105 protein-coding genes, 1 rRNA gene and 4 pseudogenes (1 of these 110 running past the window's edge) are annotated in these 115,343 nt (G+C 29.1%); 88 read left to right on the forward strand and 22 right to left on the reverse strand.

Annotated elements, in window-relative coordinates; translation table 11 throughout:
• Nucleotides 1-115 precede the first annotated feature (115 nt).
• A 5S ribosomal RNA gene (gene rrf / locus VJI94_RS04840) occupies nt 116-231 on the forward strand.
• A gap of 974 nt (nt 232-1,205) precedes the next feature.
• On the opposite strand, the gene VJI94_RS04845 is transcribed toward rrf, so the two are convergent.
• Complete coding sequence (locus tag VJI94_RS04845; RefSeq protein WP_248111348.1) at nt 1,206-2,408, reverse strand: MFS transporter; 1,203 nt, start codon at nt 2,406-2,408, stop codon at nt 1,206-1,208.
• A gap of 322 nt (nt 2,409-2,730) precedes the next feature.
• On the opposite strand from VJI94_RS04845, the gene VJI94_RS04850 reads away from it, so the two are divergent.
• Nucleotides 2,731-3,102: a nuclear transport factor 2 family protein gene (locus VJI94_RS04850; protein ID WP_324008542.1), complete on the forward strand. Its 372-nt coding sequence runs from the start codon at nt 2,731-2,733 to the stop codon at nt 3,100-3,102.
• Nucleotides 3,102-3,989, forward strand: coding sequence for a GNAT family N-acetyltransferase (locus VJI94_RS04855; protein ID WP_324008543.1), 888 nt, complete (start codon nt 3,102-3,104; stop codon nt 3,987-3,989). The genes VJI94_RS04850 and VJI94_RS04855 overlap by 1 nt, the downstream gene beginning before the upstream one ends.
• Nucleotides 3,990-4,581: 592 nt before the next feature.
• Here VJI94_RS04855 and pcp read toward each other — a convergent pair.
• The 3 genes from pcp to VJI94_RS04870 are packed head-to-tail and all read right to left on the reverse strand — an operon-like array spanning nt 4,582 to nt 6,906.
• The gene (gene pcp / locus VJI94_RS04860) at nt 4,582-5,223 is read right to left on the reverse strand and encodes a pyroglutamyl-peptidase I (protein ID WP_269755182.1); all 642 of its coding nucleotides are present in this window, start codon (nt 5,221-5,223) and stop codon (nt 4,582-4,584) included.
• Nucleotides 5,224-5,234: 11 nt separating this feature from the next.
• Nucleotides 5,235-6,236 carry a DUF979 domain-containing protein gene (locus VJI94_RS04865; RefSeq protein ID WP_324008544.1) on the reverse strand — a complete coding sequence of 334 codons (1,002 nt, stop codon included), beginning with the start codon at nt 6,234-6,236 and terminating at the stop codon, nt 5,235-5,237.
• The gene (locus tag VJI94_RS04870) at nt 6,217-6,906 is read right to left on the reverse strand and encodes a DUF969 domain-containing protein (RefSeq protein WP_004831979.1); all 690 of its coding nucleotides are present in this window, start codon (nt 6,904-6,906) and stop codon (nt 6,217-6,219) included. Before VJI94_RS04870 ends, VJI94_RS04865 begins: the two co-directional genes overlap by 20 nt.
• Before the next feature lie 742 nt (nt 6,907-7,648).
• On the opposite strand from VJI94_RS04870, the gene VJI94_RS04875 reads away from it, so the two are divergent.
• From VJI94_RS04875 to VJI94_RS04955, 17 genes are all read left to right on the forward strand, one after another.
• Nucleotides 7,649-8,794 (forward strand): aminotransferase class V-fold PLP-dependent enzyme, encoded by a 1,146-nt coding sequence (locus VJI94_RS04875; RefSeq protein ID WP_324008546.1) that lies wholly within the window; start codon nt 7,649-7,651, stop codon nt 8,792-8,794.
• A gap of 1 nt (nt 8,795) precedes the next feature.
• Nucleotides 8,796-9,899: a YedE family putative selenium transporter gene (gene yedE, locus VJI94_RS04880; protein ID WP_324008547.1), complete on the forward strand. Its 1,104-nt coding sequence runs from the start codon at nt 8,796-8,798 to the stop codon at nt 9,897-9,899.
• A gap of 17 nt (nt 9,900-9,916) precedes the next feature.
• Nucleotides 9,917-10,123 carry a sulfurtransferase TusA family protein gene (locus VJI94_RS04885; RefSeq protein WP_029950606.1) on the forward strand — a complete coding sequence of 69 codons (207 nt, stop codon included), beginning with the start codon at nt 9,917-9,919 and terminating at the stop codon, nt 10,121-10,123.
• Nucleotides 10,123-10,347 carry a DUF3343 domain-containing protein gene (locus VJI94_RS04890; RefSeq protein WP_029950608.1) on the forward strand — a complete coding sequence of 75 codons (225 nt, stop codon included), beginning with the start codon at nt 10,123-10,125 and terminating at the stop codon, nt 10,345-10,347. Before VJI94_RS04885 ends, VJI94_RS04890 begins: the two co-directional genes overlap by 1 nt.
• Before the next feature lie 15 nt (nt 10,348-10,362).
• Nucleotides 10,363-12,027, forward strand: a complete 1,665-nt coding sequence (locus tag VJI94_RS04895) for a peptide-binding protein (protein WP_324008548.1) — start codon at nt 10,363-10,365, stop codon at nt 12,025-12,027.
• A gap of 122 nt (nt 12,028-12,149) precedes the next feature.
• The gene (locus VJI94_RS04900; RefSeq protein WP_324008550.1) at nt 12,150-13,103 is read left to right on the forward strand and encodes an ABC transporter permease; all 954 of its coding nucleotides are present in this window, start codon (nt 12,150-12,152) and stop codon (nt 13,101-13,103) included.
• A 1-nt stretch (nt 13,104) separates the two neighbouring features.
• Nucleotides 13,105-13,899, forward strand: a complete 795-nt coding sequence (locus VJI94_RS04905) for an ABC transporter permease (protein WP_324008551.1) — start codon at nt 13,105-13,107, stop codon at nt 13,897-13,899.
• Nucleotides 13,883-14,635, forward strand: a complete 753-nt coding sequence (locus VJI94_RS04910) for an ABC transporter ATP-binding protein (RefSeq protein WP_324008552.1) — start codon at nt 13,883-13,885, stop codon at nt 14,633-14,635. The genes VJI94_RS04905 and VJI94_RS04910 overlap by 17 nt, the downstream gene beginning before the upstream one ends.
• Entirely contained in the window at nt 14,636-15,247 is a 612-nt protein-coding gene (locus tag VJI94_RS04915) for a dipeptide/oligopeptide/nickel ABC transporter ATP-binding protein (protein WP_324008553.1), read from the forward strand.
• Nucleotides 15,248-15,338: 91 nt separating this feature from the next.
• The gene (locus VJI94_RS04920; protein WP_324008554.1) at nt 15,339-16,412 is read left to right on the forward strand and encodes an acyltransferase family protein; all 1,074 of its coding nucleotides are present in this window, start codon (nt 15,339-15,341) and stop codon (nt 16,410-16,412) included.
• Between the two features lie 83 nt (nt 16,413-16,495).
• Nucleotides 16,496-17,284, forward strand: coding sequence for an MBL fold metallo-hydrolase (locus VJI94_RS04925; protein WP_324008557.1), 789 nt, complete (start codon nt 16,496-16,498; stop codon nt 17,282-17,284).
• A 1-nt stretch (nt 17,285) separates the two neighbouring features.
• Complete coding sequence (gene rlmH, locus VJI94_RS04930; RefSeq protein ID WP_324008558.1) at nt 17,286-17,768, forward strand: 23S rRNA (pseudouridine(1915)-N(3))-methyltransferase RlmH; 483 nt, start codon at nt 17,286-17,288, stop codon at nt 17,766-17,768.
• A gap of 7 nt (nt 17,769-17,775) precedes the next feature.
• Nucleotides 17,776-18,693 (forward strand): tRNA 2-thiocytidine biosynthesis TtcA family protein, encoded by a 918-nt coding sequence (locus VJI94_RS04935; protein WP_324008559.1) that lies wholly within the window; start codon nt 17,776-17,778, stop codon nt 18,691-18,693.
• A gap of 30 nt (nt 18,694-18,723) precedes the next feature.
• Nucleotides 18,724-19,551, forward strand: coding sequence for a polysaccharide biosynthesis protein (locus VJI94_RS04940; protein ID WP_324008560.1), 828 nt, complete (start codon nt 18,724-18,726; stop codon nt 19,549-19,551).
• Nucleotides 19,552-20,682: 1,131 nt separating this feature from the next.
• Nucleotides 20,683-20,994 carry a PadR family transcriptional regulator gene (locus tag VJI94_RS04945; protein ID WP_004831954.1) on the forward strand — a complete coding sequence of 104 codons (312 nt, stop codon included), beginning with the start codon at nt 20,683-20,685 and terminating at the stop codon, nt 20,992-20,994.
• Complete coding sequence (locus VJI94_RS04950) at nt 20,987-22,249, forward strand: DUF4097 family beta strand repeat-containing protein (protein WP_324008561.1); 1,263 nt, start codon at nt 20,987-20,989, stop codon at nt 22,247-22,249. Before VJI94_RS04945 ends, VJI94_RS04950 begins: the two co-directional genes overlap by 8 nt.
• Nucleotides 22,250-22,322: 73 nt before the next feature.
• On the forward strand, nt 22,323-23,696 hold the full coding sequence (locus VJI94_RS04955; protein WP_029950155.1) for an aminopeptidase: 1,374 nt from the start codon (nt 22,323-22,325) through the stop codon (nt 23,694-23,696).
• Between the two features lie 162 nt (nt 23,697-23,858).
• Here the strand turns inward: VJI94_RS04955 and VJI94_RS04960 are convergent, their stop codons facing one another.
• Nucleotides 23,859-24,734 carry a 5'-nucleotidase, lipoprotein e(P4) family gene (locus VJI94_RS04960; RefSeq protein WP_029950157.1) on the reverse strand — a complete coding sequence of 292 codons (876 nt, stop codon included), beginning with the start codon at nt 24,732-24,734 and terminating at the stop codon, nt 23,859-23,861.
• Between the two features lie 618 nt (nt 24,735-25,352).
• On the opposite strand from VJI94_RS04960, the gene adhP reads away from it, so the two are divergent.
• The 6 genes from adhP to VJI94_RS04990 all read left to right on the forward strand — a co-directional run bounded on the left by adhP (nt 25,353) and on the right by VJI94_RS04990 (nt 33,835).
• On the forward strand, nt 25,353-26,366 hold the full coding sequence (gene adhP / locus VJI94_RS04965; RefSeq protein ID WP_041953310.1) for an alcohol dehydrogenase AdhP: 1,014 nt from the start codon (nt 25,353-25,355) through the stop codon (nt 26,364-26,366).
• Between the two features lie 425 nt (nt 26,367-26,791).
• A complete protein-coding gene (gene pflB, locus VJI94_RS04970; RefSeq protein WP_248111431.1) occupies nt 26,792-29,038 on the forward strand; it encodes a formate C-acetyltransferase in 2,247 nt (748 codons plus the stop codon).
• 90 nt (nt 29,039-29,128) lie between these two features.
• Entirely contained in the window at nt 29,129-29,857 is a 729-nt protein-coding gene (gene pflA / locus VJI94_RS04975) for a pyruvate formate-lyase-activating protein (protein ID WP_324008562.1), read from the forward strand.
• Between the two features lie 125 nt (nt 29,858-29,982).
• The gene (locus tag VJI94_RS04980; protein ID WP_004831934.1) at nt 29,983-30,663 is read left to right on the forward strand and encodes a response regulator transcription factor; all 681 of its coding nucleotides are present in this window, start codon (nt 29,983-29,985) and stop codon (nt 30,661-30,663) included.
• Nucleotides 30,653-31,864 carry a HAMP domain-containing sensor histidine kinase gene (locus VJI94_RS04985; RefSeq protein WP_324008563.1) on the forward strand — a complete coding sequence of 404 codons (1,212 nt, stop codon included), beginning with the start codon at nt 30,653-30,655 and terminating at the stop codon, nt 31,862-31,864. The genes VJI94_RS04980 and VJI94_RS04985 overlap by 11 nt, the downstream gene beginning before the upstream one ends.
• Before the next feature lie 543 nt (nt 31,865-32,407).
• Entirely contained in the window at nt 32,408-33,835 is a 1,428-nt protein-coding gene (locus tag VJI94_RS04990; protein ID WP_324008564.1) for a carbohydrate-binding domain-containing protein, read from the forward strand.
• A 79-nt stretch (nt 33,836-33,914) separates the two neighbouring features.
• On the opposite strand, the gene VJI94_RS04995 is transcribed toward VJI94_RS04990, so the two are convergent.
• Nucleotides 33,915-34,319, reverse strand: a complete 405-nt coding sequence (locus VJI94_RS04995) for a GNAT family N-acetyltransferase (RefSeq protein WP_278478221.1) — start codon at nt 34,317-34,319, stop codon at nt 33,915-33,917.
• An 8-nt stretch (nt 34,320-34,327) separates the two neighbouring features.
• Nucleotides 34,328-35,650 (reverse strand): PLP-dependent aminotransferase family protein, encoded by a 1,323-nt coding sequence (locus VJI94_RS05000; RefSeq protein ID WP_324008565.1) that lies wholly within the window; start codon nt 35,648-35,650, stop codon nt 34,328-34,330.
• Nucleotides 35,651-35,745: 95 nt separating this feature from the next.
• Between VJI94_RS05000 and VJI94_RS05005 the strand changes: the two genes are divergently transcribed.
• The 17 genes and pseudogenes from VJI94_RS05005 to VJI94_RS05085 all read left to right on the forward strand — a co-directional run bounded on the left by VJI94_RS05005 (nt 35,746) and on the right by VJI94_RS05085 (nt 53,007).
• Nucleotides 35,746-36,297: an ECF transporter S component gene (locus VJI94_RS05005; RefSeq protein WP_324001658.1), complete on the forward strand. Its 552-nt coding sequence runs from the start codon at nt 35,746-35,748 to the stop codon at nt 36,295-36,297.
• Nucleotides 36,298-37,083, forward strand: a complete 786-nt coding sequence (locus VJI94_RS05010; RefSeq protein WP_324008566.1) for a PfkB family carbohydrate kinase — start codon at nt 36,298-36,300, stop codon at nt 37,081-37,083.
• Between the two features lie 543 nt (nt 37,084-37,626).
• Entirely contained in the window at nt 37,627-37,902 is a 276-nt protein-coding gene (locus tag VJI94_RS05015) for a hypothetical protein (RefSeq protein ID WP_150263838.1), read from the forward strand.
• An 18-nt stretch (nt 37,903-37,920) separates the two neighbouring features.
• A pseudogene (locus VJI94_RS05020) lies at nt 37,921-38,220 on the forward strand (thioredoxin family protein); the annotation flags it as partial.
• Nucleotides 38,210-38,902, forward strand: a complete 693-nt coding sequence (locus tag VJI94_RS05025) for a cytochrome c biogenesis CcdA family protein (protein WP_004831924.1) — start codon at nt 38,210-38,212, stop codon at nt 38,900-38,902. The pseudogene VJI94_RS05020 and the gene VJI94_RS05025, both read left to right, overlap by 11 nt.
• Before the next feature lie 271 nt (nt 38,903-39,173).
• Complete coding sequence (locus VJI94_RS05030) at nt 39,174-43,385, forward strand: Cna B-type domain-containing protein (RefSeq protein WP_324008567.1); 4,212 nt, start codon at nt 39,174-39,176, stop codon at nt 43,383-43,385.
• Nucleotides 43,386-43,645: 260 nt separating this feature from the next.
• The gene (locus tag VJI94_RS05035) at nt 43,646-44,446 is read left to right on the forward strand and encodes a class I SAM-dependent methyltransferase (RefSeq protein ID WP_324008568.1); all 801 of its coding nucleotides are present in this window, start codon (nt 43,646-43,648) and stop codon (nt 44,444-44,446) included.
• 49 nt (nt 44,447-44,495) lie between these two features.
• Entirely contained in the window at nt 44,496-45,080 is a 585-nt protein-coding gene (locus VJI94_RS05040; RefSeq protein ID WP_324008569.1) for a hypothetical protein, read from the forward strand.
• Between the two features lie 29 nt (nt 45,081-45,109).
• A complete protein-coding gene (locus VJI94_RS05045; RefSeq protein WP_324008570.1) occupies nt 45,110-45,577 on the forward strand; it encodes a hypothetical protein in 468 nt (155 codons plus the stop codon).
• 136 nt (nt 45,578-45,713) lie between these two features.
• Nucleotides 45,714-46,412, forward strand: a complete 699-nt coding sequence (locus VJI94_RS05050; protein ID WP_324008571.1) for a transglutaminase-like domain-containing protein — start codon at nt 45,714-45,716, stop codon at nt 46,410-46,412.
• Between the two features lie 145 nt (nt 46,413-46,557).
• Nucleotides 46,558-47,454: a YafY family protein gene (locus tag VJI94_RS05055; RefSeq protein ID WP_324008572.1), complete on the forward strand. Its 897-nt coding sequence runs from the start codon at nt 46,558-46,560 to the stop codon at nt 47,452-47,454.
• A gap of 59 nt (nt 47,455-47,513) precedes the next feature.
• Nucleotides 47,514-48,122 (forward strand): GyrI-like domain-containing protein, encoded by a 609-nt coding sequence (locus VJI94_RS05060; protein WP_324008573.1) that lies wholly within the window; start codon nt 47,514-47,516, stop codon nt 48,120-48,122.
• Nucleotides 48,123-48,133: 11 nt separating this feature from the next.
• Entirely contained in the window at nt 48,134-48,673 is a 540-nt protein-coding gene (locus VJI94_RS05065; RefSeq protein WP_324008574.1) for a ClbS/DfsB family four-helix bundle protein, read from the forward strand.
• Between the two features lie 23 nt (nt 48,674-48,696).
• Nucleotides 48,697-49,572 (forward strand): SPL family radical SAM protein, encoded by an 876-nt coding sequence (locus VJI94_RS05070; protein ID WP_324008576.1) that lies wholly within the window; start codon nt 48,697-48,699, stop codon nt 49,570-49,572.
• Between the two features lie 824 nt (nt 49,573-50,396).
• Nucleotides 50,397-51,194 carry a protein-ADP-ribose hydrolase gene (locus VJI94_RS05075; RefSeq protein ID WP_324008577.1) on the forward strand — a complete coding sequence of 266 codons (798 nt, stop codon included), beginning with the start codon at nt 50,397-50,399 and terminating at the stop codon, nt 51,192-51,194.
• A gap of 30 nt (nt 51,195-51,224) precedes the next feature.
• Nucleotides 51,225-52,010: a hypothetical protein gene (locus VJI94_RS05080; protein WP_324008578.1), complete on the forward strand. Its 786-nt coding sequence runs from the start codon at nt 51,225-51,227 to the stop codon at nt 52,008-52,010.
• Nucleotides 52,011-52,017: 7 nt separating this feature from the next.
• Nucleotides 52,018-53,007, forward strand: coding sequence for a hypothetical protein (locus VJI94_RS05085; protein WP_324008579.1), 990 nt, complete (start codon nt 52,018-52,020; stop codon nt 53,005-53,007).
• Between the two features lie 471 nt (nt 53,008-53,478).
• Here the strand turns inward: VJI94_RS05085 and VJI94_RS05090 are convergent.
• The 8 genes and pseudogenes from VJI94_RS05090 to VJI94_RS05125 all read right to left on the reverse strand — a co-directional run.
• Nucleotides 53,479-53,952, reverse strand: a pseudogene (locus VJI94_RS05090) (site-specific integrase); the annotation flags it as partial.
• Between the two features lie 325 nt (nt 53,953-54,277).
• Nucleotides 54,278-54,487, reverse strand: a complete 210-nt coding sequence (locus VJI94_RS05095) for a helix-turn-helix domain-containing protein (RefSeq protein WP_081985349.1) — start codon at nt 54,485-54,487, stop codon at nt 54,278-54,280.
• A complete protein-coding gene (locus VJI94_RS05100; protein ID WP_324008653.1) occupies nt 54,469-54,708 on the reverse strand; it encodes an RNA polymerase sigma factor in 240 nt (79 codons plus the stop codon). Before VJI94_RS05100 ends, VJI94_RS05095 begins: the two co-directional genes overlap by 19 nt.
• A gap of 12 nt (nt 54,709-54,720) precedes the next feature.
• Nucleotides 54,721-54,954 carry a hypothetical protein gene (locus VJI94_RS05105; RefSeq protein WP_227718462.1) on the reverse strand — a complete coding sequence of 78 codons (234 nt, stop codon included), beginning with the start codon at nt 54,952-54,954 and terminating at the stop codon, nt 54,721-54,723.
• Between the two features lie 499 nt (nt 54,955-55,453).
• The gene (locus VJI94_RS05110) at nt 55,454-55,675 is read right to left on the reverse strand and encodes a hypothetical protein (RefSeq protein ID WP_004831896.1); all 222 of its coding nucleotides are present in this window, start codon (nt 55,673-55,675) and stop codon (nt 55,454-55,456) included.
• A complete protein-coding gene (locus VJI94_RS05115; protein WP_324008580.1) occupies nt 55,676-56,386 on the reverse strand; it encodes an ABC transporter permease in 711 nt (236 codons plus the stop codon).
• Nucleotides 56,383-57,114 carry an ABC transporter ATP-binding protein gene (locus VJI94_RS05120; RefSeq protein ID WP_324008581.1) on the reverse strand — a complete coding sequence of 244 codons (732 nt, stop codon included), beginning with the start codon at nt 57,112-57,114 and terminating at the stop codon, nt 56,383-56,385. Before VJI94_RS05120 ends, VJI94_RS05115 begins: the two co-directional genes overlap by 4 nt.
• Before the next feature lie 5 nt (nt 57,115-57,119).
• Nucleotides 57,120-57,773 (reverse strand): TetR/AcrR family transcriptional regulator, encoded by a 654-nt coding sequence (locus VJI94_RS05125; RefSeq protein ID WP_004831893.1) that lies wholly within the window; start codon nt 57,771-57,773, stop codon nt 57,120-57,122.
• 29 nt (nt 57,774-57,802) lie between these two features.
• On the opposite strand from VJI94_RS05125, the pseudogene VJI94_RS08970 reads away from it, so the two are divergent.
• A pseudogene (locus VJI94_RS08970) lies at nt 57,803-58,167 on the forward strand (helix-turn-helix transcriptional regulator).
• 181 nt (nt 58,168-58,348) lie between these two features.
• On the opposite strand, the pseudogene VJI94_RS05130 reads toward VJI94_RS08970, so the two are convergent.
• A pseudogene (locus tag VJI94_RS05130) lies at nt 58,349-58,988 on the reverse strand (DUF6017 domain-containing protein); the annotation flags it as partial.
• Between the two features lie 864 nt (nt 58,989-59,852).
• Between VJI94_RS05130 and VJI94_RS05135 the strand changes: the two are divergent.
• The 6 genes from VJI94_RS05135 to VJI94_RS05160 all read left to right on the forward strand — a co-directional run bounded on the left by VJI94_RS05135 (nt 59,853) and on the right by VJI94_RS05160 (nt 69,345).
• Complete coding sequence (locus VJI94_RS05135) at nt 59,853-61,139, forward strand: ABC transporter permease (RefSeq protein WP_324008583.1); 1,287 nt, start codon at nt 59,853-59,855, stop codon at nt 61,137-61,139.
• Between the two features lie 10 nt (nt 61,140-61,149).
• Nucleotides 61,150-61,794 (forward strand): ABC transporter ATP-binding protein, encoded by a 645-nt coding sequence (locus tag VJI94_RS05140; RefSeq protein ID WP_004831889.1) that lies wholly within the window; start codon nt 61,150-61,152, stop codon nt 61,792-61,794.
• Between the two features lie 10 nt (nt 61,795-61,804).
• A complete protein-coding gene (locus VJI94_RS05145) occupies nt 61,805-63,184 on the forward strand; it encodes an ABC transporter permease (RefSeq protein WP_004831888.1) in 1,380 nt (459 codons plus the stop codon).
• A 157-nt stretch (nt 63,185-63,341) separates the two neighbouring features.
• Complete coding sequence (locus tag VJI94_RS05150) at nt 63,342-63,998, forward strand: response regulator transcription factor (RefSeq protein WP_004831887.1); 657 nt, start codon at nt 63,342-63,344, stop codon at nt 63,996-63,998.
• Nucleotides 63,995-65,326 (forward strand): HAMP domain-containing sensor histidine kinase, encoded by a 1,332-nt coding sequence (locus VJI94_RS05155; protein WP_324008584.1) that lies wholly within the window; start codon nt 63,995-63,997, stop codon nt 65,324-65,326. Before VJI94_RS05150 ends, VJI94_RS05155 begins: the two co-directional genes overlap by 4 nt.
• A 302-nt stretch (nt 65,327-65,628) precedes the next feature.
• A complete protein-coding gene (locus VJI94_RS05160) occupies nt 65,629-69,345 on the forward strand; it encodes an Ig-like domain-containing protein (protein WP_324008586.1) in 3,717 nt (1,238 codons plus the stop codon).
• A gap of 170 nt (nt 69,346-69,515) precedes the next feature.
• On the opposite strand, the gene VJI94_RS05165 is transcribed toward VJI94_RS05160, so the two are convergent.
• Nucleotides 69,516-70,865: an MATE family efflux transporter gene (locus tag VJI94_RS05165; RefSeq protein WP_269754113.1), complete on the reverse strand. Its 1,350-nt coding sequence runs from the start codon at nt 70,863-70,865 to the stop codon at nt 69,516-69,518.
• A gap of 413 nt (nt 70,866-71,278) precedes the next feature.
• Between VJI94_RS05165 and VJI94_RS05170 the strand changes: the two genes are divergently transcribed.
• Nucleotides 71,279-71,944: a type II CAAX endopeptidase family protein gene (locus VJI94_RS05170; protein WP_324008588.1), complete on the forward strand. Its 666-nt coding sequence runs from the start codon at nt 71,279-71,281 to the stop codon at nt 71,942-71,944.
• Between the two features lie 242 nt (nt 71,945-72,186).
• Here the strand turns inward: VJI94_RS05170 and VJI94_RS05175 are convergent, their stop codons facing one another.
• Nucleotides 72,187-74,070, reverse strand: coding sequence for a cation-translocating P-type ATPase (locus tag VJI94_RS05175; protein WP_324008589.1), 1,884 nt, complete (start codon nt 74,068-74,070; stop codon nt 72,187-72,189).
• A 160-nt stretch (nt 74,071-74,230) separates the two neighbouring features.
• Here VJI94_RS05175 and VJI94_RS05180 point away from each other — a divergent pair, with 160 nt between their 5' ends.
• Both VJI94_RS05180 and VJI94_RS05185 read left to right on the forward strand, forming a co-directional pair.
• Entirely contained in the window at nt 74,231-74,788 is a 558-nt protein-coding gene (locus VJI94_RS05180) for a TetR/AcrR family transcriptional regulator (protein WP_040596793.1), read from the forward strand.
• Nucleotides 74,789-74,903: 115 nt separating this feature from the next.
• Nucleotides 74,904-75,554: an HAD family hydrolase gene (locus VJI94_RS05185; protein ID WP_118058377.1), complete on the forward strand. Its 651-nt coding sequence runs from the start codon at nt 74,904-74,906 to the stop codon at nt 75,552-75,554.
• A gap of 136 nt (nt 75,555-75,690) precedes the next feature.
• Here the strand turns inward: VJI94_RS05185 and VJI94_RS05190 are convergent, their stop codons facing one another.
• Nucleotides 75,691-77,682 (reverse strand): S9 family peptidase, encoded by a 1,992-nt coding sequence (locus tag VJI94_RS05190; protein ID WP_324008590.1) that lies wholly within the window; start codon nt 77,680-77,682, stop codon nt 75,691-75,693.
• Between the two features lie 163 nt (nt 77,683-77,845).
• On the opposite strand from VJI94_RS05190, the gene VJI94_RS05195 reads away from it, so the two are divergent.
• Together VJI94_RS05195 and VJI94_RS05200 are read left to right on the forward strand one after the other, a co-directional pair.
• Nucleotides 77,846-78,331: a GNAT family N-acetyltransferase gene (locus tag VJI94_RS05195; RefSeq protein WP_269752505.1), complete on the forward strand. Its 486-nt coding sequence runs from the start codon at nt 77,846-77,848 to the stop codon at nt 78,329-78,331.
• 10 nt (nt 78,332-78,341) lie between these two features.
• The gene (locus VJI94_RS05200; protein WP_324008592.1) at nt 78,342-79,055 is read left to right on the forward strand and encodes a carbon-nitrogen hydrolase family protein; all 714 of its coding nucleotides are present in this window, start codon (nt 78,342-78,344) and stop codon (nt 79,053-79,055) included.
• An 82-nt stretch (nt 79,056-79,137) separates the two neighbouring features.
• Here the strand turns inward: VJI94_RS05200 and VJI94_RS05205 are convergent, their stop codons facing one another.
• Nucleotides 79,138-79,482: a helix-turn-helix domain-containing protein gene (locus tag VJI94_RS05205; protein ID WP_324008593.1), complete on the reverse strand. Its 345-nt coding sequence runs from the start codon at nt 79,480-79,482 to the stop codon at nt 79,138-79,140.
• Between the two features lie 137 nt (nt 79,483-79,619).
• On the opposite strand from VJI94_RS05205, the gene VJI94_RS05210 reads away from it, so the two are divergent.
• Nucleotides 79,620-80,009 carry a nuclear transport factor 2 family protein gene (locus VJI94_RS05210; protein ID WP_324008594.1) on the forward strand — a complete coding sequence of 130 codons (390 nt, stop codon included), beginning with the start codon at nt 79,620-79,622 and terminating at the stop codon, nt 80,007-80,009.
• A 334-nt stretch (nt 80,010-80,343) separates the two neighbouring features.
• On the opposite strand, the gene VJI94_RS05215 is transcribed toward VJI94_RS05210, so the two are convergent.
• Together VJI94_RS05215 and VJI94_RS05220 are read right to left on the reverse strand one after the other, a co-directional pair.
• Nucleotides 80,344-81,351, reverse strand: coding sequence for an alpha/beta hydrolase (locus VJI94_RS05215; RefSeq protein ID WP_324008595.1), 1,008 nt, complete (start codon nt 81,349-81,351; stop codon nt 80,344-80,346).
• A gap of 9 nt (nt 81,352-81,360) precedes the next feature.
• Nucleotides 81,361-82,008, reverse strand: coding sequence for a TetR/AcrR family transcriptional regulator (locus tag VJI94_RS05220; RefSeq protein WP_324008596.1), 648 nt, complete (start codon nt 82,006-82,008; stop codon nt 81,361-81,363).
• Nucleotides 82,009-82,252: 244 nt separating this feature from the next.
• Here VJI94_RS05220 and VJI94_RS05225 point away from each other — a divergent pair, with 244 nt between their 5' ends.
• The 32 genes from VJI94_RS05225 to VJI94_RS05380 form a co-directional block, all read left to right on the forward strand.
• On the forward strand, nt 82,253-85,237 hold the full coding sequence (locus VJI94_RS05225; protein ID WP_324008597.1) for a hypothetical protein: 2,985 nt from the start codon (nt 82,253-82,255) through the stop codon (nt 85,235-85,237).
• A 195-nt stretch (nt 85,238-85,432) separates the two neighbouring features.
• Nucleotides 85,433-85,915 carry a GNAT family N-acetyltransferase gene (locus tag VJI94_RS05230; protein WP_324008598.1) on the forward strand — a complete coding sequence of 161 codons (483 nt, stop codon included), beginning with the start codon at nt 85,433-85,435 and terminating at the stop codon, nt 85,913-85,915.
• Nucleotides 85,916-85,920: 5 nt separating this feature from the next.
• Nucleotides 85,921-86,316, forward strand: a complete 396-nt coding sequence (locus VJI94_RS05235; RefSeq protein WP_324008599.1) for a hypothetical protein — start codon at nt 85,921-85,923, stop codon at nt 86,314-86,316.
• Between the two features lie 26 nt (nt 86,317-86,342).
• Nucleotides 86,343-86,798: a GNAT family N-acetyltransferase gene (locus VJI94_RS05240; protein WP_324008600.1), complete on the forward strand. Its 456-nt coding sequence runs from the start codon at nt 86,343-86,345 to the stop codon at nt 86,796-86,798.
• Nucleotides 86,799-86,997: 199 nt separating this feature from the next.
• The gene (locus tag VJI94_RS05245) at nt 86,998-87,855 is read left to right on the forward strand and encodes a DUF2232 domain-containing protein (RefSeq protein WP_118058385.1); all 858 of its coding nucleotides are present in this window, start codon (nt 86,998-87,000) and stop codon (nt 87,853-87,855) included.
• Nucleotides 87,840-89,837: a DHH family phosphoesterase gene (locus VJI94_RS05250; RefSeq protein ID WP_324008602.1), complete on the forward strand. Its 1,998-nt coding sequence runs from the start codon at nt 87,840-87,842 to the stop codon at nt 89,835-89,837. Before VJI94_RS05245 ends, VJI94_RS05250 begins: the two co-directional genes overlap by 16 nt.
• Nucleotides 89,818-90,264: a 50S ribosomal protein L9 gene (gene rplI / locus VJI94_RS05255; protein ID WP_004831866.1), complete on the forward strand. Its 447-nt coding sequence runs from the start codon at nt 89,818-89,820 to the stop codon at nt 90,262-90,264. Before VJI94_RS05250 ends, rplI begins: the two co-directional genes overlap by 20 nt.
• A 3-nt stretch (nt 90,265-90,267) precedes the next feature.
• Nucleotides 90,268-91,590, forward strand: coding sequence for a replicative DNA helicase (dnaB, locus tag VJI94_RS05260; protein WP_324008604.1), 1,323 nt, complete (start codon nt 90,268-90,270; stop codon nt 91,588-91,590).
• On the forward strand, nt 91,583-92,194 hold the full coding sequence (locus VJI94_RS05265) for a GNAT family N-acetyltransferase (RefSeq protein ID WP_324008605.1): 612 nt from the start codon (nt 91,583-91,585) through the stop codon (nt 92,192-92,194). The genes dnaB and VJI94_RS05265 overlap by 8 nt, the downstream gene beginning before the upstream one ends.
• The gene (locus VJI94_RS05270; protein WP_324008607.1) at nt 92,178-92,933 is read left to right on the forward strand and encodes a DnaD domain-containing protein; all 756 of its coding nucleotides are present in this window, start codon (nt 92,178-92,180) and stop codon (nt 92,931-92,933) included. Before VJI94_RS05265 ends, VJI94_RS05270 begins: the two co-directional genes overlap by 17 nt.
• Before the next feature lie 2 nt (nt 92,934-92,935).
• A complete protein-coding gene (locus tag VJI94_RS05275) occupies nt 92,936-93,916 on the forward strand; it encodes an ATP-binding protein (RefSeq protein ID WP_324008609.1) in 981 nt (326 codons plus the stop codon).
• A 9-nt stretch (nt 93,917-93,925) separates the two neighbouring features.
• Nucleotides 93,926-95,110 (forward strand): AI-2E family transporter, encoded by a 1,185-nt coding sequence (locus VJI94_RS05280; protein WP_324008610.1) that lies wholly within the window; start codon nt 93,926-93,928, stop codon nt 95,108-95,110.
• 2 nt (nt 95,111-95,112) lie between these two features.
• Nucleotides 95,113-96,378 carry a serine--tRNA ligase gene (serS, locus tag VJI94_RS05285; RefSeq protein WP_324008612.1) on the forward strand — a complete coding sequence of 422 codons (1,266 nt, stop codon included), beginning with the start codon at nt 95,113-95,115 and terminating at the stop codon, nt 96,376-96,378.
• Between the two features lie 9 nt (nt 96,379-96,387).
• A complete protein-coding gene (locus tag VJI94_RS05290) occupies nt 96,388-97,563 on the forward strand; it encodes a D-alanyl-D-alanine carboxypeptidase family protein (RefSeq protein WP_324008614.1) in 1,176 nt (391 codons plus the stop codon).
• Nucleotides 97,564-97,797: 234 nt separating this feature from the next.
• The gene (locus tag VJI94_RS05295) at nt 97,798-98,262 is read left to right on the forward strand and encodes an 8-oxo-dGTP diphosphatase (RefSeq protein WP_324008615.1); all 465 of its coding nucleotides are present in this window, start codon (nt 97,798-97,800) and stop codon (nt 98,260-98,262) included.
• 25 nt (nt 98,263-98,287) lie between these two features.
• Entirely contained in the window at nt 98,288-99,169 is an 882-nt protein-coding gene (locus VJI94_RS05300; protein ID WP_004831857.1) for a DMT family transporter, read from the forward strand.
• Nucleotides 99,169-99,759 carry a hypothetical protein gene (locus VJI94_RS05305; RefSeq protein ID WP_150262826.1) on the forward strand — a complete coding sequence of 197 codons (591 nt, stop codon included), beginning with the start codon at nt 99,169-99,171 and terminating at the stop codon, nt 99,757-99,759. The genes VJI94_RS05300 and VJI94_RS05305 overlap by 1 nt, the downstream gene beginning before the upstream one ends.
• A 1-nt stretch (nt 99,760) precedes the next feature.
• On the forward strand, nt 99,761-100,468 hold the full coding sequence (locus VJI94_RS05310) for a pseudouridine synthase (protein WP_324008619.1): 708 nt from the start codon (nt 99,761-99,763) through the stop codon (nt 100,466-100,468).
• Nucleotides 100,469-100,549: 81 nt separating this feature from the next.
• Nucleotides 100,550-102,082: a ClC family H(+)/Cl(-) exchange transporter gene (locus VJI94_RS05315; protein ID WP_324008621.1), complete on the forward strand. Its 1,533-nt coding sequence runs from the start codon at nt 100,550-100,552 to the stop codon at nt 102,080-102,082.
• Nucleotides 102,083-102,119: 37 nt separating this feature from the next.
• Complete coding sequence (locus VJI94_RS05320; protein ID WP_324008623.1) at nt 102,120-102,632, forward strand: GNAT family N-acetyltransferase; 513 nt, start codon at nt 102,120-102,122, stop codon at nt 102,630-102,632.
• A 246-nt stretch (nt 102,633-102,878) separates the two neighbouring features.
• Nucleotides 102,879-104,057 carry a DUF819 domain-containing protein gene (locus VJI94_RS05325; RefSeq protein WP_324008624.1) on the forward strand — a complete coding sequence of 393 codons (1,179 nt, stop codon included), beginning with the start codon at nt 102,879-102,881 and terminating at the stop codon, nt 104,055-104,057.
• Nucleotides 104,058-104,202: 145 nt separating this feature from the next.
• Nucleotides 104,203-104,859, forward strand: coding sequence for a YoaK family protein (locus VJI94_RS05330; RefSeq protein WP_324008626.1), 657 nt, complete (start codon nt 104,203-104,205; stop codon nt 104,857-104,859).
• A gap of 12 nt (nt 104,860-104,871) precedes the next feature.
• Entirely contained in the window at nt 104,872-105,369 is a 498-nt protein-coding gene (trmL, locus tag VJI94_RS05335; protein ID WP_278554686.1) for a tRNA (uridine(34)/cytosine(34)/5-carboxymethylaminomethyluridine(34)-2'-O)-methyltransferase TrmL, read from the forward strand.
• Entirely contained in the window at nt 105,369-106,016 is a 648-nt protein-coding gene (locus VJI94_RS05340) for a hypothetical protein (RefSeq protein WP_324008628.1), read from the forward strand. The genes trmL and VJI94_RS05340 overlap by 1 nt, the downstream gene beginning before the upstream one ends.
• A 127-nt stretch (nt 106,017-106,143) precedes the next feature.
• Nucleotides 106,144-106,773 carry a hypothetical protein gene (locus VJI94_RS05345; protein ID WP_324008629.1) on the forward strand — a complete coding sequence of 210 codons (630 nt, stop codon included), beginning with the start codon at nt 106,144-106,146 and terminating at the stop codon, nt 106,771-106,773.
• 271 nt (nt 106,774-107,044) lie between these two features.
• A complete protein-coding gene (locus VJI94_RS05350; protein WP_324008632.1) occupies nt 107,045-108,565 on the forward strand; it encodes an ATP-binding cassette domain-containing protein in 1,521 nt (506 codons plus the stop codon).
• Nucleotides 108,566-108,663: 98 nt separating this feature from the next.
• Complete coding sequence (locus VJI94_RS05355; RefSeq protein ID WP_004831845.1) at nt 108,664-109,170, forward strand: FHA domain-containing protein; 507 nt, start codon at nt 108,664-108,666, stop codon at nt 109,168-109,170.
• A complete protein-coding gene (locus VJI94_RS05360; protein ID WP_324008654.1) occupies nt 109,163-110,422 on the forward strand; it encodes an FtsW/RodA/SpoVE family cell cycle protein in 1,260 nt (419 codons plus the stop codon). The genes VJI94_RS05355 and VJI94_RS05360 overlap by 8 nt, the downstream gene beginning before the upstream one ends.
• 9 nt (nt 110,423-110,431) lie before the next feature.
• A complete protein-coding gene (locus VJI94_RS05365; protein WP_118058400.1) occupies nt 110,432-111,832 on the forward strand; it encodes a peptidoglycan D,D-transpeptidase FtsI family protein in 1,401 nt (466 codons plus the stop codon).
• Nucleotides 111,833-111,840: 8 nt separating this feature from the next.
• Nucleotides 111,841-112,164: a hypothetical protein gene (locus tag VJI94_RS05370; protein WP_004831842.1), complete on the forward strand. Its 324-nt coding sequence runs from the start codon at nt 111,841-111,843 to the stop codon at nt 112,162-112,164.
• A 140-nt stretch (nt 112,165-112,304) separates the two neighbouring features.
• On the forward strand, nt 112,305-114,053 hold the full coding sequence (gene pepF / locus VJI94_RS05375) for an oligoendopeptidase F (protein WP_324008634.1): 1,749 nt from the start codon (nt 112,305-112,307) through the stop codon (nt 114,051-114,053).
• 24 nt (nt 114,054-114,077) lie between these two features.
• Nucleotides 114,078-115,343, forward strand: partial view of a hypothetical protein gene (locus tag VJI94_RS05380; RefSeq protein WP_324008635.1) — the 5' portion only. 759 nt of this gene lie beyond the right edge of the window; only the first 1,266 of its 2,025 coding nucleotides appear in the window; the start codon lies at nt 114,078-114,080; its stop codon lies beyond the right edge, outside the window.

Consider the following 115,343-nt stretch of genomic DNA (forward strand, 5'->3'; position numbering starts at 1 on the left):
GTAAAGGTGGCAACATCAAAGCTAACTGATACTAATAAATCGAAAGCTTGACCAGAAATATATACTCTTTAGTTGTAGGGGTTTTAAACAGAAATATATGAAACAAACAAACAAGTATGGCTGTGATGGCTAAGAGGATACACCTGTTCCCATCTCGAACACAGAAGTTAAGCTCTTAAACGTCGAAGGTACTAGTACATCTCGTATTGGAAGAATAGAAAACAGCCAAACAAAGCATAAATCACTCGAAAGAGTGATTTTTTGTTTTTAGTAAAAACACAATGCTTAACAGCAAAAATAAATAAACAAGAATGGTTATTAAGGCTTATTGGATATAGAATACAGAAGTTAATGACCTAACAGCAATCTGTGATTGCCTCGTAGGTCAGATGCTAAGAAACTCCATTTGTGAAACAAATGGCAAGTTTCGACAGCGAAAGCTCTTAAATGTCGAAGGTACTAGTACATCTCGTATTGGGAGAATAGAAAACAGCCAAACAAAGTATAAATCACTCGAAAGAGTGATTTTTTGTTTTTAGTAAAAACACAATGCTTAACAGCAAAAATAAATAAACAAGAATGGTTATTAAGGCTTATTGGATATAGAATACAGAAGTTAATGACCTAACAGCAATCTGAGATTGCGTCGTAGGTCAGATGCTAAGAAACTCCATTTGTGAAACAAATGGCAAGTTTCGACAGCGAAAGCTCTTAAACGTCGAAGGTACTGATACATCTCGTATTGGAAGAATAGAAAACAGCCAAACAAATCAAAATCACTCGAAAGAGTGATTTTTTGTTTAATTAAATACATATTTTATAGTGAAAGATCAGAGCTTAACAGCAAAAATAAATAAACAATGATGGTTGAGATGACTTAATAGAAAGTCTGAGTTCAAAACAGAAGTTAATGACCTAACAGAAATCTATGATTGCGTAGTAGGTCAGATGCTAAGAAACTCCATTTGTGAAACAAATGGCAAGTTTCGACAGCGAAAGCTCTTAAACGTCGAAGGTACTAGTACATCTCGTACTGGGAGAATAGATAATAGCCAAACAAAAAAATCATCCCAATGAATGGATGATTTTTTTGTTTTAACAACTAAAGTTGAAGAGTAAAAACTCTTCGACTTTTTTTATAAAAGTCGAAATATAAAACTGATGGAAACAGTTTTTAAATTTTTTTATTCTCAGTTGTCAAATATTTAAGCAGGTTTCTTTTCAAAAAGTGTTTCTTTCGGATCGCCTGTTTTATAAAATAATACAATCAAAAATATTACTGTTATAGAAATGAAAGCAAAACAATAACTTCTGCTAATTCCGAATTCCTTTATTATAAATGTAACTAACGGATCACTTAGTATAAATGCAATTTGTACAATTACATTTTTTATTGATAATATTGTAGATTTGTAGTGTAAATCAGTTTTTGAATTTATATACATTGAAAACAGTAAGTAAAAGTAGCCTGTTATAAATCTATATATTGCATAAAAAAACATGGAAACAAAAAAATTTTTCGAAATCCACATAACAAATGTAGAAATCATTAAAAATAAAAAACAGTATTTAAGTTTTACCATGGGATTATATTTTTTTAAATAAATTTGATGAAATTTTGTTCCGAGCATACTAATTATATTTGCAATCATATACATAATTCCGATATATTTTGAATTTATTTTGAAAAAGTCCAGATACTCGGGAAAATAAATTGCAACTTGCGGTATGGAAATATATGAAAGTAATAATATTAGAAATATGAAAACTTGTTTTTTAAAAATAAAAAAAGCAGTTTTAAAATTTACATTTTCTATTTGAACTTTTTCTTTTTCAGTATTTATATGTTTCTCAGATATCGATAGATACAAAAATAAATTCAATATTGATAAAACCATCGAAATTAAAAATGGAAGTCGTATATTGATATTGTATATAAAGCCTATTATGAGTCCACCGAGAATGTTTGAAATTCCACTTGATATTGATGAAATTTCAAACACTTCTTCTTCTCTTTCAAGTAAGTTCATTAACAAAACACTATTTGCTCCGGACATTCCGGCATCTCCAACAGCCATAAAAATTGCACATATTAAAAATTGGAAAAAACTCGTACTGAAAAATAATCCGACTAGAGAGAGAGTTATCATAACAGAACCGATGCATACACTTAATTTCGGAGATTTTTTATCTGCAAACAGTCCAAAAGGAATTTCAAAAATTATATTACTTATACTGGTTACTGAAAAAATAATACCTATTTTGAATATGTCTATTCCAAAATTTTTATAAAATAAAAAAATTATTGGAGAATAGAATAAAATAAAATTAGAAATGAAAGTAATTAAATAAACTTTAAATTTATTAGTATTATTTATTTTAAGAAATTTATATTCTAAAACTGACATCTATCATCTCTCCTGTTTTCTATATTCAACGTTTTTTGCTGTTTTATTCTTTCAGCAGGACATCCTCCATTACAAATCTATAAGATATGTTTTATAATACTGGCATTGTATTTTAAGTATATTGTATCATAATTCGAATAAAAAATCTAAATTATTTATAATATATTTCAAATAATTTTTTGTACAAAATATTAAACTAAAATATAGATTTAATTTATAAAAAGAACTATATTCAAACTAATTTGAATTTTCATTTTATTTTAAGTATAATATACATTATATATAAATTTAATAAAATTATTATAGAAAAAAAGGAGTAAATATGTTCGATGTTTATAAATTTTTTGATATGGTTTTAAGTCAAAATGCTTTGGAGATTAAAAAATTTTTTAATGAAGATGCTTATATTGATTGGCATAATACTAATGAAAGATTTACTGTTGATGAGTTTATTGAAGTTAATTGCACTTATCCTGATAAATGGGGTGGAGAAGTTGAAAGGGTTGAACAAATCGGAAATTTAATTATTTCAGTTGCAAAAGTAATAAATGTCTTTGATAAATCTTCATTTTATGTTAATTCCTTTATACTACTAGAAAATGGGAAAATTTCAAAACTTGATGAATATTGGGGAGATAATGGGAAAATTCCTCAATGGAGAATTATTAAAAATATAGGAGTTAAAATAAAGTAATGAATTCATTTTGCAAAAATAAAAATTTATCTGATTATCTTAAATTAATTTTTTTAGTTATTATGTTTATATTTGGGCTTATTTTTAAAGCCTCTACGGGAAATTATATTTTACTTATTGTTTTATTATTAATTGAATATGCTTTTAAGATAGGATTTAATTATATTAATTCTATAAATTATACTATTTCAAATAATTTTTATAAGAATATTTTAAAATTGTTGAATATTTTAAATTTTGAATTTGATTTCTTATTTGTATATTTGTTTTTTGATTCGATTTTTAAATTTAATATAAAGTACCTTGTTGGAATTATCTTTAGTATTTTAGTTATGAGTATAATTTTCTTTTCTTTTTTTGTCTCTTTAAATTTAAAATATGAAGTTTTGACATTTAGAATGGCTAATGAATCAGATAGAGAAAGTATTTTAGAAATATATCTTGAAGGGTCAAATTCCTTAAAAGATGATGGTGTAGATCAATGGCAAGGTAAGTATGTTCCAAGTTTAAAAGATATTGATGAACATTTGGGAATAGACCTTTATGTTTTGGAGTATCATAAAAAAGTTGTATCTACTGCTTGTTTGGTAGAAGGTATAGATGAAGATTATGAAAATATCAATGGCAAATGGAATACTTCTATTCCTTATATAAGTATTCATAAGGTAGCAACTTCAAATGAATACAAAAAGCAAAGTTTTGCAAAAAAGATGATGAGATATGCTGAAAATTTTGCAAAAAGAAAGAAAATGGATTTAAGAATTGATACACATAAGGACAATAAAAAGATGAGAAACTTTATTTTATCTTGTGGTTATAAATATACCGGAGAGTTGATATTGAATGGAGAACTTGAAAGACTTGGATATGATAAAAAAGTAGTGTAAGTTTAAAGTATAAAAAATTGTAAAAGGTATTATATGTATAATAAAACAAGTTTACGTCATAATATTGTATAGGAAAAAGTTCTTATTACGTCATCTTTGGCGGAGTAAATCTAGCCATAACTTTGATTAGTTGTATATAAAAGAAGGTCTGACGGAGAAATTATATCCTTAGATATAATTTCTGTAATTGTTAATATAATTTTTTTATAGACTATGTTACTTGAAGTAAAAGTACATATTTCGATGTATCTTTGATACATATATTTGCTTGCAAACAAGCAAATATATGAGATTTCTCCGCTTCGGTCGAAATGACGTATATGGAAGAATCTTCGTTTGATGGCTAGACGTTAGAGGTAAATTACATTAAAACTAATAAAGTAAATAAAATATTTCACGTCATAGCAGTTAGCATAGGAATTCTCCCAACACGTCATCTTGAGCGAAGTGTAACGGAGTCGAAAGATCTCACTACTATTATTTGTTTGCAAATAATAGTAAGTCCTGTAAAGGACTTATATAAAAATATTATACTATTTTAAACGAAAAAAAGGTTAGAGAATTAAAAAAACTCTAACCTTTTTGTTATATACTAATGAGTTGCTCCGCCTTCTACTTTAATGTCTTCTTTGTTTTCAATTATAGCTTCGATTGCATATTCTAATCCTTTTGCAATCATTTCTAAAGGCATTGATGGCATATTTCTCTTATCCACAACTTGTTCCGGTAAAAATGGAATATGGATAAATCCTGTTCTCATATTCGGATATTTTGTACTTGCAAGATGTGCCATTCCATAGCAAACATGGTTACAAACAAATGTTCCAGCTGTATTTGAAACAGATGCAGGAATTTTGTTTTCAATCATTTTTTGAACCATAGCTTTGATAGGAATAGTAACAAGATAAGCATCTGGACCATCTTCAGCTATTTTTTCATCAATTGGCTGATTTCCTTCATTATCTTTAATTCTGAAGTCATCCATATTTATTCCGACTCTTTCAACAGTTATATCAGTTCTTCCACCTGCTTGTCCTACATTTATTACTACATCAGGTTTTTCAATTTCAATAACTTCTTCAAGCTTTTTAAGACTTTTTCTTGCGACTGTTGGAATTTCCAATTTAATTATTTTCGCGCCTTTAATTTCGTCCGGTAATAATTTTACAGATTCAATTGCGGGATTAATTTTTTCTCCTCCAAAAGGGTCAAATCCACTAACTAAAATTTTCATTTAATCATCTCCTAAAATGCTAATACTAACATAAGCACTATATGAACTAAAATCATTGCAAGAGCCATAGGTGCCTGTGTTTTTATAATCGTATATTTATCTTTAGTTTCTAGTATTGCGCCCGGAACAATATTGAAGTTTGCAGCCATAGGAGTTAATAGAGTACCACAATAACCGCAAGTCATTCCAAGTGCTCCTACTACTGCAGGATTTCCACCTTGTGCTATTACAAAAGGAATTCCTACGCCGATTGTAATTACAGTAAATGCTGCAAATGCGTTGCCCATAATCATAGTGAAGATTACCATACCTAAGCAGTAAGCTACGACACCGGCAACTCTTCCACCATCACCAACGATACTTCCGGCAAAGTTTCCGATTAAGTTTCCTACACCTGCTGCAGTAAATACAATTCCAAGTGCTCCTAAAAGTTGAGGTAATAAACTTGAAGCTCCAACTTGCATTAAAAGTCTTGAAGTATCTTCTTTCATATCTTCAACCTTTGATTTAGCAATTAACAAAGCAATTATAAATGCAATTACTGCTGAAACTCCTAAGACTTGTGCAGTTGAGAATCCGAAAATTATATCTTTACCTTTAGCATCAGTTCCGATTATGAAGTTAAATGATTTAAATTGTGACATTAAAAACGCAAGACCTGCCATTATTAATGCAGGAATAAAAATTTTCCAACCGATTTTATCTGCATTTTTTCTTCTCTCTTCATCTGTTGGAGGAGTAAATTCACCGATTTTAACTTGTTTTGTAAGAGTAAGAACTCCACAAACAACAAGCATTGCACCGACAATAATACCACCTTGATCAGGTAGATATTTAACTAAAAATCCTCCAAATGCAAATATAATTCCAACTAAAAACCAAAATAAAAACGTACCTATTCTCGCTTCTTTATTTTTTAAACCTCTAAAAGCTGTTAAAATTGAAATTAATCCACAAAGAATATATACAAATTCGTCAATAAAGAATGTATTACTACTTATCCATTTTAACATTTTTTTCACCAGCCTTTCTAAGTTTCATTTCAAACAAGAAACATTGAACAATTGACAAAATAATCATTGCCACACCTGCAAATAAAGAATAATAAGCTACTTGTGCTCCGGTTATTGTGTGGCCCTTATCTTTAAGAGTGGAAACTATAAGTAAAACACCTGAAGAAACCGGAAATATATTTTGTCCGAAAAAGTTACCGTAGTTTTCAACGGCACCTGCCAATCCCTTTAAATCTTCAAGTTTAGTTTCTGTAAGATCAACTGTTTTAGTAGCAGCACCTTCAGCCATAGGTAAAATTAAAGGTCTTACAAATTGGATATGTCCACCTAAACGCAAAGAAAATATCGCTGCAATCCAACGGATAAGTAAATATAACCAGATAACCAAACCTGCACTTGCTCCTTTGATTTTTCGTATTCCGTCGGCGGCTTTTTCTTTAAGACCATTTCTTTCCATAATGCCTATTACTATAAGTGTAGTAAAAAACAAACTCATATATCTGTTTGTTACAAAGCCTTTACCTATAATATCCAAAATTTCAACAATACTTTTACCTCCGGCAAGACCTGTTGCAAAACCGGCGATTAAAACTACAGAAATTACATCAAGTTTTAACACAAAACCTACAACAATTATAACAATACCGATTAAAACTAAATAATTTTGCATATCTTCCTCCTACAATATATTTTAATTACTTATTTTTCAAAAAAGTTTTTAATACAATAATTAAATAACTTTTTTTGCGATATAAACATATAAGTAATTAAAAATAGTATAGCATAATTTTTAGGATTTTTAAAGAGTATTAAGTCATTATATGAATTTCATTAAAAAATATAATTAATTAATTTTTTTTATATAAATATAATAATTAGCAAAAAATAAATTTTTAAAATAGTGTATTTACAATAATTATATGGAAGTATATTTTTAATAATCTAAATTGATTAAGAAATATAATCTATATAGATATTTTTAGTGAAATTTATCTAAAATTTGACAATATTGTAATATTGATATATAATAGTAATAGGTTTATGCCCTATGATAAAGCTATTACTATTTCATCAAAACAACAATATCAAAATCAAATTGAAGTTTTGATATAATCATAATATGTTTATGCCTTGTGGTAAACATATTAGAAGATTGTTTCTGTTATGATAAATTTAATTAAAGAAAACAATCTTGAAATTTTATTTTCTTTTTAATATCTAATAAGTAAATAAAATTTTAATTTCATCATAATTACCTTAATTTAATTATCAAAAAGGAGTTATGATATAGTAATGATAGATTCACGACTTATGATAAACTTATTAGAAAATTGTTTTGTTATGATAAATTTAAGAAATATTATTTTTGAAATATTTAATATGTAAAAATTTTTTCACGAAGGAGGATTAAGATGATTTATTTTGATAATGCAGCGACTACAAAAAACAAACCTGCAGAAGTTATTGATGCAGTTGTAAATGCAATGAAAAACTTTGGTAACTCCTCTCGTGGAGTTCATGAAGAAAGTTTAAGTGCAGATAGGATTGTTTTTGAAACCAGAAAAAAATTAGCAAAGATGTTTAATGTTGGAAATTCCCGTCAGGTAGTTTTCACAAAAAATGCAACTGAAAGTCTAAATATTGCAATAAATGGATTATTTTTAGAAAATGACCATATAATCACTTCCGTAGCAGAACATAATTCTGTTTTAAGACCTATAAATTATTTGAAAGAAAAGGGTGTTGAAGTAAGTTACATAGGAGTTTCTGAAAATGGAGTTATTAATTTTGATGAGATTCCATCTTTAATTAAAGCGAATACTAAAGCTATAGTTATAACTCATGCATCAAATGTTACAGGAAATATTACAGATTTAAAAAAGTATGGAGATTTTTGTAGAAATAATAATCTTCTTTTTGTTGTAGATGCATCTCAAACCGCAGGAGCTTTTAATATAGATATGAAAGAGATGAATATTGATGTACTTTGTTTTACAGGTCACAAATCAATGCTTGGACCTCAAGGAACAGGTGCATTATGTGTTAGAGAAGAAGTTTATATAAGACCTTTTATGGTTGGCGGAAGTGGAACTCACAGCTATGATGAGTTTCAACCTGATAAGATGCCGACAAGACTTGAAGCCGGTACTTTAAATTCACATGGAATTGCAGGGCTTCACGCATCTATTGACTATATTTTAAGAAATAAAATGGAAAATTTAACTAATAAAGCTATGGAGCTTGCAAGGAAATTTTATGATGGAGTAACTAAATTTCCTGAAGTTAAGGTTTATGGAGATTTTGAAACAGACCTAAGAGCACCAATAGTTTCATTAAATATTTCAGATATGGATTCTTCTGAAGTTAGTAATATTTTATATGAAGAGTATAAAATTTCAACAAGACCCGGAGCTCACTGTGCTCCTCTAATACACAAAGCACTTGGAACTGTTGAACAGGGTATGGTTAGATTTAGCTTTTCTCATTCAAATACATTTGAAGAGGTAGAGCTTGCTATAAACGCAATTAAAAAAATTATAGATGATAGGAGGGAATAAAATGCGTTTTTTTAACACAAAAAAAGGATTGTTGACTATGGGAATTATCGCAGGTTTTGGCGCTGCTTTACTTGCATATTTAGGCAATCCTAAAAACATGGCTTTTTGTATAGCTTGTTTTATTAGAGATACTGCAGGAGCTATGAAGTTCCATAATGCAGAAGTGGTTCAATATTTCAGACCGGAAATAGTAGGTATTATTTTAGGTGCATTTTTAATTTCATTATTTACAAAAGAATACAGATCAACAGGCGGTTCGTCACCCGTTATAAGATTTTTCTTAGGTGTAATAATGATGGTTTGTGCTCTTGTATTTTTAGGATGTCCTTTAAGAATGATTTTAAGAATGTCAGCAGGAGATATAAGTTCTTATGTAGGATTTGTTGGGTTTGCAGCAGGAGTTGCAACAGGTTCATTCTTCTTAAGAAAAGGATTCAGTTTAGGAAGAGCTTATCCTGTTAAAAAAGAAAATGGATATGTTTTACCGATAGTTGTAGCACTGCTATTCGCTTTAGTTATTGCTGTTCCATCACTTTACGTTTTTAGTAAAAAAGGACCCGGAAGCATGCATGCAGTATGGTATGCAGCACTTGGAGTAGGACTTGTATTTGGTGTAATCGCACAAAAAAGCAGAATGTGTTTTGCAGGTTCACTTAGAGATATAATTTTACTAAAAGACTTTAGATTATTTTCAGTAATAGGCGGAATTTTCATCGTTATGTTAATCTATAATATAGCAACAGGAAATTTCAAATTTGTTGCTTTTGGACCAATAGCTCATGCTCAAACAATTTGGAATTTACTATCTATGTATGCTGTAGGTTTTTGTGCAGTATTACTTGGAGGTTGTCCTTTAAGACAATTAGTTCTTGCAGGAACAGGTTCTTCAGATTCAGTTATTACTGTACTGGGAATGTTCGTAGGCGCTGCCTTTGCTCATAATTTCAAATTGGCAGCAGGTGCAGCAGCAGTTGAAAATGCAGCAAAAGGAATTAAAGCTGCAGCAGGTGGACCTGGAATAAATGGACAAATATTTGTTATTATTTCAATAATTGCTTTGTTTATAGTAGCTTTTTACGGATTGAAAAGAGAAAAAAATAGATAAAATTTAAGGAGATAGTTATGAAAGAATTAGACGTTAGAGGATTATCTTGTCCGGAACCGGTTTTAATTTTACAAGATGCCCTTAGAGAAAATAAAAATGAAACATACAAAGTCTTAGCCAGTGAAGCTCATGTTGTAAAAAATATAACTCATTTTGCAAACAGTCAAGGCAAAAAAACTTCTGTAAAAGAAGTTGGACTAGACTTTGAAATTATTGTAGAATAATGAAAGAGACTAAGCTGTATATAACATTTTATACTACTGCAGAGGCAATGGCAACTGAAAGTGTGTGCAGAGAAAATAACCTTTCTGGAAAACTTGTCCCTGTTCCTAGAGTTTTATCAGCAGGTTGTGGGATTGCATGGGAATGCAGTCCCATTTTAAAGCCAAGTCTATTAGAACTTTTAGAAAAAGAAGATATAGAATGGGAAGAATGTAAAGAAATTTAGATTTAAGGAGAATTTATGAAGAAAAATTTTAAATTAGCTCTTTTAATGGCTTTTTGCTTGACTGTAACTGCTTGTGGTAAGAAGGAAGAAAAACAGTCAGAAAATAAAGTTGAAAAGCAACTTAAGACAGAAATTAATTATGGGATAACATCTTCTCCTGAAGGGAAATTTAATCCTTTATTTTCAAACACTCAATATGATGGAAATGTAAATGCGCTAGTTTATGATTCGCTTTTGAAGTTGAATTCAAAAATAGAATTGGAACCAGCGATGGCTGAGAAATATGAAATTTCAGAAGACGGGAAAAAGGTTGTATTTACTTTAAAAGATGGATTAAAGTTCCATGATGGAAAGCCAGTTACTTCAAAAGATGTTAAATTTACTTTAGAAGCAATGGCAAGCCCTGACTATAAAGGAGATTTACAAAGCTATGTTCAATCTATAGAAGGGTTTAAAGAATTTCAAGGTGGAAAAGAAAAGGAACTTAAAGGAATAGTTTGTAAAGATGATAAAACTGTTGAAATTAATTTTAGTGTTCCATATTCACCAGTTTTAACTAATATAGGAACATTAGGAATTTTACCTCAACATATATGGGGAGAAGTTCCCGTTAAGGATTGGGCAACTAAAACTGAATTGCTTAATAAACCAATAGGTTCAGGTCCTTATAAAATTGAAGAATTTAAAGCAGGAGAATTTGTAAAACTGTCTGCAAATGAAGATTACTACAATGGAGCTCCAAAACTAAAGACTTTTGTTTTTAAAGTTGTTAAAGAAGAAACAGTGAGTGCTGAGCTTATCAATGGAAGCATTGATGTTGCAGACATTTCTAGTATTAAAAAAGCAGATATGACAACACTTAAAGATTCAGGAATTGAAATCAAGCAATATCCTAATTCAAAAATGCAATATATGGGATTTAATCTTAGAAATGAAGTTTTAAAAGATATAAATATAAGAACAGCAATTGCTTATGGTATTGATAGACAATCAATTTTAGATGGACTTTTGGAAGGAAAGGGTGTTATCATTAATACTCCAATGGTACCAAGTCTTTGGTCTTATCCTAAGGAAGGTTTAGTTGAATATAAATTTGATGAAGCTAAAGCTAAAGAACTATTAGAAAAAGCTGGATACAAAGACACTAATAATAATGGTATTGTTGACAAAGATGGAAAAGAATTGGAATTTACTTTAACTGTTCCTACAGGGGATACTGTTAGAGAAAAGACAGCTACAGTAATTCAACAAAATCTTGCTAAAATTGGAATTAAGATTAATTTGGAAATGTTGGAATTTAAAGCAACAATGAATAAAGTTGTAGGGAATCATGAATTTGATTTATATTTAATGGGAAACACTTTAGAAGCCGACCCAGATCCAACTCCAAATTGGTATTCAACTCAAGCAACCGATAAAAAAGGAGAGTTTGGATGGAATATATCTGGATTTAAGTCAACTGAGGCTGATAAATTAATGGATGCTAATAGACAAGCTACTAAGCAAGAGGAAAGAGCAAAAATTCTTAATGATTTTGGTAAATTATTGAATAAAGAATTGCCTTGGGTACCTCTTTATGCTTCAGATATCACAAAGGCTTATAGCAAGAAGTTAAAAAATTATGAACCTAATACATTTGTTGATTTTTATAATGTAGAAAAATGGGAGTTGGAAAAATAATTTTAAAGAAGATTTTTGTTGATTTTTAAAAAATCTTTTATTATAATTAGTAATATATAAATAGTCATCTTGATTTTCAAGATGACTGTTTTATATGTAGAAGAATTTGGATTGGAATTATTATGAAAAAATTTTTAATTAAAAGATTTACAATTTCTCTAATAATTTTGCTTGGGATATGTGCCTTTATGTTTATTTTATTGCAATTATCTCCAGGTAATCCATATATGGATTCTATGAAACCTGGAATGAGTCCAGAGCAAATAGAGAATATGTTAATTCAAAAAGGCTATTATGACCCTGTTTACTTAAAATTTATAAAATGGTTTAAAGATATTCTATTTTTTGATTTTGGATATTCTATAAAATATGGACAAAGTGTAAGTTCTTTGATTATGGAAAGAATTCCAAATACTTTATTTATAACATTACCAGCTTTTACAATTGCAATTATTTTATCAATTTTTGTTGGACGTTTTGTTGCCTATAAAGGTGGATTTTTAGATAAATTTGTAGATATTATTTCTGGAATAGGAATTTCTATACCAACATTTTTATTTGCAATATTATTTATAAAGTGGTTTGCTTTTGATATTAAAATATTTCAAATTTCAGGTACTGGAAATCTTTCTAACAAAGTTGGAATGGAGTTTATTTTGAATAAAATTTATTATGCTTTTTTACCAATTTTAGTTCTAACTGTTATTCAGTTTTCATCATTGGTAAGATTTGTTAGAGCGTTTATGCTATCTGTAAAAAAGGAAGATTATATTAGAACATATCAAGGGTTTGGAATGACAAGATATGAAGCATACAAAAAAATAGGATTTAGGAATATTTTACCAAGACTTTTAACAATGATTTTTACAGAAGTTCCTAATTTAATTTCTGGAGCTTTGATTACGGAAACAATTTTTGTTTGGCCAGGTCTAGGAAAACTAAATTATGACGCAGTTTTTTCAAGAGATTATCCACTAATTATGGGAATAATTATCGTGATTTCTTTTGTAGTTTTGATTTCTAATTTAATAGCAGATATTATAAACTATTATTTGGATAAGAGGATAGGTATTTAGTATGAAAACGAAATTTACAGTTGGAAGTATTTTATTTATATTAATATTGTCATTTGTTTTTATAGCACCAAAATTTTATGGTAAAAATCCAAATGAAGTAAATTTAACTATGGTTGAAAAAGCTCCAAATAAAGCGAATCCACTTGGAACTGATGAAACTGGAAGAGATGTGCTTGCAAGATTGATGGCAGGCGGAAAAGTTTCTTTGACTGTTGGAATTTTAGCAAGTTTAGTAAAATTGTTTATATCTCTATTTCTTGGATTTTTTGCAGGATATTTTAAAAAGTTAGATAGAATAATTATGAGAATTTGCGATGTGTTTATGTGTTTTCCATTCTATGTGCTTGCTATTTCAATATCTGCATTTATTGGTCCATCAATTAAAAATTTAATTATTATAATTGCATTTTTTACTTTTGCATCGTCTACAAGACTTATAAGGACTGAGATTAAAGCTATTAAAGATAAAGAATTTATTCAAGTTTTAAAGATAAATGGAGAAAGTAACTTTAAAATTTTGATAAATCATATTATTCCAAATCTTAGAAATACAATTTTAGTAATATTTACTACTTCTGTAGCACAAGGAATTTTAATGGAATCTTCGTTGTCCTTCTTTGGTTTAGGTGTTAAAGAACCTATGTCAAGTTGGGGTTCTATGTTATCTGTTGCATTAAATATTTTAAATATTCAAAAGAAGTGGTTTATGTGGCTACCTGCAGGTATTTTAGTTTTAACTTTAGTATTTTCTATAAATTTGATGGGAGAGGGGCTTAAAAATGATAGAAGTAACTAATCTAAAAATTGAAGTTTCAGAAAAAGTTCTGGTAGATGAAATTAGTTTTAAACTTTCTGAAAATTATAGTTTAGGAATAATTGGGAGTTCTGGTTCTGGAAAAACATTGACAAGTTTATCTTTAATGGGACTTTTAGACACAGATATTTATAAAATATCAGGAAGTATAAAATTATTTGGAGAGGAAATTATTGGAATTTCAGAAAAAGAGATGGCTAAGAAAAGACTTTCAGAAATATCTTTTGTCTATCAAAATCCATTTAATACTTTTTCTCCAGTAGAAAAAATAAAAAATCAGTTTGATAGAATTTATAAGATAAAAAAGTTAAAAAAAGATAATGAGAAAATAAGAAGATTATTGGAAGAAGTTTCTTTAAATGAAAGTCATCTTGAAAAATTTCCTTATGAACTCTCTGGTGGGGAATTACAAAGACTGGTAATAGTAACCGCTTTATTATTAAATCCAAAAGTATTAATTTGTGATGAACCCACTACTGCACTTGATGTTGAAGTAGGGGAGAAAATAATTGAACTTTTAAATACTATTAGGAAAAAAGAAAAATTATCATTGATTTTTGTAACTCATGACCTTAGTATAATTGGAAATATTACTGAAAGACTTATAATTATGAATAATGGTAAAATTGTTGAGTCTGGTAAAACAGAAGAAATCTTAATGTCTCCAAAAGATGAGTATACAAAAAAATTATTAAGCTATTCAAGGTTAGGTGATTAAATGTTAGAAATAAAAAATTTAACCGTAAAATATGAAGAAATTATTCTAGATAATATTAATCTAAAATTAGATAAAAAAATATATGGCTTAAAAGGAGATTCTGGTTCTGGAAAAACTACTTTTATAAAAGCTTTACTCGGACTTATTGAGTATAAAGGAGAATTATTTCTTGATGGAGAAAAATTGAAAAATAGAAAAAACTTTCAAGTGGTCTTTCAAAATCCTTTTAATTCATTTGATTCAACAAGAAAAATAAGATTTTCTATCGATGAGATTTTAAGTCTAAATGGAGTTGAAATTAATTTGGAAGAATTGGCTAATAAAGTAGGAGTTGATACTTCGCTTTTTGATAAATATCCTAAAGAATTGTCAGGTGGAGAATTGCAAAGACTTTCAATTGCAAGAGCAATATCAACAAATCCCAAAGTTTTAATTTTTGATGAGCCTACATCTGCTCTTGATGTGGAAAATCAGAGAAATATTTTAGATTTAATAAAGACATTTAAGGACAAAATTATAATCTTTATAAGTCATGATTTAAAAGTAATAAAGTATATTTCAGATGAAGTATTAATTTTAGATAAAGAAAGTAAAAAAATAATCTTAAAATAGTAATATATTAATATATAATTTAAAGTTTGACATTAGTAATTAATTACTATATACTAAAATTCATATATTTATTTGTTGTGAGGTAGAAGTTTTGATAAAGAATTCGGAAATAAAAGAAAGAAATTATGGAATTGATTTGCTTCGAATTATTACAATGTTTATGATTGTAAATTTGCATATTTTGTATCATGGTGGAATTTTATCGAGTGAAAAATTATATTTTGGAAGTACAAAATTTAATATAGTATGGATAATAGAGATAGTTTCTTATGTGGCTGTGAATTGTTATGCTTTGATATCCGGTTTTGTTGGAGTCAATTCAAAAAATAAGTATTCCAATATAATTTTATTATGGCTTAGAGTTGCTTTTTATTCTATTTTAATATATTTAATAGCTTGTAAATGTGGAGTTGTAGAATATGATCACAATACTTTTATCACTTATTGTTTTCCTGTTTTGAATACAAAATATTGGTATTTTACAGCATATTTTGCTCTGTTTTTCTTTATGCCAATATTAAATGTGGGGTTACAAAATTTAAAGTATGAGCAACTTAGAAATGCAATTATTATGATAATAATTGTAGTTTCTATACTTCCTTTTATTTATGCAGGAGATGTTTTTCATTGCAAAAATGGATATAGTTTTGTATGGTTAATGGTTTTATATTTAATTGGCGGTTTTATAGGAAAGTATAATTTGAATATAAAATTTTCTAAAATTTTAATGCTATTATTATTTATTGTTTGTGTAGCTTTGGAATTTGGAAGTCTATATTTGACAAATTATATGAAATTAAAAGGAGTTGAAAACTTCAAATATACTTTAGTTTCATACACATCTCCAACTATGCTGTTATCAGGAATTGCATTGCTTGTTCTATTTTCAAAACTAAAATTAGGATTTTTAGGAAAGATAATTTCTTTTCTTTCTCCTCTTTGTTTTTCGGTTTATTTAATACACGAGCATAAAGTAATTAGAAATAAATATATAGCTGGACAATTTGAAAGGTTTTTGGATTATCCGACTAAAGAAATGGTAATTTCAATAGTAATAACAGTAATTTCTATATTTTGTATTGGAATATTTATAGATTTTTTTAGAGAATGTTTATTTAAAATTTTAAGATTAAAAAAATTGTTTAGTTTTATTGATAAAAATTAGGTGAAAGCCTAATTTTTTTATGTAAATTTTTGGATTTTTTATTAAAAATATGATAAAATAAGGCTTGTATGAATGGAGGAAATATGGGCTTAAGATTTTGTCCGCTTTTTAGCGGGAGTGACGGGAATTGTTGCTTTTTAGAAGTTGATAATAAAAGATATTTAATAGATGCAGGTTTTAGTGGAAAGAAAATTGAATGTAATTTAAAACAATTGGGAGTTGATCCAAGTACGATTGATTTAATATTTTTGACTCATGAACATATTGATCATATTAGAGGTGCAGGGGTGCTTTCCAGACGTTATGATATCAAGATTTGTTCTAATGTTGAGACATTGACTGCCGGAGCATCTAAACTTGGTAAAATTAAAGATGAAAATATTGTGGTTATCGGCACTGAAAAGAAGCACAGATTTTCTCTTTTTGATTTATATACCTTGGAAATTTCTCACGATTGTGCGAGAGGAATGGGCTTTGTTTTTAATACGGATTATGGGAAAGTCAGCCTTTTAACTGATACGGGAATTATTACAAACCACATGAAAGAAAAGATTAAGGGGTCAAAGATTTTTTATTTTGAGGCAAATCACGATTTGGAAATGCTTAAAAAAGGACCTTATGATTATAATTTAAAACAGAGAATTTTGGGAGATTTCGGACATATTTCAAATGTTACAAGTGGAAATGTACTCTCCGAAGTTGTAACTGACAAATGCAAAAAGGTATATCTTGGACATTTAAGCGAAACGAATAATGAAGAAAAACTAGCTTATGACGAAGTTTTTGGGATTTTAAATAAAGAAAATGTAATACAATATACGAATTTAGAAGTTGCAAAGAGATTTGACAACAGCAGTATAACGGAAGTGTAATATGAGTATAAAAATTTTATGTGTAGGAAAACTATCTGAAAAATTTTTTAAAGATGCTTGTGATGAATATAAAAAGAGAATTTCAGCCTTTTCAAAAATTGAAATTATTGAAATTCCTGAAGAAAAAATTTTGACACAAACTCCAAGTAAATTGGAAATTAAAAATGTATTAAAAAAAGAAGAGGGAAGAATTTTAAATAAAATTTCAGACTCCGATTTTGTGATAACTCTTGAAATTTTAGGAAAATCAGTGAATAGTGAAGATTTTTCAAAGTTTTTAGAAGAAAAAATGAATGACGGAAACTCAAAATTTATATTCGTAATCGGTGGAAGTTTCGGACTAGGAGATGAAATAAAGAAAAGAAGTAATTTCAAACTTTCTTTTTCAAAATTTACACTCCCACACCAATTATTTAGAGTTGTTTTATTAGAACAAATCTACAGAGCTTTTAAAATTATGAATAATCAAATATATCATAAATAGGAGAAATATGGAAAATAAGGAAATAAAAGATATAATGGAAAATAGAGAAAATAACTTACAGGCGACTTGCCCTGTTCTTTTTCCTGAAAACGAAAGAGCCGAGCTTAAAGATATTGAAAGGTCGCTGATAAAAAGATATAGAAAACATATTTGGTCAAAATTTGTAAAGGCGATTAAAGAATACAATTTAATAGAAGATGGAGATAAGATAGCAGTTGCAATTTCAGGTGGAAAAGACAGCTTGATTATGGCAAAACTCTTTCAAGAGCTTAAAAAGAATGGAAAAGATAATTTTGAACTTGAATTTATAGCGATGGATCCGGGTTATCATCCGTCCATAAAAGAGTTGCTTTTAGAAAATGCAAGTTATCTTGAAATTCCTCTTACATATTATCCTGCTGATATTTTTGCGGTTGCGGACAAAATTGCAGGAGATTATCCTTGCTATATGTGTGCAAGAATGAGAAGAGGCTCTCTCTATGCGAAAGCTAAAGAGCTTGGTTGTAACAAATTGGCATTAGGACATCATTTTAATGATGTCATTGAAACTACAATGCTCAACTTACTATGCGCAGGAAGTTTTAAGACAATGCCACCTAAACTAAAGGCGAAAAATTTTGAAGATATGGAAATAATAAGACCATTATATCTTATAGAAGAAGAATATATCATAAGGTGGATGAAATCAACAGGACTTACGCCTTTAAATTGTGCTTGTATGGTTGCAGCGAAAAAAATCGGAAACAAAAGATATCAAATAAAGGATTTAATAGAAAATTTGAAAAAAGACTTTAAAAATGTCGACAGTTCAATTTTTAGAGCAGCAGAAAATGTAAACATAAATTTACTATTAGGCTATGAAATAAATGGACATAAAGTCGATTTCAACGAAAAATACGAAAATGACAATCCGTTTTATGAATAGAATATTTATATTAATTATGGGAGAATGAATATGAAAAATAAAGTTTATATTACTGGAGTTTGTGGAACTGTAGGATTAGAGTTGGCAAAATACTATATAGATAAAGGCTTTTATGTTATTGGAATAGATATTAATGAAAATGAGATAGTTGTTGTTGAGAAAAGTATAAAAAATGAAAAAGTAAAATTCATTCCTTTTGATGCTTATTCTAATGAGGCTTTAAATTTAATGGATACTTTAAAACCTGATATTGTTATTCATTCTGCTGTTATAAAAAATACTAAATACAACGAAATTTATCGAGATTATTATCATAATGTTAATGTTGAAAACACGAAGAAATTGATTAATAAAGTGTTAAATTCTGAATACGTAAAAAGATTTATATTTTTATCAAGTGATGAAGCATATAATCCTGTAAACTTTTTTGGAAAAGATAAATTAGAAGTTGAAGAAGTTATCAGAACTATCAACAGTAACGATAAGATAGTACAAGCTGTTAGATTTCCATTTATACTAGAAAGTAAAGGCTCTGTTTTTCATATATTTAGAAATCAGGCAAAGAATGATTTACCCTTAACAGTTACACATAAAAATATAAAAAAGATAGCTACCGATATAAAAAGTTTCATTGATATTTGGGCTAAATTTGACGATAAAATACTTGAAAATGGTATTTTTAATTTCGAAATTGGAAGAGAAATTCATATATATGAACTTGCTATGGATACAATAAGAGATATGAAATCAAGTAGCAATATAGTAATATCAGGATTAAGAGAAGGAGAAGTTTTAGATAGAAAAATTATTAAATCTAATGAAGAAAAAATCTATGATAGGATTTTTAAACTAAATTAAGTTCTAATTCATCAGATGTAAAAAACTTTTGACAATTAAAAAGTTTAAATGTAAAAGAAATTTGGTATAATTTACGTATTTTATAATAGAATTTTATAAAAAATAGTTATAACAGTGAATTTTTTATTCGCTGTTTTTTTGTTGGAAATTTTAATGTATCTGCGATACATTTTAGTTTTGCTTATTCATAAGCAAAACTATGAGATTTCTCCGTTTCGCTATCGCTACAGTCGAAATGACGTATAAGGGAAAAGTCGCTGTTTTAGGGCTAGACGTTAATGGGAAATAAACTTCAAAAAGCTATATTTGATAAAATTTAAAATAGTTTAATAAAATTGAAATTACTAAAAATTGTATAAATCATAATAGTTCACGTCATATTACTTTGCAAAGAAAAGCCCCTAACACGTCATCTTGAGCGAAGTGAAACGAAGTCGAAAGATCTCAATTATTGTTTGTTTACAAACAATAATATTTCTGAAAGAAATTTTAAAAGAACTAGAAATTAATTTTTTATTAAATTTGAAAATCAAATCAATGACTAAGATTTTTTTCTGTAATTTATGTATCTACGACACATTCACTTTTGTTTGCAACAAAAGTCTGAGATTTCCACAGTCGACTGTACTCAAATCGAAGATTTGAACAATCTTTGCGTCAGACCTACTATTGATTGTTTACAAGCAAAACTATGAGATTTCTCTACTACACTCTACTTCGCTACGCTTCGTTCCATTCCGGTCGAAATGACATATAAGGAGAATAACTTTGTTAAGTGGCTAGATGTTAATGGGAAATAAACGTTAAAAAGCATAAGAGTAAAATAAATAAAATTTAAATAATTTAATAAAACGGTAATTATTAATATGTTGTATAAAAAAATATTTCACGTCATGTTATTATGCAAAGAAAAGCTCACGACACGTCATCTTGAGCGAAGTGAAACGAAGTCGAAAGATCTCAATTATTGTTTGTTTACAAACAATAATATTTCTGAAAGAAATCATAAAAGAGCTAAAAATTATTTTTTATTAAATTACAAAACAAAAATCCCAAAAAATATATTGACTTTATATACTATACATTATATAATATAAGTAAGTTAATAATAGTTAGGAGAAAGGAGTGCTTATGTTTTCAATTCAGGGAGAAATTTTAGACTTTTGTGTTCTTGCGATAGTTAATCGAAGCGATACTTATGGTTATGAAATTACTCAGAAACTTATGGCTACTATTGAAATTTCAGAGTCAACTCTCTATCCGGTTTTGAGAAGACTTTTAAAAAATGGTCTTTTGGATAGTTATGATGTAGCTTTTGATGGTAGAAATAGAAGATATTATCGTATAACAGGGGCAGGTCGAGATGTTTTAAATTTTAATAAAGAAAAATGGAATATATATGTTAAGCAGGTAAATCAAATTGTTGGAGGTAATGATGAGTAGAAGAACTTTTATGCGAAAGCTTATGTCTTATCTAAAAAATATTTCGAGGACAGAAAGGCAAAATGTAGAGAATTTTTACAATGAAATGTTTGATGAGCAGGGAATCGGTCTTGATGATGAAGTTCCTGAAAGTTTTGGAAATCCGAGAAAAATTGCAATGGAAATTTTGGCAGAAGATATTGAAATTGAAGAGGAAAAAAGTGAAAGAAGTGGTAGAAAGAAAAATAGTTTTTGGAAAAAATTATCTCTTGTAGGACTTGGAATTTTTTCTTTTCCATTATTAGTTCCAATTTTTGTTATAGCAATTCTTTGCTTTGTAATTTGGATTGTATTTTCTGTTGTAGGATTATTGATTTCTTTGCTCACTTTACCTTTTTCATTTATTTTTAATCCCGAATCAATTATTACTTGGGGTTGGAAAGTTATAGTATTTATAATTTTAGTCTATATTTTTGCGTGGATGATAAAGGGACTTTATAATATGCTAATTAATGATATTTCAAAAAATCCGGGCAGATATAACAGAAAATATGTTAGAGTTAATTATCAACCTAGTGAAAATGAAGATTATGAAATTTATGAGGAGGAAGAAATGGACTATTCAAATGCAAATATGGACACTTTTTTTGAAGATATTGACGATATAGAAGTTGATTTTAATACTTTAAGTGTAAAATTTGAAATCAGTGAAGATGAAGTTGTTAGAGTGAAGTCAAGAAATTTAAGAAGAACTAAATTGTATTGTGAAAAAACTCAAAATAAATTGAAAATTTATAATAAGGGTTTAGTTGGTCATCTTGATGATAGAGGAATTATAATTGATGATGATTTTATTAAGGATTCTTCACTTACAATTTATGTTCCTGAAGATGTTTCAATTTGTGGAGAAATTAATGCTTCAAGTATTAAAATGAAAGATTTAGAGCTTAGAGATTTTAATTTAGAAGTAAATGCCGGAAATGTAAATCTAAATAATCTTGAAGTTAAGAACTTTGATGTTGAAGTAAATGCCGGAAATATCAGAGGAGATGTTGAATATCAAGATATGTTTGAACTTGATGTCAAGGCGGGAAATGCTACACTTGAAGTTGATAAATTGTATGGAGAAATAGAATATGAATATAGTGTTGGAATGGGAAGTGTAAAAATTTTCGGAGAATCCTTTGCAGGATTTGATAAAAGCGGAAGAAAAAACAGAGTTTCTGATGTTAATATGAAGATAAAATGTGAAGCGGGGAAAGTTACTATAAGTTAATTTTATAATTTTACTTGTCAACTTAATTATGTTATAATGGTCTTGTAAAATATTTTATATTAGGAGGAAGGTTATGACTAACAAAAGTGCATGGTTACAAATTGAAGATGCAGAAAAAGATTTAGTTTTTAGTTTCTGCGAAGACTACAAAAAGTTTTTATCAGTTGCAAAAACAGAAAGACTTGCTTGTACAGAAATTATTCGTCAAGCGAAGGAAAAGGGCTTTAGAGATTTGGAAGAACTTTATAAATCCGGTGAAAAATTTAAGGCGGGAGATAAGTTTTATATAAATCATAAAAATAAGTCAGTAGCTCTTTTCGTAATGGGGACTGAACCTTTAGAAAACGGATTGAATATCGTTGGGGCGCATATTGACAGTCCACGTTTGGATGTTAAGCAAAATCCTTTGTATGAAGCAAATAATTTGTCAAAATTAAAGACTCACTATTATGGTGGAATTAAATTATATCAATATGCAACTATTCCTTTGGCAATTCATGGAGTTGTTTACAATTCTGCCGGAGAAAAAATAGATATACATATTGGAGAAGATAAAGGTGATCCTGTATTTTGTGTAACAGACTTATTAATTCACTTATCTAAAAACCAATTAGGTAAAACAGCTCGTGAAGCCTTAGTTGGAGAACAAATGAATATTCTGATGGGAAATATACCTTTAAAAGATACTGAAAAAGACGCTGTTAAAGAAAATGTTTTAAAATTGATAAAAGAAAAATATAATTTTGAAGAAGAAGACTTTAAAATTGCTGAATTGGAAATTGTACCAGCAGGAGAAGCAAGAGATTTAGGATTTGACAGATCAATGGTTTTAAGCTATGGTCAAGATGATAGAGTATGTGCTTTTACAACAATGCGTGCTATTTTTGAAATTGAAAATCCTAAGAAAACAGCCTGTGGATTATTTATGGATAAAGAAGAAATAGGTTCAATGGGTAATACAGGTATGGCATCATATTTCTGGGAAAATACAATGACTGAACTTGTAAATCTTGAAGGAGAATTTTGTCAATTAAAAGTTAATCGTTCTTTAAAAAATTCTAAAGTTTTATCAGCAGATGTTACAGTTGGTTTTGATCCTGATTTTCCTGATGTTTGTGAACAAATGAACTCTGCATTTATCGGCTCAGGAATTTCAATTTGCAAATATACCGGAAGCGGTGGAAAATTCGGTTCAAGTGATGCAAATGCTGAATTTTTAGCGGAAGTTAGAAAAGTATTTAAAGAACATAATGTTGTATGGCAAACTTCAGAACTTGGTAAAGTAGATCAAGGTGGTGGCGGAACAATCGCATTACTTCTTGCAAAATATGGTGCAGAAGTTTTAGATGCAGGTCCTGCTACATTAAGTATGCACTCACCTTATGAAGTTACAAGTAAAATAGATGTTTATATGAGTTATAAAGCATATAAGGCATTTATGTTATAAGATTTAAGATAAAAACAAACCCACCTGAAAGATGTTAAACATCAAGCGGGTGGGTTTTCGTTGTAAAATAATCTACTTCTTAATTATTTATGAAATAAATCAAAAGTAGCTAGTCTTAATTTGTAAAATTGTAATTTGATTTTAAAAATTTTAATTTAATTTCTATTTATGCTCTTCAACTGTATTTTTTTCAATATTAAATACTTTTAGAGCTGATTTTCTAAGTTTATCTTTTTCTTCATCAGATTTTTTAAAATCATTATTGTATAAAGTTCCTTCCCAACTTCCATACATTGGATTTGGTAACATTATATATTTATCTCCCCAGTCATTTGCATGATCTTTAACGAATTTATCTCTTCCTTTTAATGATCCGTCTTCAGGAGTTGCAAAGTCATGTAAATTATCTCCGACTAACATAACAATCTTATGAGTTTCTTCAATTTTTTTACGTCTGGCATCTTTGCCCTTTTCTCCTTTTGCTTTTAACATTAAGTTTCCATCTGATTGTAGAGGAAGTTCTTTTTCTAAAAGATTTTTCTTAGTAGCTTCAAATTCTGTTTCTGCATTTCTATCTGTTACATAATAAATACTAACATCATTTTTATTTGCAAAATCTAAAAATTCTTTTGCTCCATATACAACATCAGCTTTTGCATACATAACCCATTCATGCCATCCTTCTGGATAGGATTTTCCGTTAATTGCATAATAAGCTTGAATTGGTGAGTTGTCAAGAACTGTTTCATCCAAGTCTAAAACGACAGCCAATTTTTCGCCTTTAGCTTTATTTTTAATTTTTTCTTCCAATGATTTTTTTGCAGCATTATATCCTTGAGTGTAAAGCGCTTTAGCTTCTGCAGATGTTTGATACCAAGTAACTGCCATTAAATTCTGAGAAGGCAGATTGACCTTATCTTTTTTCTCTTGAGTTTCAGTTTGCTGTTTAGGAGCTTCCGCCTCCTTCTTGGCGGGTGCTGAACAAGCACTTAACAATAACAGCATAGCTAGTAATAAACTAGATTTTTTCTTAAACATAATATCCTCCTAATTTTGTTACAATCTTACAAAAATAATCCAATTTTATTGTGGAACAATTACCCATACAATGTAAAACATTGTGGAATAGCAGGGTTCTCGTTTACATTAGTTTAACATTAAAAAAAATAAATTTCAAGATTTTTTTATTATAATTAAATTTATTTAAGAGGTAAATTTTTATTGTATTTTATGTTTAACAATTAATATATTTATCAATTTAAAAAATAAAAACGTTTTTTGTTTTAATAAAAAATATTTTGAAAAAATTGATATTTTATTAAAAAAAATTTATTTAAATGTTGACCATTACAATATTTTAAAATAATTATATTAATTAGGAATAAGTGTGATTTGCAATATACTTCGAGAGTAAAAAAGTTTGAATAAAATTCAAAAATATATTTTTATTTGTGAACAATATTTGTTAAAAACATCAACAACACGATAAACCGCAAAAATTTTAAATTATTTTGTTAAAAAATATTGACAGCGTTTGCTGATGGAGTTATAATAAGAATGTAATGAAAGATAATTTCAAATATTTCACATAAAAAATTTATTTGTTAATTTTTTGAGATTATTATAATAAAACAGTTTTATGAAGGAGGTTTTTTTATGAAAGCTGTAGTTGTTAATAAAGAAGGAACTTGGGTTGAATTGGTTGAAAGAGATATCAGAAAACCGGGTTACGGAGAAGCGTTAGTAGATGTTGAGTATTGTGGAGTTTGCCACACTGACTTGCATGTTGCTAAAGGAGATTTTGGAAAGGTTCCGGGTCGTGTTTTGGGACATGAAGGTATCGGTATTGTAAGAGAACTTGGCGAAGGCGTTAAGTCTTTGAAAGTTGGCGATAGAGTAAGTATTGCATGGTTCTTTGAAGGTTGTGGTTGTTGTGAATATTGCGATACAGGAAGAGAAACTCTTTGTAGAACTGTTAAAAATGCAGGATATTCCGTTGATGGTGCAATGGCAACTCAATGTATTGTAACTGCTGATTATGCAGTTAAAGTACCTGACGGATTGGATCCGGCTCAAGCAAGTAGTATTACTTGTGCAGGTGTTACTTGTTATGCGGCAATTAAAGCAGCAAAACTAAGACCGGGTCAATGGATTGCACTATACGGAGCAGGCGGACTTGGAAACTTGGCTGTTCAATATGCAAAGAAAGTTTTTAATGCTCACGTTGTAGCTGTTGATATAAATGACGATAAACTTGCTCTTGCAAAAGAATGCGGTGCAGATATTGTTATAAACGGACTTAAAGAAAATCCTGTTGAAGTGATTAAAGAAAAAACAGGTGGTTGTCATTCATCAGTTGTTACCGCTGTTTCAAAAGTTGCTTTTAATCAAGCTATTAATTCTGTAAGAGCAGGAGGAATAGTCGTAGCAGTTGGATTGCCTTCAGAAACTATGGATGTATCTATAGTTAAAACTGTTCTTGACGGAATTGAAATTATCGGTTCACTTGTAGGAACAAGAAAAGATTTGGAAGAAGCGTTCCAATTCGGTGCAGAAGGAATGGTTGTTCCGGTTGTTAAAAAACGTCCAATAGAAGATGCCCCTGCTATTTTCAAAGAAATGGAAGATGGAGTTATTACAGGCCGTATGGTTATAGATATGAAAATGTAAAATAATTTTACTTTAAAAAGGGGCTTTGAGCCCTTTTTTATTGTGAAACAACAAAGTTCTTGGGTACCCGCCAGATGCAAAGTATTGTGAAAGGGTGAGATTCTTATTGCAAAATGACAAAAAATGGAATAGGGATTTAAAAATTATTTTTGCTTTAAATTCTATATTGTGATGTAATAAATTTGTTAAAAAAATTAATATGTTATGTTGTTTAATGAAAACGATTAAAAAAATTTATGGATTAAATTATTTAGAAATTTAGATACAGTTTTACAAAGTGAAAAAAATTTTGAAAATTTTATGAAAATGTTTGAAAATATATCATTTTTGTGATTGTAATCACTGACGAAAGTTTTTTCTGGGTATATACTATAAACATAGTAAATAAGTTTACATAATTAATATAAATTTTAGGAGATGATTTTATGGACGCTTGGAGAGGTTTTAAAAAAGGTAATTGGAGTGAAAATATTGATACAAGAGATTTCATTCAATTAAATTATACACCTTATGAAGGAGATGAAAGTTTCTTAGCTGAACCAACTGAAAGAACTAAAAACTTATGGAAAAAAGCTGAAGACTTAATCTTAGAAGAAGTTAGATCAAAAACTATTAAAGTTGATACTACAAGAGTTTCAGGAATTAATAATTATCCTGCAGGTTATTTAGACAAAGAAAATGAATTGATTGTAGGTTTTCAAACTGATGAACCAATGAAGAGAATCGTAAATCCTTATGGCGGATACAGAATGGTTACAAATTCTTTAGATGCTTATGGATTAAAGATGGATCCGACAATCGAAAAATATTTCAATGAATTTAGAAAAACTCATAATCAAGGTGTTTTTGACGCTTATACTTCTCAAATGAGAAAAGCTAGAACTGTTGGTCTTTTAACAGGTCTTCCAGATGCTTATGGACGTGGAAGAATTATCGGAGATTACAGAAGAGTTGCTCTTTATGGAATTGACAGATTAAGAGAAGATAAATTAAATGAATTTAGAAAATTGGAAAGTGAATTAGCTTCAGAAGATATTATCAGACTTAGAGAAGAACTTTCTGAACAATACAGAGCTTTAGATGAAATGAAGAAAATGGCTTTGGAATATGGTTATGATATTTCTGTTCCGGCTACAAATGCTAAAGAAGCTATTCAATGGTTGTACTTTGCTTATTTAGCAGCTGTTAAAGAAAATAACGGAGCTGCAATGAGCCTTGGTAGAAATGGTGGTTTCTTAGATATCTACATCAAGAGAGATATTGACGAAGGAACTTTAACAGAAAGTGAAGCTCAAGAATTAATCGACCAATTCGTTATGAAACTTAGAATGATGAGACATTTAAGAACTCCTGAATATGATGATTTATTCGCTGGAGATCCTACTTGGGTTACTGAATCTCTAGGTGGTATGGGTCTTGATGGAAGAACATTAGTTACTAAGACTGCTTTTAGAATTTTACACACTTTAACTAATTTAGATTCTTCACCGGAACCAAATATGACTGTTCTTTGGAGTTTAGATTTACCGGAAGCTTGGAAAAACTATTGTTCTAAAATGAGTATTCAAACAGGTTCATTACAATATGAAAATGATGATGCAATGAGACCGGTTCACGGAGATGACTATGCAATTGCTTGTTGTGTATCTTCAATGGTAATTGGTAAACAAATGCAATTCTTTGGAGCTAGAGCAAATCTTGCAAAATCACTTCTTTACGCTATTAACGGTGGCGTTGATGAAATGAAGAGAGCAAAAGACGGTTCTCTAATCAAAGTTTTAGATGGTATTGAACCAATTAAAGATGAAGTTTTAGATTTTGATAAAGTTTATGCTAATTATAAATTAGTTTTAGAAAAAGTTGCAAAACTTTATGTAAATACAATGAATACAATTCACTATATGCACGATAAATACGCTTATGAAGCTGGACAAATGGCTCTACATGATACTTTTGTTCATAGATATATGGCATTCGGTGTAGCCGGTATTTCAATCGTAGCTGACTCATTAAGTGCAATTAAATACGCAAAAGTTAAACCAATCAGAGATGAAAACGGCTTAGCTATTGACTTTGAAGTAGAAGGAGATTTTCCAACTTACGGAAATGATGATGACAGAGTTGACTCAATTGCAGTGGAAGTTATTGAAGGATTTATGGAAGAACTTAGAAAAACTCCTACTTACAGAAATTCTGAACATACACTTTCAATCTTAACTATAACTTCAAACGTAGTTTATGGTAAAAAGACAGGAACAACTCCTGACGGAAGAAAGAAAGGCGAACCATTCGCACCAGGAGCTAACCCAATGCACGGAAGAGATAAGACAGGTGCAATTGCATCACTTAACTCAGTTGCAAAAATTCCTTTTGCTGGATGCTGTCAAGACGGTATTTCTAATACATTCTCAATAGTTCCAACAGCTTTAGGAAAGAGTGAAGATGAAAGAAAAGTTAATTTAACAAACTTAATGGATGGTTATTTTGAACAATTAGCATTCCATTTGAATGTTAATGTACTTGACAGAGCAACTTTATTGGATGCTTATGATCATCCAGAAAAATATCCAAACTTGACAATTCGTGTTTCTGGATATGCAGTTAGATTTAACAGACTTACAAAAGAACAACAAATGGAAGTAATTCACAGAACTTTCCACGAAAGTCGTTAAGAAGTTGCAAAGTAAATGATAAAATAAACAAAGCAGGTTGTCCTGCTTTGTTTTTTCTACATTTTTTTATAATAATTAAAAGGTGATTTTATGGTAATAGGCAGGTTGCATTCAATTGAAACAATGGGGCTTGTTGACGGACCAGGCATAAGAACAATTTTCTTTTTACAAGGTTGTCCTCTAAGATGTCTTTACTGTCATAACCCAGATACTCAAGCATTGCAAGGCGGTACGGAGATAACGCCTGATTTTGTGCTGTCTAAAGCCAAAAGATATAAGACCTATTATAGAGATAATGGAGGAATAACTTTTTCTGGTGGAGAGCCTCTTTTACAAGGAGAATTTCTTGCTGAAACTCTAAAATTATTAAAAGAAAATGGATATAACACTTGTATTGACACAAGTGGTTATGGAAATGAAAAGTATTTTAAAGAAATTTTAGAAAATACAGATACAATTCTTTTAGATGTAAAAAGTTTTTCAAATCAAGGTTATATAGAAATGGTAAAACAAAAAATGGACGGTTTCTATACATTTCTAGATTATGTAGAAAAATATTTTAAAGGAAAAATTTGGTTTAGACATGTTATGGTTCCCGGTTTTACGGATAATAAGGAATCAATGGACAAATTTATTGAAATAATTAAACCTTATCGAGATAAAATTGAAAGAGTTGAAATTTTACCATATCATTTGATGGGAGTTGCAAAGTACAAAGAAATTGGAAGAGATTACAAACTAAAAGGTGTACCGGCAATGAACAAAGAAAAAGCTTCAATGCTTGAAAGTTATGTAAGAAGTAAATTGAATTTAAATTAATTTGTTTTTTTAACAATATTTTTGATAAATAAAAATCACTCGTTTGAGTGATTTTTTAATACTTGATTTTAAGTTGTTTTAAGGTTATACTGTTATTATTATAAATAGAAATACGGGGTGATTTTATGAGAATTTTAATTTGTGAAGATGAGATTGATTTGGCAGATGGTCTTTGTACTATTTTGAAAGGTAATAAATATTCTGTTGATGTCGTTTATGACGGAGAAGAAGCTCTTACTTATCTGGAAGCGGAAAACTATGATGCCGTTGTTTTAGATATTATGATGCCGAAAGTTGACGGAATTACTGTTTTAAAAACTATAAGAGAAAATGGGAACAGTATTCCGGTTATTATGCTTACAGCAAAGTCTGAACTTGAAGATAAAGTTATAGGACTTGATTGTGGAGCGGATGATTATCTAACGAAGCCTTTTGAAGTTAAAGAACTTCTTGCAAGACTTAGAGCCATAACCAGAAGGAAAGAAACTGTTACAGACAATGTTTTAACATTTGGAAATATCACCTTAAATAGAACAAATTTTGAATTATCTTCTGAAAAAGGTAGTTATAAACTTACAAATAAGGAATTTCAAATGCTTGAAATGCTTATGTCAACACCTTCAAATATAATTTCTGCAGATACTTTTATGGATAAAATATGGGGTTATGATACAGATTCCGACATAAGCGTTGTGTGGGTTTATATTTCATATCTTAGAAAGAAACTTGCAAAGTTAGATGCAGATGTTGAAATAAAAGTAACTAGAAATGTTGGCTACTCTTTGGAGACTATAAATGGAAAGTAAACTTAGAAAAAAGTTTATCTATTTTTCAGTTGGGATTATAGCAATCGTGCTTTTGTCAATAATGGCATTTGTAAATGTTACAAATTTTTATAATCTTAAACGTAGTTCTGATGAGCTGTTGAAAACATTAGTGGAAAACAATGGAGTTATGCCAAGTTTTAAACTTAATGATAATTCTAAAGAAGAAAAAACTGTCTATTTAAAAAATTTCTCAAATAGATTTTTCACAGTTAAGACGGATAATAAAAAAAATGTTATAACGGTTAATACTGATGATGTATTTTTTACAAGTGCATCTGAGGCGGTAGAATACGCAAAAGATGTTTTATCCAGCGGGAAAAGTAGAGGATATTATGGAGGTTTTAAATATGTTGTTGAAAATACAGAAAACGGTAAATTAATCGCCTTTGTAGATGTTGTAAAAGATTTTGACGTTTTTTATTCGAATCTTGGTAATAGTGTTGTTATAAGTTTCTTTGTTTTAGGATTTGTTACGTTTTTCTCATTCGTTTTATCTAAAAAGGCTGTTGCACCGATGGTTCAAGCCTATGAAAAGCAAAATGCTTTTATTACAGATGCAAGTCATGAGTTAAAAACTCCGCTGGCTATAATAAATACGAGTGCAGATGTGCTCGAAATGGAAAGCGGAGAGAGTAAATGGACAGGAAATATTCACAAGCAGGTAAATAGATTAAATGGTCTTATCGGAAATTTGATTTCACTTACAAAACTTGAAGAATCAGACGATTTGGACAGATTAGAGTTTTCACTTTCAGATACACTTGATGATTGTGTTATGGACGTTAAGGATTATGCCTTAAGTTTGGATAAAAATATTGTTACAGATATTGAAAAAGATATTTCCTTTAAGGGAGATGAAAAGTTAATTAGGCAGGTTATAGGAATTTTGCTTGATAATGCTATCAAATATGCAAGAGAAAAAAGTGATATAAATGTTAAACTTACAAAACAAAATAAGAAGATATTATTTACTGTAGAAAATGAAGCAGATAATTTAGAGATTAAAAACTATAATATTTTGTTTGAAAGATTTTACAGAGCGGATAGTTCAAGGAACAGTAAAACCGGCGGATATGGGATCGGACTTTCTATTGCTCAGTCAATTGTTTTAAAACATAAAGGGAAAATTTCTGCTGATAGTTTTGACGGAGAGAGAATTGTTTTTACAGTTAAATTATAAAAATTGAATAATATAGATTAGAGCTGTTATTAAATTAATAGCTCTTTTTGTTTTATTTTATATAATTTTAAATAATTTTTTTCGAACTTTTAAATACATTTTGAAGTTTATTTACCTTTAACGTCTAGCCCTTAAGCGAAGATTTCTCCTTATTTGTCATCTCGAGCGTAGTGCAACGTAGTCAATCTAGCTCTAACTTAGATTATTTACTTGTAAATAATCTATAGTAGGTCTGACGCAAAGATTGTTCAAATCTTTGATTTGAGTACAATCGACTGTAGAGATCTCATACTTTTGCTTATGTAAAAGCAAAGTTTAAATGTATCGTAGATACATCAATTATTGTAGTCTAATTTTTATAATTTAATGTTTATGTTAATCTTCCTATCATATAATTTTCCTTGATACATCATTTTTTTCTTATTCTAAAATATTTTTAAAATAAAAATATATTTAAGGTTAATCAAAGGTTGTTTTTATAAAATATAATTACAAAATATATATAAGAATTTAATTGTATTGAAATAGTATTAAGGAGGACATATGAAGGCTAATAAATTGGTAGTTGAATTATTCAGTTTAGCTATATTGTCCGGTTGTTTGATAGCTTGTAGCAAACCTACAAAGGAAGCCAATACACAGTCTATGCAAAACATGAAGGTAAATAGAACAAATTCAAATGCTAAGTCGAATATTTTTGCAGATGATGATTATGATGCAATGATTGATGAGAAAAATAGTACAGTGTTGAATTTAAGTGATATTTCTAAATTAAAGGCAAAAAATGTGAGCGTATCGGGAAATGTTATAACTATTTCTTCAGGAGGTACTTATATTTTAACCGGTAAACTTGACGATGGGCGAATAATAGTTAATGCAAAAAGTGATGATAAAGTTAGACTTGTTTTAAAAGGAGTTGAAATTTCTTCGACTAGAGGGAATCCTATTTTAGTTGAGAATGCTAAAAAAACGATTATTACTCTTGCATCAGACACTAAGAATAAATTAGAGCTGAAAGGAGAATTTAATAAAGAGGAAAATAAGGATTCAGTTATTTTTTCAAAGAGTGATTTAAGTTTTAACGGTACAGGAATTTTAAATCTTTTTTCACCTTATGGTAGAGGGATTGTATCTCAAGATAAAGTAGTCTTTGTAGACGGTAAGTATGCAATGGATACTGCGGGAAATACTGTAAGTGCTAAAAATTCTGTAGCAATAGCCGACGGTAAGTATGATATTAAGTCGGGAGAAAAAGGCACAGGATTAAAAACTACCGGAAGTGATAATAAGGGCAGTGTGTATATTGCAAATGGAAATTTTAATATTTCTGCCGGAAAAGACGGAATAAATTCAAATTCGAAAGTTACAATTAACAATGGAAATATAAAGATAAAAAGTGGAGATAATGGTATCGAAAGTGAAAATATAGACATAAGAGGCGGAAACACACAGGTTGTTTCGAAAGATGATGGCATATTTGCAAGTGGCAAAAAAGATACTAAGCCGGATTCTCTGCATATACAAATAAGTGGAGGAAAGGTTAATATTTATTCTGAAAAGAATGGATTAAATTCTAAGGGTGATATTTCCGTAACCGGAGGAGAGACAGTTGTCGAAAGTTCAAGTAATACTGAAAACTTGACAATGAATTATAGAGGTTCTGCAAAAATAACCGGTGGAACATTCGTCGGAGTGGGAAACGATTCAATGGTTAAAAGTTTTGGAGATTCTTCAACTCAGGGAAGTATGCTTATGAAATTTGATAAAAAGACTAAGGAAGATTTGAAAGTTTTAGATGAATCAGGAAAAACTTTAGCAGAATATAAACCGAAGTCGGAATATCAAACGGTTATAGTAAGTACAAAAGATATTAGGGAAAATAAAAAATATAAATTAGTGGCAGGAGATCAAACTTTGGACGTTTTCTTAGATAAAATAAATTATAAATCTGCCGAACTTGTTGAAAAATAATTGAAATAGGTAGAAAAAGTAACTGAAGATTATAAAAAGCTGTGAAAAAATTCGCAGCTTTTTTAATGAAATTTTTAAACTATCTAATATATGAAATTGTATCTTTTTCTTCGATTTTTACCATCTCTACAGATTTGTAAAATTCATTATCTCTGACATCGTGAATATCTGTAAAAAGGCAAAAAGTTCTAACATCTTTATATTTTTCAGAAACCGCCTTAAACAGCTTTGTTCCAATTCCTTGTCTATAGTAATCAGCATCTACAATCAAGTCTTGAATAAGTAGTATATGTTCACCATCTCCAACACAACGAATAAAAGCTATTAATTTATCATTCTCGAAAGCACCTAAAAGATAAAGTGAATTTTCAAAAGCTCTTTTTAGTTTTTCGTCATCTTTTAGATATGCTGACCAGTTTGCAGACTTAAAGATTCTCTTTATATCTTCAAAGTATTCATTAAAATCAAATTCTCTTAATTCCATATATCCTCCTAAATTTCTAAAAATAATTTTACTCCCTCTTTTAGTTTTTCTTCACTAAGTGTTGCAAAACCTAATAAAATAGAAGGAATTTCTCTTTTTGTTCCATAAGAGCTAAGTCCATAGACTTTTATCTTTTTTTCTTTCGCTTTTTTTACAATATATTCTTCCGAGTAGTTTTTTGGATATTCTAAAACTACATGAAGTCCTGCGTCTGCTCCTCTTATTGTTATATCTTTTCTTTCGCTTAACATATCAATTAATAATTGTCTTTTTTTAGAATAAATTTTTCTCATTCTGTTTAAATGTTTTTCAAATTCTCCTGTCTCTATAAAAGCGGTAAGCATTTTTTGAACCATAATTGAAACCGGACAGATGAAAAATTTAAAAATTTTATTATATTTTTCAACCAAATCGAAGGGTAGAACCATAAAACTAACTCTAAAACTTGGTGAGATTGACTTTGAAAAAGAGCCGATGTAAATTACTTTATCATTCACATCAATTGATTTTAATGCAGGAACAGGTCTTTTTGAATATTTAAATTCACTGTCGTAGTCATCTTCAATTACATATTTTATCTTTTTCATATTCAAAAGCTCAACACGTCTTTGCATATTCATAATAACTCCGGTTGGAAATTGATGTGCAGGAGTTATAACACAAAAATCCGATTTTGACATTTTTAATTTTTCTAAATCCATTCCATTTTCGTCAACTGAAATAAATTCGTATTTTATATCATTTGTATCCATTATATTGGAAAGCATACTATATCCCGGGTCTTCAATTCCAAATTTTCCTGAAATCAATTTAAAAATAATTTGGAAAAGATATTCGGATCCGCTTGAAATAACAATTTGTGAAGGTTCTGCTTTAAAACCTCTTGATTTATCAAGATATTCTGAAATTTGTGTTCTAAGTGGAAGATAACCTTGATAATCAACTTTCTCTAAAATATCCTTATTGTCGAAAATATTTGAAGATATTTTTTTGAATATCTTATAAGGAAATTCTTCACTTACACCACTGTATGAGAAGTCATATTCGATATTTTCTTCTTCTTTTGTTATGTGGATTGGCTTGCTATCTAGGACATAAAGCTCTCCAACATCAGAAACGAAAAACCCCTGTCTCTCTTTTGAGTAAATAAAGCCTTCTTCCAAAAGTTTTGAATAGGCATTATCCACAGTGTTTAAGGAAATTTTATATTCCTTTGCCAAATTTCTCTTGCTTGGAAGTTTTGTATTTGCCTTGTAAGTTCCATTTATTATTTCGTTTTTGAAATATTCGTAAATTTGCATATAAAGTATGCCGTTATTTAATACTAACATTCTGACACCATAAAAAAATATTATTTTGATACTACAAAGAGTATCAATAGATATATTATACTATATTCGGTCATAATTAACAAAGGGGTGTTTGTATGGAAAGTAAATTAAACATAAAAAAAATAACATTAATAGGAGTAATGGCAGCGGTAGTTTTTGTAGCATCACAAATTCAAATTCAAATACCATTAGGTGCGAGTGCAACCAGAGTACATATCGGAAACGGATTTTGTTTGTTATGCGGACTTTTGTTAGGACCTATTGCAGGCGGACTTTCAGCAGGTTTAGGATCAGCAATTTTTGACCTAATAAATCCGATTTATCTACCTTCTGCACCATTTACATTTACATTTAAGTTTTTAATGGCTTTCATATGTGGTAAAATCGCTTATTCAAATGGAGCAAAAGCTGAAAACTTTAAGAAAAATTTAATAGGTTCAATAACAGGAGCTGTTACTTATGTAATTTTATATTTATCTAAAAGTTATATATCTGATATTTATGTTAAAGGATTACCTCAAGCAGGAGCAATTGCAAAAGGATTACAAAGATTATGGGCTTCATCAATTAATGCAGTTGTTGGAGTTTTAATTGCCGTTTTATTGGTAAAGGCTTTAAAACCGATTTTGAAAAAGGCCATAAGATAGATGAAAATTTTGGTTTTTAATGACTACTGTGTTGTTGGAAATATGGCAATTAAGGCTAATATTTCTGTATTATCACAAAACGGACATGAAGTTTTTGGAGTTCCGACCAAAATATTCTCATCTAATATGAGTTATAAGGATTATATCAGTTTTTGTATGCCGAATTTTTCAGAACTTGTTAAAAAAATATTTGAAATCAACAAAGTTGATGCAATTTATATTGGATTTATTGACAATGATGAAGTTTTTGTAATAATAAAAGAAATTTTACATAATTTTAAAGGGAAAGTCATTTTAGATCCAATACTTGGAGATAATGGAGTAAAATACTTCGGAACAACAGGAAAACAAATAGCTTTTTATAGGGAAATTTTGAAGTTTGCAGATGCAGTAACGCCAAATTTAACAGAAGCAATATTGCTTACCGATTATAACAAAAATTTCTCTGAAATCGAAAGAGAAGATGTAGAAAAAATAGCAAAAAATCTTCTTGAAATGGGAGTAAAACGAATTATTATAAAAAGTTTTGAAAAAAATAATATACTTAATACCTTATGTTTTTCTGAAAATACAATAAAATGGTTTGAAAGTAAAAAAATAGATATAAAAATATGTGGAACGGGAGATGTATTTTCTTCACTTGTAACATCTGAGTTAGTAAAGGGAGAAAAATTAGAAAACTCCATACAAAAAATTCAAACTCTATTATTTGAAAATATAATAAAACAAGAAAAACAAGATGGATTAAATGAAATACAATTGGAAAACTTTAAAATAGGCGAATAGCCTATTTTTTATTGAGAAAAACTATCAAAGTTTAATTAAGAATAAGATTTATTATTTTATGTATCTACGATACATTTACTTTTGTTTGCTTGCAAACAAAAGTATGAGATCTCTCAACTTCATTCGTTTTACTCATTTTAGTCGAGATGACGTGTTGGGAAGATTTTCTTTGCCAAGTGCTATGACGTGAATATTTTTATATTACTTACAATTTTAAAATTTATTTATTTTTAACGTCTAACAATCAATCGAAGATATTTTCTTATACGTCATCTCGACCGTAAGGAAGCGGAGCTGAGTGCAGTGGAGAGATCTCCTGAGGCTCTGTGCTATCAAACAAAAGTAGGTCTGATGGAGTTATTGTAGCATTGATACAATATTTCCTAAAGCTCTCTGCTTTCATATAATCAAATAAAATTTCTACAGTCAGGTGTACTAAATTTAAAGAAATTAGAAATTTATTTATCATTCTTCTTTTTGATTATGATTATTTGTTTTTATTGCAGGGTATATTTTTATCAAAATTTATAAGGAGAGAGAAATATGAAAAAGAAAATTATAGCGCTGGGATCAGTGTTAATATTAGTTTTTGGGATTTTTATTTTTAAAAACTTTTATATGAATGATAAAAATGTTAAAAATGAAAATTCCGGAAGTAACAGTGTTACTGAAAAAAAATCTGCAAACAATGATTCCAAAAAAGACTCAAATTCAAAAGAATCTGATTCAAAAAAATCAAATTCAGATGAAAAACTCACTTTAGAAAACTTAAAAAGTCAAAAGAAAGTTATGGTTTTAGACTTCAGTCAAAATGGCTGACACGCTTGTGCTGTTCAGCACCCGGTTTTGGAAAAACTGAGAGAAGAATATAAGGATAGAGTAATCATAAAAACTATTGACATCAGAAAACAAAGAGAATTTGCTTCACAATTTCCTATAAAAGCAACGCCTACATTATTTTACTTTAATGCGGACGGAACGCCTTTTAAAGCATCAGATGAATTGGCAAAGAAAATAAGTTATGTTGCTTATGAAGATAAAAAATCAGGTGAATTAAAATTTGGTGGTTCAGAAGGCGTTGTTAAATATGAAGAATTAAAGCAAGTTATTGAGGAGATGTTAAAAAATGTTAAGTAACTTAGAGAGTATTATCGGAGAAGGCTTGAAATCATTTAGTATTTTTGCACCGATTCTCGCATTGCTTGGAGGGATACTAACTTCAATTTCACCTTGTTCACTTGCATCAATTCCTTTAATTATCGGCTTTATGACCGGAACTAAAGAAGATGATACTAAAAGAGCATTTAAAACTTCCGTTGTATTTGCTATCGGAATGGCAATAACTTATACAACACTTGGAGTTTTAGCTGCACTGCTTAGTAAAATTTTTAATCAATCCGGACCGTTTTGGAATATATTTTTAGGAATTGTTATGATTTTAATGGCATTACAAACTTGGGAGGTAATAAATGTAGTTCCAAGTAAAATTTTGACAAATAAAAGCAAAAAGACAGGATATGTAGGTGCTTTAATTGTTGGAATAATGGCAGGGCTGTTTTCAAGTCCATGTTCAACACCGATTTTAGTTGCATTACTTGCGATTGTTGCTTCAAAAGGAAGTTTACTTTGGGGAGTATTACTATTCTTACTTTATTCAATAGGTAACAGTATTTTAGTTGTTGTTGCAGGAACAAGTGCAGGATTTGTCGGTAAAGTTATGTCAAATAAATCTTATGGAAAAATTTCAGATATTGTAAAAATTATTTTTGGAATAATTATTTTACTAATAGGGATATATTTCCTATATCTTGGATTTTAAAAATACATTTTTATAAAAAAGTAAAAAATTAGAACTTAGTAGAAAAAACTGCTAGGTTCTTTTTTGTGGAACAATAAAATTTTTAGTAAAAATGATAGACATCAATTAATGATTGTGATATAATACAATGTACTGAATTTTTATTTAAATTTGTCGTTTTTTGGCAGTTTAAAAAATTTGTTTTAAAGTTTACATTGAAGATAAAAGTCCACATTTATGTTCAATGTAAATTTAGAATAGAGTATAAAAAATTATTGAAAGGGGAAATTATATGAGAAGAAAAATTTATAAAACTCTGTTATCATTCTTAATGATTATGGTAATGGTCCTTCAAGTAGTGAGTACAGCTGTTGTTGCTGAAGGAAACAAAAAAGAAGTAAAAGCAACAATTACAAAGTTTGAAATTCAAAATTTAAGTGGACAAAAAGTAGATAAAGTATTTGTTAGTGATAAATTCTACTTAAATATGGATTGGGATGCTAGCTCAAATGGAGCAAATTTGAATGAAGGAGATTATTTTGATATCACATTGCCAGATAAGATGAAGTTTCCTTCTTATACGACAGCAACAGATTTTAATATTTATGGTGAAGATGGAACTACGGTGATTGCTAAGGCACATATAACACCTGGACCTGGAGATAAAGGTGGAAAGGTTCGAGTTATTTTTACAGATTGGGTTAAAGGCAAGGAAAATGTTAAGGGGAACATTCATTTAGCTGCAGTATTTGATCGTGATTCAGTAAAGAAAAATGAAAAAAATAAATTTGATATTACAGTTAACGGGAAAGTTACTCCTATAGAGATAACTGTAGAAGGACCAAAAAAATTACCAGATGATGAAATTCTTGCTAAGTGGGGACAATCTTCAGCTAATGCTAACGAAGCAGAATGGTGGGTTAGAGTTAATTATCAAAAATCAAATATGACTAATGCAGTTATAACTGACCATTTAACTGGCGGAACTGGTTCAGAAACATATATTCCAGGTAGTTTTAGACTAGCACAAGTTGAATTTAATAATTTAGGTGATGATACACATGTTTATAAAAATGTGGATTTATCAGATAAGTTAAAAATTTCTCCTGATGGGAAGACATTTACTATAAAATTAGGTAATGTAAATGGAGAGCAATACCGCCTTGTCTATAAAACAACTTATACACCGGGAACTACACTCCATAACAATGTGAAAATAACTTCTAATGAAAAGACTGGAGAAGCTCATGGGACTCATATTTCAGCTGATTCTGGTGGTTCTGGAACAGGTAATCTAGCTAATAAGATTAAATTAATCAAGGTTGATGCTGAAGATAATAAAATTAAATTAGCGAATGCAGTTTTTGAAGTAACAGAGCCAAATGGAAATAAATTTGAATTAACAACAGGAGCGGATGGAACTATAACTTCTGGTCATCTTGCTTCTGGAATTTATAAAGTAAAAGAAAAAACTCCTCCTACTGGATATCTCTTAAATGAAGAAGAATTCACTTTGGAAGTATCACCTAAAGGTGGAGCAATAAAGACGATTACTAACAAGAGAATTAAGATTAACATCTCCGGTAAAAAGACATGGGATGATGGAAACAATCAAGATGGAAAAAGACCTAATAAGATAAAAGTAAGTTTACTTGATGATAATAAAAATGTAGTTCAAACAAAAGAAGTAACACCGGATGCTGCAGGTAACTGGAATTATACTTTTGAAAATGTTGATGAATACAATGTAAAGACAAAGAAAAAAATAAATTATACCGTTAAAGAAGAAGCTGTAGAAGGATATACTACAGAAGTAAATGGACATGATATTAAAAATTCACATACTCCTAGTAAAACAAGTATAAAAGTAACAAAAGCTTGGGAAGATAAAAATGACCAAGATGGAAAGAGACCAACAAGTGTAACAATTAAATTACTTGCCGATGGAGTAGAAACAGGTGATAAGCTTACTTTAACAGCAGTAAATGGATGGAAAGGAAGCTTTGACAATCTTGATGAATACAAAGTCGGAAAGAAAATTCAATACTCAATTGAAGAAGAAGATGTTGGTAATGGATATTCAGGTTTTATTACACAAACTTCAGATACTGAATTTAATGTAATAAACAAAAGAGAGACAGAAAAGACATCTATAGAAGGTGCGAAGACTTGGGATGATAAAGACAATCAAGATGGAAAGAGACCTACAGAAATAACAATCAATCTATTAAAGAACGGAAATAAAATAGCTTCAAAGAAAGTTACAAAAGCAGATGGTTGGAAATGGAAATTTGAAAATCTTGATAAGTATGAAGGTGGAAAAGAAATTAATTATACTATTACAGAAGAAAAAGTAGAAGGATATACTACAGAAGTAAACGGATATAATATCAAGAATTCATATAAGCCAAGTAAGACAAGTATTCAAGTAACAAAGGCTTGGGAAGATAAAAATGACCAAGATGGAAAAAGACCTGACAGTGTAACAATTAAATTGTTGGCTAATGGAGTAGAGACAGATAAGAAACTAGTTTTAACAAAAGCGAACAACTGGACAGGAAGTTTTACAGACCTTGACGAATACAAAGATGGTAAGAAGATTGTTTACACAATTAAAGAAGAACAGGTTGGAAATGGATATATAACTGAAATAATAGGAGATACACAAAAAGGCTTTAAGGTAATAAATACAAGACAACCTGAAAAGACATTTGTAGAAGGAACAAAAACTTGGAATGACAAAGACAACCAAGATGGAAAGAGACCGACAGAAATAACAATCAATCTATTAAAGAACGGAACTAAAATAGCTTCAAAGAAAGTTACAAAAGCAGATGGTTGGAAGTGGAAATTTGAAAATCTTGACAAGTACGAAAATGGAAAAGAAATTAACTATACTATTACAGAAGAAAAAGTAGAAGGATATACTACAGAAGTAAAAGGATATGATGTTAAGAATTCATACACACCGGGAAAGACAAGTTTACAAGTAACAAAGGCTTGGGAAGACAAAAATGACCAAGATGGAGTAAGACCAAATAGTGTAACAATTAAATTATTGGCTGACGGAGTAGAAACAGGAAAGAAACTGGTTTTAACAAAAGCAAATAACTGGACAGGAAGCTTTACAGATCTTGACGAATACAAAGACGGAAAGAAAATTGTTTATACAATCAAAGAAGAAACTGTTGGAAATGGATATATAAGTGTAGTAACAAAAACAGGAGAAAATACTTTTATAGTAACAAATACAAGAGAACCTGAAAAGACATTTGTAGAAGGTGCAAAGACTTGGAATGACAAAGATAACCAAGACGGAAAGAGACCGACAGAAATAACAATCAACCTATTAAAGAACGGAACAAAAATAGCTTCAAAGAAAGTTACAAAAGCAGATGGTTGGAAATGGAAATTTGAAAATCTTGACAAGTATGAAAACGGAAAAGAAATTAACTATACTATTGCAGAAGAAAAAGTAGAAGGATATACTACAGAAGTAAAAGGATATGATGTTAAGAATTCATACACACCGGGAAAGACAAGTTTACAAGTAACAAAGGCTTGGGAAGACAAAAATGACCAAGATGGAGTAAGACCAAATAGTGTAACAATTAAATTATTGGCTGACGGAGTAGAAACAGGAAAGAAACTGGTTTTAACAAAAGCAAATAACTGGACAGGAAGCTTTACAGATCTTGACGAATACAAAGCGGGAAAGAAGATTGTTTATACAATCAAAGAAGAAACTGTTGGAAATGGATATATAAGTGTAGTAACAAAAACAGGAGAAAATACTTTTACAGTAACAAATACGAGAACTCCTGAAAAGACATTTGTAGAAGGAACAAAAACTTGGAATGATAAAGATAACCAAGACGGAAAGAGACCGACAGAAATAACAATCAACCTATTAAAGAACGGAACAAAAATAGCTTCAAAGAAAGTTACAAAAGCAGATGGTTGGAAATGGAAATTTGAAAATCTTGACAAGTATGAAAACGGAAAAGAAATTAACTATACTATTGCAGAAGAAAAAGTAGAGGGATATACTACAGAAGTAAAAGGATATGATGTTAAGAATTCATACACACCTGGAAAAACAAGTATTCAAGTAACAAAGGCTTGGGAAGATAAAAATGACCAAGACGGAGTAAGACCAAATAGTGTAACAATTAGATTAATAGCTGACGGAAAACCGACAGATAAGACTCTTACTTTAACAAAAGCAAATAACTGGACAGGAAGTTTTACAGACCTTGATGAGTACAGAGCTGGAAAGAAAATTGTTTATACGATTAAGGAAGAAACTGTTGGAAACGGATATAAGAGTGTTATTACAGGAAATGAAAAAGAAGGTTTTGTAGTAACAAATGTAAGAACACCTAAACAAAGAATACCAAAGACAGGAGCAGGAAGTAATTCAGCACTATATACAGTATTGTTAGGATTATCAGGAACAGCTTTATTCTCAGTATTTAGAAGAAAGAGAAAAGAAAACTTATAATATTTCTGTAAAAAAATCTTTTTAATAAAAGATAACAAAAAAATATGCAGTATAGAATGCTGTTAATAGGAGGACATCTAAAATCGAATGGATGTTCTCCTTTTTTGTAAGACAAAAAATCCATATCAAAGTACCTTTAAAAGAAAAGTCTATGATATCTCATCTAGAGTATAGTGAGTTTGTTAAAATTATGCTTGAAAAACAATATCAAATTATAGTAAAATATACTAAAGAATAATAATATAAAAGGAGGTATGAGTATGGAAAATTTATTAAGTGGTGTAGAAGATACATTATATATTCCTCTTGTAGCAAGAATATATGTGTCTGAAAAATTCCCGAAATTTTTTTATGATGAAAAAGCACTGTTTTTAAAGCAATATATTCCTAAGAATCTTATAGAAAAAAATGCTAATGAATATTTTCATATGGCAAGTGTGTGCAGACAAGATGTAATAGATAAAATGATAATAAAATTTCTTGAAGAAAACGAGCAAAGTAATGTTGTATTTTTAGGAGCCGGCTTAGAAACATCTTATAATCGTATTAATAATAAGACAGCTAATTTTTATCAAGTAGATTTACCTGATGTTATAGATATTAGAAAAAGAGTGCTTGGAAATTCAGAAAATGAAAAACTGATATCCGGAGATATGTTTGCTCTTGAATGGATAAAAGAAATAGATACTCAACTACCGACTATGATTGCTATTTCAGGAGTATATCAATATTTTGATAAAGATAAAATTGTAGATATGATAAAAAAAATGAAGTCTATTTTTCTTAAAGGAGAATTGGTGTTTGATGCAACAAATTCTAAAGGGCTGGAAGTTGCGAATAAATATGTTAAAAAAACCGGAAATGTTAATGCTCAAATGTATTTTAGTATAGATAATCCTAATGAATTTGTAAAACTTACAGATACAAGACTGGTTGAATTTCAAGGTTTTTTTGAACGAGCATTAAAATCTTGTTCCGGTTTGAAAATAAAAACTAAAATATTTATGTATTTTGCAGATAAACTCCATAGGACATTTGTTGTTCATTTGAAGTTAAATTAGTATTAATTTTTTGCTTTAAAAATGAGATTATATCAAATAGGAGGATAATGTGAAATATTATGTTTATGGTATGGATTTTCGAGATTTTTTTCGAAAGATCTTTTTGCCTTGGATATTAAGTTTTATTATTGTTTTTTGCTTTGAAACTTTACTGCTTTTTCGTTTTTTTGAATATTTTAAATCAAAGCAGCTTATTATTGGAATTTCTTTTTGGGTTATTGCACTACTGTTCGGAGTTTTTTTGACTTTAGAGGGAATAGCAATTTTATCTTTTTTTCAGTATTTTAATAGACATAGAATTAAATTATTTTGCTTAGGAGTATTTGAAAAAAAGGTCGTAATTGAGAGTAATGGTGCAAAACAGGTTATTTTATTTGATGATATTTTAGAGGTTAAATATCATTCAGGTAGATATGCAGAAATACGAGGACTAAGAATAAAAGCTAATGAAATTAATATTGGAATTTCATGTCTAGGAGATAGACTTAATCTAAGTGAAAAAGAAGATGATGTTGAACAATTTGACCAATTTTTTAATACTTTTGAAGATAAAACTGAACTTTTTCTTGAAGAGAACGGAAGTGAATATGGCAGAAATAATGAGTGTATTCGCTTGAAAAAAATTAAAAAATGAAATAAATAAATTGTAATCATGGAGGTAATATGAATAAAATTTTATTCCTAGGTATATTAATTTTATTTGGATTAGTATTTTTATATTTAATGTTTAATCCACCCAGAAGAAAAAAATATAATTTAAAAAGGATAACTTTTAATAATAAGAATAAATTATCTTCCGAAACACTTGGAAAAGAGCTGTTTGTTGCAAAAAGTAGTAGAAAATTTATTTTACCGACAGAATTTGACTTATGGACTGAGATAGTTCTTTATGAAAATGGCATTGTATTTAAAAGAAATAATAAAGAAAAGAAAGTATATTTTTCTGAAATATATGAAATAGAGCCAATGCTGATTAACTCACTTTTTGTAAAGGGTAAATATTTTGGGTATGTTTTTAAAGGCAAAGATAAAAGTAATATCATTGTAAAAAGTAATAATATAGAAGATTTAGAGTTATTTATGGAAAAACTTTTTGATCTCTTTCCAAAAGAAATGATAAGAGAAATTTAAAAAGAATTTGTCGATGTGTTTTTTTACTTTATAGGAAACTGTCAAGTATTACAAAGTTGATATAGAAACATATCCTAAAAATGGAATAGTATAAGGCAAAAATAGATAAAACAAAAAGTTTGAGAAGGAAACTAAAATGAATCAATACTTGAAAGAAACTAAAATGCTGGATTTTTCAAATCCGAGTATTCAAAAATTAATAGAGATGAAATGTTGGAAAGAAAAAAATAAGTTTGACTGTCTTAAAGATATTTATAATTTCGTAAGAGATGAGATAGCATTTGGATACAATGTGGATGACAACATTCCTGCTTCTAAAGTTCTTAAGGATGGATATGGTCAATGCAATACAAAAGGAACTCTTTTTATGGCATTGCTTCGTGCATGCGAAATTCCTTGCAGAATTCATGGATTTACCATAGATAAACAACTACAAAAAGGTGCAATGAGTGGATTTGTTTATAAAAACGCTCCAAAGAATATATTTCACAGTTGGGTTGAAGTGTATTTTGAAGATAAATGGTATGAACTGGAGGCTTTTATACTGGATAAAAAATATTTATACAAGTTGCAGAAACGATTTGCAAACTGCACAGGATTTTTTTGTGGATATGGTGTTGCGGTAAAGGATTTTCAGCATCCAATAATTGATTTTGACAGAAACAACACATACATACAAAGCGAGGGAATAACTAATGATTTTGGAGTGTATGATTCTCCGGATGAATTATTGAAAAATCATCATCAGGAGTTATCAGGCATCAAGACTTTTTTTTATAGACATTTGGGAAGGCATTTGATGAATTGGAATGTAAAGAACATAAGAAATTCCTAAATCCAAGTTTATCACAATAATAACTAAATATAACTAATACAGGGACAGTAAATCAAAAAAGTTTACTGTTTTTTTGTCTTTGAAATTTTATAATATGACAAAAAATGTCAGGTTGTGATATAATAGACATAGGTGATGTTAAGAAATGAGAGATAGTAGATTATTTAGAATATTATATTATGTTTTGGAAAAGGGAAAAGTTACAGCAAATGAACTTTCTGAAAAATTTGAAGTATCAGTGAGGACAATATATCGAGATATTGATGTGATTAGCTCTGCTGGAATCCCGATTTATGCCACACAGGGAAAAGGTGGAGGAATAGAGATAGCAGATGATTTTGTATTAAAAAAATCTTTGCTTTCTGAAAAAGAGCAGGAACAGATTTTAGTTGCATTAAAAGGTTTAGAGGGAATAAATAAACAATATGAAAATGAACTTTTAACAAAATTGTCTGCCTTTTTCAAAATTAAAAATACAAATTGGATTGAAGTTGATTTTACAAATTGGCAAAGAGGTAATGAATATGACGAATTGTTTAATGATATAAAATCAGCAATTATAAATAAAAATATTATTAGATTTACATATTTTTCAAGCAATGAAAAAGAGACAAGTAGAGAAGTAAAGCCGATTAGACTCTTATTTAAGGGTTGGGATTGGTATGTTTATACCTTTTGTTTACTTCGAAACGAATTTCGATATTTTAAATTATCAAGGATTAGGGATTTAAAAATTCTTGATGAAAATTTTGAAGATAGTTATGAAGATGTTGTTCTAATAAAAAAAATGGAGTATAAGGATACTGTCCATGTTAAGTTAAAATTTGACAGAAAAGTAGCTTTTAGAGTTTATGATGAAATGGGAGATATTAAAGAAGATGAAGAAGGTAATTTATATGCAGAAATAGAGTTACCAAATGATTATAATCTTTATAATTATATTTTTTCTTTTGGAGAATCCGTAGAAGTTTTAGAGCCGATAGAAATTAGAAATAATATTAGAGATATGATAAATAAAATGTCTAAAAAATATATAATATGACAAAGGGTGTCAGGTAATCTTTTGTATAATTAATATATAAGATACAAAGGAGGTTTACTATGAAATACGAATGGAAGAAAAGTGAAAAATATTTATATGGTGTTAAACAAAAACCACAATTTATTGAAGTTCCTACTGCATATTATATTATGATTAAAGGAGAGGGAAATCCAAACGAGATCGACTTTTCCAATAGGGTTTCTGCTTTGTACTCTCTTGCATATGGAATAAAGATGTTATTTAAAAATATGGAAAAAGAAGAATTGGAATATTCTGATTTTACTGTATTTCCACTTGAGGGAATTTGGGAGAAATCAGATGATGAGGAATTTGATAAGAATAAATTGAAATATACAATTATGATTAAACAACCTTATTTTATTACAAAGGAAATTTTTGAGTTAGCTTTTGAAAAAGTGAAAAATAAAAATCCAAACGAATTATATGATGAAGTAAGTTTTGATTGTGTTGAAAGTAAAAAGGCAATTCAGATTTTGCATATTGGTAGTTTTGATACAGAGATTGAGTTCTTTGAAAAATTGGATAATTTTGCAAATGAAATGAATTTAGAGAGAAGTGAAAAACTTCATACAGAAATATACTTAAATAATAAAAATCGAACTGCAGAAGATAAACTTAAAACAATATTAAGATACAACGTGAAATAAGGAGGCTTATTATGGCTAGACCAACTACTAAAGAAGATTTAATTATTAGCGCAAAAGAAAATTATGAAAAGTTAAATGAATTGATTTCTAAATTGTCAGAAAAAGAGCTGAATACTCATTTTGACTTTTCTGCTGACGAAAAAAAGAAAGAAGCACATTGGAAAAGGGATAAAAATTTAAGAGATATTTTAATTCATCTATATGAATGGCATATGTTAATTTTAAATTGGGTAAATTCCAATCAAAATGGGGAAGAAAAGCCCTTTATACCAAAGCCTTATAATTGGAAAACCTATGGTGATATGAATGTAGAATTTTGGAAAAAACATCAAAATACACCTTTAGAAGAGGCAAAGAAAATGATTAATAAATCTCATAAGGATGTTTTAGTTTTGGCTGAAAAGTTTTCAAATGATGAATTGTTTTCTAAAAATATTTTTAAATGGGTTGGAGGGAGTACATTAGGTTCATATTTTGTAAGTGCCACTTCAAGTCATTATGATTGGGCGATTAAGAAACTTAAAGCACATCAAAAGAATTGTAAAAATTAATTCTAAATAGAAAAGGGATTAGGATGCATTTTGTAAAAGTAAAAGGAATATTATCTTCTAAAAACGGAATGAATTTGTTTCGAGGTTGTACACATGGCTGTATTTATTGCGATTCAAGAAGTAAATGTTATCAGATGAATCACAGTTTTGAAGATATTGAAGTAAAAGAAAATTCAATAGAGCTTTTGGAAGATAGACTTAAAAGAAAAAGAAAAAAATGTATGATTGGTATGGGGTCAATGACTGACTCCTACATTAATGAGGAATTAAAACTGAATTATACAAGACAAGCAATAGAAATAATAAATAAATATGGTTTTGGACTTACACTCATTACAAAGTCATCAAATATAATTAGGGATTTGGATTTATTAAAAGAGATTAACTCCAAGACAAAATGTGTTGTTCAAATGACACTCACAACCTATGATGAAAGACTATGCAGGATAATTGAACCAAATGTTTCTACTACAAAGGAAAGAGTTGAAACCTTGATTAAATTAAGAGAAGCAGGAATACCTACGGTAGTATGGATGACTCCTATTTTACCATATATTAATGATACAAAAGAAAATATTAGAGGTATTTTAAATTATTGCAAAGAGGCAAAAGTAAAAGGAATTTTCTGCTTTGGAATGGGACTTACCTTGCGAGAGGGAAATAGGGAGTATTTTTATTCTAAACTTGATAAACACTTCCCACATCTTAAAGATAGATATATTAGAGAGTTTGGTAATTCTTATGTTATTAACAGTAAAAATAATTATAGATTAATGAAAATTTTTCGAGACTTCTGTGAAAACGAAAAAATAATGTATGACTATAATAAAATTTTTAGCTATTTAAATACATTTGAAGAAAAAGAAATATCAAAACAACTCAGTATTTTTGATTTGTAATAATAAATAATTCGATAGATTTTATGAAAGAATATTCTTTTTTAGAGTATTCTTTTTTTGTTGAAATAAGAAGTAAAACTATTTGTAATATGAATATAAATGTAATAATTCACGTCATAGCACAATGCAGATAAATTATCCCAACACGTCATCTCGAGCGTAGTGTAACGGAGTCAATCTAGCCCTAACTTTGTTTACTTGTAAACAAAAGTAGGTCTGACGGGGTCGTTGTATCATTTGATACAATGACTCTGGAGATCTCCTAAAGCCCCGCAATTGTGAAAGAAATGTTTTTAGTAGTTTGTATTGTAATTAAAGTTAATAAAATTTCATATTGTATGTATCTACGATACATTTAGTTTTACTTGTAAACAAGTAAAACTATGAGATTTCTCGGCTTCGCTCGAAATGACGTGTTGGGAGACTTTCATATGCAACATACTATGACGTGAATTGTTTTATTTTTATATATAAAATTTTCAATAATTTTTTTGATACCTTTTATATTTTTTAAAATATTTTTTTAATTTGAAGTTTATTTTCTTTTAATGTCTATCAACTAAACAAAGCATTCTTCTTTATACGTCATTTCGACCGAAACGAAGCATAGCTGAGTGTAGTGGAGAAATCTCCTAAGGCTCTATGCTAGTAAACAAAAGTAGGTCTGACGGGGTCGTTGTATCATTTGATACAATGACTCTGAAGATCTCCTAAAGCCCCTTAACTATTAAATTTACAAAAATATTTCATATATCTAGTTTAGAATGTAAAAATAGAATTATAAATATTTCATTTGGGTAATATAGTAAAAAGAGGGTGATTATATGAATAGAAACAAAGAACAAATGTTGGATTTTTTAGTAAAAGCATTTATAGCTGATTCGGATAATTATAAAAATATGGAAATTCCTGAAGATGAAACTCAAAAAAAGGTGATTTTACGTTCTCTTATGAATATCCGTATGCCTAGAAAAATGGATGATGAAGTTTTAAAAGTTCAAGATGAATATTTAAAACTTTGCGCAGAAGAAAAGGGAATAGTAGAGATTAAGGATATTCCTGTTGTAAAAGATGTTTTTTCTATTTGGCAAGGAGATATTACAAGACTTAAGGTTGATGCTATAGTTAATGCGGCGAATTCAATAATGCTTGGATGTTGGGCTCCAATGCATCTATGTATTGATAATCAAATACATACTTTTGCAGGAATTCAACTAAGGGCAGAATGTAACGAAAAAATGCAGGAACTTAAGAAAAAATATGGTCAAGATTATGAACAGCCTACTGCTGTTCCAATGATTACAGATGCCTATAATCTACATTCAAAAAAAGTAATTCATATAGTTGGTCCAATTGTTTATGGAGAGCTTACTAAAGAGCTTGAAAAAGAATTAGCTGACTGTTACGAAAAAACTTTGGATATGTGTTTAGAAAATGGACTTAAAAGTGTAGCATTTTGTTGTATATCAACAGGCGAATTTTGTTTTCCAAAAGAAAGAGCAGCAGAGATTGCAATTGATACAACTAAAAAGTGGGTTTTAGAACACCCTTTAGCTATGGACAGGATTATTTTTAATGTTTTCAAAGATGAAGATAAAAAATATTATGAAAAAATGATATAATATTATTATAAATAACAAAAGGAGATAGTTATGAGTTTTGATTTATTTGTCTTTGAAAAAAGAGAAGAAATAAAAACTTCTTTGGATGTATTTGCATATCAGGAGGAGTTCACAGAATATAAAGAAAATAAAGATTATGAATCTTTGGATGGCTGTTCTGATGTAATTGCCTGCTGGGCTAAAAAAATGTTTGAAAAATTTCCACCAATAAGTGGGAAGTATGCTTTGCCTGATGAGATTGCCTATGCAACAGAGGATTCAGAAAATCATTTGACTGATTATAGCTTAGGAAAGAATGGAGCGTATTGTGCATTCTCATACAATGTTGAAGATGAGGCATTGGAATTTGTAAAAAGTATTGCCGATGAATATGGTGTAGGAATTTATAATCTTCAAAGTAATGATGCAATTTTTTGTAAAGATATTGATATATTAAAATGTAGAACAGAAAGCACAGACGACTTCGAATGTGATTGGGAAAATATTGAACACTTTATTGAAACATTTAATGATATTGACCGAGTAAATGAAAATGGAGGACTAACATTCATTACCATTTGGTATGAAACTGATGGAAAACAAGGTAATTTTATCCAATGTACTCCATGTTATAAAAATAAGGGATTTTTTTCATCATTATTTAGTAAGAAAATTTCAAATGAAATAGATTCTTATATTTTTGAAATAGAAAAAAACGGCGGGGTATATCAAACATTTATAGAAGATAAATCCGAACTTATAAAAGTTATAAAAGAATGGTGCATAGATAGAAAAGAGCCCGATATAAGAGAATATAAAAGGATTTTAGATTTGTAGGTAAAATATGAAAGAAAATTATAATAAAACAGATGGATACAGAGAAAGTATTCAAATGGGACTTAAGGGATTAAAGACTGTTGGGAAAAATATATCTTCTGAAAGTGAATTAAATAGAGAAAAGATTGAATTTTTAAAAAATAAAATAGAAAATGCAGATGCGATTGTAATAGGAGCAGGAGCGGGGCTTTCAACTTCTGCAGGATTTGTCTATAGCGGGGAGAGATTCGAAAAATATTTTTTTGATTTTTCAAAAAAATTTGGTATAAGCGATATGTATTCCGGCGGGTTTTACCCATTTCCTGATAAAGAAACACTTTGGGCTTGGTGGGCAAGAAATATATATTTTAATAGATATGTTGAAGCTCCAAAGCCTGTTTATAATAATTTGTTTTCTATTGTAAAGGATAAGGAATATTTTGTTATTACTACAAATGTAGATCATCTATTTCAAAGAGCTGGATTTGATAAAAAACGTCTTTTCTATACACAAGGAGATTTTGGTTTGTTTCAAAGTGTAAATCCGCAAAATCAAAACACCTATGATAATGAAGAATGGGTTATGAAGGCAATAGAAGTTCAAGGATTTAAGAAAAATTCAGAAGGCATTTTTGATGTTCCCGAAAATAGGGAAATATCAATGAAAATTCCTACAAAAATGATTCCAAAATGTCCTGATGATGACTTGGATGTAACAATGAATCTTCGTGCTGACAGTTCATTTGTTGAAGATGAAGGTTGGCATAAAGCGTCGAAAGAATATTATAATTTCCTTGAAAAGTATAAAGATAAACATATACTCTTTTTAGAGTTGGGTGTAGGAAATAATACACCTGTTATTATAAAATATCCTTTCTGGCAAATGACTATGGAAAATAAAAGTTCTGTTTACGCATGTATTAATTATAAAGAAGCTTTTTGTCCTGAACAAATAAAAGACAGAAGTATTTGTATTGACGGAGATATTGGAGAAATACTAAAGAAAATTATGGAATAATAAAAATAGATTTTAAGAAAGAATATTTTTTATTAAGAGTATTCTTTTTTGTTAATGTATCTACGATACATTCACTTTTGTTTGCAACAAAAGTATGAGATTTCCGCAGTCGATTGTACCCAAATCAAAGATTTGGACAATCTTTGCGTCAGACCTACTATAGATTATTTACAAGTAAATAATCTAAGTTAGGGCTAGATTCATTTCACTTCGCTACAGTCGAAATGACGTATAAAGAAGAATGCTTTGTTTAGGAGCTTAACGTTAAGAGTAAACAAACTTCAAATTTTAAAATAAACTCTAATATGATTTTTAACTATCTTTTCAAAAGTTCTTATATGCCGATATAGCCTGTCTTTACAGGCGTTTTCGGCATTTTGTGTATCGAGAGATACTCACATAATTTCTTAAATCTGCTTGTGTTTTTGCCTTGAAAGGTAGTAAACGAAGTAGTAAAATATCTATTTCCCTTTAAGCCGTCAGCCTGAAAAATTCCGCCTGTGCACTATCAAATGTAGCATGTGCGTAATAGTTCAGGGTCATGGTAATGTTGGCATGTCCCATTAGATACTGTAAGGCTTTCGAATTCATTCCCGCATTTGCCATATTGGTGCAGAATGTGTGTCGCAGTGTATGGGGCGTTGTTACTGTCGGCAGAGGTTCCTTATGGCTCGAATTATACTTTTCTACAAGTTTACGAAACATAATATCATAGTTAATGCAATTTTGAGGTGTTTCGTTCCTTGTGAGAAAGAGGAAGCCTGTATAACCGTCAACCTTAAAAGTGCTTTTTCTTCGGCTTTGAATCACTCTCTGCAAGGCTTTAAGCACTCGGTCGCTCATGGGGATTTTGCGAATGCCGTTTTCCGTTTTCGGTGTTTCAACGCGATAGGACTTTTTACCGGAATACTGAAGCTGATGATCCACATTGATTGTCCGGTTCTCATGTAGACCTACCCATTGCCTGCGACGCTTTGATACCCTAAATGGCACTTACGCTCGGACTGTGGCTATAGGGGCGTATCATTATATATTTTGTGCTGTCATGGCTCGCAAGGTGCTACGCTTGCTTTACGGAAAAATGTTTCTCGCTCGGCTTCCGGGTAGGAAAGTGTCATGGCGCATTTTCCGCATAGTTAAAGCACAAAAGGAAAGTATCCGGTTTGCCCTATGATACGCCGCCGTTATCTTGCGGGTATGTTTGTCAAAGAACAGGCGGCAGATGATTCCTGCCTTGTCTGCGGAAAGGGGAACGCAGACAGCTACATTGTTAAATCTTGAAAATCAGGACAGCCTGCATAAGCTTTGAGCGAAGGCAATCTCGTATATCCTCATCTATGCCGTAATAGGTATTTCCCCGCTCATCACGGAGCTTTCTCATAGAAAGGTGTGCGATATAGCCAGCGTAATGTTGCACGACAATATTCATTGCCTGCGGCTCTCGTTTGGTTGCGACTATGATTACCGGATAAGGTAACAGGCCGTGTTCATCGTTTCCTGTTTTACCAACTTGGGTAAGTCATATGCATGTTCCTCCAAATAGCGTTTTAATAACTCAAAAGAGCTGGTACGCCGATACTGCACGGTACTTCTTGGAATCTGATAGAGTTCTGCAATTTCCGCATCACTCATATCAAAGAAGTAGTAGAGCAGGACGGCTCTGCGTTTTTCTTCCGGCAAGCTGTGGATCGCATCGGCAATCGTCTTTGCATCTCATTCTTTACCGCCTGCGAAAAAGGTTTGTTCTTCTTCACTGCCTGCAAAGAAATCTTCATGGGTATAAAGCTGATTTTCCTCTTTCGGTGTCAGGCCGGAAAAGTTAATTTCATGCTCCTGCCGCTTCCTAATGTCCCGATGGGCATTGATACTTTCATTTTTCAATGTTCGCTTGCAGAAGCCGTTAAATGCGCAGCGTATCTGCCATTCAGTCCGTTCAGGTTCATTCATGATATTCACCTCCTTTCGCAGCCGCGAAAGCGGGTAGAATTTCCCCTTTCGTAAACCCTCAACAACGGGCAGATGAAAACTGCCAAAAAAAAGCGAATATTTTTGAAAAAAAGTTTTTGCGGACGCAAAAAATCCCGACCGCATAAAGCAGCCGGGAACGGACATGAAAAGACTATTATATTGACAATATTTAACTGTTTATTGATATAGGCAAAGAAACATCCACTGAATAGAAACAGCCTTTTTTAATATGGAATTAGATTGATAGAAAATATATACGACGATACCTCCTTTGATGCCGCCAGGTCCTTAAAAAATGTTAACCTTAATACATCCTCTGTAATTCAATTTTTAAAAAGGAAAACAGCGGCTTTGATCTTTATTTCAAAACCGCTGTTAAGATAAGTCGATACTATTTTGAGCAAAACTATTTTGTTACTACAACAACGGTTTTTATTTCCCGTTAGAGTGGTAGATTTTGTTATTCTAATTGTTACTGTTACATCTGTATAAATCCACTTACAACGGCCGCTATACCAATTACAAGGCATATTAAGCCTGCAATAGTTATTCCCTTTCTTCCTTTTGACTTTCTGTTTACAAGAAAAAGAACAATCGCCAACATGATAAGTACAATTCCTATTCCCACACTAAACATATATAGCTCAGATGATATGCTTTCTAATCCATTATCTATTGCTGTTTCTATTGCTTTTTCCATCTACTCAACCTCCATAACTTCCACTTTTTTCATTAAAATGGCAGAAAACATTATCCCAATTAATATCATCACTGCCACGAATATATACATTGCTATCTTGCTTGAAGTTGTATTTGCAACGATATTACACATCAATGATGCAATGAGTACAGCTGAAACAATAGTGGTCGGAACAGATTTTTTTATAAACCCAATTCCTACAGCTATAATCCCTATACTTGCGGCGCTGAGTGACATAATGAGCGTAGTTTCAATTGCTTGAAACATAATAGAATATGTAAAATCTCCACTTACAAGATGTAAAAATTTTTCGCTCACACCGAATATAATAAAAATAAGAAAATTGCTTATAAACATTGCAATAACAGTAAAGACAAATACAATACAAAGTTTGGATAGCATGATTTTCTTCCTGTTTATAGGGTATGAAAAAAGTAAAATAGGGCGCTTCCCTGAATATTCCTCAATGATAATTTTTGAATATATAACAGCAGCCAATACACAAAATACCGTCATATTCAAAACACCGTACAAAGGAATAAGATTTTCATATCCCGAAAAAATTTTCATATCTGCATCATTTGTCTCTAACATAGGGGCATATGCGAAAAGGTATAGAAAGCCTAACATTATTACAGCAATAATAAGTGCGGAAATAACGTAAGTGCAAAAATTAGTTCTTCTTAATTCTAATCGAATGAGAGTTTTCATTTGTTCTCCCCTCCATTCATAATATCAATAAAATAGTCTTCAAGACCAGAGGGGCACTCTGCTTTGATTTTTGTCATTGAGACTTCTTTTACAATAGTTCCATTTACGATTACTCCGATTGTATCGGCTATATGCTCTATTTCCGTTAATATATGACTGGAAATCAATAAAGTCATGTTTTGATTTTTCACAAGTTCTATGAATAAATCTCGTATTTCTTTAATCCCCACAGGGTCAAGCCCGTTAATTGGTTCGTCTAAAATTAGCAACTTAGGCTTGTGAATAATCGCTCTTGCGATAGCAAGTCTTTGGCGCATACCTAAAGAAAAGGTGGAAACAGGTTGTTCATTTATGTTATTTAGACCTACACTTGACAATACAGAAGCTATATCGCTATTTGTTTTCCCCATATAAGCAAGATGAATTTTCAAATTTTCCATTGCCGATAGATGTTCATAAAAGATAGGTGTTTCAATAATTGTTCCAATTTCTGATAATATTTTGTTACGCTCAGAAGTTACACTCATACCTAAAACCTGTGCGTTGCCCATGGTTGGGGTAAGTAATCCAGATATTATCTTAAATAATGTTGTTTTTCCTGCCCCATTTGCACCTAAAAACCCGTAAATTGTTCTCTTTTCCACATGGATATTGCAATCTTTGAGGACTTCACGGCTAAGAAAAGTTTTCGTGATGTTTTCAGTTTTTACTGCTAAATTTATATTCATTTATTTTACTCTCCTTGAGGATACAGTCTATGTAGTAAATCTGTTGATTTTTGAATAATAGTATCAGTCAGCACATCTATTCCGATAGACATCATCATATTTTGTAAAAATTTCAAACGCAACAATAATTTATCAGCATTGCAACTAAAAACAGCAGGGTCGCACCATACATTTATTAATAGTAAAAAAACTTCCGCACATTCATCGGGGTAATCCGTGGCAAGTGAACCGTCTGATATGCCTTGCTTTATTATCTCTGAGATTAAATGTGAGTCTTTACAAACGCAGTCTTGCATATAAGCTAAAACAAATTCGGCACTTTTCATACGGGTATTCATCACATCATCTAAGTAGTGTGTCTCTTGACTATCAAGGTTTTTTTCCAAAATGGCTTGTAACTTTTCTTTTCCATTTAAGGAGTTCATTTCAGATAACCAGTTATTCATAGTTTCTTTGATAACTTGAGCTTTTTTTTCTGTAACAGCCTTAATAATTGCATCCTTGGACTGAAAATGATGATATATTGCTCCTTTTGATATTCCGGCAGTAGTGGCAATATCATTCATGCTTGTTTTGTCAAAGCCTTTTTCTAAAAATAATTTTGCCGAGACGGATAATATATCATCAATAGTTGATTGTGAGTTGTATTTTTTAGACATAGCAATCCTCCTAGTTAAAAACCGAACGGTTGGTTCTTAATTATTATATCTCTATTCGCTTATATTGTCAAGCTATAAAAGCAGCACGAAAAGCAAAGGGACATTCAATAAACGCATTAGCGAACGAGCTGAAAATATCTCCCCGATATTGCATCCATTGAGAACAGTGGACAGCACCCAAGCTTACAACTCTTTTATGAGCCTGTCATTCTTTTAGATATTTCGGTAGACACATTCTTTTTTTTCCAATGAGGAAACAGACAAATTAACGCAGAGCAGATGGCTTGATAGCCTGCTCGAAGTCAGCAACAAGGGATCCCGAATAGTTACCGCTACTGCAAAAGAGGTTAAGGAAATCGAAACAAAGGGCAATGAACGCCCCCACACAACTTAATATGAAATTTGAACTGAGAAGCATTGTAATCTTTTTGAGATTGCAGCGTTTTCTATTTGTGAAAGTTGGCAAAATTCTTTTCTTCCTCCGGCGCTTCATAAAAGATATATCCGATCAGGGCACAGTAGAAAAGTCGTTCCGATTTCGTCCAGAAATCCTCAGCGGCTTTTTCGCCGTCGCCTTTTCTTTTGCTGCATACGGTTTCAAGAATCAGGTCAAGAATTTCATCAATGCGATCACGATCAAGGCGTTTTGTGTTTATGAGGTGTCCATACTCGATATTGTCCTTGATAAGTTCCTCATAGATTTTGTATGCATCTTTTTCTTCCTTTCCATTCTTTTCCGGTAATGGCTGCTAACTCAAAGGAGAGGGGTCAGGGGAAAGGATAGGAATGGAATAGGTATTTAATCCATTTTTATTTATTTTTTCTTTTTTTGATAGATCAGTTTTTTGTATATCTTTATTTAATTGCATTGGATTTTCCGACGTCGGCTTATTCGATGTTGGATTTTCCAATACCGGACTTTGCGGCTGTTCATAAATAGTATAGGTAATGGCTGTCATTTTTCCTTTCTCATCTCTGCCTTGCGCCCTTTCGATATATCCAGCCTTTTCAAGCTCCAAGACGGCAGTACGAATGGCATCGATACTTTCTTTGTTGATATGGGAAAGTCCTGCAAGGGTATAGTCCCAGTTTTCCGGAAGTGAAAGCATCTGTGAGAGCAAGCCCTTTGCTTTTAGCGTCAGTTCTTTGTTTCGCAGGTGGTGATTGCTCATAACGGGTATAGCCCTTGTTTTTTTCTACTCTGAAAACTGCCATGCTGATACTCCTTTCATTTTTTATTTGTTACGCAGTTAAAGGGCGATTTTGAGGAAAAAGGTATATTACCCTTACTTTGTCAAAACCGCCCTCTGAAAGCTTTGTATTTCAAGCCCTTATTTACTTCTATTTCGTAACATGGGCATGAAAAAAGCGGCATCTTATGCTTCCTTTGACAGAAGCGAAAGATCACCGCTTTTAGATTTCCTATTTAATTTTGATTCCCACAACATGCCTTATGGCATCTGTGGTAAAATACCTTTATTCGCAAGAGTTTTTACAGCACATCAAGGTTCTTTCCTCAAAAGTAGTAAATTGGTAGTAAATTCAACTTGTACTCTTGCAAATATCCTTGTATTTCAAGGAGTTTGAGGGTTAATTATTAAAGTTTGAGAGAAATATTTAAAAAAATATAAAAGGTATCAAAAAAATTATTGAAAATTTTATATAAAAATAAAATACTTCACGTCATAGCTCTTTGTAAAGTAAAGCCCCCTAGACGTCATCTCGAGCGTAGCCGAGAGATCTCCTAAAGCCCCGTGCTTGCAAACAAAAGCAGGTCTGACGTAGTCATTGCGTACAATGACTCTGGAGATTTCATAAAGCTCTTTGTCATTAAATTTTTTAAAAAATTTTTTCATTTCATAAATATTTCATTTTCATTTCATAAATATTTCATAAATCTAGTTTAAAATAGCTACTGTAAAGAAAATACTTTAAAATTTAAAAATAAATTAAAGTATTTTTTTGCTGATTAATCTAAATATAGTTAAGGAGGAATGATAAATTTCTAATTACTTAGAATTTAATGGGGACATCCTAAAAATATAAAATAAATTTGAGAGAGGGGAGCTGAATAGGACAGTGGTAAAAAATGCGATAGCATATGTTTTAAGAAAAAAGAATAGAACTTTTATAGTTTTTATTATTTTGACAGTAGTGCTTTCTTGCTTATATGCATGTTTAAATATTTTGAAATCAGGTACTAGCCTGGAGAAGTCTTTATATAAATCTTCAAATTCATCTTCAACGATAGCCAAAAAAGATAGTCAAGGATATTTTGATAAGAATGAATTTAAAGGAATAAATGATATAAAGGAAATTGAAGAAGTTGTTTCTCAATATGAAGGTCTGGCAAGATTGTCAAATACAAATGCTGTAGATAGTGGGCAACAAATCACTAGAGATGATATTCCAAGCTATTTAAAAAATGTTGTTTCAATACAAGCTACAAGCAATGTAAAAAGAAATGTTTTGTTTAACAGTGGAGTTTTTGCAATAAAAGAGGGAAGAAATATTGAAAAAAATGATAAAGACAAAATATTAGTTCATGAAGAGTTTGCTGAAAAGAACAAGTTAAAAGTAGGCGATAAAATTAGTTTAGAGTTTGTAGATCCAAATCAAACTGATAAGAGTAATAAGAAATATGAATTTGAAATTGTTGGAATTTTTTCAGGAAAGAAACAGGAAAAACAAACTGGATTAACTTCAGATTTGAGTGAAAATACAATGTTTGCAGATTATGATTCTGCACAAAAGGCATTAAATGTTGAAGGAAATAAACAACTAGTAAATAAGTTGACATTTTTCTCGGGAACTCCTGAAAATATGGACGAGGCGATAAATAAGGTTAAAAAACTTAATGTCGATTGGGAAAAATCTTATACAGTTGATAAAGAGGCAAATGCCTTTAAAGATGCTCTTGAGTCATTAAATGGTGTTAAACATATTATAAGAATAATGACTTTTGCAATTATGATTGGTGGTTCTGTAGTTCTTTCATTGATATTGATACTATGGTTAAGAGAAAGAATTTACGAAATTGGAATTTTATTATCCATTGGGGTAAGTAAGTTTAAAATTGTAACTCAATTTATAATGGAATTAATATTTATATCACTTCCGGCAATTCTGGTATCTTTGATATTTGGAAATCTGGTAGTAAATCAAATTATTGGTGGGTTGATTAGTTCAGAGGATACGACATCAATTACATCTAATTTTGTAAGTAATGGATATAATATGAACAATTTAATAACTTTTGCACAAAGTTATGGAGTTTTAGTGCTAATTATTGTTTTATCAGTAGTTTTTGCATCAGGATTGATTTTAGTTAAGAAACCGAAAGAAATTTTATCACAAATTAGTTAGGAGGAAGTAAATGAATATATTAGAAATCAAAAATGTAACATATAGTTATGCGAATTCAAAAGAAAAAGTTTTATCATTAATAAATCAAGGATTTGAACTTGGGAAATTTTATGCAATTATCGGGAAATCCGGAACAGGAAAGTCAACATTACTTTCATTGTTAGCCGGATTGGATAAACCGAATAGCGGAGAAATTTTGTTCAAAGATGAAAATATAGAGAAAGCGGGTTATAGTAATCACAGAAAAAATAACATATCTCTTGTATTCCAAAACTATAATCTTATAGATTATTTATCACCATTGGAAAATATCAGATTGGTAAATAGTAAAGCATCTGAGGATATATTACTTGAATTGGGACTTGATAGAACTCAAGTAAGAAGAAATGTAATGAAGCTTTCAGGTGGGCAACAACAAAGAGTTGCTATTGCAAGAGCTTTAGTATCAGAAGCACCGGTTATTTTAGCGGATGAACCTACAGGTAACTTGGATGAAACTACAGCCGGAGAAATAATAGAAGTATTGAAGAAATTGGCTAAAGAAAGAAATAAATGTGTAATAGTAGTAACTCATAGTAAAGAAGTTGCAAGTGCAGCTGATACAATACTGGAACTTAATAATAAAAGATTAAAAGAAGTAACAAAAAATAAGTAGGAGGTAAGCGATGTTAAAAAATGCTTTTGCGTACGTAACTAGAAAGAGTTTAAAATCGTTAATTATATTATTAATTATCTTATCAATGTCAGCACTTAGCTTGATAAGTTTATCTATAAAAGATGCTACTAATAAGGCATCAGAAGAAACTTTTGGAAACATTACAAACAGTTTTACAATGGAAATTAATAGAAGAGTAAATCAAGGTACTGCTAGAGGTGGTGGTAATGTAAGAGGTCAAGATATCAAAAAAATTGTTGATTCCGGACATGTGGATAATTTTGTTAAGAGAATTAACAGTGTTGCCAATTTGGACGACAACTTAGATATTGTAGAAGCACCGGGTGCTTCACGAAACGAATCTGCAGAAAGAGCTAAAAACTTCAAAAGAGCAGTTATGTTAACAGGTGTAAACAGTTCTCAAAAAGAGACAAAATTTGTTTCAGGTGCATATAAATTAGTTGAAGGTGAACATTTAACTAGTGAAGATAAAAATAAAATTTTAATGCACAAAGATTTAGCTGCAAAGAATAATTTGAAAGTTGGAGACAAAATCAAATTAAAATCAAATGTTTACGATGCGGATAATGAAAAGAAAGCAAATGAAACTGTTGAAGTAGAAATTAAAGGGCTTTTTGACGGACATGGAAAAAGTGCAGTAACTTATTCACAAGAACTTTATGAAAACACTTTAATTACAGATGTTCATACAGCAGCTAAAGTTTATGGAAATACTGAAGATACAGCAACATATCAAGATGCAACATTCTTTGTAAAAGGTAACAGAAATTTAGATCAAGTAATAAAAGATCTTAAAAAATTGGATATTAACTGGAGATCATATAATTTAATTAAGAGTTCTTCAAACTTCCCTGCATTACAAAAATCTATTTCCGGAATATATTCAATTGCAAATCAATTATTTGCAGGTTCTCTAATATTCGCAGGTATAGTAGTTACATTATTGTTATTCTTGTGGATGAATGCCAGAAAGAAAGAAATTGCAGTATTGTTATCAATAGGAATTTCTAAAACTAAGATATTTGGACAATTCGCCATTGAGTTGCTTTTCGTTGCAATACCGGCATTTATAGGTTCATATTTCTTAGCAGGTTATACAGGAAAAATACTTGGAAACAGCATATTGAAGAAAGTTACAGGAAGTATTGCAAAACAAATTGCAAGACAGTCAGCATCAACAAAATTGGGTGGTGGAGCTGAGGTTGACGGATTTAATAAGACACTTACAAGTTTAGATGTTAATATTAATCCAAAAGCTCTCCTTTATGTAGTATTGTTTATGACAATAGTACTTGCAATCGCGTTAATAATATCTTCTTCAAATATTTTAAGAAAGAAACCAAAAGACTTATTAATCGATACAAAATAGTTTTTTTAAATATGGGGGTACTTCGTAATTGTTGTACGAGAACGAAAATTATCGGTGTATATACATCGATAATTTTCGCCTTTTATGGTATACTATATTTTGGGTAATATTTAATATAAATATGGCAAAATTTAGTTTTATATAAGAGGAGGACCTTATGAAAATACTTGTTGTTGAGGACGACCAATTTATCAGAGAAGGAATTTCTGAATATTTATCCGAATTCGGTTATGAGATTATTCAAGCAAAAGATGGACAGGAAGCTCTAATAAATTTTAATAACAATGATATTAATTTGGTAATTTTAGATATTCAAATTCCATTTCTAAACGGATTGGAAGTCTTAAAAGAAATCAGAAAAAAAAGTAAATTACCTGTCCTCATGTTGACAGCATTTAATGATGAAGAATACAAAATAAATGCCTTTTCAAGTTTGGCAGATGGTTATATGGAAAAGCCGTTTTCACTACCGGTTTTAAAAGTTAGGATTGATTCTTTGATTAAAAGGCATTATAGTGGTCAAGAAAAATTTGAATATAAAGATGCTGAAGTTAATTTCACGAGTTACACAGCCAAGTACAATGGCGAGGATGTGGATATAAATGCAAAAGAACTTGAAATATTAAAATATTTATTGGAAAATGAAGGACATGCTTTGACCAGAGCACAGATAATAGATAATGTGTGGAAAGAAACGGATGAAATTCCTTTTGATAGAGTTATAGATGTATATATAAAAGAATTGAGGAAAAAGCTGGGATTAGATTGTATTGTAACAATCAGGAACGTAGGTTATAAGCTGGAGAGAAAATGAAGAATTTAAAAATATTTCCAAAAATGTTTCTGCAGACATTTGGAATTCTTGGAACTGTAATTGTTTTAATACATTTGCTGGTATTTTTTATTTTCCCGAGAACTTACTTGGAAACGAGAAAGCAGGAGCTTTATGCAAAAGCGGATGAAATTTCCAATAGTATTCAAGGAAAAGATAGGAAATTTGTCGAACAGTCTTTGGAATTTTATTCTAAAAGCAGTGATATAAAAGCACTCATAAAAGGACAAACCGGAGATGATGAATTGCAAGTTGGTGATGACCTTAATGTCAATTTAAAGAGCGGTAATAATTCTTTAATCATTGAAGAGAGAGAAATAGAATTAAAAAATGGAGAAAAAATATCCATACAGTTTATTTCCACTGCAGACATGAAAAAAGATGCAAAAGAATTGAGTTTTAAATTCTTACCATATTCATTATTTATATCTTTCATTTTTTCTATTATAGTTTCTCTTATCTATGCAAAGGCGATAACTAATAATATAAATGAAATAAAAAATGCTACAAAAAAGATGATGCGATTAGATAGAACGGCTTATTTGAAAATTAATTCTACTAATGAAGTTGGCGAATTAAAAGAACAGATTAACGATTTGTATAACACTCTTTTAAAATTGATAGATGACTTAGAACTTAAAAATGAAGAAATAATAAAACTTGAAAAACTAAAATATGATTTTTTCAGAGGTACATCTCATGAGCTAAAAACACCTCTTGCAAGTCTAAAAATAATATTGGAAAATATGAAATACAATATTGGAAAATATAAAAATAGAGATTTGTATATTGAAAATTGTATTGAAATAGTTGATCATTTGACAAGAAGCATTTCACAAATGTTATCAGTTTCTTCTTTTGAACATTTAAAAGACGATGAAGAAATAATAGTTGTTAATGATATATTGGAAGATGTATTGAAACAGTATATGTTACTTGCAAATCACAAAAACATAAAAGTCAATAATTATTTGAAAAATGAAAAAATCTATATAGGAATAACAGCTCTTAAAATTGTACTATCCAATTTGGTAAACAATGCAGTCAAATATTCTGATGAAGGCGGTGTAATAAACATCGGGACAAAAGATGATTGGCTTTATATTGAAAATTCCTACAAGGATAATAAAGATTTAGATATAAATAAAATATTTGAAATAAATTTCAACCTAAACAAAGAAAATAGTAATGGTTTAGGATTATACATTGTAAAAAACATCTTATTAAACTACGGAATAAAATACAAAGTAGAAAAAAACGAAATAGGAATTGTATTTTTAATTGAATTATCCGGTAATATGGATAAATAAATTTTTTGTATATGAAAAATCCTCCTGATGAATAAAAATTTACAGGGGGACTTATTTATATCAAAAAGTTTCCTTTTGCTTTTTAGCAAATTAATTTGATTTATGAAATTATTGATAAAAATGAAAAGGATTATTGACATTAAAATATTGACAAATTGTATAAATACATATATAATTAAAGTGAATTTTTATACATATCAGAATATATATATATATAATTATTTTTAAATTAAATTGATATGGTTGTGTAAATTTTGATAAGAATAGCAAAATAAAATTGTCTATGAAATTAGGAGGAAAAAATGGAAAACTTATTGAAAGTTATTTCACGAAAAAGGCAAAATAGTAATAAAAAACCAAAGTGGAATATGAGAAAATTGTCCATAGGTTTGATTTCTTGTTTGCTTGGATTTAGTATGTTGATAAGTTCAACTACAAATGTATATGCAAAAGTTGCTTGGGGTACAGACGGCAAAGTGTATATGGGAGATTCAAACAAAGAAGTAGAAAATGCTAAAAAGAATATTAATGTTACAAAAACTCTTTCAGCAGATGGGAAAAGCATACATTGGAAAATAGAGTTTAATAAAAATCGTGAAAGTTGGACTACACCCTGGATTTTTGTTTTTTTGCCTGATGCCGTAAAAGCTCCAAAAGAAATTAAAAGATATAAAAATGGTGTTTATCATGATACCGTTAAAATTGAAGATTTTAATGGAAGTCACAACAGATGGCATGCTGAAAAAGGAACTCAAGGATTTGAACAAGAGTGGACTAATTTTGTCCAAAGGACAGGTAATGACGGATCTATGGCAGAGCAAAATGCTTGGAAGGATCAAGGAAGATATTCTCGTTTAATTTATTCGAAAGAGGCGTCAGGAAAAACAGCATATACTTGGGAATTTGATACTGAAATTATCCCCGGAATAGATGTAGATGAAGCTGCAATATTAGCTGGTATCAATGCTTGGAATCACGGTTATCCTCGTGTTGTCGGTTATGGTCCACATGATACTGATGGAGATGGTGTTTCCGATGTTAAAGAAAATAAACTTGGAACAGATCCTACAAAAGCTGATAGTAAACCTAGTAAAGATAAAGTATATCCTCCTGTTGTTAATGATGGAAAGAAATATGTAAAAAAAGGAACTACTGTTTTATCTAATGAAATATTAGACAGAGTAACAGTTCCAAGAGAAGCCGGTGCTATTACAAAGGAAACAGGTAGTGTTCCTACTGAGCTTGGAGAAGGAACAGCTAAAGTTAAAGTAAAATACAGTGACGGTTCAGAAGCATTGGCAGATGTCCCTGTTGTTGTTTACGAAGCACCTGTTGCTCCGGATAAAAAAACAGAAGTTGGAGATACGGAACATTTAACTGCTGAAGAAAAGAAAGTGGTTGAAGATGCTATAAAGGCTAAAAATTCTAAATTGCCTGAAGGTACAACAGTAACTGTTGATGAAAAAGGTAAAGCTACAATTACATTACCTGACGGAACAACAGAAGAAATACCTGCAGAAAAATTGGTTGAGAAGAAAAAACCTAAAGAAAAAACTGCTACACCGACCGATGTTAAACAAGATTATGATGATAATATTGGTAAAGCGGTAATAACAGGTAAGGCACCTGCAAATTCAGAAGTTAAGTTAAAAAATAGCAATGGTGATGTAGTAGCGACTACAACTGCGAAACCTGATGGAACATTTTCAATTCCAATTCCAAATACAGTAAAAGATGGAGATAAAGTTACTGTTACTGCGACTGAAACAGGAAAGACAGAAAGTGAAAAGTCAAATGAAGTTGTTATAGATTTAAAAGATCCTTCAGCCCCTACTATAGAAGATGTATATGTAGGAGATAAAGATGTTACTGTAAATCTTCCAAACGATGTAGAAGTTGGAGATAAAGTAAGAGTTACACTCCCAAACGGTAAGCGTGTGGAAGTTGAGTTAACAGCTGAAATGATTGCTGCTAAAAAAGCTAAAGTAGGGATTCCAGAAGGGATAACTTTGAAGAAAGATGAACAAGTTACAGTTCAACTTATGGATAAAGCAGGGAATACAAGTGATGTTATTGTAACAAAAGTTAAAGAAAAAGAATTCGATAAAGAAAAGATAGCGAATATAGAAATAAAAACGCCGCCAACAAAGACAAAATATACAGAAGGTGAAAAGTTTGATCCTGCAGGAATGGTAGTAACATTGACAGATGAAAACGGAAAGAAAGTCGATGTACCAGCAGAAAAATTTGCTGAATATGGAATAACAGTACCGACAGAAAATTTAACAAAAGATCAAACAAAAGTCGAAGTAAAAGTAAAAGATAAAAAGGCGGAACAAGCTATCACAGTTAAAGAAAAAGAATTCGATAAAGAAAAGATAGCGAATATAGAAATAAAAACGCCGCCAACAAAGACAAAGTATACAGAAGGCGAAAAGTTTGATCCGGCAGGAATGGTAGTAACATTGACAGATGAAAACGGAAAGAAAGTTGATGTACCAGCAGAAAAATTTGCTGAATACGGAATAACAGTACCGACAGAAAACTTGACAAAAGATCAAACAAAAGTTGAAGTAAAAGTAAAAGATAAGAAGGTAGAACAACCTATCACAGTTAAAGAAAAAGAATTCGATAAAGAAAAGATAGCGAATATAGAAATAAAAACGCCGCCAACAAAGACAAAGTATACAGAAGGCGAAAAGTTTGATCCGGCAGGAATGGTAGTAACATTGACAGATGAAAACGGAAAGAAAGTTGATGTACCAGCAGAAAAATTTGCTGAATACGGAATAACAGTACCGACAGAAAACTTGACAAAAGATCAAACAAAAGTTGAAGTAAAAGTAAAAAATAAGAAGGCGGAACAACCTATCACAGTTAAAGAAAAAGAATTTGACAAAGAAAAGATAGCGAAGGTAGAAATAAAAACACCACCAACAAAGACGAAATATACAGAAGGCGAAAAATTTGATCCGGCAGGAATGGTAGTAACATTGACAGATGAAAACGGAAAGAAAGTTGATGTACCGGCAGAAAAATTTGCTGAATATGGAATAACAGTACCGACAGAAAATCTAACAAAAGATCAAACAAAAGTCGAAGTAAAGGTAAAAGACAAGAAGGCGGAACAACCTATCACAGTTACACCAAAGGTAAGTAAAACTGAAATGCCTGTTATAAATAATGCAAAAGCAGGGGATAAAAAAATAACAGGTACTGCAGAGCCTGGAGCAACTTTGACAGTAACCACTCCGGAAGGGGTAAAAACTGTTGTAGCAGGGGCTGACGGAAAATGGGAAATTACTTTGGGAACCCCATTAGCTGAAGGCAATGTTATTAAAGCTGTTGCAAAAGTAAATGGCAAAGGGGCTAGTAATGAAGCTTCCATAACTGTTGGAAAGGCAAAACCAATAGCAGACCAAGTAACACCGGCAATACCTAAGGAAAAGACACCGGTTGAAAATCCAACAAACTTAACAAAAGAAGAAAAAGAAATTGTTAAGAAAAAAGTGAAAGAAGTAAATAAAGGAAACTTTCCAAATGGAACAAAGGTTGAAATAGGAACGGATGGAACAGCGACAATCACATATCCTGATAATTCACAAGATAAGATAAAGGGAAGAGATTTGGTTGTCAAGAAAAAAGTAAAACCTATAGCAGATCAAGTAACACCGGCAATACCTAAGGAAAAGACACCGGTTGAAAATCCAACAAACTTAACAAAAGAAGAAAAAGAAATTGTTAAGAAAAAAGTGGAAAAAGCAAATAAAGGAAATTTTCCAAATGGAACAAAGGTTGAAATAGGAACAGACGGGACAGCGACAATCACATATCCTGATAATTCACAAGATAAGATAAAGGGAAGTGATTTGGTTGTTAAGAAAAAAGTAGTTTCAAAAAAACCGACAAACAAAAAACTTCCAAAAACTTCAATTACAGGAACAGGTTTAAGTGGAGTAATGATTGGTTTAGCCGGAATTGGACTATCAGTATTGAAGAAAAAGAAAAGGGAAGATTAAGATTTCGCTAAAAATTGAATATTTCAAGATAGAATAAGCTATGGAATGTTTTAATTGAATCAGTAACTAAGGTTGAGGAGTAAAATCCTCAACCTTTTGTTATGTAAAAATAGTGCATCAAAAATTTCTTTAGATACACTACTTTTAAAAATATTAAGGTTATTTTATTTTTAATTATTTTGTTTTAGTAATTTTTTTCTTATCATTAAATAGCAACAGATATGTGCTGTCGTTGTCAATGCCCAAGAAATCGGATATGAAATATAAAGTGATTCTTGTGTTCTATAAATTTGAAATATAGTAAATATCCAAATTACTCTGAATAGGCAAGCACCCGTTAAAGACACAACCATTGGTAAAATGGAATATCCCATTCCTCTTAAGGAACCGACTGTTACGTCCATCAGTCCGCATAGTAGATATGTTGCTGAAACAATTTTCATTCTGTTAAGTCCATACATAATTACTTCAGGATTATCCGTAAAAATTCTAAGTAGAATATTTCCTAAAGAATATGCACCAACTCCAAGTACAAGTCCAACAACTGTAACAATTCCAAGACCTTGTAATAAAATTTTATCTATTCTATGATATTTTTTAGCTCCCATATTTTGACTTGTAAAACTAAGTGTTGATTGATAAATTGAATTCATTGACATATATACAAAGCCTTCAATATTTATCGCTGCAGTATTTCCTGCAATAACGAGTTTTCCAAATGTATTTATTGAGGATTGAATCAATACATTTGAAATACTGAATACAATACCTTGAAGTCCTGCAGGAAGTCCTATTCTTAAAATGCTTTTAACTTTATCTTTTTGTAATTTTATTTTTCTTAAATTCAAATGCATATAACCTACAGTTTTTGTTAAGAATAATATCATCATAATACCTGAAACATATTGTGAAATTATTGTTGCTATTGCAACTCCTGCAACACTCATATTTAATACTATTACAAAAAATAAATTTAAGATAACATTTAAAATACCTGATACTATTAAAAAGAAAAGAGGTCTTTTTGTATCTCCGATTGCTCTTAAAAGGGCAGCACCGAAATTATATATTGCTGCAGCGGGGCTTCCTAAAAAGATTATTCTCATATAAAGTACAGATAAATCAATTATTTCATTTGGTGTGCCCATAAGATGTAACATTGGTTTTGAAGCGATAAGTCCTACAAAAAGTAAAATTGTTCCAGAAATAATCGCAAGCCCGATTGCATTGTGAACAGTATCTGATGCATTTTTATAGTCTCTTGCTCCACAATATTTTCCCATTGTTACACTGATTCCCATAGAAATTCCGATTAATAAACTAACGAGTAAATTTATTAGTGAGGAAGTTGCACCAACTCCTGCAAGTGCAGTGCTTCCGGAAAAACGTCCAACAACTATTATATCTATTGTATTAAAAAGTAATTGAAAAATACTTGTAAAGATAATTGGAATTGAAAAAAATATCATTTTTTTCAAGGTCTTTCCATTTATCATATCTATTTCATTGCTTTTAACCATTATATCCTCCGTAAAAAGTCTAAAATTATTCTAAAATCATAACATATATTCATAATTTTTGCAATAAAAAAATTTTGAGTTAATTTTTTCATATTTAATTTAGTGTATATTGGTGATATTCAGTTATAATCAACTTCTTATATGAAATAGATTTATCTTCTGACTTTGTGTTTTCGGTCGAGATGAAGTGTAGAGGGATTATGGAGTTTTTTATTTAATGAGCAGTATGATGAAACTAAATTGTATCATATGTTAAATAGAAAAAAATTAATTAAAGTGATATAATAGAATAGAAAAGGAGAAATAGTACATAATTGTTGATAGTTATATGATAATGAGAAATGCTCAAAGTATCATAATTATTACAACACTAAAGTAAAAATTTGATTGGAATTTTATAAGGAGAATATATTATGAATAGTGGAATATCTATCGGTAAAGGTATTTTATGGGTACTCGTTTGGTTTGGATTTATGTTTATATATACTGCTCTTGATATTGTAATATGGAGAAAAATTGCTCCGAATTACAGTAGAATTTTGAATATAATAACTGTTGCATTGAGCATGGTTGTATTTTTTGTTTTATTGGAAAGAAAAGAGAATTTCAAACTTAATTTACTAGCAAATGTTTCTATTCAAGGAATGGTAATAGCTATATGTTGTTCAATATTATTCTATTTTCTTTTAGATAAAGGGTTAGATCCTATATTTGAAAGTATTTTTCCAATGAGTAAGGAAAATTATCAACAGACAATTCAATCAATAGTTTCTTCACCTATTGTAAGTCTAATTGATTTTTGTATATTTGCTCCTATTCTTGAAGAATTTTTAATGAGGGGATTTATACTCAACGGTTTATCAGTAAATTATGGAATTATTGTTGCTTTACTTATATCTTCAATACTGTTTGCATTATTACACTTTAATATTGCTCAAATATTTCCTTCATTTATTTGTGGGTTAATATTAGGGTTGATTTATTTATATACAGGTTCGATACTTTCTTGTATATTTGCTCATATGGGATATAATTTAATATCATATATTATGATAATTTTACCTATTTACAATAAGTAGATGGTTGTGATAACTTTACTATAATCAATAATCTTTACTACAGAAAAAATATTCCCAAGTCTTTAATTTGTTATAATCTACTTTGGGAATATTATTATTATACTATTTACTTTTATATTTAATTAACTTTTTTCGGAATGAAATCTTTTACTACATTCGAGTTGTTCATTTTTGTTTAGATTACATTTAAGTCCCTTTTATCTACTTTTGTTGAAATTACGTTTAAGTATCTTGTAAAAAATTTAATTAAATTTTCTATCATATAATAATGACGCATTTAAAATTACGAGTATTGAGCCTAGATTATGAACTATTGCACCAATCAACGGATTTAAAACTCCAAGTACTGATAAAATTACGGCTACAAAGTTAATTAAAAGTGATATTATAATATTGAATTTTATTGTCTTTACTGTTGCATTGGCAAGTTTTTTTAGATAAACTATTTTTGAAACATCATGTCCCATTAATACAATATTTGCACTCTCGATTGAAATGTCGCTACCTGTTTTTCCCATTGCGACTGAAACATCTGCGAGTTTAAGAGCTGGGGCATCGTTTATTCCGTCGCCAATCATACAAACTACATTATTTTCTTTTAGACTTTTTATATTTTCAAACTTTTCTTCAGGAGAAAGTTCTGCTTTTACTTCTGTTATTCCAACTTTGTCTGAAAAGTATTTTGCAGTTGAAAGATTGTCTCCAGTTAGAAGTAGTGGCTCAATTTCAAAGTTTTTTAAATTTTCGACCATTTCTTTTGCATTTTCTCTTAAAGTGTCTGATAGAGTTACAATTGATAAAACTTCTTTTTCATCTCCAAAAAGAATTATATTCTTAGCTTCACTTGAGTATTTTTCGGTTTTTTCTTTTACGTTATCTTTTATATTTATATTATTTTCTCTAAAGTATTTTTCATTACCACAGAAATATTTATTTCCTAAAATTTCTCCTTCAACACCTCTTGCAATTTTCATTTTAAAGTTTTCAACATTTTCTTTTTTTATATTTTTTTCATCTAAATATTCTGTTACTGATTTTGCAATAGGATGTTCGCTTTTTGATTCTAAACTTGAGATTAAGGACATTATTTTTTCATCAGAAAAATCTGAAAAGTTTTCTATATCATTTACATTCAATTTACCATAAGTTAGAGTTCCAGTTTTGTCAAAGGCTATTTTATTAACTTTTGCAAGTTTTTCAAGGGCATTAAATGTTTTTATAATTACACCATGTTTACTTGCTTGACCGATTGAGGCCATAACAGCAGTTGGAGTTGATAAGAATAGGGCACAAGGACAAAATACAACTAAAACTGTAACTGCTCTATTTGTTGAAGTGTATAAATCAAAATTATATAACATCATTATAGCAAAAGTTGTAATTGCAATTAAAAGTGCTGTCGGAACGAGTTTAACTGCAAGTCTGTCAATTACAGTCTGCATAGGAGTTTGTTCTTTTTCTGCTCTTTCAACTAGGTCGATAAATTTTTGTAAGGATGAATTTTCAACATCTTTGGCTATGATGTCGATACTTCCAAAACAGTTCATAGAACCACAGAAAACTTCATCTCCAATGGTTTTGTCAACCGGTAAACTTTCTCCTGTTAGAATTGATTGGTCAATAGAAGCAAAACCCTCTTTTATAATTCCATCTACTGAAATTATTTCTCCGGGCATAACTCGAATCAAGTCTCCGTTTTCAATTTCTTCAATCGGAACTTCTTTAACAGTATAAGAGTAATCTGTTTTGAAAAGTTTCTTTGCCCTTTTTGGAGTTGAAGAAATTAAGTCGTTAAGACCTTTTTTAGCTCTGTCAACCGTATAGTCTTCTAAAAGTTCTCCAATTGCCATAAGAATTGCAATTTCAGCTGCAGCAAAATATTCTCTCACAAATACTGATGCAATTACTGCAATTGAGATTAAAAGTGAATTTTTTATTTTACATTTCATTAGGTTTTTAACAGCGCCTACCAAGAAAGGAAAAGAGGAGATAAAAATACTTATCCACACCGGCTTAAATACAGTTTCTATTTTTAAAAGATTTAAAACAACATTTAGTACAAAAAACGCTATTGAAATTATAGTAAAATATAAACCGCTGAAAAGTTCTTTCATTTTATTTATCATAATATCCTCCTTGATTTTTTTTACCTATAATGCTACAATTAATTTAATAACGAACACTTTGTTTGATTTAATTGTATCACTATAGATATTACATATCAATAATCAATTAAACAAAAAAGTTATACTTTGAACATTTTTTTAAAAATGTATGGAGGATTTTATGAATAGACAACAAATTAAAACCAGAAAAGCAATTTTTATGGCTTTTACAGAGCTTTTATCCAAGAAAAATTATAATAAAATAACAGTCCAAGAAATAATAGACCTTGCGGATATAGGTAGAAGTACTTTTTATTCTCATTTTGAAACTAAAGATGACTTGTTAAAAGAAATTTGTCGTGAGTTGTTTGAACATATATTTTCTAATGATTTAAGTAGAGAATGTTCAAAAATTTTTGAAAATTCAAACAAAAATCCTAAAATTTTAATTACACATATACTTTATCATTTAAAGGAAAATAAGGAAGAGTTTATAAAGGTTTTAAGTTGTGAAAGTAATGACTTGTTTTTGGGATATTTCAAAACATATCTGTACAAAGTGATTGATGAATATATTTTTATCGATAATACAGGAGATGAAAAGTTTAAAAGATTTTTAAAAAATCATATTTGCTGTACATTTGTTGAAACAATAAAATGGTGGATAAAAAATCAAATGGAAGAAAGTCCTGAGCAAATTGCAGATTATTTTTTTAGAGTGGTAGATCCTATAATTTAGTATATAATAGTTTGAGAAATTAGCTAAAATATGATAAAATAAATACGACTTTGCGTATTATGATAAATTAATATTTGTTTTATCATAATTATATATTGATTATCAGGGGGAAATTATGAAGTGTATAATGTTTGATATGGACGGAACTTTAATTGATTCTATTGGTGGATGGTTTGGAAGTTGTTCATATTTTCTTAAAGAGATGAATTTAGAAGAAACAGATGAACTAAAAGAAATGTTTAAAGGAAAAAAACTTTATGCAAGAGGAATTGCAATAGGAAAATATTATAATCTCGATTTAACTCCGGATGAAATTTATGCCAAAAATTTAAAATATGTGAAAGAGGGATACGACGAAATTTACGGAGCAAAAGATAATGTGATGAATGCTCTGGATTATCTTAAAGAAAAAGGTTATAAGATTTCTTTGAATACTGCTACAAATATTGGACTTTGTAAAAATTGCTTGGAAAGAACGGGACTTATGAAGTATTTTGACTATATTCAAACTTGTGATGATTGTGGATATTTAAAAGATGATGAAAGATATTATGATTGGGCAATAAAAAAACATAATGAAGATGTTGATGATATTATATTCTTTGATGATACTGAAGCTCCATTAAAAACTGCAAGGAAAAGGGGAATTAAAACAGTTTTGGTTTATGAACCTTTGACAAATGGAGAGTATTTTGAAACTACAACAGATTTTGACTATAAAATGGATACAATTTCTGTTGAAAATTTAAAAAGAATTGGACTTTAAACAAAATTATAATGAAAAAAGAGCTATGTTGTGAAAATTTAACATAGCTCTTTTTAATTGTGAAACAACAAGGTTCCCGGGAACCCACCGATGCGAAGCATCGTGGAAGGGTAGGGTTGGGGTTCTTATTGCTAAATTATTTTAAATAATTATCAAACCATTCTAATATTTCTTTTAATCTTCTTATTCTATGCATTGGTTTACCACTTCTTGAAAGTTCATGATTTTCTCCTTTGAACATAACAAGTCTTGCAGGCACATTATGATATTTTAATGCTGAGAACATTTGAATTCCTTCAGGTATCCAACATCTATAGTCTTCATCTGAATGGATGAAAAGTGTTGGAGTTTGTGCCTTATTTGCATATTTAAGTGGAGAATGATACCACAATTTTTCGTAATTATTCCAAGGTGTTGCAGAAATTTGGTCGTCAATGAAATAATATCCGATGTCTGTAAGTAAAAATTCAGAAGTCATATTTGAAATTGAACGTTGTGAACAAGCAGCCTTAAATCTGTTTGTATGTCCGATTGCCCAATTAGTCATGAAACCACCGTAACTTCCACCCATAATTGCCAACTTTTCTTCATCAAGTGCAGGGTAGTTTTTAATTACAGCATCTGTAAATTTCATTAAGTCATCAAAATCAATTTCTCCATATTTTCCACGAATATCTGCAAATTCTTTTCCTCTACCGTCAGATCCTCTAGGATTTGTGAAAAATACAAAATATCCATTATTTGCTAAAAACTGCATTTCGTGATGGAATACTTTTCCGAAAACTGTCTTAGGGCCTCCGTGAACATGAAGCACACCGGGATATTTTTTGTTTGGATCATAGTCAACAGGTTTCATAACATATCCTATAAATCCAATTCCATCATTTGTAAAGTTGATTTCTTCAATTTCTGAAAGTGAATATTCTGTTGTATCATTGTGGAAAGAAATTCTATTTTCTTCTTCCATAGAAATTTCATAAATATCTTGCAAATTGGAATCTTTTAGTGCAACAGCATAAATTTTTCCATCTTTTGAAACGTCGATACAATCGATAGAACCTGATTTTTCATTTAATCTTTCAAGATTTCCATTTTTATCAATTCTATAAATATATGAACTGTTTACCTCAGTATTTATGAAGTACATAAATCCTTCTTTTACTAAAATACCTTTTCCACCTGTTAATCTCATATCTGTTCCGACAGAGTTATTCATACACATATCAAAATTGTCATTTACAATTTTTTCAAAGGATTTTTCTTTGATATTTATGATGTAGATATTTGAATTTTCATTTATACCATATTCTTTCATATCTGTTGCTACGGTTATAATATTTTTAGAATCAATAAAGTTTGCATAAGCAAAAGAAAAATCTTTTGCTAGAAGGTCAACTGTTTTAGTTTTGATATCTAAAATTTTAACCTCATTTACAAGAGGCATTTTTCCCGTAAAAGTTGTGGAAATAAAAACAGCCTTAGTTTTGTCTTCATTTAATTCCAAACCATAAATATCAGTGATATCATCACTTAATGGAATAAATTCAGAAGTCTTTTTGTTGAAATGATAAAGTCTGCTTCTATCTTCATTTGTAAAACCAATATTATTTCCCCAGAAAGGAATTTCAGTTGCAATTAAGTAATCCTTAGAATCGTCATAAGTTTTTTCTTTATTTTCTTTTTTATCTTCTTCTTTTTTAGATTCTTTTTCTATTTTTTCCAATTCTTTTGTTCTGTTGAAATTAGCTAAAACTAAAAATTCATCATCATTTATTTGTTTTATTGTATTTACCAAAGCAGGAACAGTAAAGTCTAAAACCGCTTCTCCACCGGAAGTACATATTTTGTAAAATTTAGTTGTATCAGACTCGTCTTTTTTACCTTCTCTATCACCTGCAAACAGAATAGAACCGTCTAAAAGTTCAATGAAAGAACTTTCCTTAGCACCATTAGTAAAAACAAATGACTTTTTAGTTTCCAAATCCATTTTATAAATTCTATGCTCATAAGAATTTTTTTTTAAATTCATATTAGAAACACTATAGAATAGATTTTTTTCGTTTTTACTTAAATGTAAATTTCCCAAAAACTTAAAGTTTTTAAACTCATCAATTTTAATACTTTTCATATTGCCTCCTTAAACAACAATTTACAAGGATTATCTTATTGAAATTCCCTTGCAATTTGATTATACTACAAAAACAAAAAAATTACAAAAAATAATTTTTGATAAATACTAATTATATGATAAAATATTTATATTAAATGAAACTAAAAAAATGGAGAATATTATGGAAATTAGAAGATTGATTGATACAGATGTTAAAGAGTTTTATAATTGTCTTAAAATTATTGACAGCGAAACAGATTTTATGATGTTTGAACCTGATGAAAGAGTTTGGAATGAGGAAAGACTTGCAAAAAATTTAAAAGATGAAAATAATTTATTTTTAGGAGTGATAGAGGACGGAAAAATAGTAGGATTTTTATCTGCTAAGAGGGGTGTTTTTAGAAGAATAAGACATACTGCTTATGTAGTAATTGGGATACAAAAAAATTACTGTAATAGAAAAATAGGAACAAAACTATTCCAAATGCTTGATAATTGGGCAGTTAAAAACAAAATTATAAGACTAGAGTTGACAGTTGAATGTGAAAATGTATCTGCAATAAAATTATATGAAAAAAGCGGATTTACTATTGAAGGAATAAAGAAAAAAACGATGTATGTAAATGGAAAATATGTAGATGAGTATATGATGTCAAAAGTATTTTAATGGAGCGAATATGAAAATAGGACTAGTTTCTTACGAATTTAACAATGGGAAAATTGAATATAATATTGAAAAAATAGAAAAGGCGATTATCTCTTCTAATGGAAGTGCTGATTTACTTTGTTTTGGAGAAACTTTTTTGCAAGGCTTTGACTCACTTTCTTGGAATTATGAAATAGATAAAAGTATTGCAATTACAAAAGAGTCTGTAACTATGGAAAGATTAAAAAAACTTAGTGAAAAACATAAAATTGACCTTGGTATTGGCTATATCGAAAGAGAAAAAGAAAAGATTTACTCTTCTTTTATAGTAATTGAGAAAGGAAAAATAATCCATAATTATAGAAGAATTACAAAAAATTGGAAAGAATATTCAATTACCGATGAGCATTATTGTGAAGGAGAGATTTCAGAAACTTTTATCTATAAGAATAGAGAATTTAAAATTGCACTATGTGGCGATATGTGGATTTGTCCTGAAAAATTTAAAACAAATGGAATTTTACTTTGGCCTGTGTATTGTAATTTCACAAAAGATGAATGGAAAAATACTGAACAATCTGATTATGCAAAGCAATCTAAATCGGCATCAGATAATGTTCTTTTAGTAAATTCAATCACAAAAGAAGAGCCAATAAGCGTTGGTGGGGCATATTATTTTAAAAACGGAAAAATTGAAAAGAGTTTAGAGTTGGATAAAGAAGATATTTTAATCGTTGAGATATAAAAAAAGATTCTGAAATTTAGAAAAAGAGCTGACTAGAGGTTTTAACCTCAAAATCAGCTCTTTTTGTTCTAAATAGATAAGTTTATTTATCATTTGGATTATTAATTTTGTTAAGTTCAGAAATATAATCTAGTCCAAAAATTTCTATTTCGTTCAAAACTTTCTGAAATTTAGTACCTAATGTACTTAAAGAGTATTCAACATGAGGAGGTACTTCAGCAAAAACTTTTCTTGTGATTAATTTATCTTGTTCTAATTGACGCAATTGCCTTGTTAAAACAGTTCGAGTAACTTCAGGAATTAATCTTTCAAGTTCATTAAATCTTTTAGTACCTGTACTTAAATGATATAAAACTACAATTGCCCATTTTCCTTGTAAAACTTTCTGAGTAGTAACATAAGGGCATTTATCATAAATAGTTGACATAAAAACCTCCTTAAGCTGTGTAATAGTATCGTATTAGATACTATGTATTATAAATGTTCGTACTTTTAAAGTCAAGACTTAAAAAGTATAATAATAGTAAGAGGAAAATCAATCCTCAAAAAGAAAGGAGATTAGCTATGAAAAGTGAAATTATGAAAGTATATAATGCTTATACAGAAGCATTATTAAAGGGAGATTTTAAATCTGTTTTTGAAACAATGTCTGATAATATTGTATGGCATATGGGAGGAGAAGGTCCACTTTCAGGAATTGTTAAAGGAAAAGAGGCATTGGGAGAACGTTTAGGAGAATTTACCAAAAGAAGCAATGGGACATTTAGAGTAATTACAAATTGGGCTGCAAGTAATGATTGTTTTGTTGTTGCAAGTGTTGTTTTTTTAGCTGAAAAAGAAGATCAAAAACTAAATGACCCCGGTATTGATTTATTTAGAATAGAGAATGGAAAAATACAAGAAGTATGGACTTTTGCAGAACAACAAGAGGAAGAAGATAAATTTTGGAAATAGGTTAATTTATTTTTATAACAAAATGTAAGAGATATGTAAAATAAAATAATGAATGTCAAATTTTTAAAAAGAGAAGATTTTATATCAAAATATATAAGTCTTCTCTTTTGTTGTGAGACAACAAGGTTCTCGAATACCCACTCAATGTGAAGCATTTAGAAATAGTGAGCATATTATTTTAAAAATGGAAAAATTGAAAAGAAATTAGAATTGAAAAAAGAAGATATTTTATTTGTAGAAATATAAAATAAAAAAATTATTCTAAAATTTAGAAAAAGAGCTGATTACAGATTTTATATCTTAGATATCAGCTCTTTTTGTTCTAAATTGACTATTAAATACTTTCTTTAAATTCTATTAATAATTCAATAAATTTTTTAGATTTAAAAGCGTGAATTACATGATTAGCAGGAACTTTTTTATATATAATTTGTGGAGCTAAAGAAATTGCATGTTTAGCATCATCTTCATCAAATGCTCCTACAAGTCCAAAATTTTCATACCTTTTCCAGTCAGCATGAATAAGCATTATTGGACATTTTGTTTTTTTAAAGGCTTCTTCGTGCTTAATACCATCATAAAATCTTCCATCAACAAAAGCTCTAGAAAAATCGGGATCAAACATAGACAATGATTTAATAAGTAGTCGTAAACTATCTGGGAATCCTACTGCAATAGGTTTATTAGGGTATTTGTTTTGAAATTTCTTTATCTTTCTTGATAGCCAATTGGCAAACCAATTTGGAATTTTTTTAATTCTCTTTTCAGAAGCTGGCATTTCCATATCTCTAAAATAATCTGCTAAATCTCTATCTTCAATATTTCCAATTTTGTCAACAAGATGTTTTAATCCATTGTAAACAAATTTATCTTGTTCTTTAAATCTTGGCATCTCTGTAGAAAAGATTGGGGCATCCTCGAGAACAATTCCAGAAACATATTCAGGAATATTAACTGCACACCATAAGGCAAGAATACCTCCAGATGAATTTCCACTTATAATTACTTTTTCTTTTATTACATTTTTGATAAACATTTTTAAGTCTTCACCTACAATTTTCCAAGAATAATAACCAGGTGTCCAAGTAGATTTTCCATGTCCTCTTATATCTATTGAATAAACTTGAAAAATTTTAGATAAAGGTATTAGTACTTTTTTATAACTCTCCCACATTCCCATTTGAGCAGGAATTAGCAATAAACTAGGCCTGTTTTTGGGACCAACAACATAGTTAAGTTTAACAGTTCCTGTATCATAAGTTTTTTCCGAAAAGCCAGCATTAATAAGCTTTTTATTTTCAAGTTTTCCTGATAAGTTTTCATAAGGGTTTTTATAAAACATTTTATCCTCCTATCTTAAGCAATCTGTATTAAGAAATCCATAAAGCATTAAATGTAGATATTTCTTAATACTATTTTTAAATTCATCATAATTGTCGAATAAATCCATTGGATTGTCTTGATATTGATTGAGATGTTTTATTACAATCGCATCAATATATAAAGATAAAGCATCCACAACTAATTCATGATCAATATCTTTTCTTAAGTTAAATATTTTAATAGAATTAGAGATTTGTATTTTTAATTTTTCATTTGATTTTTTGTGATATTGACTAAAAATATCCTTAATTTCTTTTTCAACTTCTTTACTTGTTTCCTTAGAAGCCATATTTAAAAATTTAGTTTCATTAGGATATTTTTTTATTAAATTACATTTTTTATCCATAATACTAAAAATGTTATCGAAAAAATCATAATAAGTTTTACATTCTAAATTCTGTGTCAATAAATCTACTGAATAATTAAGTAGGTATAAATAAAAATTCTTTTTATTATCAAAATAGTAAAATAATAAACCTTTAGAAATATCAGCTTCTTTAACTATTAAATCAGTTTTTGCTTCTACAAATGAAAATTGTGAGAAAATCTCTATACCTTTATTTATTATCATTTGTTTTTTATCTTCTGAAACTTTTTCAAAATTTTTAGTAGTCATAAATACGTCCTCCTTACTTGACTAATCAGTCAATTTATTTTAATTAAAGTATATCATCTTTTGACTGAATAGTCAATATTAATGAAATGGAATTAAAAATTTTTAATAATCTATAATTAAACACTTTTAAATGATATGTTAGAAAAAATTTATAAAAAAACCTTGACTTTATATATTGATATATAATATAATCAATAGCGATATTGAAAATTAATCTATATTAAAAAATATTTCGGAGGTTTATATGAAGAAAAAACTTACAGCAATTGTTTTAAGTCTTTCAATGTGCTTAATTCCAATTAGTCAAATGCAAGTTTTAAATGCAAAAACGACAACACAAGAACAAAAAGATGATATTTCTTTAAAATTTATTAGAGGTAAACTAGGAAGTAGAGATAAATATGAAATTACACCTAAAGATAAATTAAAGGAAATAACAAAAATTTTTGTAGAAAATAGTGAATATGAAAAGAAAGATAATAAAGCTGCAGTATTTGGAAAGACATTTTTTGTTGATTTATCAGATAACTGTTTATACCTTGGTCAAGATTTAAAGGATAAAGAAGTTATAAAAATTGAATTTAAAGATAAAAGTACTGTTTCATTTAAGAAAGATGGAGATAATTTTATAAAAATAGAAGAAAAAAATAATAAAAAACCTTCTACACCAAATGAAACTCCTGACAACAAAGGGCAAAATGATTTTTCATTAAAAGTGATTGAAGAAAAAAATTATGATAATAAATATTCTCTTGAATTAAAGGATAAAATTGCACAAATTAAGCAAATCTTTGTAAATGACAAGGAATACAAAAAAGTAAGCAGTAAGGTTGCTGTTTTTGGACCAGCTTACTTTATAGATGAAGCAAATAAAATTTTATATCTTGGACAAAAAGTACCGGATGGACATATAGTTAAATTTGTCTTTAATGACGGGACATCTGTTTCATTTGAAAGAAAAGGAAAAGAATTTGTTAAAAAAGACAATCATTCTGCAAAAAAATATTATTTGAGAATTGTAGGTTCATTTGAAGCGGCAATTATCGGACAAAAAAAATACGATTCTATTTCATCTGCTACAGGTGGAGGAGTAAATTCAAATAAAAATAGTAATGTAAAATTACAAATTGCCTATACAGACAAAGAAAAACCAGCGGATTCAGATTTTAAGGATGCTAAAGAAGTAACACATGATTTACAACTAGAAGCAAAAATGGTTTCAGATGATTCCGGTATGGTGGCAAAATACTCCAAAATAGATAATAGTGTTAAATTATCTGGAATTCCTTCTAAAAAAGGAACTTATAAAGTTTTTGTACAATCAAAAGATGGAAAATTAAAATCAAATGAATTAGATTTTGAAGTTTTTGATACAAATGAAGTAACTCTTGAGGAAAGATTGGTAGATAAAGAGTTTAAACCTTTAAAACATCCTGATACAAAAAAAGAATGGGATATGAAACCTTGGGTAATCAAAAAGTTTGGAAAAAATAAAGAAGAAGTAACTGTTCCAAAAAATCTAAAACTTTGGTTTGGTTCAAGAGAAAGTGGAAAATATTCAGAATTAGGCTATCCGATTGATGAAAATAAACCTACTACTCAAACTTTAGTTGTAACAGGAGAACTTTACCTTGTAAATATGAAAATTTTAAGTTCTGTAAATATCGTAGTAAAAGACGGTGGTAAACTTAATCTTTCAGATTCATCACTATATGGCAAAATAACTGTTGAAAAAGGTGGAACTCTTGAAGTAAATTATGATGACTACCACAAGAGTTTTGCAAGCGGATCTTCTATAAATGGTCAAATAATTTTAAAAGATGGTGCAACGCTACAAAACTCTGTTATTTATTCAAATGCCAATTATTTAACTGATGGAAAAAATGCAAAACATATACAAACTCCAGTTGTAAGTGTTCAAGGTAATGCAACTATAAAAGGTAATGTATTTATACGTGGAGATGAAGCTCCTACAGGTGAACAATATAAAGGACAAGGAGCAATGGAGATTGCAAAAGGTAAAACATTAACTATTGAAAAAGATTCAAAACTTGGACTTTTTGCAGGTGGTCGCTATGCTCTTACAAGTAATGGAGGAGACGCTTTAAAATTAGAGGGAACAGTAACAGGAAAAGGAACTTTAATTGCTGTTGGAGGAAATGGTCGATTTGCAGGTAAAGGTGGAAATGGAGTTTCAGGTAATGGAACAATTTCTGTTGATAATGCATATTTGCGTGGTGGAAATAGTTATATGAGTAAGAGTGAAGGTGGAAAAGCTGTTCTTGACTCAATAACTATTGACAAAAAAACAAAAGGATATGCAATAGATGGTAAAAAATCTACAAATTCGATTGAAGACTCTAAACTTCAAAATGAAACACCAAATTGGAATGGATATACTGCTCCGAATAAAGATTTATTAGATAAATTAAGTACAGAAAATGCTCCGTCAATAGTTGGGGAAAAAGAAAAACAAAAGCTTGAAAAAGATTTAGAAAAGACTAAAAAAGAGCTTGAAAAAATTAAAGAAGAACTTGAAAAAATTGAGCAAGAACTCGAAAAATCTAAACAAGATTCAGAAAAAATAAAAAAAGAGCTTGAAAAAATTAAACAAGAACTTGAAAAAGCTAAGCAAGAGTTAGAAAAGGCAAAGCAATCCGGAAGTAAAAAACAAAATGAAATTGATGAGCTTAACAAAAAAATAAAAGAACTTGAAGAAAAAGTAAATTCTTTAAAAGCTAAGCTTGAAAAAGGAAAGAATAATAATTCATCAGATAAACAAAATAACAATAATCCTAAGATAATTGAATTTTTATATGGTAAAAATCAAACTGTAACAAAAAATGATGGTCATAAATTATTCTTTAGATTGGATGAAGATGTTAAAAACTTTGAAAATGTATATTTAGATGGCAAGCTTGTTGACCCATCAATGTACACTGTAAAATCAGGTAGTACAATCGTAGAGTTTACTAATGAATTTAAAAATTCTTTAACAGAAGGAAATCATAATCTTGAGTTTAAATTTAAAAATGGTTATGCAAAAACACAAATTCATGTTTTAAATAAGAAGGAAGATTCTAAAAAAGATAAAAATAAAGTTATACAAACAAAACAAAAGAATACAAAAATTAACAAGGGTCTTCCAAAAACTAATATTTCAAATTCAAGTATATTGTTAGCAGTAACAAGTTTAGTAGGTTTTCTTTATTCAAAAAAGAAAAAATAGATAACAAAATGTAATTAGCTTATAATGTAAAGCCCCAAATCAGAATAAAAGATTTGGGGCTTTTCTTTGTCAAAATTAAATTTACAATGGATTTATTTATAATTAGAAATATAGCATAATAACCATTACAGATATATAAATAAATAATTTTGTGTTATAATAAGAATAGAATAAATAAAAAACTTGGAGGTAGTTGTGCTTCGTTTAGAAAAAATAAATAGGAATAACATATGGGAAATACTTAAATTAAAGGTATCTGAATCACAAAAAAATTTTGTTGCATCTAATGACGTAAGCATTATTGAAGCATATCTAACTATTACTGCAAACGGAGTTGTTTTTCCCTTTGGAATCTATGATGACGATATGCCTATTGGTTTTCTGATGATTGGCTATGATGTAGATGAAACTTGGGAAAATGTTCCGAATATAGCAAAGGAAAACTATAATCTGTGGCGTTTGATGATTGATGAGACTTATCAACAAAAAGGCTTTGGGAAAAAAGCTATGAGACTTGCTTTAGATTTTATTAAATCATTCCCTTGTGGTAAAGCGGAATATTGTTGGCTGTCTTATGAACCTGAAAATAAAATTGCTAAAGAGTTGTATCATTCATTTGGATTTGTTGAAAATGCAGATATGGATGGAGATGAAGTTATTGCAATACTAAAACTTTAAGATGAATGAAATTTAAATTTATAGGAGAAATAGATATGACAAAAGAAGAAAGAGCAAAAAAATGGTTTAAGAATATTCAAAATGCAGAAGATATAAGTATAGAAAAAAGAATTGAGATATGCAATGTTGCCGCAAGATTGACAGCTCTTATATTTATAGCATTAGTTATAATAGAGTTTGTTTTGTTATCAATGGTAAATAATGGATCAATTTTAAATTATTTTGCAGATGCTTTGAACGGAATGAGCAAGGATTTACATGGTAGAAGTCAATATAAAATTTTAGCTATTGCAGGGGTTGCTTTTTGTCTACCTCTTATAGTTTTACCACTAGCTATAGCTATTACTTTTAGAAATAAATATATTAAATCTAAAGCAGAAAATTATTTGTATAGAAAATAAAAATTATATTAAAATTGAGGTTTTATATGGATATTAAATTTGAAAGAGGATTAAGAAAAGAAAATGCCACACTATTATGTGAATGGTCAAATGAAAGGGGAGAGGCTTTTCAAGAACAATGGATGGGACTAAAAATTTCATATCCATTGACTTATGATAAAATTAGAGAAATGGAAAATGTATTTTCTATATTTGATGAAGATGAATTTTTGGGAATGATTCAGCAAATAAGAATTGAAAAAGATAATATACATATAGGTAGATTTATAATAAATCCCAGAAAGCAAGGAATGGGTTTTGGAAAAGAGGCAATAAGAGGTTTTATAGATTTGATTTTTAAAGATGAAAGTATAAAAAGTATTTCTTTAAATGTTTTTGATTCTAATAAAAATGCAAAAAATCTTTATACTAAAGTTGGTTTTGAAATTGATGAAGTTATTGAAACGCCAAAACTTAAGTATATAATGAAAAAATATAGATAAATTTTATCGTGAAACTTTTTTAACAGCAATTCAAAAGATTTGCTGTTTTTCTTTGTCAAAATTAAATTTTCAACGCATTTATTTATAATCGGAAATATGGTATAATAAAAGTGTCTTTATACCTTAAGATAAAGATAATTTTGTTACAAGACATTAAAGAATAATTTATTAGAGAATGTTATTGATATAGAGGTATAATATGCAAAATAAAAAAATATTTTTATATTATTTTTTGACTGTAGGAATGGTTATGTTTCCTATTCTCAATTTATTGAGTTTTATTCCTATGGTAATTTTATACAAGAAATCGAACTTTAGAACTTATATTTTATCAGCAGGAATGTTTTTTGTATTGTCATTATTTATTTTAGGAAATTTCACTTCACTTATCCCTGTATTTATTTCTTTTATAATTATAAAAGGGATGGATAGCAGTACAGACGGTTATAAAGTTCTGCTTGGAAGCGCACTGGTTATGACTGTTTTACTTGTAAGTGATTTTATGATTTTAAAAGTAAATGCGAAGTCTTATGAATTATTGATAAATAATATGACTGAATTTTTTAATAATTTTGAAAATTATAAAGAGATTTTGAATATAAAAAATGCAGAAGATTTTATTAATAAAATGTCAAATATTTATCCTTCATCTTCTTTTATAATTTCTTATGTATTCTGTGCTATAGGATATTTATTTTTATCTAAAAGAATTTATAAAATTGATAGGGATTCAGATAATATTATAATACCATTCGATATTAAATTTTTGTTTTTCAGCATAGCGGTTATAGCTGTAATGATTTTTGTAAATATCAATGGTGTAAAAAACTTTTATGAAGTTTATTTGATTTGCTTAAATTTACTTATAGCATTTGTAGGAATAATGACAATTCAAGGTTTTATAAAGTCTAATGTATTTTTAAGTGCAAGGATGAATAAAATAGTGGCAAATATATTCAGTTTTATTTCAATATTTTTTGCTATCATTTATGTAGTTTATTTTATTTATGGAATTTATAGTTCAGTTAAGCGAGGTGTGAAATGGGAAAAAAATTAATTAAATTATCAGATTTTTATGTTTTATTTTTATTTATGGTTTTAATCTCTGCTTTTGTGCTTTATTTTCAATTTATATTTGGAATTGTGTCCTTTATACTAACTTTTATTTCATTTATTTTAGTTTTGTATTATATAAAGAATAAAAATATTGAATATGAAGAAGATATAAGGAAGTACAAAGACTCATTGGATAATATTGCCAGTGAGGTGGTTTACAAAATGCCTTTCCCTGTTGCTGTACTTAACAACAAAGGTAGAGTTAAATGGTACAGTCCGGAATTTTCAGAACTTTTTTCAGGAAGTGATATTATTGGGATTGATATTAATTCGGAAATTTCAAGTTTTAATATTACTGAAGTTTTGAAAAAAGGTTATGGGAAAGTAAATTGGGAAACGAAAAAGTTTAATTATTTAGTTTATTATAATGTAGTAAAAGACGAGGATAATGGGGATGTTAATGTAATTATTTATTTAATAGACAACCTGGCATATTCAAAACTTAAAAAGCAATATGAAGAAGAAACTTTAAATTCTATTGTGATATACATTGATAATTACGAAGACGTTAGAAACAATGTCAAAGAAGACTTTAAAGCTATATTAATTGCTGAAATGGATAAAATTATTATAAATTATTTTTCAAGTTTAGGTGCAATTATTAGAAAGTATGATTCGGGAAAATATATTGTTATATCAAATGATATAATTTTACAAAAGATTAAACATGATAAATTCAGTATTATTGAAAAATTAAAAGCAATAGAGATTTCCGGTAATATAAAACCGACTTTAAGTATCGGTGTAGGTCTTGGCGGAAAAAATCCTTTTGAAAAATATAAAGAAGCTCAAACTGCTCTTGATATGGCTTTAGGTCGTGGAGGAGCACAAATTGTTTTCAAAAATGGAGAAGATTTGGACTTTTATGGTGGAAAAAATAATAAAGGTGTTGAAAGAAATAAAGTAAAGGCGAGAGTTATTTCTCAAGCACTTGAAAACATAATAAGAGAATCTTCAGAAGTTTTTGTAATGGGACATAAAAATCCGGATATGGATTGTTTTGGAGCGGCACTTGGCGTTATGGCAATTTGTAAAGAATTGAAAAAAGATTGTTATATGGTTTTAGAAGACGTTCCCGTTACAATTAGAAATATTTATGATAGAGTTAGAGTGGGAGAACCTGATTATGTAGATATGATGATTCCTCCGGAAAAAGCGTATGATATTTGTAGAGATACAAGCTCGGTTATATTGGTAGATAATTCTAGAACACTTTCAACGGAAGCACCATATCTGTTAGATGTTACTTCAAAAATTGTTGTAATTGATCATCACAGAATAGGAAAAGATTTTGTTGAAAATCCAATGTTGACTTATCTTGAACCTTATGCATCATCTGCCTGTGAACTCGTAACTGAAATAATTTATTATATGTTTGAAAAAATTGATTTGGATAAATTAATTGCAGAATCTTTACTTGCAGGGATTGTCGTAGATACAAAAAATTTCTATTATCAAACAGGAGTAAGGACTTTTGAAATGGCATCCTATTTGAAGAGATTTGGAGCGGATAGTATTGCAGTAAAACAACTTTTTAAAGATAATTTCAATACAATAAAATTAAAATCAAATGTTTTATCAAATGCAATTTCATACAGGAATTATATTTGTATTGGAGTCTTTCCGGAAGAAATTGAGGAGTCTATGTTGATTGCCGCACAGGCTGCTGATGAATTGCTTGGGGTTTTGGATATAGAATGCAGTTTTGTTTTAACTATTGTTTCAGGTCAAATCCACATAAGCGGAAGAAGTCTCGGTAAAATTTCAGTTCAATTAATTTTAGAAAAACTTGGTGGTGGTGGACATTACACTTCAGCAGGAGCAAGGCTTGATTGTTCGATGGAAGAAGCAATTGAGAAATTGAAGAAAGCTATAGATGAATATTTATTGGAGGAAAGTATAGATGAAAGTAATTTTAATTAAAGATGTAAAAAGTTTTGGGAAAGCGGGAGAACTCGTTAATGCGAAGACCGGGTATGCAAGAAACTTTTTAATTCCAAACGGATTAGCTAAAGAAGCAACTAAGGAAAATCTTGAAATTTGGGAAAAAGAACAAGCTGAATTAAAGAGAATTGAAGCTGAAAATATAAAAAATGCAAAAGAATTAAAAGAAACTTTAGAAAAATTGGAAGTAGTTATAAAGACTAAAACAGGAAACGGAGATAAACTTTTCGGCTCGATAACTTCTCAAGATATTAGTGATGCTTTAAAAAAACAACATAAAATAGAAATTGATAAAAGAAAAATAGAATTAAAAGAAAATATAAAATCACTTTGCACTTTGACAGTTCCTGTAAGAGTATATCCTGAAATAGTCGCAACTGTTAAGGTTTCTATTGAAAAGGAGTAATTTATGCATAATATTTACGACTTGGAAGCTGAAAAATGCGTCTTGTCGATAATGATTACAGAGCCAAATAAAAGAGAATATGTTTTTGAAAAATTAAAAAGAAAAGATTTTTATTTAGGTTGGCATAAAGATATATTCAGTGCAATCTTGGAATTATCAAGAGAAAATACGAACGTGGATCCGATTACAGTAATTAATAAAATGGAAGCAATGGGCTTTGATACGGAATCTAATAACGGTATTGTTGGAGTTGTTGAAATTGTAAATGCCGTTGCTTTTCCTTCAAATATTGAAAATTATTGTAAGATTGTAAAGGATAAATCAGATACGAGAAATTTACTTTTTATTCTTGACAATATAAAAGATAGAGCATACAAAAATGAAGATTATGACAAAGTTTTAGAGTCTATTGAAGGACAAATTTTTGAATTATCACAAAACGAAAATAGAACAGGACTTACACATATAAAAGATACTCTTACAGAGCTTATCGAGATACTTGATGATAGAAGTAAAAACAAAGGTTCGATAACCGGAATTCCTACAGGTTTTTCAGATTTGGACAGAATTCTGCTTGGAATGCAAAGAAAAGATTTGATTTTACTTGCTGCAAGACCGTCTGTAGGGAAAACAGCTTTGGCTGTAAATATTGCCTTAAATGCTGCAAAAAGTGGAAGTAAAGTTGCAATATTTTCTTTGGAAATGAGTAAAACGCAATTGGCACAAAGAATGTTAAGCTCTCTTTCACTAGTTAATTTAAAACAATTAATTAGCGGAGATATAACTGAATGGGAAGATATCTTTGAAGCGAGTTCTATTATAGCCGGAAATTCAATTTATATGGATGATACTGCAGGAATTTCTATAACGGAGCTTAGGAGTAAATGTAGAAGACTTAAGGCTGATAGCGGTCTTGATTTTATTATGATAGACTATTTACAACTTATGACTTCTGAAGGCAGAAATGAAAATAGACAACAAGAAATATCTACTATTTCAAGAAATTTAAAAGCATTGGCTAAAGAGTTGGACGTTCCTATTTTGGCATTGAGTCAGTTATCTCGTGATAGCGAAAAAAGTGGTAGAAAGCCAAAACTTAGTGACCTAAGAGAATCAGGAGCAATTGAACAGGATGCTGACGTTGTAATTTTACTTTATAGAGAAGATTACCAAAATGAAGAAGCGGAAGTTAAAAACCAAATAGAATTGATTATAGCAAAACATAGAAACGGAGAAACAGGAAGTGTTGAACTTAACTTTATTAAGGAGTGTACAAGATTTGTAGATCTTCAAACTGAAAGAGACAAGGAGCTTTTTAATGGATAATTTTTTAATTGAAGATGATGATATTAAGATTAAAAAATTTGAAAAGAGTTATTTTAAGTACTTCAAAAATTTTTCCCCTTATGATGATATATTACTAACCGATTATAATCTTTGTTTTTTGACTGAATTGGAGATTAAAAATTGGGAAAAGAGAATAAAGTCAAAAAAGAATAATTATTTTGCGATTTTTTTTAAGGATATTTTAATAGGATATATTTCTATCAGTAGGATAAGTTTTTTAAACAGTAATTTTGAACTGTCTTTATGTTTAGATGAAAAGTTTTGTTCAAAAGGATACGGTTTTAAATCGCTTAGACTGTTTTTAGAATATTATTTTGAAAATTTTGACAAGTATTCAATTTGGCTAAATGTAAATGCTTTTAATCAAAGAGCGATACATCTATATGAAAAAATCGGCTTTGAAAAAATAAGCGAATTTCTTGGAGATTTTGAAGTTCAAAAAATGCAAAAATTAAAGAGGTATGAAGAAGCGAAGGAATATTTTGAAGAAAAAAACGATATAATTTATTCCAAAATTTTCACGATGAAATTAGATAGATTAAAATTTTTAGAAAGGTGGGATAGGAGTGGAAATAAGTTTTAAAAAGTCAATAATTCAACCCGGAGTAACTCCTATTGAAAATATGTTTTTGGATAACTACTTATCGATAGTTGATGAAATTTCCTTAAAAGTATATTTATTTTTATATAAAAGACTTTTTGGATCTTATAAAAGTGAATTGTCGATAAAATTCATAGCAGAAGAGCTTAAATTTTCTGAAGTTCAGGTTATGAATGCACTAAAATATTGGAAAAATAATCAACTTTTAGATTATACTCTGGATGATAAAGGGAATGTTAATAAGATTGAATTTGTAAATAATTTTGCACTCTATGCAGGAGGAGTTTACGACGATAATACAGAAGAAGAAAAAGAAAAACCGATGATTGACAATAAAGAATACTTCAAAAAAATTGAAAAAATTACAGGTTTAAGTTTAAAGCCTTATGAAATAAATGAAATTATTTCACATATTGAAGAAACGGGACATGAAATGGCATTAGTTTATAAGGCTTATGAATATGCAAAAGACACAGGAAAAAGCATGTCCGTACAGTATGTTATCGGGATTTTAAGAGCTTGGAAAAGAGATAATAATATTTCCAATGTTGAAGATTTGAAATATTTTCTTGAAAATAAAGACAAAAATAAAATTAAAAGATATAGTAAAAATACTAAAAAATATATAGAAAAAGAACATATATTAACAGAAGAAGAAAAAAGAGAAAAAATGAAAAATGATGATAATTCAGCAACATTAGAATTGCTCGATAGGTATTAATTATGAATTTAGAAGAGTTAGTTTTAAAAAGTCTTGGTAAAAGACCTTTGTTAAGAGAAAAAATTAAAGAGGAAAGAAAAAATAAAATTTATTCCTCCATTGAAAATATAGAAAATTTAATATCGAAGAAAAATGAATTAGCAACTAAAATTATGAAGTCCACACTTTTAAATTTGGATTGTTCAAAAGATAGAGTAGAATTTGAAAAAATTGAAAAAAGTATTGATGAACTACTTTTAAAAAACGGATTTTCAAAAGAATATTTGAATAAATATTATGTTTGTGAAAAATGTAAAGATACAGGATATTATAATGGCTCCGTTTGTAATTGTATAATGAAAGATTTAGTTGATGATAGAGTTTTAGAGAGCGGATTTTCAAATAAGAAAAGAGAACAAAATTTTTCTAATTTTGATTTTTCTCTATTTGAAGGCAATTTTGAACATGTTAATAGACTTGTAAATTCCAGAGAATATATGGAAAAACTTGTAAATTTCTCTAAAAACTATTGTGATAATCTTAAAATTAATGACTATGGATTATTCTTTTATGGTAAAAGCGGTGCAGGTAAGACATATTCTGCTTCAGCAATGGTAAATTATCTCTTGGATAAGGGAAAAAGAGCTTGTTTTATAACTGCTACAGAATTTTTTGAACTTATGGCAAATTATAGTTACAGCTTTTATAGAGATAAAAAGGAATTACAGGATAGGATTGATTTTGTAAGAAATGTAAATTTTTTAGTGATTGACGACCTTGGAAATGAAATTTCTAATAAAAATAATAATAGTTTTTTAAGCTCTCTTTTAGATTATAGATTTGAAAAGGGTTTAAATACTGTAATAACTTCAAATCTCTCTGAATATGACTTAGCTGAATACTATGATTCCAGAGTTGCAAGTAGAATTAGAGGGAATTTTAAGTTTTTTGCTTTTCCACCTTCTGATTTAAGAGAAAAAATTAGCAAAAATATAAAATTATAGGAGGTAGTTATGAAATTTAATTGGGAACAAAAGAATACAGTAAATGTTATAACGGGTATCTTGATATTTACTATTTCAATACTTTGTTATTTTATATTTTCCAATATGAAATCCATAATTTCATATACTGCGAATATAAGATATGTTTTGATGCCCTTTATAGTAGGCGGGGCAATAGCTTATATTTTAAACTTTTTTGTAAAATTTTTTGAAAATTGTTTTTTAAGATTTGAGTTTTTTAAAAAGATAAAATATAAATATATTAGAATGTCGGCAATAATTATAACTTATTTTATATTTTTTACATTTATAATTTTACTTTTAAAATATATTATTCCACAATTTTATTCAAATATAAAGATGTTTGTAGATAGGACTCCGATATTTATAGATATGGGAGTGGAAAAAGCAAAATATATGTTGCAAAACGTTGAGTTAAGCTCTGAAATTAGATCTTTTATCAATGGTAAATTAACTGAATTTGCAACTTTTTCAACAACATTCTTAACAGATATGATTCCTTGGGTTGCTACCTTTGCAACTAGAGTAGTATCCTTGTTTTTAAATATAATTTTAGCTATAATAATATCAGGATATTTGTTGTATGATAAAGAAAATTTTTCAAGAATTTTAAAAAAATTTATGATAGCTGTTTTTCCTGAAAAAGCAAATAGAATTACTTTTAAAATTGTAAAAAGATTTGACTATACTTTAAAATCATATCTTTTAGCTAAAGGAATTGGGGCAATAATTGTCGGAATAACTTTTTATATAATTTTGTTATTTATGAAGATTGATTATGCACTTTTGTTTGCATTTATACTCGGTTTTACAAACTTAATACCATGGTTTGGCTGTTATCTTGGAGCTATACCGATAGCAATAGTATTGCTTTTCACTTCAACTTTTAATACAGTTTTATGGTTTATGATAATCGTAGTGATTGTTTCGATGATAGATGCAAATGTAATATCTCCTAGAGTTTCAGGAAAGAGTTTAGGAATAAGTTCATTTTGGGTTATTTTTGCACTTGTACTGGGAGGTAGTTTATTTGGAATTATAGGATTTTTACTTTCCGTACCGGTTTTTGTTGTCATATATACAACATTAAAGGAATATATAGAAGCGAGACTGACAAAAAAAGGATATTCCTTAAAAAATCCGGCAGAAGAGTTTGAAAAGAAAGAGGTTTAATTATGCTAGATATAAAGAGAATTAGAACTAACAAAGAAGAAGTTATCGAAAGTTTAAATTCAAGATTTGGAAATTATAATATTGATAAAGTTCTGGAGCTTGATGAAAAGAGAAGAGAAATAATTTTTGAAGTTGAAAATAAAAAAGCGAGACAAAATGAAGTTTCAAAACAAGTTCCAAAATTAAAAAAAGATGGAGTAGATGTTTCAGATCTTTTTAAGGAAATGAAAGCACTTTCAGATGAAATAAAAGAACTTGACGTTAAAGTAAAAGATTTGGATGAAGAAATTAGAAAAGAGCTTTTAAGTATTCCTAATACTCCAAACAAAGATATTCCAATTGGAAAAAGTGATGAAGATAATGTTGAAATCAGAAAATTTTTAGAACCTAAAAAATTTGATTTTGAAGTTAAAGCTCATTGGGATTTAGGTGTAGATTTAGATATTTTAGATTTTGAAAGAGCAGTTAAAATATCTGGGTCAAGATTTTCAGTATTTAAAGGTTTGGGTGCAAAACTTGAAAGAGCATTAATAAACTTTATGCTTGATTTACATAGTAATCAAGGCTATGAAGAAGTGGGAGTTCCTGTTTTGATTAATAGAAATTCAATGTATGGAACAGGACAATTACCTAAATTTGAAGATGATATGTTCCATGTTCCTTCAAAAGATATGTTTTTAGCACCAACTGCTGAAGTTCCTGTTACTAATCTTTTAGCAAATGAAATTTTAGAATTTGAAAAACTTCCAACTTACTATACAGCTTTTACTTATTGTTTTAGACAAGAAGCGGGTTCTGCAGGTAGAGATACAAGAGGGTTAATCAGAAATCATCAATTTGATAAAGTTGAAATGGTTAAATTTGTAAATCCTGAAAATAGTTATGATGAATTGGAAAAACTTACAAATGATGCTGAGGAAATTTTAAAACTCTTAGAAATTCCATACAGAGTAGTTTGTTTATGTACTGGAGATATTGGTTTTACAAGTGCAAAGACTTATGATATAGAAGTTTGGATGCCAAGTTATGGAAGATATGTAGAAATTTCTTCTTGCTCAAACTTTGAAGATTTCCAAGCTAGACGCGCAAATATTAGGTATAGAGATACAGACGGTAAAGTTAAATTTGTTCATACACTAAACGGTTCAGGTTTAGCTGTTGGTAGAACTTTTGCGGCTGTTTTGGAAAACTATCAAAGAGAAGATGGAAGTATAGAAATTCCATATGTTTTAAGAAAATATATGGGTTTAGATGAAATAAGAAAATAGGGGAGTATTATGAAATTTAAGAGAGCATTACTTAGTTTAGCGTTAATTTTTTCGATTTGTTTTGTCGGAACTGCAAAGTCTTATGCAATATTTGGAATTGAAAAGAAAACTACTGCATCCTTAATCGGAGATGCAAAATCAGGAGCTTTGTTTGTTGCAGAAAATATAGATGAACCTTTATCAATAGCAAGTATTTCAAAACTTATGACTTATTATTTAGTTAAAGAAAAAATAGCTGAAGGAAAGCTTAAAATGGAAGATAAAGTTAAAGTATCTATAAATGCAAGCAGAGAAGAAGGTTCAAGTTTAAATTTGAAGGCAGGAGAACAAATCAGCATTAAAGATTTGCTTGATGGACTTATGGTCGTTTCCGGAAATGATTCAGCAGTTGCACTTGCAGAGGTTGTTGCTGAAAGTGAAAGTAAATTTGTAACGATGATGAATGAAAAAGCAAAGGAGCTTGGACTTCAAAATGCAACTTTTACAAATGCCTCAGGACTTACTAAAAACGGTCAGGATAATAAAATGTCAACAAGAGATATATTTACTCTTTCAAAGGCAATAATTGAAAAATATCCTGAAGTTTTAGAATATGCAAAGACTACAGTTTTAGAACAACCTTCAAGAAACTTCAAAAAAGAGAGCACGATTCCTCTAGTTGGACAAGTTGAAGGAGTTGACGGTTTAAAGACAGGACATACTGACGAAGCCGGATACTGTTTAGTTTCTACTATGAAAATAAAAAAAGGTGAAACTGAGTTTAGAGTAATTTCCGTTTTGATGGGTGCAAAAACTAAAGCTGACAGAGCTCAATATATGAAAGATATGCTCAATTATGCAAAACAAAATATAGAAACCAGAAAAATTATAGATTCCGAAAAATTTGTAAAAAAAGTTGAAACAAAATCAGCAAGTCAAGGTTTTATTGAATTAGTTCCTAAAGAAAATCTTGAAAGAGCTTCAATGAAAGGTATAAATTACGAAACTGAAGTAACTGTAGATGATGTTAAATTGCCATTGAAAAAAGGGGATAAGGTTGGAGAAATAAAAATCAAGAATTCTAAAGAAGTGATTGCGACTGTTGACTTGGTAGCTAAAGAAGACTATTCAAAGGTGGGATTTGTTAGAAGAATTGGAAGATTTTTCAAAACAGTTTTTGAAGTAGTTGAAACAATTTTACCATAGAAGGTTTTAAGATATGAAAAAAATCCGACTTTAAGGTCGGATTTTTTTGTAAAGAAAAGCTATTTATATGTTATCTTAAGAAGTAGATCTGTTCTTAACTTTTGATATATTATCAATAGTTTAATAATTTTCAACTTTTTACTATCTCGATAAAGTTGTGTATTGTATGTTCAATGTATTAAATGATATAATAATATCGTGATGATTATTTACCATAACATTATTGGAGGATTTATGGAAACTATTTTACAAAACATGTGTATGATTTATGATAGAGATAATAATAAAATTTTAATTTTGGATAAAGTAAAAAAATATGGCTGGGAGGGACTTACCTTTGTTGGAGGACATGTTGAAAAAGGGGAAGTCTTATATGATTCTTGCGTTAGAGAAGTTTTTGAAGAAACTGGATTAACTGTAGAAAATTTAAAATTAAAAGGAACTGTCAGCTGGATTGATGAAATTAATGACAAAAGAGAATTGGGATTTTTATATTATACAGAAGATTTTTCTGGAGAATTAATTGAAAACAATGTTGAAGGAAAACTCTTTTGGATGGGAATTGATGAGTTTAAAAATGCTGATGGAAAGAGTTATAGCATAGATAAGATATTTGATTTATATTTAGACGATAATTATACTGAATTGATGATAAAATGGGGTCGAAACGACGAAGTTGTATCTGAAATATTTTTTTAAGAAAATATAAAGTTAGGAGGTAGTTATGAATTTTATTAAGGGTATTATCTTTACAATTATTTCTGCATTTGTTTTCGGCTTTACGCCAATTCTTGCAAAACTTACATATGACGGAGGGAACAATGCCATTACTCTTACATTTTTAAGAGCGTTATTGGGACTACCGTTTTTGTATGCAGGAATGAGAAAAAATCACACTCCTATGAAGATTACTAAAAGAGAATTTTTCCATTTTATTGTACTTTCTTTTTTAGGTATAGGAATTACCACAACAGCACTTTATGCATCATATAATTACATTTCTGTTGGAATGGCAACTACTATACATTTCATCTATCCTTGTGTTGTTTATTTTATTTGCATCTTATTTTTTAAAGAAAAAATTACTTTAAAAAAATTATCTGCACTTATTTTTTCAATGATAGGAATTGTACTGTTAGTCGATGAAGTTACCGGAGGAAGTGCTTTAGGGATATTTTTAGCTGCGTTATCAGGCATAACTTATAGTTTATTTTTAGTATATTTGGATAAAAGCGGTTTTAAACATATGGACCCGTTCAAATGTACTCTCTACATAAGTTTATTTAATATCGTAGGACTTTTTGTGCTTGGTAAAGTTAGTGGACAACTTACTTTTGCACTTACGCCAATGGCTTGGGGACTTACAATTTTAATTTCATTTTTAACTTCAATTTTTGGAAATGCATTTTTGCAACTTGGAGTTAAGTATTGTGGAGCCACAACAGCTTCAATTTTGTGTACATTTGAACCAATAACAAGTGTAATTTTGGGTATATTCTTCCTTAATGAATCTATGACAATTTTTAAAATTATAGGTTGTGGATTGATAGTTTTAGCAGTGTTGTTATTGTCTATAAACAAAGATTTGAGAAGGAGAAGAAAATAATGAGCGCGTTTTTAGCACCGATACATTTTTGGATGTATGATAAGATTTTAATTGCACAAAAATTGACTTTTGCAGTAGAAGAAAAATTTTTAAATAAAGAAGAAAGAGATGAAGCAGAAAGTCTATTTCCTGCATTGATTTCAGAAGACTTAGAAGAAGTAATCGATCAAAGTAATATTCATGGATGGTTACATACAGCAGTTTCAAATGTTGAAATAAGATTTGCCTATGTTATAAAAAAACTTTTAGACAAAGGAATTTCGCTTGAAGATATTAAAAAAGTTGCTTTTGAATATGGAACGACTTTTCCGAAATATGAAATTTCATCCCTACAAGATGCTTATGAATTACTAATGGACATTTTACTTGACGGACTACCTTGTGATGTTTCAATTTCTGTAATTAGAGAAGAAGAAAACGAATTGGAATTCGTACTATATAATGATATTCACAAACAATATTTTAATGAATTTGATATGGAAGCTTCTGTATATCACGAACTCAGAGAGGCTTTTGTAAATGGTCTTTTTGAAAAATATTCATTAAAATATAAAAATATTATTGATAGCAATAAGCTAATTTCAAGATAAAATGAAGATTAGAATTGATAGATTTCTTTGTCATATGGGAATTGGTTCAAGAAGTGAGATAAAGAAATATTTGAAAACTTGTCGAGTTAAGCTGAATGGAAAGTTTGAGAAGAATTCAAATACACAGGTTGACATTGAAAAAGATGAGGTTTGGTTTGATGATGAAATTGTAATCTATAAGGAATTTACTTATTTGATGTTGAATAAGCCAAAAGACTATATCAGTGCAACATTTGATAGGAAACTTCCTACGGTTTTAGACTTACTTGAATTTCCATACTCCAATATGGAATTATTTCCAGTTGGACGACTTGACATAGATACGACAGGATTTTTGATTTTAACAAATGACGGCAAATTTTCCTACAATGTAACAAATCCAAAGAAAAAAGTAAATAAAAAATATTTTGTAACTTTAAGAGATGAAATTATAAGTGAACAAATCGAAAAACTTGAAAATGGAATTTACTTTGAAAAAGAAGATTTTACAACAGAAAATGCAACGGTTGAAAAAATTTCAGAAAAAGAAATTAACCTTACAATTTCCGAAGGAAAATTTCATCAAGTAAAAAGAATGTTGGAATATGTGGAAAATGAAGTTGTCGAATTAAAAAGAGTGTGCATTGGAAATTTGAATTTAGACGATAGTCTTAAACTTGGAGAGTATCGAGAAATTACTAATAGTGAGTTAGAAGAAATATTTAGATAAAGTTTTGATTGTTGTCAAAACTTTTTTTATTGTTATTTTTGTGATAAAATAATTGTAAGATATTTATTTTTAGGAGTTTTTATGAAAAGTTTAGAAAATGTTAGTAATAATCATAGAAAAGAAGATTTGAAATTACTTTTTTATGGAATTTTGGTTGGGATAGCTGCAGGAGGACTTTCAAGTTTCTATCGTTATATTATTCATGGGATAGAAGGAATTATAGGAGGAATCGTAAATATAAGTAGAAGTCATTTTTATATTTATCCGATTATCTTTATAGCACTTATATTCATTTCTTTTTTAGTTACAAAGATTAAGAGTATGTCAAGATTTTGTGGGGGTTCAGGAATACCACAAGTTGAAGCGGAAATAAAGGGATATATCAATCCTAATCCAGTAAGAGTTTTATTGGCAAAAATTTTTGGAGGAGCTTTAACCGCTTTGGCAGGTTTTTCAGTTGGTCGCGAAGGTCCATCAATTCAAATTGGAGCAATGAGTGGAAAATTAGTTTCAAGAAAACTAAAGAAAAATAAAACTGTTGAAAAGTTTTTGATAACTTGTGGAGCAAGTGCCGGACTTGCTGCCGCATTTAATGCTCCTGTTGCAGGAATTTTATTTGCAGTTGAAGAAGTACATCGCCACATTAGTAAAAAACTGTTGGTAGTTTGTATGGCAGCTACAATAACTGCTGATTTGGTTTCAAAAATATTGTATGGAACAGAAACGGTTTTTAATTTTAGTATGGCTGAAAAATTACCGTTGGTAAATTATTGGACTTTGATTTTATTTGCAGTTGTATTATCCGTTTTAGGAGTTCTCTATATATTTTTAATGGAATTTTTTATGAAAATTCAAGATGGATTAAACCTAAAAAAAGAATTTAAATTGATTCCATATTTTTTACTACCTATAGTAATTTTAATATTTACACCTAATTTATTAGGTGGTGGCGGCTTTTTGATGAAAGAGTTACAAACTGTTGATTTTCCAATTTATATGTTAATTTTACTTTTTATAGTAAAATTATTATTTTCAATAATTTGTTTCAGTTCAGGAGTTCCTGGTGGAATTTTCTTTCCGATATTAGTTTTAGGAGCAACTGTTGGAACAATTTTTGGGAAAATTATAGACCCGATTTATATAAATAGTTTTATTATTCTTGGAATGGCAGGATATTTGACTGCAATAGTTAGAGCACCGCTTACTTCAATAATTTTAATCTTTGAAATGACTGGTAATCTTTCCTATTTATTGCCTCTTTCAATAGTTTGTCTTATAACTTATTCCATACCGAATTATTTAAAATCACTACCTATTTACGAATATCTTTTAGAAAGATTAATGGAAAGAGAACATATTGCTACTTCAAAAGATGGAGAAAAAATGACTATGAGTATAGTTGTTGAGATTGGAAGTGAGATAGAAAATAAGAAAATAAAAGAAGTAGAATTTCCAAAGGGAATGTTAATTATAAATATTGACAGAGGAGTCGAAGAAATAATACCAAATGGGGAAACTACAATAATAAATGGGGATGTTATAAATGTACTCGTAAGTGAAAATAAATTATTTGATACATTTAACGAATTACAAAAAATTTGCCAAAATAATTAAAAAATAAAGAATACTTTTAGAATTGTTAGGGGGTCTTATGATTAAATTATTAACTTTAGAAGAAATTGAAAAATATAAAAGAGAAATTTCCGATATATACAAAGAAGTTTTTAAAACTGATGATTTTTCTGCTAATTTTTTAATTACCAGAATTGACGATAGTTTAAAAAATAATATAAAAATTGTTGGAGCTTTTGAAAATGAAAAGTTAATCGGTTTTGTATATGGCTTTGATTTTTTAAAAGAAAATTGGTGGGCAATGCAAGTGGATTCACAGTTACCAAGTGGAATTGATTGGTATAAAGGCACTTTTGAACTTAATGAATTGGCAGTTATTGAAAAATATCAAGGTAAAGGATATGGGAAAAAATTGATGAAATGTCTAATTGAAAATTTTGAAGGAGATAAAATTTTATTATCCACTAAGAAATTTAATAATGATAAAATAATTAATTTTTATCATAAACTAGGATTTAAAGATTTAATAAATCCATTTGAATATCCTAATGGAGATTATGAAACATCAATTATACTATGTTTAAGTAAATAGTTTTTTAATGGTTAGATTAAGGTCTAATCATTTTTTTGTTGTTAAACAACAAGGTTTTCTGAATTTTATTTGATATAAAGTATTATAAAAGAGTTGAATTATCATATAATAATATAAATATAGATATTTACTATCAAATATATTGACAACGATTGCCTATAATGGTAAAATAAAATAAATAAGAAATAACTATCAAAAATGTTTTTTGTTTTTTCTTATTGAAAATATATTTTAGGAGGGTTTTTTATGATTACAGATGGATTTCAATTTATTGCTCTGTTATTTTTTGTTTCAGGTATAGTTATTTACTTGGAAAAGAAGTTTAAAAATGGAATATTTTTTAAATATATTCCTGCGTTGGTTATAATTTATTTCGGCGCTATGATTTTATCTACATTGGGCGTATGGGATATGAATGTGGAAAGTGTATCTAAAGCCAGAAGTGTTTTAAAAGATGCAATATTGCCGTCAATGATATTTTTAATGCTATTAAGGGCTGACCTTAGAGATATAGCAAAATTAGGTCCTAGAATGATAATTTCATTCTTTACTGCAACATTTACTATAATGATTGGTTTTGTTGTGGCATTTCTTATCTTCAAAGGAAGTCTTGCATCCAATGCACCTTTGACTTTTGGAGCACTAGCAGGAAGTTGGGTTGGAGGAACACAAAATATGGTTGCGGTACAACAAGCAGTAGGACTTGAAGGCTCAGGAATGGGTTATACACTATTGATTGACTCAATAGACTATTCAATATGGATAATGTTCTTATTATTCTTAGTTCCATTTGCAAACAAGTTTAACAAGTGGACAAAGGCGGACACATCAAAAATTGATAATATAAATGAACATTTAACTGCAAAATTTTCAACAATAAGTAAAGAGATAACTTTCCAAGATATATTTTTCTTATTGAGTGTTGCACTTGGAGTTACAGCAGTTACAACAATAATGGGAAATGAATTGGTAAAAGTTCCTGCACTTGCATTTATGGGAGCAACGGGTTGGACAATAATCATAACTACAATTTTAGGAGTTATTTTTGCAATGACACCACTTGCAAGAATTCCAGGATCTCCTGAAGTTTCAAATGTACTATTATATATGCTAATAGGCTTAATCGCATCAAATGCAAACTTTATGGAACTTACTCAAGCTCCGGCATATATTTTAGCAGGTTTTGTAATTCTTATAATTCATGGAGTTTTAATGGCTATAATCGGAAAAGTATTCAAACTTGATTTATTCACTTGTGGTATAGCTTCTCTTTCAAACATAGGCGGAGTAGCTTCTTCACCTGTACTTGCTGCGGCATATTCACAATCATTGGTGCCGATAGCTGTATTAATGGCATTAATCGGAGTTATTACCGGAACGTTTTTCGGAATTGGAGTTGCAAAATTCCTGACACTTTTAGCTTGATGAAATTTTTTTATAGAATGGTTGATTTTATCAGCCATTCTTTTTTTGTGTAAAAAGTTTATTAAATGTATCAAAATATAAAACTTGTAAAAAGTTTTTTTTTGGTATATACTATTTTGGGAATGTTTTAAAAGGAGTTTTGTATATGAAAAAGGCAATGCAAATGTCCGAATCCGTTGAAGTTGCAATTTTTTTAGCATTAAGCGGGGGGCTTATGGATGCATATTCATATCTTTTAAGAGGAGAAGTTTTTGCGAATGCACAAACTGGAAATATGTTGTTATTAGGAGTTCATGCTTCTCAAGGAAATTGGGAAATGTGTTTAAAATATGCTTTTCCAATATCTTTTTTTACTTTTGGGATTTTTTTATCGGATTTATTTAGAAAAAAAGGTAATTTTAAATTACATTGGCGACAAAATGCTGTTATATTTGAAATACTTTTGCTTATTTGTGTGGCATTTATTCCTGAAAATATGAATGCACTTGCAAATGCAATGACATCTTTCGCCTGTGGAATACAAGTTCAAAGTTTTAAAAAACTTTGTGGCATAGATTTTTCTACAACAATGTGTATTGGAAATTTAAGAGGTGGGACTCATAATTTAGCAGAGTATTTTTATACAAAAAATAAAAAATTTTTAGAATATAGTTTAATGTATTTTGGAGTTATATTATGTTTTATTATCGGAGCGATTATAGGAAGTAAATTTAGCAATATCTTAGGATTAAAAACTATTTTGTTAAGTGCTTTTTCGCTTATTATTTGTGTATTTATTATGTTTATAGATAGAGAAAATTAAAGGAGAGAGATTTTGTTTAATATAGTTTTGTTGGAACCGGAAATTCCTTTCAATACTGGGGCTATTGGAAGAACTTGTGTCGCAACCGACACTAAATTACATTTGATAAAACCTTTGGGTTTTTCACTTGATGATAAAATGGTGAAGAGATCGGGTCTTGATTATTGGGATAAGTTAAAACTTTTTGTCTATGAAAATATTGAAGATTTTTACGAAAAAAATCCGAATGCAAATATCTATTTTTCAACTACAAAGGCAAAAAAAACCTACGATAAGGTAGAGTATTCTCCAAATGATTATATAATGTTCGGAAAAGAGAGTAAAGGAATACCGGAAGAAATTTTAGTTAAAAATGAGGAGCATTGTGTAAGAATACCGATGTGGGGAGAAATTCGTTCCCTAAATTTATCAAATTCGGTAGCAATAGTTTTGTATGAAGCATTAAGACAACAAGATTTTTCAGAACTTGAAAAGTTTGGAAATTTGCATAGATTACATTGGAGTGAATAATGGACGAAGAATTATATGATTTATTAAAACAAAAAAGAAAAATAGAAGCCGTAAAGTATATTAGAAATAAATATGATATGGATTTTAAAAGAGCAAAAGAAACAGTTGATAATTTAACTGAAAAAGTGGAATATTTTGAAGGAAAAAATCTTGGCTTATTTGAAGAAGATTTTTCTGACAATAAAAATTTAGATACTTCTGAAATATCTGATGACAATTTATATGCTTTAATAAAAGAAAATAGAAAAATTGAGGCTGTAAAATATGTAAAGGATAAGTATAATTTTGATTTAAAAACATCTAAGAAAATAGTTGATAGTTTAGATATAAATAATCTAATGGCATTTACAGAAAAAAATATTGTTTCTGCATCAAAAACTGATTTTTCTAAATGTGGAAGTGGTTATAGAAACGAAAGTTATTCCTATGAAATGATTGATGGAAAACAACATTTCTTTGCATATAAAGATGGAGAAAAAAGAGAAGTCGGTAGGACTGCAATTCCTAGTGAAATATTGAAATGGTTTGAAAAAGCTGGAGAAAAAGCTTCAGATGAATATGAAGATAAAGAATATAGGAAAAAAAATATCTTTTGGGGAATTTTGTTGGTAGCATTAATAGTTGGAATTTATTTCTACTTTAATTAAAATTTGACATTTTAAAGAAATCGAATTTTTTACTGTTGGGATAAATTAAAACTGTTTGTCTATGAAAATATAGAAGATTTTTCAAAACTAGAAAAATTGAAATCTACATATTATATTGGAGTGAGTAATGGACGAAGAATTATATGATTTATTAAAACAAAAAAGAAAAGATGATGCCATAAAATATATCAGAAATAAATATGATATGGATTTTAAAAGAGCAAAAGAAACAATTGATAAGATGACAAAAACATTGGAATATTTTGAAGGAAAAAATCGTGGATTATCAAAAGAAGACTTTCATGATATGTTTAAAAATTCAATAATATCAAGGATATATGATAATGATTTATATGCACTGATAAGAGAAAATAGAAAAATAGAAGCTGTAAAATATGTAAAAGACAAATATAATTTTGATTTAGAAAAGGCAAAAGCTATGGTTGATACTTTAGAGCCGGAGATGTTTACAGAAAAAAGTATTATTTCTGCATCAAATTCTAATTCATCTAATTTTGAAAGTGGTTATAGTATTGGAAACTATTCCTATAAAATGATTGATGGAGGACAACTTTACTATACTTATAAAGACGGAGAAAAAAAAGAAGTAAATAGGGTTTCAATTCCAAAAGATATACTTAAAGATTTTGAAGAATCTGCAGATGAATACGAAGATAAAAGAATAAAAAGAAAAAATATTCTTTTAGGAATATTTTTAGTGATTATAATAACTGGAATACTTATTTACTTTAATTAAAATTTGACACTTTAATTTGTTTGTGTTAAAATTTAAATGATGTAGAGATATATCAAAATTAAATTAAAAATTCAGGAGGAAGGAATGTTAATTAGATAACTATTATGAAACAGAAATTTAATAGCTTTTCAGAGCTTAGTTTTTTGTTGCCATTTTAGTTATACATTCCTTTTTGTGTTCTTTTTTAGGACTCCTTTTTGAGTTGCAAAGTGAATGTTGAAATGGCAATAAGTAGGTTGCCATTTTTTTGTGGCTTAATTGAGGAGGATATATGCTTAGTATAAAAAATTTAACGATATATTTAGTGAATGATTTAAGAACAGTAATTGAAAATTTTAGTTTTTCTTTAGAAAACGGAATGAAAGTTTGTATAATCGGAGAAGAGGGAAATGGAAAGTCTAGCATTTTAAAGGCGATAGTTGATGATGAGGGCTTAAAAGAATATGCAGAAATAATTGGAGATATAAATAAGTCTAATGAAGTTATTGGATATTTACCACAGATTTTGGAAACCAATATTTTAGATTTTTCAACGAAAGAATATCTTGAAAATAAGATTAAAGAAGAATTTTTTGACTACAATTTATTTTATAAATTGTTAAAGGAGTTAAATTTTGATGAAAATTTAATAAATGAAAAGCAAAAGATAAGTGAATTATCAGGTGGAGAAAGAATTAAATTTATTTTGCTTTGTGAACTTATGAAAGAGCCTACTTGTCTTTTATTGGATGAGCCTAGTAATGATTTGGATATAAATTCTATTGAATGGCTTAAGAATTTTATAAAAAATATTGATATTCCAATAATTTTTATTTCTCACGATGAGGATTTGATTGAAAATTGTGCAAATGTAATTATTCATATTGAGCAACTTATGAGAAAACAAAAGCCAAAGATTTCAATTGAAAAGTTGGATTATGAAAATTATGTTGAAAATAGAGGTAATGCTATTGAAAGACAGGAGAGAATTGCAAAAAAGCAAAGAGAAGAATTTAATGAAAAGGTAAGAAAATATCAAAAAGTTTATGAGAGAGTTCAACATGAGATAAGAAGTACAAAAGATGATCTTATTGGAAGAAATCTTAAAGATAAAATGCATACTGTAAAGTCTATCGGTAGAAGACTTCAAAAAGAAAAGGAGAATTTGCTTGAATTTCCAGATTATGAAGAATCGATTTTTGTAAAATTTGATGAAAATGTTAATTACTCTACAAAAAAGGAAATTTTGGATTTGAATTTGGAAAAACTTATTATTGGCTCTAAAGTTTTGAGTGAAAATATAGAGTTAAAGGTATTTGGTACTGATAAAATCTGTATAATCGGAGAAAACGGAATAGGAAAGACAACTCTTTTAAAGATAATTTTGGATAATATAAAGAAAAATGTAAAGATTGCTTATATGCCTCAGAATTATGATGATAAAATGAATGTTGAAATGAGCATTATAGATTATTTGAGTAAGACTTATAAAAAGGAAGAGACTACAAAAATCAGGACATTTTTGGGTTCAATGAAATTTACTGCAGACGAGATGTTTCATAATTTAAAATCACTTTCTGGAGGGCAAAAAGCGAAAATTTACTTTTTAAAAATGATTTTGGAAAATCCAGAAGTTTTGATTTTAGACGAGCCTACGAGAAATTTATCCCCTTTTTCGTCAGTTGAAATCAGAAAATTATTAAAATCATATAAAGGCTCAATAATCTCAGTTTCTCACGATAAAAAATATATTAATGAGGTTTGTGATAAAGTTTACAAACTTACCAAAAATGGATTGGAACTTGTAATTTAAAAGAGAAAATACATTTAAGCAAAATTTTGACTACTTTTTGTATTTATGGTAAAATAAAGTTTAATAAAATCAGATTTTAACATAAAAGCGGAGGATATATGGATAAAATTTTTGATATTTTGGAAGGTATTTTTTCAGTTGAAACCTTTGGAAATTTAAAGCTATATGATTTAATGGCAATTATTTTTAAATATATTTTTGTAATTATTATCTATTATTTTATTTATAATATAATTAAAATGATATATTTTGATATTAGCACAACAAGTGAAATGAGTGAGGTTTCTAATACCTATCTAAAACTTATAAACAGAAAGGAAAGTCTTCCTTTTAAAGTTCATGAACATTATTATATAAATAATGAGACAACTTTAGGTCGTGGTGATTCTAATGATATTGTAATAAATGATAAATTTATTTCTAAGAAACATATGAGAATTATTAAAGAAGACGGAATTTATTATATTGAAGATTTAGGCTCTGCAAATGGGACTTTACTTAATGGAGAACCAATTACAGAGGCTATTGAACTTAAAGATAAGGATTTAATAGATGTTGGTAGAATTGAGTTCTTATTTGTAAATGAGGAAGTTGATGATGATTAGTAAAAAATTAATGTCAAGATTTAGAACTTTAACTGTAAATTCCCATGTCAGTACAAAGAGTATACAAGGACTTTTGTTATTCTTTCAAATTTTAGGATTATTTTTAATTATGGCTAGGGATTTTGCGAATTTTGACAAAACTAAGTTGTATTTTATGATTGCATTGATTGGTTTTGTATATATTTCTGGGAAATTGGTACAAAAGTTTACTAGAGGCGATTATTATATAATGCTTATTGCGAATATGCTTTTTTCTATTGGAATTTTAGAGATTTATAGACTGAATAATAAGTTGGCATATAGACAAATTATTTGGTTTTGTATTGGAATTGTAGCTTTTTGGGTTGTATATTTGATTTTAAAATATGTAAAGATTTGGAGCAAAATGTATTATTTTTATGCTGGAATTTCTTATCTTTTGTTTATTGCAACTTTTTTATTCGGTAGAAAAATTAATGGTGCAAAAAACTGGATAAGATTGGGATCGAATTTTGCTTTCCAACCGTCCGAGCTTATAAAGATAGCTTTTGTCTTTCTTATTGCAGCTTTTTATAAAAATAGAGATAAGTATGAAAAAGATTTTTTCAAAAAATATAGTTTGCATTTCTTTTTCTATACATTTTTAGGATTTTTATTTTTACAAAAAGACTTAGGTACAGTACTTGTGTTTTCGGGAGTTTTTATCTTTGCACAGTATATGTATGAACCGCATAGAAAATATATATTTGTAAATCTTTTGATTCTTTCTTTCGGAGCCGTGTTGGGATATGTTTTGTTTAAGCATGTTAAGGTAAGAGTAAAAATTTGGTTAGATCCTTTTAAATATGCAGATGGAATGGGCTATCAAATAATTCAAGGTTTTTATGCGATTGCAAGTGGGGGATTTTTCGGAAAAGGTCTTGGACTAGGAAGACCTGATTATATTCCATTTGCTGAAAGTGACTATATATTTGCAAGTATTTGTGAAGAAATGGGAATTTTAATGGGAATGGGCGTAGTTATGTTGTTTTTAATCTTAACATATAGAGGAATAAAAACTTCTATGGAACAACATAATAAATTCTATAAGTATGTAGCTTTTTGTCTTTCATTAATTTTCGCTTTTCAGTCATTGATAATGTTCGGAGGAATTTTAAAACTTATTCCACTTACAGGAATCACAATACCTTTTGTCAGCTATGGAGGTTCTTCAATTCTTTCAAGTTTCATTGCTTTGGGGATTTTACAGTATGCCTCTGAAGAAAATATATAGGAGGATAGTATGGTTGAAATTAAAAGATATAAGAGGATTTTAACATTTATAAGTTTACTATTTATTTTAATTCTTGGATATATGACTTATTTTCAAGTTGCAAAAGCAGATAAACTTAAAAATGATGAAGATAATAAAAGAAATTGGGTTGATGACAACAAATTAAAAAGAGGAAACATTTTAGATTCTGAAGGAAATATTTTAGCTGAAACTAAAACTGATGAAAAGGGAGATAAATTCAGATATTTTCCTTATGGGGAAGCCTATGCTCATATAGTCGGATATAACAGCAAAAAATATGGAAAAACGGGAATTGAGAAAAAATTTAATACAACTCTTTTAAACAAACAGGATAAAACTCCTATAGGAGAATTAAAGAAAATTTTAATTGATCAAAAAGAAGGTAATTCAGTAAAATTGACTACAAATACGGAATTGCAAAAATATGCCCTTTCTCTTTTGGAGGGACATAAGGGGTCGATGATTTTGATGAATCCACAAACCGGATCAATAATTGCAATGGCGGACAGACCTACTTTTGATCCAAATAAAATAGAATCTAATTGGGCAAACATTATTTCAGATGAGGAAAATGCACCGCTTTTAGCGAGAAGTACTTCCGGACTTTTCACACCCGGATCTGTTTATAAACTTATAACAGGAACTGCATTGCTTGAAAAACTTAGTGGAAGTGATTTAAATTACAATGATAAAGGTTCAACAACTATTGACCATTATAAAATAAATAACTATGCAAAGGAAGTCAATGGAAATATAGATTTGAGAAAGGCTTTGGTAAAATCTTCAAACACATATTTTGCAGATCAAGTACAAAAAATTGGAGTTGATTCTATGATTGATGTAAGTAAAAGATTTATGTTCGGTCAAGAAATTCCTTTTGAGTTAAAAACTGCAATTTCTCCAATTCCGTATAACGATAAAACTACGGCTTTGGAACTTGGAACTGCGGCGTTTGGGCAAGGAAAAGATTTGGTTACTCCATTACAGGTTGCATTGTACACAAGTGCAATTGCTAATGGCGGAAATATGATGAAACCTCATATTGTAAGTGAAATTCTAGATCCAAGTGGAAAAATAATTGAAAAAGTTACACCTGAAGTTTTATCAAAAGTTGCTGACAAAAAAATAATGGACACAATGAAAGATTATTTAAAATCTTCAGGGGATAGAAATTTCGCCGGATTTGTGAAAGGAAAGAAAGTTGCAGGTAAAACAGGAACCGCAGAAAAAACAAAGGATAAAATTCATTCTTGGGTTACAGTTTTTTATCCTGTAGATAATCCTACAATTGTATGTACAGCATTTTTTGAAGAGGAAAACAAAATTGCCGCTGAAATGATTCCTCTTGTAAAAAAACTTGTAAATAAAGCGATAGAGCTTGGATATTAGGAGATACTATGAATTATAGAGTGCTATTTAGAATTGAAAGATTAAAACTTATAGATAAATTGAAGGCAAAAATCGTAAATTATAGAAGGTATTGCGAAGAAATGGGTGATACTTGTGAAATTGAAATAGTTTGTGCAGGAAATGTGGTTTCACATTTTTTAGAGGAAGATGAGTTTTTTAAAGATGAAAGTCTACAAGTTAAACTCTGTAAAAATGCTTTAAACGGATTAAAGCCGAACTATGAACAGAAAAATATTCAAATAGTATCAGCCGGTATTGGGGAAGTAATTAAGAGAAAATCTGAAGGCTGGATTGAATATACAATAGAATAAAAATTTACTGAAAAAAGAATGTTTACAGAAGAACATTCTTTTTTCTTATGAAGAAATATGTTTTTAAAAATATTGATAAAAAGTGAAAAAAATGGTAAAATTAATGTGTATAATTTTAATTTTTTGTTTGGAGGGGCATAATGGAAAAATATAATTGGTCATTAGAAAAAATTTATAAAAATGTGGATGAAGCAAGAGCTGAAATAAAACTTTGTGATGAGTTTGTTGAAAAACTTACAAAGGAAGAAAAATCAGTTAAAAATTTAAAAAATATTATGGAATTATCCGAAAAAGCAAATAGACTTATGGAAAAATTATATACTTATTCATATATGAAAAGAGATGAAGACAGTAGAGTTCCTGAATCTCAAAAATTAGCTTTAGAAGTAAATTCACTAGGTACAAGATTAGGTTCTGCTATGGCATTTTTTGATCCTTTCTTAATGAATTTATCTGATGAAGAATTGGAAAATTTCTATAAAGAAGGAGATAATGAAAAATATAGAATTCATTTTGAAAATATTTTAAGGTTTAAACCTCATACTTTAAGTGCCGATGAAGAAAAACTTCTTGCAAATTGTAGTGAAATGGAGAGGACAGGTCAAAATTCATTCTATATGTTAAGTTATGCTGATATGGATTATGGTAATATTGAAAGTAAAGGTGGAGAAAAATTAACTCCGGCTAATTTCAATACTTTTCTTTTAGATGAAAATGAAGAAGTAAGAAAAGAAGCGTTTGATAAAATGTATAAAACTGTTTCAAACTTTAAAAATACTTATGCCACAACTTTATACAGTGCGATTAAGAACTTAACAACACTTGCTAAGGTTAAACACTATCCTTCAGCTAGATATATGGAATTATTCCAAGATTGTGTACCTGAAACAGTTTATGACTCATTGATAGAAAGTATTGAAGAATATCTTCCTTCTCTTCATAAATATTATGGATTAAGAAAGAAAGCATTAAAGAAAGATAAACAATATATGTGGGATGTTTCTATAAATTTAGAAAAAGAATTTGATCAAAAATATCCTTATGAAAAAGCAAGAGAATTAATAACTGAAGGTCTTAAACCATTGGGAGAAGACTATATTGAAGTTTTAAATAGAGGTTTTGACGATCGTTGGGTTGACGTTTATCCAAGAGAAGGAAAAGCTGGTGGAGCATATTCATGGGGAAGCTTTGATACAGATCCATATATCCTAATGAATTATACAGATACTTTAGATAGTATGTTTACATTAGCTCATGAATTTGGACATTCAATGCATAGTTATTATTCAAAATCTGACAATGACTATCTATATGCTCAATATAAGATTTTCGTCGCAGAAGTTGCATCAACTTTTAATGAATTAACTCTATTAGATTATTTGTTAAAGAATGTTAAGAATAAAAATGAAAAGATTTATATCCTAAACTATTACATTAATATGTTTATCGGAACAGTATTTAGACAAACAATGTTTGGTGAGTTTGAAAAGAATACACATTTAGAAGTTGAAGCAGGAAATGCCTTAACTGCTGATGATTTCACAAGAATCATGGGAAAATTAAATGACAAATATTATGGAGAAAATGTTGAAAAGAGTGAATTAGCTAATTACTTATGGGCTAGAATTCCTCATTTCTACACTAATTTCTATGTATATAAATATGCAACAAGTTTCTGTGCTGCAAGTTTCTTATCAAGCAGAGTTGTTAAGGGAGATAAAGAAGCATTAAAGAGTTATAGAAATTTCTTAAAAGACGGATGTAGACATCAACCGATAGAACAATTAAGAGCTGCAGGAATAGATATGGAAGATAAAAATTCTATCAATAAAGCTCTAGATGTTTTCAAAGGTTTAGTTGACGAACTAGAAAAAGAATTAGAAGCTTAGAAAGATTTAAGGAGGGTTTTTTTCGTGTCTAAGAAAAATAAAAAAAAGAATAAAATTGAAAAAAATTCTTCAAATTTTTCAGAGGGTGGATTTGATAAATCTATTTTATCCGACTATTCTCAATGGAGAGAAGATTATTCCGAAAAAGAAATTTCTGAAGAAACTGTCCTCGAATCCACTAAAGAAAAAGAAACTGATAAAGTAGATGATTTAGATTTTAAATCAAGTCTTATCAATTCGGAAGTGGAAGATCATACTTTTTCAACTGATGAAGAAAAAGCAAAAATAAATTCAAAGGTTGAAAAAGAAAAAGAGAATAAAGAAGAAAATAACGAAGAAGATAAAGAAAAAAACAAAGACGATAGTGAAGAAGATGAAATATTAACAGAAACACAAAGACTTCAACTTATTTACGGGAATGTTGTTCCTCTACATGAAAGACGTCGTAGAGGAAGCAAAGCTGTTAAGAATAAAGAAAAAAACAAAGATAAAAATCCAAAAGTTTTAGAAACTGTAAAGGACGAAGAAAAAGAAGCATCTGTCGAAGAAAAAATTGCTCAAAGTTCAGTTGAAAATATTGAAAAAAAGGAAACTAAAAAGCAGGAGAAAATTGAAGAGCAAAAGGAAGGTAAATCCAAAGAAACTGAGAAGCAAAAAGAAATTCAAAAAACAAAGGAAGAAAAGGATAAAAAGGAAGTAAATAAATATGATATGCCGAAAGTTCCAAAAACTTTGAAGATAATTTTTGCTTGTACTATCCTTTTAGCAATTTCAGTAGTCAGTTTTTTTGGACTTAAGGCATATCACTCTCTTGGAGTAAAACTTCCAAGTATTCTATCCGGAGTTGAATCCAAAAAAATCGGATTTTATACTTCAAACTTTGTTTTTAATGGGAAAGTATTAGATAAAGATCAAGCAGAATATCTTATATCTATGTTTGAAGAAGATGAAACAAAATTAGCTACAATTAAAAAATGGCTTAAAGAAGATGCTGAAAATCTAAAGAAAGATGAAAACTATAAGAGTGATAGACCTGTTAGGCTTCAAAAAAGCGGAAAAATTTTAGGACTTTTTAATGATTATAAAATTTGTTTAGATCCGATAAAATTGAAAGTCGAAAAGAATGATAAGGTGGAAACTTCTATTTTATTAAACGGAAAAGAAGAGAGCGTTTCAGATAAAGAATATGAGCTGTTTCCGGGAAAATATACAATCTTTTATTATGATAATAATGTAAAATTAAAAGAGGAAATTTCTCTTTTTTATGATGAAAAGTCTGGTGTTAAAAAT

The organism is Parvimonas sp. D9, assembly GCF_035282565.1.
Lineage (GTDB): Bacteria > Bacillota > Clostridia > Tissierellales > Peptoniphilaceae > Parvimonas > Parvimonas micra.

Coding starts and splice junctions, on each gene's coding strand:
- VJI94_RS04845 (WP_248111348.1), bottom strand. CDS start 2,408: ATGTCAGTTTTAGAATATAAATTTCTTAAAATAAATAATACTAATAAA.
- VJI94_RS04850 (WP_324008542.1), top strand. CDS start 2,731: ATGTTCGATGTTTATAAATTTTTTGATATGGTTTTAAGTCAAAATGCT.
- VJI94_RS04855 (WP_324008543.1), top strand. CDS start 3,102: ATGAATTCATTTTGCAAAAATAAAAATTTATCTGATTATCTTAAATTA.
- pcp (WP_269755182.1), bottom strand. CDS start 5,223: ATGAAAATTTTAGTTAGTGGATTTGACCCTTTTGGAGGAGAAAAAATT.
- VJI94_RS04865 (WP_324008544.1), bottom strand. CDS start 6,236: ATGTTAAAATGGATAAGTAGTAATACATTCTTTATTGACGAATTTGTA.
- VJI94_RS04870 (WP_004831979.1), bottom strand. CDS start 6,906: ATGCAAAATTATTTAGTTTTAATCGGTATTGTTATAATTGTTGTAGGT.
- VJI94_RS04875 (WP_324008546.1), top strand. CDS start 7,649: ATGATTTATTTTGATAATGCAGCGACTACAAAAAACAAACCTGCAGAA.
- yedE (WP_324008547.1), top strand. CDS start 8,796: ATGCGTTTTTTTAACACAAAAAAAGGATTGTTGACTATGGGAATTATC.
- VJI94_RS04885 (WP_029950606.1), top strand. CDS start 9,917: ATGAAAGAATTAGACGTTAGAGGATTATCTTGTCCGGAACCGGTTTTA.
- VJI94_RS04890 (WP_029950608.1), top strand. CDS start 10,123: ATGAAAGAGACTAAGCTGTATATAACATTTTATACTACTGCAGAGGCA.
- VJI94_RS04895 (WP_324008548.1), top strand. CDS start 10,363: ATGAAGAAAAATTTTAAATTAGCTCTTTTAATGGCTTTTTGCTTGACT.
- VJI94_RS04900 (WP_324008550.1), top strand. CDS start 12,150: ATGAAAAAATTTTTAATTAAAAGATTTACAATTTCTCTAATAATTTTG.
- VJI94_RS04905 (WP_324008551.1), top strand. CDS start 13,105: ATGAAAACGAAATTTACAGTTGGAAGTATTTTATTTATATTAATATTG.
- VJI94_RS04910 (WP_324008552.1), top strand. CDS start 13,883: ATGATAGAAGTAACTAATCTAAAAATTGAAGTTTCAGAAAAAGTTCTG.
- VJI94_RS04915 (WP_324008553.1), top strand. CDS start 14,636: ATGTTAGAAATAAAAAATTTAACCGTAAAATATGAAGAAATTATTCTA.
- VJI94_RS04925 (WP_324008557.1), top strand. CDS start 16,496: ATGGGCTTAAGATTTTGTCCGCTTTTTAGCGGGAGTGACGGGAATTGT.
- rlmH (WP_324008558.1), top strand. CDS start 17,286: ATGAGTATAAAAATTTTATGTGTAGGAAAACTATCTGAAAAATTTTTT.
- VJI94_RS04935 (WP_324008559.1), top strand. CDS start 17,776: ATGGAAAATAAGGAAATAAAAGATATAATGGAAAATAGAGAAAATAAC.
- VJI94_RS04940 (WP_324008560.1), top strand. CDS start 18,724: ATGAAAAATAAAGTTTATATTACTGGAGTTTGTGGAACTGTAGGATTA.
- VJI94_RS04945 (WP_004831954.1), top strand. CDS start 20,683: ATGTTTTCAATTCAGGGAGAAATTTTAGACTTTTGTGTTCTTGCGATA.
- VJI94_RS04950 (WP_324008561.1), top strand. CDS start 20,987: ATGAGTAGAAGAACTTTTATGCGAAAGCTTATGTCTTATCTAAAAAAT.
- VJI94_RS04955 (WP_029950155.1), top strand. CDS start 22,323: ATGACTAACAAAAGTGCATGGTTACAAATTGAAGATGCAGAAAAAGAT.
- VJI94_RS04960 (WP_029950157.1), bottom strand. CDS start 24,734: ATGTTTAAGAAAAAATCTAGTTTATTACTAGCTATGCTGTTATTGTTA.
- adhP (WP_041953310.1), top strand. CDS start 25,353: ATGAAAGCTGTAGTTGTTAATAAAGAAGGAACTTGGGTTGAATTGGTT.
- pflB (WP_248111431.1), top strand. CDS start 26,792: ATGGACGCTTGGAGAGGTTTTAAAAAAGGTAATTGGAGTGAAAATATT.
- pflA (WP_324008562.1), top strand. CDS start 29,129: ATGGTAATAGGCAGGTTGCATTCAATTGAAACAATGGGGCTTGTTGAC.
- VJI94_RS04980 (WP_004831934.1), top strand. CDS start 29,983: ATGAGAATTTTAATTTGTGAAGATGAGATTGATTTGGCAGATGGTCTT.
- VJI94_RS04985 (WP_324008563.1), top strand. CDS start 30,653: ATGGAAAGTAAACTTAGAAAAAAGTTTATCTATTTTTCAGTTGGGATT.
- VJI94_RS04990 (WP_324008564.1), top strand. CDS start 32,408: ATGAAGGCTAATAAATTGGTAGTTGAATTATTCAGTTTAGCTATATTG.
- VJI94_RS04995 (WP_278478221.1), bottom strand. CDS start 34,319: ATGGAATTAAGAGAATTTGATTTTAATGAATACTTTGAAGATATAAAG.
- VJI94_RS05000 (WP_324008565.1), bottom strand. CDS start 35,650: ATGTTAGTATTAAATAACGGCATACTTTATATGCAAATTTACGAATAT.
- VJI94_RS05005 (WP_324001658.1), top strand. CDS start 35,746: ATGGAAAGTAAATTAAACATAAAAAAAATAACATTAATAGGAGTAATG.
- VJI94_RS05010 (WP_324008566.1), top strand. CDS start 36,298: ATGAAAATTTTGGTTTTTAATGACTACTGTGTTGTTGGAAATATGGCA.
- VJI94_RS05015 (WP_150263838.1), top strand. CDS start 37,627: ATGAAAAAGAAAATTATAGCGCTGGGATCAGTGTTAATATTAGTTTTT.
- VJI94_RS05025 (WP_004831924.1), top strand. CDS start 38,210: ATGTTAAGTAACTTAGAGAGTATTATCGGAGAAGGCTTGAAATCATTT.
- VJI94_RS05030 (WP_324008567.1), top strand. CDS start 39,174: ATGAGAAGAAAAATTTATAAAACTCTGTTATCATTCTTAATGATTATG.
- VJI94_RS05035 (WP_324008568.1), top strand. CDS start 43,646: ATGGAAAATTTATTAAGTGGTGTAGAAGATACATTATATATTCCTCTT.
- VJI94_RS05045 (WP_324008570.1), top strand. CDS start 45,110: ATGAATAAAATTTTATTCCTAGGTATATTAATTTTATTTGGATTAGTA.
- VJI94_RS05050 (WP_324008571.1), top strand. CDS start 45,714: ATGAATCAATACTTGAAAGAAACTAAAATGCTGGATTTTTCAAATCCG.
- VJI94_RS05055 (WP_324008572.1), top strand. CDS start 46,558: ATGAGAGATAGTAGATTATTTAGAATATTATATTATGTTTTGGAAAAG.
- VJI94_RS05060 (WP_324008573.1), top strand. CDS start 47,514: ATGAAATACGAATGGAAGAAAAGTGAAAAATATTTATATGGTGTTAAA.
- VJI94_RS05065 (WP_324008574.1), top strand. CDS start 48,134: ATGGCTAGACCAACTACTAAAGAAGATTTAATTATTAGCGCAAAAGAA.
- VJI94_RS05070 (WP_324008576.1), top strand. CDS start 48,697: ATGCATTTTGTAAAAGTAAAAGGAATATTATCTTCTAAAAACGGAATG.
- VJI94_RS05075 (WP_324008577.1), top strand. CDS start 50,397: ATGAATAGAAACAAAGAACAAATGTTGGATTTTTTAGTAAAAGCATTT.
- VJI94_RS05080 (WP_324008578.1), top strand. CDS start 51,225: ATGAGTTTTGATTTATTTGTCTTTGAAAAAAGAGAAGAAATAAAAACT.
- VJI94_RS05085 (WP_324008579.1), top strand. CDS start 52,018: ATGAAAGAAAATTATAATAAAACAGATGGATACAGAGAAAGTATTCAA.
- VJI94_RS05105 (WP_227718462.1), bottom strand. CDS start 54,954: ATGAATGAACCTGAACGGACTGAATGGCAGATACGCTGCGCATTTAAC.
- VJI94_RS05110 (WP_004831896.1), bottom strand. CDS start 55,675: ATGGAAAAAGCAATAGAAACAGCAATAGATAATGGATTAGAAAGCATA.
- VJI94_RS05115 (WP_324008580.1), bottom strand. CDS start 56,386: ATGAAAACTCTCATTCGATTAGAATTAAGAAGAACTAATTTTTGCACT.
- VJI94_RS05120 (WP_324008581.1), bottom strand. CDS start 57,114: ATGAATATAAATTTAGCAGTAAAAACTGAAAACATCACGAAAACTTTT.
- VJI94_RS05125 (WP_004831893.1), bottom strand. CDS start 57,773: ATGTCTAAAAAATACAACTCACAATCAACTATTGATGATATATTATCC.
- VJI94_RS05140 (WP_004831889.1), top strand. CDS start 61,150: ATGAATATATTAGAAATCAAAAATGTAACATATAGTTATGCGAATTCA.
- VJI94_RS05145 (WP_004831888.1), top strand. CDS start 61,805: ATGTTAAAAAATGCTTTTGCGTACGTAACTAGAAAGAGTTTAAAATCG.
- VJI94_RS05150 (WP_004831887.1), top strand. CDS start 63,342: ATGAAAATACTTGTTGTTGAGGACGACCAATTTATCAGAGAAGGAATT.
- VJI94_RS05155 (WP_324008584.1), top strand. CDS start 63,995: ATGAAGAATTTAAAAATATTTCCAAAAATGTTTCTGCAGACATTTGGA.
- VJI94_RS05160 (WP_324008586.1), top strand. CDS start 65,629: ATGGAAAACTTATTGAAAGTTATTTCACGAAAAAGGCAAAATAGTAAT.
- VJI94_RS05165 (WP_269754113.1), bottom strand. CDS start 70,865: ATGGTTAAAAGCAATGAAATAGATATGATAAATGGAAAGACCTTGAAA.
- VJI94_RS05170 (WP_324008588.1), top strand. CDS start 71,279: ATGAATAGTGGAATATCTATCGGTAAAGGTATTTTATGGGTACTCGTT.
- VJI94_RS05175 (WP_324008589.1), bottom strand. CDS start 74,070: ATGATAAATAAAATGAAAGAACTTTTCAGCGGTTTATATTTTACTATA.
- VJI94_RS05180 (WP_040596793.1), top strand. CDS start 74,231: ATGAATAGACAACAAATTAAAACCAGAAAAGCAATTTTTATGGCTTTT.
- VJI94_RS05185 (WP_118058377.1), top strand. CDS start 74,904: ATGAAGTGTATAATGTTTGATATGGACGGAACTTTAATTGATTCTATT.
- VJI94_RS05190 (WP_324008590.1), bottom strand. CDS start 77,682: ATGAAAAGTATTAAAATTGATGAGTTTAAAAACTTTAAGTTTTTGGGA.
- VJI94_RS05195 (WP_269752505.1), top strand. CDS start 77,846: ATGGAAATTAGAAGATTGATTGATACAGATGTTAAAGAGTTTTATAAT.
- VJI94_RS05200 (WP_324008592.1), top strand. CDS start 78,342: ATGAAAATAGGACTAGTTTCTTACGAATTTAACAATGGGAAAATTGAA.
- VJI94_RS05205 (WP_324008593.1), bottom strand. CDS start 79,482: ATGTCAACTATTTATGATAAATGCCCTTATGTTACTACTCAGAAAGTT.
- VJI94_RS05210 (WP_324008594.1), top strand. CDS start 79,620: ATGAAAAGTGAAATTATGAAAGTATATAATGCTTATACAGAAGCATTA.
- VJI94_RS05215 (WP_324008595.1), bottom strand. CDS start 81,351: ATGTTTTATAAAAACCCTTATGAAAACTTATCAGGAAAACTTGAAAAT.
- VJI94_RS05220 (WP_324008596.1), bottom strand. CDS start 82,008: ATGACTACTAAAAATTTTGAAAAAGTTTCAGAAGATAAAAAACAAATG.
- VJI94_RS05225 (WP_324008597.1), top strand. CDS start 82,253: ATGAAGAAAAAACTTACAGCAATTGTTTTAAGTCTTTCAATGTGCTTA.
- VJI94_RS05235 (WP_324008599.1), top strand. CDS start 85,921: ATGAAATTTAAATTTATAGGAGAAATAGATATGACAAAAGAAGAAAGA.
- VJI94_RS05240 (WP_324008600.1), top strand. CDS start 86,343: ATGGATATTAAATTTGAAAGAGGATTAAGAAAAGAAAATGCCACACTA.
- VJI94_RS05245 (WP_118058385.1), top strand. CDS start 86,998: ATGCAAAATAAAAAAATATTTTTATATTATTTTTTGACTGTAGGAATG.
- VJI94_RS05250 (WP_324008602.1), top strand. CDS start 87,840: ATGGGAAAAAAATTAATTAAATTATCAGATTTTTATGTTTTATTTTTA.
- rplI (WP_004831866.1), top strand. CDS start 89,818: ATGAAAGTAATTTTAATTAAAGATGTAAAAAGTTTTGGGAAAGCGGGA.
- dnaB (WP_324008604.1), top strand. CDS start 90,268: ATGCATAATATTTACGACTTGGAAGCTGAAAAATGCGTCTTGTCGATA.
- VJI94_RS05265 (WP_324008605.1), top strand. CDS start 91,583: ATGGATAATTTTTTAATTGAAGATGATGATATTAAGATTAAAAAATTT.
- VJI94_RS05275 (WP_324008609.1), top strand. CDS start 92,936: ATGAATTTAGAAGAGTTAGTTTTAAAAAGTCTTGGTAAAAGACCTTTG.
- VJI94_RS05280 (WP_324008610.1), top strand. CDS start 93,926: ATGAAATTTAATTGGGAACAAAAGAATACAGTAAATGTTATAACGGGT.
- serS (WP_324008612.1), top strand. CDS start 95,113: ATGCTAGATATAAAGAGAATTAGAACTAACAAAGAAGAAGTTATCGAA.
- VJI94_RS05290 (WP_324008614.1), top strand. CDS start 96,388: ATGAAATTTAAGAGAGCATTACTTAGTTTAGCGTTAATTTTTTCGATT.
- VJI94_RS05295 (WP_324008615.1), top strand. CDS start 97,798: ATGGAAACTATTTTACAAAACATGTGTATGATTTATGATAGAGATAAT.
- VJI94_RS05300 (WP_004831857.1), top strand. CDS start 98,288: ATGAATTTTATTAAGGGTATTATCTTTACAATTATTTCTGCATTTGTT.
- VJI94_RS05305 (WP_150262826.1), top strand. CDS start 99,169: ATGAGCGCGTTTTTAGCACCGATACATTTTTGGATGTATGATAAGATT.
- VJI94_RS05310 (WP_324008619.1), top strand. CDS start 99,761: ATGAAGATTAGAATTGATAGATTTCTTTGTCATATGGGAATTGGTTCA.
- VJI94_RS05315 (WP_324008621.1), top strand. CDS start 100,550: ATGAAAAGTTTAGAAAATGTTAGTAATAATCATAGAAAAGAAGATTTG.
- VJI94_RS05320 (WP_324008623.1), top strand. CDS start 102,120: ATGATTAAATTATTAACTTTAGAAGAAATTGAAAAATATAAAAGAGAA.
- VJI94_RS05325 (WP_324008624.1), top strand. CDS start 102,879: ATGATTACAGATGGATTTCAATTTATTGCTCTGTTATTTTTTGTTTCA.
- VJI94_RS05330 (WP_324008626.1), top strand. CDS start 104,203: ATGAAAAAGGCAATGCAAATGTCCGAATCCGTTGAAGTTGCAATTTTT.
- VJI94_RS05340 (WP_324008628.1), top strand. CDS start 105,369: ATGGACGAAGAATTATATGATTTATTAAAACAAAAAAGAAAAATAGAA.
- VJI94_RS05345 (WP_324008629.1), top strand. CDS start 106,144: ATGGACGAAGAATTATATGATTTATTAAAACAAAAAAGAAAAGATGAT.
- VJI94_RS05350 (WP_324008632.1), top strand. CDS start 107,045: ATGCTTAGTATAAAAAATTTAACGATATATTTAGTGAATGATTTAAGA.
- VJI94_RS05355 (WP_004831845.1), top strand. CDS start 108,664: ATGGATAAAATTTTTGATATTTTGGAAGGTATTTTTTCAGTTGAAACC.
- VJI94_RS05360 (WP_324008654.1), top strand. CDS start 109,163: ATGATTAGTAAAAAATTAATGTCAAGATTTAGAACTTTAACTGTAAAT.
- VJI94_RS05365 (WP_118058400.1), top strand. CDS start 110,432: ATGGTTGAAATTAAAAGATATAAGAGGATTTTAACATTTATAAGTTTA.
- VJI94_RS05370 (WP_004831842.1), top strand. CDS start 111,841: ATGAATTATAGAGTGCTATTTAGAATTGAAAGATTAAAACTTATAGAT.
- pepF (WP_324008634.1), top strand. CDS start 112,305: ATGGAAAAATATAATTGGTCATTAGAAAAAATTTATAAAAATGTGGAT.